The organism is Microbispora sp. CSR-4 (genome assembly GCF_008033685.1).
Classification (GTDB): Bacteria; Actinomycetota; Actinomycetes; order Streptosporangiales; family Streptosporangiaceae; genus Microbispora.
Window position 1 is genome coordinate 115344 of the sequence record NZ_VJVX01000002.1, and the last position, 115343, is coordinate 230686.

Consider the following 115343-nt stretch of genomic DNA (forward strand, 5'->3'; position numbering starts at 1 on the left):
GCGGGTCGTGCTTGCGCACCGCCGCCTGCCACGCCGCCAGCATGCGGTCCTGCACCGGGCGCTCCTCGGCGTCCGGGTCGATCTCGGCGACCAGCACGCTCACCGGGCGCTCCAGGTCCCAGCCGAACGCCTGGGCGCGCTCGGCCACCCGCAGCCCGCCCCTGCCCGTGAGGACGTCGCGCAGGAAGTCGGCGCGATATTTGCTCTCGACGGCGGTGACCGCCTCCTGCTTGGTGATCACCAGCGCGGCGACGGTCGCGGCGCGCTCCAGGATGTTGATGTCGCTGGGGGTCAGCGTGCCGTTGGCGCTGTAGGCCGCGATCCTCCCGTGGTGATGGCCGCCCGCGACGACGGGCACCGCCGCGTAGTGACCATCGCCGCCCGGGGGCGGGGCCGACGGCGTCCGCGCGAGCGCCGCGTTGATCTCCCGCAGCCGCGCCACCTGCGCCGAATCGCCCGCGGCCGCGAGGAGATGCCCAGCGGCGTCGGTCGCCCCCACCGCCACCTGCAGCAGCCCGGCCACCTCCGCCGTGACCTCCCGCATCCCGCCCCCGGCCAGCACGATCTGCACGAGCGCCCGATGCGCCTCCTCCGTACGGGCGAGGATCGCCGCCTGGCGGTTGAGGATGTCGGTGAGCACCTGGTTGAGGATGTCGTCGAAACCCACGTCGTTGGGCAGCAGGATCAGCGGGAAGCCCAGCCGGTCGGCCTGCTCGACCATCTCCCCCGGCAGCTCGTCCAGGTAACGGCCCAGCTTGATCGCCAGCGCGGCCAGGCCGCGCTCGTCCAGGTCGGCCACGAGCCGGTCGAGCGACTGCGGCGTGTTGCGCAGCGGGTAGCCCGTGGTGAGCAGCAGCTCGTGCGGCTTCACCCAGGCGAGGATGTCGGGCACCTCCATCACGTTGAGGCGCTGCACGATGCGGCCGAGGCCGCCCCGCCCGGCGATCAGGCGGGCGTCCGCCAGCGTCGAGACCCCGAGCACCTCGCCCACCGACACGCCGTGGAGGATCGTCCCCGTGCTCGCCAGGCGCATGGCGGGCGGGGCCGGGTCGTTCTGCAATGCCGTCTCCGCAAGTGCCGTCAACGGGGTCGCACGTTCTGTGACCATGGGTCGCTCACCCCTCCTCGCTCGCTACGCGGGCCGCTCGTACCTCACGGACCACTCCGCTCGCTGCGTCGGGTTCACTCGTGCTTATGGCTCGCTCACCCCTCCTCGCTCGCTACGCGGGCCGCTCGTACCTCACGGACCACTCCGCTCGCTGCGTCGGGTTCGCTCGTGCTTATGGCTCGCTCACCCCTCCTCGCTCGCTACGCGGGCCGCTCGTACCTCACGGACCACTCCGCTCGCTGCGTCGGGTTCGCTCGCGATCACGGGTTGCGGACCTCTCAGGGCGATTGTGCACGACGGCGGTCCTGGCAGGAAGAGCCAAGCATTCGGCCGACTGTTGGCATCTTTCTCCGTACGGAGGGGGGAGAGCGAGGCTTAGCGTCGGCAACGACTGCTTCGGGAGGTCCGGTGAGTGTTGGCACGCGCCCGAGAGGGCGGCGGGCGACGACGCCCGCGTCCCGCCCCCCGGCGGCCCCCACCTTCATGAGCGGCGCCGCGAGCGTCGCCGTGCGGCCCGCGCTTGAGGCGCCCCGCCGCCCGGCCAGAGTGCTCGCGGTCTTCCCCCTCGCGCTCTACCTGGAGATCAGGAGCGAGTCAGAACCGCACGTGATCGCCGTGGTGACGGGCGAGGCCACCCGCCTGCCCAACGCCGTGCTGCTCCCCGAACGCCTCGACGGGGTGTCGGCGGGCGACGACGCCTGGGTCGGCGAGGGCTCCGTCGAGGTCGGCGGCGTGTCGATCTGCGTGCGCCGCTGGTGGGACCCCGCTCCCCCGCTCGGCCCCGCCGATCCCGTACGGCTCGCGCCCGCCCTCGGCCTGCTCGCCCGCACCCGCGCCGCCTCGCCCCGGCGGCCGGGACTGGACCCGGACGGCGCCCCGGCGCTGCTCGACCACGGCTGCCGGGCCGGTTCGCTCGTGGAGAGCATCACCGCGGCCGAACGGCTGATCGGCCTCGGCCCGGGGCTGACGCCGAGCGGAGACGACATGCTCGCCGGGCTGCTGGTCGCGCTGCGGCACCTCGGCGCGGCGGCGGGCGTGCCGCGCGCGGTGTGGCTGGCCGACTGGCTCGCCGCCGCGGTCACCTACGACGCGCGCACGAGGACCACGTCCATCTCGGCCACGCTGCTGCACTGCGCCGCGAGGGGCGAGGCGAGCCCGGAGGTCGTCGGGGTGCTGCGCGCCGTGGCCGGGCGCCAGCCGCTCGAACCCGCCGTGCACCGCCTGCTCCGCCTCGGCCACACCTCGGGAGCCGACCTGGCGTGGGGAGTGCAGATCGGCCTGTCCGCCGTCCTCGCTCATCGGGAGGGCCGTTGAACGACCTGGTCGAGGTGCGTCCGGGGGTCTACCGCGACTCCGTGACGCTGATGCGGGTGAGCCGGGCGCTCACCGAACGGCCCGGAGTGTCCGTCGCCGTCGTCGCGATGGCGACCGAGCTCAACGTGGGCCTGGCCCGCGATCTCGGTTTCGCGGTGCCGCCCGCGACGCCCGGCGACCTGCTGGTGGCGGTCCGGGCCGGTTCGCCGGCGGAGCTGGAGGACGCCTCCGCCGAGCTGGAGCGGCAGCTCGCCGCGCGGGAGCAGCCGGGCGGCACGCCGCGAGGCGAGGCGCCGCCGCGCACCACGCGGTCGGCGGCGCGTGCCTTCGAGGCGAGCCTGGTGCTGGTGAGCGTGCCGGGCGAGCACGCCTTCGCCGAGGCGCTCGACGCCGTGGAGGCCGGGCTCTCGGTGATGATCTTCAGTGACAACGTGCCCGTGGAGCAGGAGATCCTGCTCAAGGACCGGGCGCGGGCCAGGGGCGTGCTGGTGATGGGCCCCGACTGCGGCACCGCGGTCGTGGGCGGGGCCGGCCTCGGCTTCGCCAACGTCCTGCGCCCCGGGAACGTCGGCGTCGTGGCCGCCTCGGGGACCGGCGCCCAGCAGGTGACGAGCCTGCTCGACCTCTCCGACGTCGGCGTCTCCCACGTGCTCGGCGTGGGCGGCAGGGACCTGTCCGCCGAGGTGGGCGGGCGTTCGGCGATGCAGGCGCTGCGCGCCCTCGACGACGACCCTGCGACCGAGCTGATCGTGCTGGTCTCCAAGCCCCCCGCCCCCGAGGTGGCCCGTGCCGTACGCGACCTCGACCTGGCGACGCCGGTCGTCGCCGCGCTGCTCGGGCCGGGGCAGGACGACCTGACCACCGCCGCCGAGAAGGTGCTGCGTGCCCTCGGCCGCGACGTGCCCGAGTGGCCTTCCTGGCCCGCACCCGTACGCCAGGCGGACGCGACCGCCGGGACGAGCGGCGCCGAGCGGCAGGCGGCGTCACGCGGCGGCGCGGCGGACCGCCGGGCACTGCGGGGGCTCTACGCCGGCGGCACGCTGTGCGCGGAGGCGGCCCTCGTGGCGGGCACCGGCGAGTTCACCGACTTCGGCGACGACGCCTACACGCGGGGCCGCGCCCATCCCATGATCGACCCGGCGCTGCGCCTTGAGGCGCTGCGCGGCGTCGCCTCCGGCGTCGTGCTGATGGACGTCGTGCTCGGGCACGGCGCCGACCCCGACCCGGCCGCCTGGCTCGCGCCCGCGATCTGCGACGCGGTCGCCAGGGGCGTGGACGTGGTCGTGGCCGTCGTCGGCACCGACGGCGACCCGCAGGGGCTGCGCGCCCAGGCCGCCCGGCTGAACGAGGCCGGGGCGGCGGTCTTCACCTCCAATGCCGCGGCCGCCCGGCACGCCCGTCTCCTCGCGGGCGGGTGACGGGCGTGTCCGCGCCGACCCGGATCGGAGCCCGATGACCCTCTCCATGCTGTACGGCGAGCCGCGCGTCATCACCGTCGGCGCGCAGGTGCTGGGCGAGGCGCTGGACCGGCAGGCCGTGCCGCGCCGGGAGGTCGACTGGCGGCCTCCGCTGCCGGGCACCTCGGCGGCCCTCGCGCGGGTGCTGGCCGATCCCCGGCGTGAGAGCGCCAACGCGACCGCCGTCGGCAGGATGCTGTCGGCACGGCCCATGCTGACCGGCGTACGCCCGGCGCGTGAGGTCCTCGGCCTGGCGGCCGGGGAGTTCTTCCACGCCGGTCCGCCGATCACCTGGGAGCGCGCCTCCGGCCCGATGCGGGGGGCGCTCGTCGGGGCGATGCTGTTCGAGGGCCTGGCGGCCACCCCCGAGGAGGCGGAGGAACGCCTGGCCTCGGGCGCGGGGATCACCCTCGACTCCTGCCACCACCACCGCACGGTCGGCCCGATGGCGGGGCTGGTCAGCCCGTCCATGTGGATGCTGGAGGTCGCCGACGCCGAGCACGGTGGCACGGCCTACTGCTCGCTCAACGAGGGGCTGGGCAAGGTCCTGCGCTACGGCGCGTACGGGCCCGAGGTGATCGACCGGCTGCGCTGGATGGGCGAGGTCCTCGGGCCGGTGCTCGCGGCGGCGCTGGAGCGGTGCGGCCCTCTCGACCTGCGCACGCTCATCGCGCAGGCGCTCCAGATGGGCGACGAGCTGCACAACCGCAACCGCGCCGCGACGTCCCTGCTGGTGCGCGAGATCGCGCCCGCGATCGTGGAGGCGGCCCCGGACCACGCGGCCGAGGTGCTGCGATTCATCAATGGCAATGATCATTTCTTCCTGAACGCCGGAATGGCGGCGGCGAAAGTCAGCGCCGACGCGGCGCGCGACGTGCCCGGATCGAGCCTGGTCGTGGCGATGGCCCGCAATGGCACCGATTTCGGAATACAGGTGTCGGGGCTGGGCGACCGGTGGTTCACCGGCCCCGCCGGCGTGCCCGACGGCCTCTACCTCGGCGGGTACGGCCCGGACGACGCCAACCCCGACATCGGCGACTCCACCATCACCGAGACGACCGGCCTGGGCGGCTTCGCGATGGCGGCGGCCCCGGCGATCGTCCGCTTCGTCGGCGGCGAGGTGTCCGACGCCGTGGCGGCCACGACGTCGATGTACGAGATCACCCTGGCCGAGCACCCGGCGTACCAGATCCCGGGGCTGGGCTTCCGCGGCACGCCCGTGGGCATCGACGTCGCGCTCGTGGCCAGGACCGGCCTGCTGCCCGTCGTGAACACCGGCATCGCGGGCAGGATCGCCGGAACGGGGCAGGTCGGCGCGGGTCTGGTCAGCCCGCCGGCCGAGGCGTTCACGGCCGCGCTCGACGCGCTGTGCGGTGTGTGAATTCCCAACGACCGTCATCAGACCGTAATATCGTCGTCAACCTCAGATATCCGATGCAATTCGCACGGTCCGTTCGGAAGATCTTGCGGAACGAGCGTGAATTGGGGACCTAATCTATGACGACAGATCGCCTGCTCGGTATGGTCCCCCCTATGCCAGAGGGTCACGGACCTGTGGGTCGCGTCCCCGCGGGAGGCGCCCCCGAAGGGCAGGGACGTCTCGTCGGCCGGCGCTATCGGCTGCTGTCCCCGGTGGGCCGCGGCGGCATGGGGATGGTGTGGCACGCCCATGACGTGCTGCTCGACCGGGACGTCGCGGTCAAGGAGCTGCTCCTGCCGTTCGGGCTCGACAACGCCGGCGCGCAGGCCGCCCACCGCCGCATGCTGCGCGAGGCGCGCTCGGCCGCCCGGCTCAGCCATCCCGGCATCGTCACCGTCCACGACGTCGTCGAGGAGGACGGGCGTCCCTGGATCGTGATGGAGCTCGTCCGCGCCTGGTCCCTGGAGCAGGCCGTACGGCAGAGCGGGCCGCTGCCGGTCGTGCAGGCCGCCGAGATCGGCATCCGGGTGCTCGACGCGCTGCGGCACGCCCACGCGGCCGGCATCCTCCACCGGGACGTGAAGCCCGGCAACGTGCTGCTCACCGCCGACCGCGTGGTGCTCACCGACTTCGGCATCGCCGCCATCGAGGGCGACGTCACGATCACCCAGACCGGGCTGCTCATGGGCTCGCCCGCCTACATCCCGCCGGAGCGCCTGCAGGGCCGCCCGATCACCCACGCCGCCGACCTGTGGTCCTTCGGCGCGACGCTGTACGCCGCCGTGGAGGGCCGCCCGCCCTACGAGGGGCCGGACGCGGTCGCCGTGCTCGGCGCGGTGCTGACGCAGGAGCCCAACCGGCCGCGCCGGGCGGGCGCGCTGCTGCCGGTCATCGAGGGCCTGCTGCGCAAGAACCCGGCCGACCGCCTTCCGGCCGCGCAGGTCGCGGAGATGCTGGAGCGGGTGCTGCACAGCCACGGCGCCGGGCTGCCGGGCCGGGCGGGCACGCCGACGTCGGTGCCGACCCCGCAGGACTCCACCCCCGCCGGGCTGCTGCCGCCGCTCGACATCCCCTCGGGGCCGCTGCCCTCGCGCATCATCGAGACCCCCTCGGGCCCGGTCCGCGTGCCGCTCACGGCGGAGAGCCTCCCCGGGGGCGCGGCCGTCCCGCCCGGCGCCGCACCCCGTCCGGCCGAGCCCCACGCAGGGGAGCCGCGGCCGGACGGCCCCGCGTACGAGCCGCCGGGCGCGTTCGGGCCCGTGAACGCCTTCGGGCAGCCCCCCGCTTTCGACACGGGCTTCGACCCGCTGGCGTCCCCCTCGGGCTCGACACACGCGCCGGAGCGGCCGAAGGAGGCCATGTGGCCGACGCCCGCGCCGGGCGACATGCCCGGCGACCTGGGCGGTGCGCCGTGGCCGCAGCACCGGACCGGGCCGCACGCGGCACCCCACCAGACGGGACCGCACGCGGCGCCGCAGCAGGCCACCGGACCACAGAGCGTCTCGTCGCCCGGTCTCTCGTCGCCCGGTGCCACGTCTCACGGTGACTTCGGGCCGATCGAGGACGCCACGGGTCCGCACAACCCCCGGGCGGGGCGCAGGCGCAAGGAACAGGCCGACGAGGTCGCCCAGGGCGAGGGCCGGTCGAAGCTGCTGCTCGTCGTCGCCGCCGTGGCCGTGGTCGCGGTGATCGCCGGGATCGTGTTCGTGCTGCTGCCGAGCGGCCCGGACGAGGCCGTGGTCTCCCAGCAGGACGGCAGGTCCGGCCACACCCTCGCGCCCCCCGACTCCAACACGCCGACCGCGCGCCCCCTGTCGGCCGTACGCGTGCCCGAGGGCTACCACCTGGTGACCGAGGGCGGGGTGTCGCTCGCGGTGCCGGAGGATTGGAGCACCACGGTCGACGACGGCGTCGTCAGGCTCACGGGCCCGAAGGACAGCGGGCAGAGCATCACGATCAAGAGGATCCCCGACGGCAGCCTGGCGGCGCTGCAGTCCGCCGAGCAGAACCTGGACATCAAGGGCTTCACCGACTACACGCAGGTCCAGCTTCGCAAGGTGGGGGACTACCGCTACCCGGCGGCCGACTGGGAGTACACCTACACCAACAACAGCGAGGTCACCGTCCACGCGGTCATCCGCTATCTGGAGGCGGGCGACCGCGCCTACGCGATCATGTTCGCCTCGCCCGACTTCGACTGGAACGAGTCGGCCGCGCCCGTACGAAAGGCCCTCTGGAGCACCTTCCGCCCCGCCTGACGCCGGAACCCGGCGCCAAGGGTCCGACGCCGGATCTGCTGTCGGACCCTTGGCGCCGAGACCTGCTGGAACTTCGGTGGGGGGCCTGTGCCAGGGCCTGGCGCCGGCACGTGATGCGGGGACCACGGCGGTGTCGGCGACGCGCCGCCGTGGCGCTCCCGGTGCTCCTCCCCGCTTTGGAGGCGTCGGCCGCGCGCGCCGACTGCCTTCCTCACCGCCTCGGGGGCATCTGCCCACCCTCTTCGCGGCCTCGGGGTCCCGGCCGCGACGCCCCGCCTGCTGCGCCGGGGGCGTCCGGCCTCCATGGTGCAGATGGTGCAGGTCACGGCCGCCCGCGCGGGTCCTGCGGTGACTATGTCGGTGCGGTTCCCCTTGTCACTCAGCGTCGGCGTAGCGGGTGACGGCGGGTGACGGCCACCGCCTCCTCAGGAAGCGGACCGTAGTCTCGGGGAACAGCGGCCGGGTCACCTCGCCGGCCGCGTGACCGGCGGCCTCGCGGACCTCGCTCGCCACGTCGAGCGGGCAGTGCGGCGTCGCCCTGCCACACGTTCCCGCGCTTTTGGCGAGAATGGCCTGATCGATGACGCATGATCCCGGATCCGAAGGAGTGCCGGTGCGGACCTTCGAAACGCTGCGGGAAGACGATCCGCAGCAGGTGGGGCCATTCCGCATCGAGGCACGCCTGGGTGAGGGCGGGATGGGCCGCGTGTATTTCGGGCGCTCGCGGAGCGGGCGGGCCGTCGCGGTGAAGGTCGTGCGGCCCGAGCTGGCCGGCGACGCGGACTTCCGCCGCAGGTTCGACCGCGAGATCGCCACGGCCCGCAAGGTCAACGGCTTCTTCACGGCCGGCGTGGTCGACGCCGACCCACAGGGGTCGCCGCCATGGCTGGCCACCGCGTACGTGCCCGGACTGTCGTTGGAAGACGCCGTGGACGAGCACGGGCCCTGGCCGGAGGAGTCCGTTCTGGCCCTGGCCGCGGGGCTGGCCGAGGCCCTGGAGTCGATCCACGCGGCCGGGGTCGTCCACCGCGACCTCAAGCCGTCGAACGTGCTGCTGGCCGACGACGGCCCCCGGGTCATCGACTTCGGCATCTCCCTGGCCGCCGAGGGCGGCTCGCTGACGAAGACCGGCATCACCATGGGATCCCCCGGGTTCATGTCCCCGGAGCAGCTCAAGGGCACCCGGGTCGGACCGGCGAGCGACGTGTTCTGCCTGGGGCTGGTGCTCGCGTTCGCCGCGACGGGCAGCGGACCGTTCGGGCAGGGGTCCTGGCAGGGGCTGTGGTATCGGATCGTGCACGAAGAGCCCGCCCTCGATGGGCTGCCGCCCGCGGTCCGGCCTCTGGTCGCGCGGTGCCTGGCCAAGGAACCCGAGGAGCGGCCGACCGTGTCGGCCGTGCTGAACGAGCTCGCCGGCAGCGGCCGTGACTTCGCCTCGCCCATTCAGCAGGGCCGGTGGCTCCCCCCGGACGTGGCGCAGGCGGTGCGTACGCGCGTCGCCCCGGCCGTCGCCCCGACCCGCACCTTGACCACGTCATCGGAGACGCCGCGCTCGCCGCTGTTCGACGGACCCGGCGCGGCAGCGTACGGCCCAGGACCCGGTCCGATGGCGCACGGCCCACGAACACCGGACGAACCCCGCCCGGCGGCGCATGGCGCGGTCGCCCCCGGCCCAGGGATGCTCGACGGACCTCGCCGAGGGATGCCCGGCCCAGGGACGCCGAGGGGCCCGGAAACGCCTGGGGCGCCGGGGACGCCGCATCCGCACATGGCCGGCCCGCCCGGAGGTCCCCGCGCGGGCGGCGGGTCGGCTCCGCCGGTGAACGCACCCGGTCCGCAGGCGGCCTTTCCGGCGCCGGGCCCTCCGTATTCGCGCCCGGCCCCCTACCCCGCGGGAGCCACTCCCCACCCCGCGGGACCCGTCCCCCACCCGGCGGGAGCCGCTCCCTACTCGGCGCGCCGCCCGGCGCAGCCGTACGCGCCGCAGGTGCCTCCCGCGCCGGGACCACGGCGGCCGAGGCGATACCCCGCCTGGTTGCGGCGGACCACGCGTGCCTGGCTGGTCCTCTGCGTGCTCCTCGTGGCCGTCGCCGCCGTGTGCGAGGTCGGCATGGGCATCTCCGCCACGCCGAGGAGGATCTCCTCCGACGGTTCGGCGTTGACCGTCACGCTGAATCCCACGCTGAAGCCGGCGATCTATGTCTCCGACGCGTCGCCCGATCCGCGCTGCCGGGTCGAGAACGGCAGCGGGCGCAACGTCAGGCTCGTCCGCCCGTCGGCGAGCTACCGGCCGTTCACCACGAGCGACACCAAGTGGCGGCTGCTCTACGAGATCCGCCCGCCGAAGGCGGGCAGCTACACGGTGACGTGCTCCGGCGACGACACCGTGTTCGGCGTCGGAGCCGCGCCCTCCCCCGGCACCCGGGGCATCTCCGCCGCCGCCGTGGCGCTCCTGGTGCTCCTCGCCGTCTTCGGAGCTCCGACCCTGCTGGTGGTCGCTCTCATCACCAGGAAGCGACGTCCGGCCTCCTGAGCCGGAGCCGTCCGGCCTCCGCCCGTCACTTGGCGTCGGCGTAGCAGGTGACGGCCACCGCCTCCATCGGGAAGCGGACCATGGTCTCGCCGAACAGCAGCCGGGTCGCCTCGTCGGCCGCGCGGCCGACGGCCTCCCGCACCTCGCCCGCCACGTCGAGCGGGCAGTGCACCATCACCTCGTCGTGCTGGAAGAACACCAGCCGCGCCGGGTCCGGCAGCAGCCCGCGCAGCACGGCGAGGAGCGTCAGCGCCCACTCCGCCGCCGTCGCCTGCACGACGAAGTTGCGGGTGAACCTCCCCCGGTCCCTGGCCGCCCTCGCCCCCTCGGGACCGGCCCCCAGCCGCCGCCACCGGTCCGACGGAGGCGGGCAGGTGCGGCCCAGCCACGACCGGACCAGCCGCCCCTCCTCCCCCGCGCGGGCCGCGTCCTCCACGAACGCGTACGCCTTCGGGAACCGCTGCCGCATCACGGCCAGCAGCTTGGAGGCGTCGCCGCTGGTGCCGCCGTACATCGCGGACAGCATGGCGATCTTGGCCGACTCGCGCACCCCGCCGAACGCCTGGGCCAGCGCGGCGTACAGGTCGATCTCCCCGGCCGCCCGCGCGAGCCCGAGATCGCCGGACAGCGCGGCCAGCACCCGGGGTTCGAGCTGCGCGGCGTCGGCGACCACGAGCGTCCAGCCGTCGTCGGCGACCACGACCTTGCGCATGACCTTGGGGATCTGCAGCGCGCCGCCGCCGCTGGTGGCCCACCGGCCGCTCACCACCCCGCCGACGACGTATTCGGGCCGGAAGCGGTCGCCGCTGACCCACTGCGCGGCCCAGGTCCAGCCGTGGGCGCTGTAGAGACGAGCCAGTTCCTTGTACGCGAGCAGCGGCGCGACGGCCGGATGGTCGACCGTCTTCAGCACGTGGGAGCGGGTGGACGGGATCTCGATCCCCATGGTCTTGAACGCCCTGACGATCTGCTGCGGGGAGTCGGGGTTGACCACGTGGCCGAAGGCGGCCGCCACCTCGTCGGCCAGGGCCTGGAGCTTCGCGGGCCGCATGCCGTGGGCGGGGCGGGGCCCGAGCAGGTCGGTCAGCAGCGCGTCGTGGACGTCCTCGCGCCACGGCATGCCGTCGTGGCCCATCTCCGCGGCGATGAGCGCACCGGCCGACTCGGCGGCGGCGAGCAGGCGGAACCGCCCGGGATCGGGCGTACGCGCGACACGGCGGCGCTGGTCCTCGAAGACCTCGGCGACCATGTCGGCCTCGGGCACGCCGTGCCGCGGCGGCGCCGGGTCGAACAGGCTCGCCTGCGTCCCACCTCCCTGATGCGCGTCAGACGCCTCGTGCGGGTCGTCGGGCACCGGGAGACCGTGCAGGCGCGCGTAGGCCGCCTGGACCCCTCTGGGCTCCCCGTAGCGCCCGTCGGCCGCCAGCAGCAGGTTCTCGGTCAGCGCAATGTCGTGGCAGCGCGACAGCCGTACCCCGGCGGCCAGGAGCGCCGGGTAGACGCGGCGGGCGTCGGCCCATACCCAGCGGGGCCGCTCGGCGGCCTCCAGCGAGCGTACGGCCGCCGCGAGATCGGGGACCCGGCTCGCCGGCCCGCCCAGGGGCTTCAGAGTGCCGCCCCCCTCGGCGTCGGCCGCCCCCACAACGTGCACCCCCCCAGCGTGCCAGGCGCCGCCGACATTTCCCCAGCCGGTGTTCCCCGGCCAATGCCCAGCCGACGTTTCCCCGACCGAGCCCGCCAGGCACTCCCCAGCCCATCCCCATCGGCCTTACCCAGGCGCCGTCCCCCAGCCGACGTTCCCCGACCGAGCCCGCAAGCGCGCCCCGGGCGGCGTTCCTCCAGCCGTTCGGCGACCGGCGTCCGCCCTGTCGCGCCCGGCCGGTCAGATGGGGATCTCGACCTCGTCCTCCAACGGCGGCTCCTCCTCCTGCTGCAGGCAGCCCGTCGCGGCGAAGCAGCGCAGCCGGATCGTGTCCCCGACGACCGACAGGTGGAGGAAGCTCTTGAAGAAGGGCGGGGTGTCCCAGTCGGACAGCTCGGAGATGTACCGATGGAAGATCCGCCCCACCGGCAGGCGGAACGGCATGGGCCAGCCGCCGAGCAGCCGGGCCGCCCACTTCACCCGCGCGCCGATCGGCGCTCCCGGCGTGGGCCTGGGCGGGGTGTTGCCGATCCGCCGGGACATCACGGCCAGGCCCTCCTCCGGCGTGATGTACAGCCTGGGCAGGCGCAGCCGCTTGCTGTAGAGCAGGCTGTAGAAGGACAGCGAGTCGCCGCGCAGGGGATAGCACTTGAAGTCGTCCTCGTGCACGCCGCCCGCGTCCACTCGGGGGATCGTGTGGGTGGCGTGCATGAACGCCCCGCCGCCCCCGGAGACCACGTACTGGATGAGCCGCCCGTCCACACGGACCGGGTAGCGCTGGTAGTTGTGCACGTCGCCGCCGATGGCCGCCACATAGTTGTGCGCCGGATCCCGGACCACGTCGTCCACCGTGCCGCCGCCCTCGATCTCGCACGGGTGGTAGGCGTTGTTGACGTAGATCGGCTTGCCGGTGATCAGGATCTTGGGCCGGGGGTCGGCGGAGACCCGGCGCAGCCACTCGCCCTGCTCCCGGTCGAGTGTGCCCTTGATGCCGGTGTCGATGCCGACGAGCAGCAGGCGGCCGGTGTCGATCACCCAGTACGGCCCGGGCAGCGCCGGGCCCGGGTTGGGCCGCATCTTCCTGGCCTCGGCGAGGGCGTCCTCGTCGATCGTCTCCGGCTTCCGCCACAGGAGCCCGCGCAGGCCGCCGGGCGACAACCGGAATCCCCGGCCCTCGGCGGACACAGGGTGGGCGTCGCAGAACACGCGCATGAAGCCGCCGAGCCCGTCATACCAGTCGTGGTTGCCGGGCACGGCGAAGATCGGGGCCGGATAGTCCTTGTAGGGCCGGAAGAACTTGTCGCCATACTCGTTGCCCGAGCCGGTCGGATAGATCACGTCGCTGGCGATGACGGCGAACGCGGTGTCCGCGCCGAGCTTGAGCAGCCCGGGCACCACCGCGTACTGCGAGGCGTCGCCCTCGCCGGTGTCGCCGAGCACCAGGAACGAGAACTCCTCCCCCAGGTCGAGCCGGACGCGGAAGTCCTCGTCCACGCCGCGGTCGCGCTGGGCCGCCACCCAGCGGCGGCGCACCCGCGGCGAGGGGTCGCCGAACAGCTGGGCGAGGACCTCGTTGCGGGAGCGCCACAGCGTCGCGGGGTTCAGCCAGCTGAAGGAGTTCCGGGTGGGGCGCAGCGCGTCGAACGTGCCGATCTGCGCGCAGTCCCAGCCCGCTCCGGCCTGCGACACCCGTGACGAGACCTGCTTCCCCCGCGCGGCGGCCGCGCCCATATCGACCATGGGAACAATCTTGGCAATTTCATGGGATCAGCACACCCGGGTTGAGGATCCCGGCGGGGTCGAGCCGTTCCTTGATCCCCCGCAGGATCTCGGCGCCCAGGTCGCCGATCTCCGCGGCGTACGCCTCCCGGTGGTCGCGGCCGACGCCGTGGTGGTGCGAGATCGTGCCGCCCGCCTGCACGATCGCCTCGTTCGCCGCGCGCTTGGCCGCCGCCCACTGCCCGAGCGGGTCGCCGGTCTGGGCGGTCACCACGGTGAAGTACAGCGAGGCCCCCGTGGCGTAGACGTGGGAGATGTGGCACATCACCAGCGGCGACCCGAGCGCGCCGAGCAGGGCCAGCCGTACGGCGTCGTACAGGCGCGGCAGGTTGGACCAGAAGCAGGCGGTCTCCAGCGTCTCCACCGTCGCCCCCGCAGCCAGCAGGGAGTCGCGCAGGTAGGGGGCGGAGAACCGGCCCTGCGCCCACTTCTCCCCCGGCTCGGGCCCGAGGTGCACGCCGCCCGCCTCGACCAGCACGGCGGCGGCCCGCTCCCGCCGGTGGGCCACGTCGCCCGGGGAGCCCTCGAAGCCCGCCACCAGCAGGCAGCCGGAGTCGCGCCCGGAAGCGCCGAGGTCGGTGGGCTTGGCCAGCCCGACCAGGGTCTCGGTCTCGTCCGACAGCCTCAGCACGGTGGGCGGCGGTCCCTCCTGCTGCGCGAGCCGCCGCATGGCGGCCGTGCCCGCCGTGAAGCTCTCGAACCGCCAGCCCTCGTACGCCCTGACGGCCGGGGCGCGGCGGACGCGCAGCCGCAGCGCGGTGATCACTCCGAAGGCGCCTTCGGAGCCCAGGAACACCTGGCGCAGGTCGGGCCCGGCGGCCGATCGGGGCGCGCGGCCGATCTCCAGGGTGCCCCGGGGCGTCGCCACGGTCATGCCGGCGACCATGTCGTCGAACCTGCCGTATCCGGCCGAGGCCTGCCCGCTGGACCTGGCCGCCGCGAAGCCGCCCAGCGTCGCGTACTCGTACGACTGGGGGAAGTGCCCGAGCGTCAGCCCGTGCGCGGCGAGGAGCTGCTCGGCCTGCGGCGCGCGCAGGCCCGGCTCCAGCTCGGCGATCATGGACACGGGGTCGACGGAGACGAGCCGGTTGAGCCTGGCGAGGTCGAGCGCGACCACGCCGGCGAAGCCCCGCCGGACCGCGACGAGGCCGCCGACCACCGAGGTGCCCCCGCCGAACGGCACCACGGCCACCCGATGCTCCGCGCACAGGCGGAGCACGGCGGCCACCTCGTCGTGCGAGCCGGGGAGCACGACGGCGTCGGGCGCGTCCGAGGCGTCACCCGCGCGCATGAGCAGCAGGTCGGGGGTGGACTTGCCCCGGGTGTGGCGGATTCGGGCGTCGTCGTCGGCCCGCACGTGCTCGTCGCCGACGATCGCGGCCAGCGCGGCCAGGACGGGCGGCGGCAGCACGACCGGCGGCAGCCGCACCTCGCCGAACGTCGCCGGCGGCGTGGCGGGCGCCCGGACGCCGAGGAGTCCCGCGAGCAGGTCGCGCACCGGCGCGGGCAGCTCGGCGGCCTTGGCGGGATCACCCCAGCCCGACCAGAGCATGGGTTCCGCCGCAGTGAGAGGGGTTTCCATAGCCGTCGCGCCTCCAGGTAGGTTACTAAAGAGTAATGCGCGAGTAGTGGAGGGGACATGAACTCCTCACTGAATGCGGCCAGGCGCCGGTGGGATCTCGACGAGGCACGTACGGACGTCGTCGACGTCCTCGTGGTCGGCCTGGGGGCGACGGGCGCCGGAGCCGCGCTCGACGCCGCCTCGCGGGGCCTGTCGGTGGCCGCCGTGGACGCCCACGACCTGGCGTTCGGCACGTCCCGGTGGAGCTCCAAGCTGATTCACGGCGGGCTGCGCTATCTGGCGAGCGGGCAGGTCGGCGTGGCATGGGAAAGCGCGGTGGAGCGCGACGCCCTGCTGCGCTTCACCGCGCCCCATCTGGTCTCCGCCCACCCCTACCTGCTGCCGCTGACGCCGGCCGTCTCCCGTGGCCAGGCCGCGACCCTGATGGCCGGCTACCGCATGGGCGACGCGCTGCGGGCCGCCGCGCGCACGCCGCGGCACCTGCTGCCCGGCCCCACCCGGCTCGCCGCCCGGCGGACGCTCACGCTCGCCCCGCACCTGCGGGCGGAGGGCCTGCGCGGGGCGCTGCTGTCGTGGGACGGCCGGGTCGTGGACGACGCCCGGCTGGTCGTCGCACTGGCGCGTACGGCCGCCGCCCACGGCGCGCGGATCCTCACCCGCTGCCGGGCGCTGGCGCTCTCCGGGGACGGCGCCCGGGTGCGCGACGAGCTGACCGGCGAGGAGTTCGACATCCGGGCCCGCGCGGTGATCAACGCGACCGGCGTGTGGGCCGGAGAACTGACGCCGTCGGTGGCGCTGCGCCCCTCGCGGGGCACGCATCTTGTGCTGCGCCCGGGGGCCCTCGGCGAGCTGCGCGTGGGGCTGCACGTGCCGATCCCCGGCGAGCGCGCCCGTTTCGCGCTGGTGCTCCCCCAGGCCGACGGGCGGATCTACGCCGGGCTGACCGACGAGCCGCTCGACGGCCCGATCCCGGACGTCCCCGAGGCGCCCGAGAGCGACATCAAGTTCCTGCTCGACGTCGTCGGAACGGCGCTGGACCGCCCTCTGCGGCGCTCGGACGTCGCCGGCGCCTTCGCCGGGCTGCGGCCCCTGGTCGACACGGCGGACACGCCCGGCGGCCCTGCGGGCGCAAGCACCGCCGACCTGTCCCGCCGCCACGCCGTGCTGCGCTCGCCGGACGGCGTCGTGACGGTCGTGGGCGGAAAGCTCACCACCTACCGGCGAATGGCCGAGGACGCGGTCGACGCGGCCTGCCCCCACGCCCGCGCGAGCCGTACGGCGCGGCTGCCCCTCGTCGGCGCCGGACCGGTGCGGCCGGGCCCCCCCGACCGGCTGGCCCGCAGGTACGGCTCGGAGGCCTGGGCGGTGCGCGACCTGAGGCGCGAGGACCCGGCCCTGGCCGAGCCGGTGGCGCTGGGGATCACCCGGGCCGAGCTGGTGTGGGCGGTGCGCCACGAGGGCGCTCTCGACGCCGCCGACCTGCTCGACCGGCGGACCAGGATCGGCCTGGTGGCCGAGGACCGTGCGGCGGCCCTCCCCGCCGCCGAGGCCGCCCTGGCCTACTCCTGAGTGCCTCCCCGGCCCTCGCCCCGCCGAAGCCCCCGCACTCTGAACGCCGCCCGGCCCCCGCCCCGCCGAAGCCCCCGACCGCCCTGAACGCCGCCCGGCCCTCGCCCCGCCGAAGCCCCCGACCGCCCTGAACGCCGCCCGGCCCTCGCCCCGCCGAAGCCCCCGGGCCCGTTCCGAGCGCCACCCGCACGCGCTCGGGGACGAGCGTGCCGCCGCTGCGCCACGGGCCCCTTCCCGCACCCCCGCCGTTCCCGCCGCCCGGCCCCTGCCCGCCTCACACGTGCTCGGCTGCGCCGCCCAGATGGGCAGTATCAGGACATTTATGGATTTAACGGGGATTTACCGGCCCGCTCCTGCGACCGCCGACGTCATTGGTTAAGGTTAGTCTTACCTAAGAAACGCGAGAGAAGGACGGGACCGCATGGCCAACGGGTGCGAGCACCCCGCCGCCTGCCACACGGGGGAGGCGCCGATCCTCGCGAGCGCGACCAAGAAGGGCCGGTTCTGGCTGCTGATCGAGCACGCGGGGCCCTGGGCCGCGGAGCTGGAGGAGTGCCGCCTGCCCGACGAGGTCCACCGGCTGATCTCCCGCGCCAGAGCTCTTGACATCCGGCCGCAACTCATCCGCCGGCCCGGCCGCCGCGAGGCCCGTACGGGCCCCCTGCACGTCTACGTCGCCGCCTGCGCGGTGGACGATCCATGGCTCGCCGAGGCCTTCCTGGAGCGCCCCGACGATCTTGACCTGGGCGCTCTTGTGCACGGAGTGGTTCCGGAGTCCTGCATACTGGTTAACGAGCCGATGTACCTGGTGTGCACGCACGGCCGGCACAACGCGTGCTGTGCACGTCTCGGACTCCCGCTGGCGCGGTTCCTCGACGAGAACCTGCCCGGCGAAGTGTGGGAAACCACACATGTCGGCGGCGATCGATACGCCGCCAACCTCGTATGCTTGCCACACGGGCTTTACTACGGCAGCATGTCTCAGGCTGCTGCGATCGCGGCGGCAAACGCGTACCGGCACGGCGAGGTCGTCCTCGACCGTTTCCGGGGACGCGCGGGTATCCCTGAGCCACTGCAGGCCGCCGAGCACTTCGTCCGGGCGCATACCGGCGAGATCTCGGTCGGCGGGGTGGCCGTGGAATCCTCCCGGTCGGTTGACGACTCCACGATCTGCGTCGTGCGCTGCACGACGAAGCGTGGGACGTCGCGGTTTCGGGTCGTGGTCGAACCCACGGTGTTCACGGCACCGTGCGGATCGCTCTGCGCCGACGGAATCCCGACCTACAGGTTGGCCGAGCTGAGCGAGCTCACGCCGGCGTTGACCTGAGGGCTCCGCCCCGGAGCCGGGAACACCACGGCCTATCCCGGCGTTGGCACAAGGGATGCCACAAGCGTCCAATGCGGCACAAACACTGAAATACCTCTCACCAAAGGTGGTTTCTCATGTCTCAGGTACGTCGGCAGCTCGCCCGCCCGCGCCCCAGCTGGGGTTGGCAGGATGATGCCGCGTGCCGGGGAGAGGACCTGGTGCTGTTCTTCGGTCCTGACGGCGAGCGTCAGCCCGAGCGCGACATCCGGGAGCGCAAGGCCAAGGCCATCTGCGCTCAGTGTCCTGTGCGAGCGGAGTGCCTCGACTACGCGCTCTCCCGCCCGGAGAAGTACGGCACGTGGGGTGGCCTCAACGAGGACGAGCGCGCTTCCGAGCGCCGCCGTCGTATGCGCCGCGCCGCCAGCGCCGGGATCAGCGCTGTCGCCTGAGCATTTTCCCCTTCCCCGACACGCGTCACCGCTGGGCGCTTCGCGTCCCGTCCCCCGACCTGGGCGACGGCGCACGCGGAGCGCCCTTCAGGTGTCATCCGTTCCTCCTCGCCCCGCCTCGGCCAGCAGGCCCAGCACGTCGTCATCGGTGAGCTGGTCGAACCGCCGATACCACTGACCCACCGCGCGGAAGTTCTCCGGCGTGACCGGCACGACGATCGCGTCCGCCTCGCCGAGCATCGCCTCCGCCGCCGCGCGGCAGGGCGAGCACCACCGGATCGCGCGGGCTCATGTCCCACAGGATCTCGGCGAGCAGCGCACCCGCCTCGGCGCGGTCGGCGTACGGCAGCCGCACCCGCATCGTCTTCACGTCCCGGTCATACCCGCCCGGAACGGGACACATCCGGGCCTATGGGCGGCTCATGCCCCGCATCTGCTTGTGGATGGTCTTCCATTTGCGGGTCTGCTCGGCGCGCAGCCGGGCGTCGGTGCGGCGGGCCATCCAGGCGGCCTCGCGCTGGAGCCGGTTCCAGCTCTCCAGCCGCCGTTCGGGCAGCTCGCCCGACTCGACCGCCGCGAGCACCGCGCAGCCCGGTTCCGCCTGGTGCCGGCAGTCGGAGAACCGGCAGCCCCCGGCCAGCTCCTCGATGTCGGAGAAGACCAGGTCGACGCCCTCGCTCATCTCGTACAGCCCGACCCGGCGGATGCCGGGCGTGTCGATGACGAGCCCGCCGCCGGGCAGCGGGATGAGCTGCCGGTGGACGGTGGTGTGCCTGCCCCGCCCGTCGGCGGCCCTGACCTGCTGGGTCTCCATGACCTCCGCGCCGGCGAGGGCGTTGACGAGCGTGGACTTGCCCGCACCCGACGGGCCGAGGACCACCGCGGTCCCCGAGGGGCCGAGGTGGGCGCGCACCAGGTCGACGCCGTCACCGGTGAGCGAGCAGACCGGATGGACGTCGACGCCCGGCGCCGCCGCCGCGACGTCGGCGAGGAGATCGTCCAGCCCCTGATCGAAAAGGTCGGCCTTTGTGACGAGCACGACCGGACGCGCGCCGCTCTCCCAGGCGAGCGCCACGAGACGCTCGATCCTGCCGAGATCGGCACCGTGCTTGCCCGGGGGGACGACCCCCCGTAGCCCCCCGGGAGGCGTAGCGTGCATGGACGGCTCGGCCACGAAGACCACGTCGACGTTGGCGGCCAGCACCTGGCCCTGGCCGTCGCCCGACAGGCCGCCGCGCGAGTCGCGGCTCACGCCGCCCCGGACGAAGGCCGTACGGCGGGGCAGCACCTCGGCCAGCTCGTAGCGGCCTCCATTGGACGAGGACAGATCGAGCCGGGCTAGCGCGACCCAGTCCCCCACGCACGGAAGCTCCAGCGGATCGGCCGCCGCGGCCCTGCGTACGCGGGCGCCGAACCGCGCCTGATGGGTTCCGTCGGCGGCGATGACCTCGGCGGCGCCCCGGTCGACCCGCGCCACACGCGCGGGGACGGCTCCGCCTGGCAGGCCGGGAAGCTCCTCCGCGAGCCCGTCATGCCAGCCGAGAAGAGAAAGATCGTTGAACACTGCTGGTGAACACCCTTCGGGAAACCGGGTGTCCCAGCGAGAAGAGCTTAGGCGGGCACCCGGGAGTTGACGGACGGCATGGTCGTCAGGAAGACCCGCATAGTCCTCACCTCCCTGGTCCTGGCCGCACGGCTGCGGCGACGGGGGAACCCTAGCAGCGCCCCCGCGGCTCCACGCAACCGATTATTCCGTTTGATCCGTCCCCGGCCGGTGCGAAACAACGGCTCCCCACGGCCTCGTGAGGTCGCGGGGAGCCGTCGCTCGTCGATTCCGGCGATCAGGACAGGCCGGGCGCGGGGAACCGGCTCGTCAGCTCGGTGACCTCGCCGTGCACCCGTGCGATCACGTCCTCCGCGTCGCCCTTGGCGACGGCGGTGACGACCTCGTCCATCCACGCGGCGATCTGGCGCATCTCGGCCTCGCCCATCCCGCGGGAGGTGACCGACGGCGTGCCGATGCGGATGCCGGACGGGTCGAACGGCTTGCGCGGGTCGAAGGGCACGGTGTTGTAGTTGGTCTCCAGGCCCGCCCGGTCGAGGGCCTGCGCGGCCGGCTTGCCCCCGACGCCCTTGGACGTGAGGTCCATCAGGATCAGGTGGTTGTCGGTGCCGCCGGAGACCAGGTCGAACCCGCGGGCGAGCAGCTCGTCGGCGAGCGCCTTGGCGTTCTTCACGATCTGCGCGGCGTACGCCTTGAACTCCGGCTGGGCGGCCTCGTGCAGGGCGACCGCGATGGCGGCGGTGGTGTGGTTGTGCGGGCCGCCCTGAAGGCCGGGGAACACGGCCTTGTCGAGCGCCTTGGCGACCTCGTCGGTGTTCGCCATGAGCATCGCGCCGCGCGGGCCGCGCAGGGTCTTGTGGGTGGTCGTGGAGATCACGTCCGCGTGCCCGACCGGCGAGGGGTGGGCGCCGCCGGCGACGAGGCCCGCGATGTGGGCGATGTCGGCCGCGAGCACCGCGCCGACCTCCTTGGCGATCTCGGCGAACGCCGGGAAGTCGATCGTGCGCGGGATCGCGGTGCCGCCGCAGAAGATCAGCTTGGGCCGGTGCTCCAGCGCCAGCGCGCGCACCTCGTCCATGTCGATGCGGCCGGTGTCGCGGCGCACGCCGTAGCGGACCGAGTTGAACCACTTGCCGGTCGCGGACACCGACCAGCCGTGGGTGAGGTGGCCGCCGAACGGCAGGCCCATCCCGAGCACGGTGTCGCCCGGGTTCAGGAACGCCAGATAGACGGCGAGGTTGGCGGGCGAGCCCGAGTAGGGCTGGACGTTGGCGTGGCTCACGCCGAAGACCGACTTGGCCCGCTCGATCGCCAGCGTCTCGATCTGGTCGATGACCTGCTGGCCCTCGTAGTAACGCTTGCCCGGGTAGCCCTCGGAGTATTTGTTGGTGAGGACGGTTCCGGTCGCCTCCAGGACGGCCCTGGACACGTAGTTCTCTGACGCGATCAGCTTGACGGTGTCGGCCTGCCGCCGCTCCTCCGCCCTGATCAGCTCGGCGATCTCGGGATCGACGACGTTCAGCGAGTTCTCAGCCATTGCGCCTTCCTTCTCCACGTCGACGTCGGCGGCGACCCAGGCGCACGGCCTCCGCAGATTCGCTCCCCGGTGGTGCCCCACCTGCGCCCATCGGGCGCTCCAGCGCCAGTCGCGATGCCTATCAACCCTATCGGAGCGCGCCCCGTACGAGAGCCGTGCGCGGCGCACGATCCGGCCCGGGGCACGGCTGCCGAGACCGGGAGCACACCCGGCGACAGCCGCAGATCAGTCCTTGGCGGACCTGCGGTGATGGTGCTCGTGCCGGGGGGCGCCGCCCAGCGGCCAGAGCCGGTCCAGCTCCGCGTTCAGCGTCGCCCCGATGAGCACGGCGAGCGCGGTGATGTAGAGCCACAGCAGCACGGCGATCGGCGCCGCGAGCGAGCCGTAGATCGACAGCGGGGTGAACCAGGCGGCGAGCACCTCGCGCAGGAACGCGGCGCACACGATCCAGATCAGCAGCGCCAGCACGGCCCCCGGCACCTCGCGCCACCAGCGCGTGCGGTGCGGCACGCTCACGTGATAGAGCAGCGTGAGCATCAGCACCGAGCCGATCACGAGCACGGGCCAATAGAAGATCGTCACGAGCGCGGCATATCTGGGCAGGGCGTTGGACATCAGCGTGGGCCCGATGACCAGGATCGGCATCACGACCAGCCCGATCAGCAGCGCCGCGATATAGAGGCAGAACGACATGACCCGGGTGCGGATGATCCCCCGGGTCTCCCCCAGACCGTACGCGATGGATATCAGGTCCACGTAGACGAACAGAGCCCGCGAGCCCGACCACAGCGACAGCAGGAAGCCGACCGAGATCAGCGAGACCTGTCCGCCGCTCAGCACGTCGGCGAGCAGCGGTTTGACGACCCGCTGGACGGTGTTGTCCGTGAACAGCAGCTCGGACTGGTCCACGACCCAGCGCCTGATCTCGTCGATGGCGGCCGGGCCGAGCAGCCCGCTCAGGTGGCCCATGACACCCAGCAGCCCGAGCACGAACGGCGGCAGCGACAGCAGCGCGAAGAACGCCGCCTCGCCCGCGAGGCCGGTAACCCGGTAGTTGACGCCCGCCATCGTGGTCGCCCTGACCAGGGCCCAGACGTTCGTGTCACGCAGCCACGTGAGCCGCGCACGGGCGAGCGCCATGCCCTTGCGCGTAAGCCGCGGCCTGCGCGATGGCGCGTCCGTGGAGGTCATGGCACCCAACCGGTCATGAGAACTGGGCTCTACCCGCTGCCGCAGCGGTTAGTACGTGACCTGCGGGCGGATCGTCGCCGCCCAGAATAGGGGCCCCCACCCCCTGCTCGCGAGAACCCGGTCGTGCCGGAGGCGCGCCATGGGCATTCCCTCGTCGCACTCTGGTCGCTTCGCTCCCACGCGTTCCTCGGTCCAGACCGGCGACGTGCCCCTCCGGATCGCCCGGCCTGCAGCATGGCGTTCACAATGGAGACATGATCTGCAGAGCGTGCAGGGAGCGCCGGCACAAGGAGTGCCGCGGCGGGTCCTGGTGCGACTGCCAGCATCAGGAGCCGTCCAAGAAGGAGCACGAGGCCGAACCTCCGGTGAACTGGGTCCGCAAGGGCTGACCCGCGTTACATTGCCGTCACAATCCCGCATCCTGGACACGAACTTGGACATCCAGGATCTCAGAGGTATCGTTTGGGACATGCCAGCGGACCCGTTGCTCGTCGTGCGACGCCACGTCGATCTCCTGCGCGTCCGTAGCGCGATCTGTATCGACGCCGGCTGACCGTCGCCCCTCCGCTGATCCATCCGGGCGCTCGGCCAGGCGTCGTTTTCGTATGCCCTCACACTCGACGGCGAGGTGAGAGGCCGCCTGCGCCGGTGTCCGCCGAAACCCGATCTCAGACCGAGCCTCGGAGAAGGACGTGTGCCCATGAGCACCCCGGCCCGCCCGGCGAACCGCCACCACAAGCGCCCGCGCGGCGAAGGTCAGTGGGCTCTCGGTTACCGTGAGCCGCTGAACAAGAACGAGGAGAACAAGAAGGCCGATGACGGGCTGAACGTCCGCCAGCGGATCATCGACATCTACTCCAAGCGCGGCTTCGACTCCATCGACCCCGCCGACCTGCGCGGCCGGTTCCGCTGGTTCGGCCTCTACACCCAGCGCAAGCCCGGAATCGACGGCGGCAAGACGGCGATCCTGGAGCCCGAGGAGCTCGACGACCGCTACTTCATGCTGCGCGTCCGCATCGACGGCGGACAGCTCAGCCTGGAGCAGCTCCGGGTGATCGCCGACATCTCCAACGAGTACGCCAGGGGCACCGCCGACATCACCGACCGGCAGAACATCCAGCTCCACTGGATCGACATCGAGTCGGTGCCGGACATCTGGCAGCGGCTGGAGGCGGTCGGCCTGTCCACCACCGAGGCGTGCGGCGACACTCCCCGCGTCATCCTCGGCTGCCCGCTGGCCGGCATCGACGCCGGCGAGGTGATCGACGGCACCGCCCAGATCCGCGAGATCTACGACCGGTACATCGGCGACAAGGCGTTCTCCAACCTGCCGCGCAAGTTCAAGACGGCGGTCAGCGGCTGCACGGCCCACTGCACCGTCCACGAGATCAACGACGTGGCGTTCGTCGGCGTGGTGAACGAGCAGGGCGAGCACGGCTTCGACGTCTGGGTGGGCGGCGGTCTGTCGACCAACCCGATGTTCGCCAAGCGGCTCGGCGCGTTCGTCCGGCCCGAGCAGGTTCACGAGGTGTGGGCCGGGGTCGCCGGCATCTTCCGCGACTACGGCTACCGCCGCCTGCGTCACCGGGCGCGCATCAAGTTCCTCGTCAACGACTGGGGCGCGGAGAAGTTCCGCGAGGTCCTGGAGACCGAATACCTGAAGTACGCCCTGCCGGACGGCCCCGCTCCGGAGGCGCCGCGCGGCGGCCGGCGCGACCACGTCGGGGTGCACCCCCAGCGTGACGGCAACTTCTACGTCGGCTTCGCCCCCCGCGTGGGCCGGGTGGACGGCGACACGCTGCACCGCATCGCCGACATCGCCGAGCGGCACGGCTCCACCCGGGTCCGTACGACGGTCGAGCAGAAGATGGTCATCCTCGACGTCGCCCCCGACAAGGTGGAGTCGATCGTGGCGGAGCTGGAGGCCGCCGACCTCCAGGTGAACCCGTCCACGTTCCGCCGCCAGACGATGGCCTGCACCGGCATCGAATACTGCAAGCTCGCGATCGTCGAGACCAAGGCCACCGCGTCGGCCCTGATCGACGAGCTGGAGCGGCGCCTTCCGGACTTCGCCGAGCCGCTGACGATCAACGTCAACGGCTGCCCGAACTCCTGCGCCCGCATCCAGGTGGCCGACATCGGCCTCAAGGGCCAGCTTGTGGTCAACGACAAGGGCGAGCAGGTCGAAGGCTTCCAGGTGCACCTGGGCGGCTCGGTCGGTCTCAACCCGAGCTTCGGCCGCAAGGTCCGCGGTCTCAAGACCACCGCCGAGGATCTGCCCGACTACGTCGAGCGGGTCGTCCGCAACTACGAGAAGCAGAAGAACGCCGGCGAGACCTTCGCCCAGTGGGTCCAGCGCGCCGACGAAGCCGACCTCAAATGACAGCCGAGGGCGCGGTGGCGTCTGAACTGAGGAGCGAACGCGTGCGAGGTACGAGCACGCGTGAGCGACGACGGAAGACGTCACCTGGAACGCGCTCAAGGCCAGCGAGCGGAGCAAACCGATGAGCACCGAGCGCGCCGCGCCCTTCTACTGCCCGTACTGCGGCGAGGAGGACCTGGAGCCCTATGTGACCGAGGAAGAAAGCCACGGTTGGTACTGCAGGTCCTGCGCCCGCGCCTTCCGGGTGAAATTCCTCGGCCTCGGCGTGCGTTCGTAATCCCCAGAGGCTTTTCATCCCATCACCCGATGAATGAACCAATGAACGACGTGTGAGGAGTAACGATGTCGGTGGCGGAGATAGAGGCAGGACTGGAGCGGCAGCGGGTGACGCTGGATCTCCAGGGCATTGTGGAGTCCGCGGCGCGCTTCCTTGAGGACGCGCCCGCCCGGGAGATCATCCGTTGGGCCGCGGCCACCTTCGGCGACCGCCTCTGTCTCACCTCGTCGATGAGCGACGCCCTGCTGATCGACCTGGTCAGCAGGGTCAAGCCCGGCGTCGACGTGTTGTTCATCGACACGGGTTACCACTTCGCCGAGACCATCGGCACCCGTGACGCGGTCGAGGCGGTCTACCAGGTCAACGTGATCAACGTGAAGCCGTCCAGGACCGTCGAGGAACAGGACCGCGACCTGGGGCCGCGCCTGTACGGGCGCAACCCCGACCTGTGCTGCTACCTGCGCAAGGTCGAGCCGCTCAACCGGGCGCTCGAGCCGTACCTCGCCTGGGTGTCGGGCATCCGCCGCGACGAGTCGCCCACCAGGGCGAACACCAAGGTCGTGGAGTGGGACGCCAAGCGGCAGATGGTGAAGATCAACCCCATCGCCCGGTGGACCCAGGAGGACGTCGACAACTACATCGCCGACAACGGCGTCCTGATCAACCCGCTGCACTACGACGACTATCCCTCGATCGGCTGCGCCCCCTGCACCCGGCGGGTGGCGCCGGGCGAGGACCCGCGCAGCGGCCGCTGGGCCGGCCTCGGCAAGATCGAGTGCGGCATCCACCTGTGACGACCGTCGCGCACACAGGCGCACCGCTGATCGCGGTGGCGCACGGGTCCCGCGACCCGCGCGCCGCCGCGACCGTGGAGGCGCTCCTCGACGGCGTACGGCAGGCTCGGCCCGGCCTGGACGTCCGCGCCGCCTATCTCGACCACGCCACGCCGTCGCTGCCACAGGCGCTGTCGGGGCTGGACGAGGCCGTCGTGCTCCCCCTGCTGCTCACCGCCGCCTACCACAGCCGGGTGGACATCCCGGCGGCGCTGCGGGAGGCCGCCGGCCGTACGCCGCTGCTGCGGGCCGTCTGCGGCCCCACCCTCGGCCCCCACCCGCTGCTCGTACGCGCACTCGAACGCCGCCTCGCCGAGGCCGGCGTGGAGATCGGCGACCCGGACACCGCGGTGGTGCTCGTCTCGGCCGGCTCCAGCGCCCGCCGGGCGAACGCGACGATCGCCGCCGTCGCCCGCGAGTGGGCGCGCACCCGCCCCTGGTGGTCGGTCAGCGCCGCCTACGCCTCGGCCGCCGCGCCCACCCCTCGGGACGAGGTCGTACGGCTGACGCGCGCGGGCGCCCCGAAGGTCGTGGTGGCGCCCTACCTGCTGGCTCCCGGCTACTTCGCCGACATGGTGGAGCGCGACACCCTGGAGGCCGGGGCACACGCCGTGGCCGCCGTCCTCGGGCCCGCTCCCGAACTGGTCACGCTCCTGCTCGAACGCCACGCCCAGGCCGTACGCGCCGCCTCCGCGGCCGCCTGACGGAACGCCCCAGGCTAGGCGAAAAGGTCGTCGGCCGAGGTGACGGTGGCGGCCCTGCGGACCCAGATGCCGAGCTGGCTCAGGTCCTCACACCCGCGGATCCGCTCACGCGCTTCGTCGGAGATCTCCAGACCACGGGCGTCGAGCACCGCCAGAATCGAGTTGATCTCGCCCTCCGCGCGGCCTTCCTCACGGCCCTCCTCACGGCCTTTGTCGACCCAGTGGGAGAAGTACTTCTCGCCGAGGTAGTCGAAGTCCTGAATGGTGCTCACCATCTCCTCCAGACGCTTAGCGGTTACTTCCGGTAGCGAGCCGAACACGTGGTTCAAATATAATCTGACCCGATCCTCATCCAGGGCCTCCAGCCCTGCCAGCATCGCCTCCAGCACCTGCTCGCTCTCGGCCTCGTCGGAGTGCGCCACGGCCGACAGCACCGCGAGTTCGGGGCAGGCGCGGGCCTGCTCGGGGTCGGTGATCAGGGGCATGCGGCCGGGGTGGATCGCCAGCGGGACGATGACGCCGTTCGGGCCCAGCCGGATCGCCTTCTCACACCAGCGGGCCATCGACCGGTCCGGGCAGATGACCAGCAGCGCGGCGTCGCACTTGTGCTGCGATCGCAACGTCGTGACGTAGACCGGCCAGCTGAACCTCTTGGCGGCGTCCCGTCCGAGCTGCACCTCCACGATCACGGCCAGGAGCGCCGTTCCGTTCTTGTCCCGCACGACCACCACCGAGTCGGCTCGGTGCTCGATCGGTCCCGGCTGGGTGCAGTCGGCCGCCTCGACGCGAGCGGCGGCAAAGGGCGGCACCCGCATCCCGGTGACGCAGCGGAGCAGCTCAAGTGCGGTCTCCGGCCGGTTGCGGATGAGCTCGATCGGCATTTCGTGATCAATACCAGGCATGGCCGAGATATTACGTACGGCAGTCGTTCAATTACACAGAGTTCGCAAAAATGGCGGCGATTGTCGGCTATTAGATCTCGACGGAGTTTCCCGGTTCGCGTCAGGACGTGCTCGTTCAGTGTTGTGACCGGCAGTGTTCACGGGGTTAACCGGTGGACCGAGTCTTCGCGGGGCTTGTAGGTTCCCGGCGTGACCGATGACGGCAGGACCTTGATCCGAATCGCGGAGGAAGCGGACGCTGCTGTGATCGCGCGGATCCACATGACCTCCCGGTCGGCGACCATGCCCTACCTGCCTCCGCAGAAGCGCAGTCACGAGGAAGTGACCGGATGGGTCCAGGACGTCGTGCTCAGGCGGTGTCGCACGTGGGTCGCCGTGCGTGACGCGGAGATCATCGGCTATGCGGCCCTCGACGGCGACATGCTCGAAGACCTCTATCTGCGCCCGGACGTCCGCCGGCAGGGAGTCGGCACGCTGCTGCTCGACGAGGTCAGGCGGCACAGCCCCGACGGGGTGTCGTTGCACGTCTTCCAGCAGAACACCGATGCCCGCGCGTTCTACGAGAGCCACGGTTTCACCGTCCTCGACACCAGCGACGGTGATCGCAACATGGAGAACCTGCCCGACATGACGCTTCGCTGGACGCCCGACAGCAGCCGGTGATCCGCACCGGCCAGACGTGGCTCACAGCGCGGCTGAGAGCACTAACCCTGCGGGGATGGGGGCTCCTCGCCGGGCTGGTCGCACGCCGACGACAGGATCTCCCGCCCGTCCGGCCTGCGGATGACGATGTCTCCTTGGCAGACGCTGGGCGAGCCCGCGCCGACGACGGCGAACGCCTCCCGGATCGTCACCCTGGCGTCGGTGCGGTATTCGCCGGTCTCGCCGACGATGCGCGCGGCGTCGTCCGCATCGACCGCACCATGACCGTCCACCACGCTGCCCGGCGGAATCACCGCCACATGGAACTCGTCGCGTCCTGACGGCACCCGCCCATCCTGATCGGTCCAGGAGCGCAGGTGGTCGACGTGGTCGTCCTGGATTCCACAGGGTCCCTGATCGACCAGCACCCCCTCGTGCCAGACGAACGCGTAGGACGGCGTGCGGCACTCGACCTGGATGTTCACCGAATCGGCCTGGACGGCGACCCTGAACGGCACCTTGCGCCCGCCAGCCGTGATCTCCTCGTCCAGGAGCACCCGGTCGCTCGTCAGGTAGGTCACATCCTGGGTCGGCGAAGGGCCGGCCGCGGTGGCGGCGTCGGGGGCGTCGGCCGGCGAGATCGTCATCGTACGCGGTGAGGTCGCCACCATCACCACAGTGGCCAGTCCGGCGGCCACCGCCGCCCCCGCGACGCCGCGACGGCGCCGGATGCGCCGCACCCTCCGGTCGACGTCGGCCAGGGTGACGCCCGCGCCTCCCCCCGTGGACGCATCTCGGGCGAGCAGGTCACGCAGGTCGTTATCGGTCATCGTCATGTCAGCCCTCCAGGCTCATCGCGGAGCGGGCGGCGGAATCGACACGCAGCCTGGCCAGCGCCCTGCTCGCCTGACTTCGAACGGTGGCGGCCGAGCAGCCCAGGATTTCCGCGATCTGGGCGTCGCCCAGATCGGCGAAGTAACGCAGCACGATCACGGCGCGCTGTTTCGGCGGCAGGCAGGTGAGGGCCTGCCGTACGGCGTCGCGGGAGCCGAGCAGGTCGGCCGGGTCGCCGACGGCCGGTTCCGGCAGCACGTCGACCGGCTGCTCGCCGCGCCAGCGTCGGCGCCACCAGGAGGCGTGGGTGTTGGTCAGGATGCGGTAGACGTACGGGTCGGGGTTCTCGCCGACCCTGCGCCAGGCCAGCCACGCTTTGGCCAGCGCCGTCTGGAGCAGGTCCTCGGCGGTGGCCCAGTCACGGCAGAGCAGGTAGGCCGTCCGCAGCAGTCGCTCCGAGCGCTGCTCGACATAGCGCTCGAAGTCGGCCCGGTCGCGCATGTGCGGCCCCCAGGTTCTCGGTGATCCCTTGGTGAACGGTCACCGATGACTACGCCCTGGGAACGTCCCGATGTTGCCTCGGGGGGCCATCCGGCCGGCGCGGGCCGGAAAGTCGGCTCGATCAGTGCAGGCCGCGGTGGCGGCGTCGGTGGTGGTGGATCTCGTATCCGCTGAAGCCCGGGCGCTGGCGGCGTTCCTGCCACCACTCGCTCCAGGCGAACCAGCCGCGCTTGACCGGCGCGGCGTGCGAGTCGCCGATGATCTTCACGTCGCCCATCAGCACGTACGCCGTGACCCTGACGACGGGGGCGGACCGGCCTCGGGGCGCCTCGATCACCTGGACCTTCTTGTCCCCCATGATCGTGATTCCGGAGAGCTCGACGTCGACGCCGTCCGGCACGATGATCCTGATGTCGCCCATCACGCACGCGGCGACGATGTCCACCTCACGCCCACGCACCTCGGCCTGACGCAGGTCGAGGACCACGTCGCCCATGACGGAGACCGCGCCGATGCCGTCGTCGATCCGCCATGTGCCGGTCCTCTTGGCGTCGCCCAGCACCGCGACGATCCACTTGCGCGTCCTGCCCTGCGGGGCGGCCGGTACGGCGGGCCGGGGCCCGGGAACGCCTCCCGGCAGGTCGGCGGTGATCTGGGCGAGCTCTCCGTGGGTCTGCGCCAGATAGGCGGCCTCGGTCCGCTCGGTCAGCTCCGCGAGGGTCAGCCGTCCCTCGGCGGAGGCCACGCGCAGCTGCTCCACCACGGCCTCGCGTTCGGCGTCGGATGCCCGCATACCACCCGGATCGTTCACGCCCTTCACCGTATCCCGGGCCGGTCCCGCTCGCCCTCCTCCCTGGGAACGATCCTGCGCCGATCCTGGGAGCGGTCCTGGGACCGACCCAGGAGACGAACCGGAGAGACGATCCCTGCGGACGATGCTCGGAAGAGGCTGTGTGAGCATGGAATCGTGACCCGCAGCAGGTTATTGGAAGCGGTAGCGGGAGGGGACGTCGCGCGGGTGGCGGCGATGCTGCACCCGGACACCGCCGTGAACCCCGCTCAGGGGACGACGCCGCTCTACCGGGCGGCCGTCGGCGGTCACCACGACATCGTCAGGCTGCTCCTGGAATATGGCGCCGACCCGGACCAGCCGAGCGGAGGGCACGAGGAGGGCCTTCCGCTCTGCGCGGCGGCGTGCTGGAACCATGCCGAGACCGTCCAGGCGCTGCTCGACGGCGGCGCCGATCCCGACGCGGCGGAGGAGGGCGGCTGGACGCCTCTGCTGTGGGCCGCGGCCAACGGCAACCTGGAGTCGGCCGACATCCTGCTCGACGCCGGGGCCGATCCCGGCCGGGCCGACGACGACGGCGACACCCCGCTGACGCTGGCCACGATCTTCGGGGCGTACGGGATCGTCTGGTCCCTGCTGGAGCACGGCGCCGACCCGTCCGCGCCGGGCTGGGACGGCATGACCCCGCTGGAGATCGCCGCGCGGCTGGCGGCGGTGGACGTCGAAGCCGTGCTGCGCGAGGAGGTCTCCAGGAGGGTGGAGGGCGAGCACACGGTGCTGGTGGCCCACGCCTCCGCCGCGGACGGCACCCGGCGGGTCGCGGTCGAGGCGCGTGGCACCGGCGTCGACTACTCGATCAGCCGCCAGCAGGGGCACGCCGCGATCGCGACGGTCCTGGAGGCGGCTCTCGGTCTGCGTCCGCCCCCGGACGTACTGCTCAGGCGCGTGCTGCCCTACCGCGACCTGGACGAGGACGACGAGACGTGGTGGGCGGCCGTCCACGCGCTCCAGTCCCGCCACGACGAGGAGACGTTCCTGGCGCTGGCCCGGCTGTGCGAGAGCGACGACCCGGTGGAGCGGGAGTTCGGCGTGGACGCGCTCGCGCAGTTCGGCCGCGTGACGGGCGTCGGCGGGCAGGCGGCGCTCGGGAGGCGGCCGGGGCTCGACGGACAGCCGGGGCCCGCCGGGGAGACAGGGCTCGGCGCGGAGACAGGGCTCGGCGCGGACGCGGCGCACGACCCCTACCGGGACCGCGTCCTGGAGATCCTGCGCGACCTGGCCCGGCACGAGACCGAGCCCGCGGTCGTCGAGGCGCTGCTCCGCGCGTTCGGCCACCAGACCGACGAACGGGCGCTCCCCGAGGTGCTCAAGCTCGTCAACACCCCGGGCCGGGAGCCCACGGTCCACGATCCCATGGCACTCGCCGCGGTCCTGCCTCCGGACGACGAGGACGGGCTGGCCGCGCTGATCAGGCTGAGCCGGTGCGCCGACGACGAGGTGCGCGACTGGGCCAGGATGGGCATCGCGGGGCTGCCCGCCGATACCGAGCCCATCAGGGACGCCCTGGTCTCCCGGCTGACCGACCGCGATCTGACGACGGTGGCCGAGGCCGCGCGGGGCCTGGCCGGGCGCGGGGACCGGCGCGCGATCGAGGGCGTCCACCGGGTGCTCAGCGAGGCGGGGGCCGACCAGGACTACGCCCGCGACCTCGCCCTGGAGGCGGCCCAGGAGCTCGGACTGGAGATTACGGGCGCTTGACCGTTCGTTGTCCGGTGTTTGTCCCTGCCGCCCGGGATGTTAGAGATGAAGTCCCGGCATCGTGGACGTCCCGGTATGGACGAGTCCCTGCACTGACCACAGGAGGACCCAGTGACCCACGACGTGACCAACCAGGTGCCACCGCTGTCCGGCCACGACGTCGCGGCCGACAAGGCGCTGCTGGAGGGGCTCGCCAGGGAGGGGGCGGACTGGGCGACCGGGGAGCTGCGCCAGCTCGGCCTGCTGGCCGGTTCGGCGAAGGCGCAGGAGTGGGGGCGGCTGGCAAACGAGCACCCGCCCGTCCTGCGGACCCACGACCGCTACGGCAACAGGATCGACGAGGTCGAGTTCCACCCGGCCTGGCACGAGCTGATGACGGTCGCGGTCGAGAGCGGCGCGCACGCCGCGCCCTGGACGTCGGCCCGGCCCGGTGCGCACGTCGCGAGGGCCGCGAAGTTCTTCACCTGGTCGCAGGTCGAGGCCGGGCACGGCTGCCCGGTCTCCATGACGTACGCCGCCGTGGCCGCGCTGCGGCACTCTCCGTCGCTGCGCGCGGAGTGGGAGCCGCTGCTGGCCTCCCGCACGTACGACTTCGGGCTGCGCCCGGCGAAGGACAAGCGCGGCGTGCTGGCCGGGATGGCCATGACCGAGAAGCAGGGCGGCTCCGACGTGCGGGCCAACACCACCAGGGCCGAGCCGCTGGGCGACGGGAGCTTCGCCCTGACCGGCCACAAGTGGTTCAACTCCGCCCCCATGTGCGACGTGTTCCTGGTGCTGGCCCAGGCCCCGGGCGGGCTGTCGTGCTTCCTGCTCCCCCGCGTGCTGCCCGACGGCACCCGCAACGCGATGCGCCTGATGCGGCTTAAGGACAAGCTCGGCAACCGGTCGAACGCCTCGGCCGAGGTCGAGTACGAGGGCGCGATCGCCTACCTCGTCGGCGAGGAGGGCCGGGGCGTCCGGACCATCATCGAGATGGTGAACATGACCAGGCTCGACTGCGTGATCGGCTCGGCCGCCGGCATGCGGTACGGCCTGACGCAGGCGCTTCATCACGCCCGTCACCGCAGGGCGTTCGGCCGGACGCTGGCCGAGCAGCCGCTGATGCGCTCGGTGCTCGCCGACCTGGCGCTGGAGTCGGAGGCCGCGACCACGCTCATGATGCGCCTGGCCGGGGCCACCGACCGGGCGATCCGGGGCGACGCGGGCGAGGGCCTGTTCCGCCGGGCCGCCCTCGCCGCCGGCAAATACTGGGTGTGCAAGCGGGCACCGGTCCACGCGGCCGAGGCGCTGGAGTGCCTGGGCGGCAACGGGTACGTCGAGGAGTCGCAGATGCCCCGGCTGTTCCGGGAGTCGCCGCTGAACGGCATCTGGGAGGGCTCGGGCAACGTGGCCGCCCTCGACCTGATGCGGGTGATGGCCAGGGAGCCGGAGGCCGTCGAGGCGTTCTTCGCCGAGGTGGCGCTGGCCCAGGACCGGAGGGTCGCCGACGCGGCCGAGCGGGTGCTGAAGAGGCTCGCCGCGGCGGGCGAGGCCGACGCGCGCCGGGTGGCCGAGGAGATGACGCTGGTCCTCCAGGCGTCCCTGCTCGTACGGCACGCCCCCGCCGCGGTGGCCGACGCGTTCTGCGCCTCGCGCCTTGCCGGTGACTGGGGACGCGCCCTCGGCACGCTGCCCCCCGGCCTCGACCTGGAGGCGATCCTGGAGCGCGCCGCCCCGGCGTGAGCCCGCAACCGGCCATGCCGCGGGCCCGGCCCGTCGCCGGCGGCGTTAAGGTCACTGTGGATAGGCTCCGCTTACTGAAGGGATATCGCCATGGCGACCACTCGTACCGCGACGACGCAGTGGAAGGGCGCACTGCTCGACGGTTCGGGCACCGTTTCGCTCGACACCTCCGGGGTCGGCACCTTCGACGTCTCCTGGCCCTCCCGGGCGGAGGCGGCCAACGGCAAGACGAGCCCGGAGGAGCTGATCGCCGCCGCTCACTCCTCGTGCTTCTCGATGGCCCTGTCCGCGGGGCTGGCCAAGGCCGGCACGCCGCCGCAGTCGCTGGAGACCCGCGCGGACGTGACCTTCCAGCCGGGCGAGGGCATCACCGGCATCGTGATCTCCGTCCGCGGGCAGGTGCCCGGAATCTCCGCCGAGGACTTCCAGCAGGCCGCCGAGACCGCCAAGGCGAACTGCCCGGTGAGCAAGGCGCTCGCCGGCACGACGATCACCCTCAACGCCGAGCTGGTCGGCTGAGCACCAGTGGGAGCCCCCGCCGGACCGGATCCGGCGGGGGCTCCCGCGTTCCGGTGCGAGAGCAGCGATCGTCGCGCGTGCACGATTCGCCCGAGCAGTGGAGAATGAGGTTACATGCGCGAGGTTTGGCCTGGAGAGCCCTACCCGCTCGGCGCCACCTGGGATGGTGTGGGCACCAACTTCTCGGTGTTCTCAGAGGTGGCCGAGCGGGTCGAACTGTGCCTGTACGACGACAGGGGTGAGGAAACCCGCGTCGACCTGCCCGAGGTCGACGGGTTCGTCTGGCACGGCTACGTGCCCGGGATCATGCCCGGCCAGCGGTACGGCTTCCGCGTGCACGGACCCTACCGGCCCGACCACGGGCACCGGTGCAATCCGTCCAAGCTGCTGCTCGACCCGTACGCCAAGGCGATCGAGGGCTCGGTGCGGTGGAACGAGTCGCTCTTCTCCTACCATTTCGCCGACCCCGCGCGGCTCAACACCGACGACTCCGCGCCGTACATGCCGAAGAACGTGGTCGTGAACCCGTTCTTCGAGTGGGGCAACGACCGGCCGCCCCGCACGCCGTACCACGAGACGGTGATCTACGAGGCGCACGTGCGCGGCCTGACCATGCGCCATCCCGCCGTACCCGAGGAGCAGCGGGGCACCTACGCCGGGCTCGCGCACCCTGCCGTGATCGACCATCTGTTGTCGATCGGCGTGACGGCGGTCGAGCTCATGCCCGTGCACCAGTTCGTGCCCGAGCACTTCCTGGTCGCCCGGGGGCTGACCAACTACTGGGGCTACAACACGATCGCCTACATGGCGCCGCACAACGCGTACGCCAGCTCGGGGCAGCGCGGCGAGCAGGTCCAGGAGTTCAAGGCGATGGTGCGGGCCCTGCACGACGCGGGGATCGAGGTGATCCTCGACGTCGTCTACAACCACACCGCCGAGGGCGACCACATGGGCCCCACGCTGGGCTTCCGCGGCATCGACAACGTCGCCTACTACCGGCTGCGCGAGGAGGACCGCCGCTACTACCTCGACTACACCGGGTGCGGCAACTCGCTGAACGTCCGCTCGCCCCACGCGCTCCAGCTGATCATGGACTCGCTGCGCTACTGGGTGCTCGACATGCACGTGGACGGCTTCCGCTTCGACCTCGCCGCCGCGCTGGCCCGGGAGCTGCACGACGTCGACCGGCTGAGCGCGTTCTTCGACCTCATCCAGCAGGACCCGGTGATCTCACAGGTCAAGCTGATCGCCGAGCCGTGGGACGTCGGCCCCGGCGGCTACCAGGTCGGCAACTTCCCGCCGTTGTGGACCGAGTGGAACGGCAAATACCGCGACTCCGTGCGGGACTTCTGGCGCGGCGCCTCCCGGACGCTGCCCGAGTTCGCCTCGCGCCTGGCCGGCTCCAGCGACCTGTACGCCAGCAGCGGCCGCCGCCCGGTCGCCTCCATCAACTTCGTGACCGCCCACGACGGGTTCACGCTCAACGACCTCGTGTCGTACGACCACAAGCACAACGAGGCCAACGGCGAGGGCAACCGCGACGGCACGGACGACAACCGCTCCTGGAACTGCGGCGCCGAGGGCCCGGTGGAGGATCCCGGCATCGTACGGCTGCGCCGGCGGCAGCGGCGCAATCTCCTCACCACGCTGTTCGTGTCCCAGGGCGTGCCGATGCTGCTGGCGGGCGACGAGTTCGGCCGCACCCAGAACGGCAACAACAACGCCTACTGCCAGGACAACGAGACCTCCTGGATCGACTGGTCGCTGATCCGCCAGGAGGGCGACCTGCTGGAGTTCGTCCGCCGCCTGGCCGCGTTACGGCGGGCGCATCCCGTCTTCCGGCGACGCCGGTTCTTCCAGGGCCACTCGCCCGGGGACGGCAGCAGGGACATCATCTGGCTCACGCCGTCCGGCACCGAGATGACCGACGGCGACTGGCACACGGGCTACGCCAAGTCGCTGGCGGTGTACGTCAACGGCGACGCGATCAGCGAGCCGGGCCCGCGCGGCGAGCGGATCAGGGACGAGACGTTCCTGCTGCTGATCAACGCGCACCACGAGAACCTGACGTTCGCCCTCCCGGGGCCGGAGCTGGGGGCCGCCTGGCGTCCCGTCCTCGACACCGCCGAGGACGACCTCCGCGACGATCCGTACGCCGAGGAGATCCTGCCCGCCGAGGCCAAGGTCTGCCTCGCCGACCGGTCCATGCGGGTCCTGGTCTCCACCGGCGCCTGAACCCTCCCCGCCGCCCGGGCGCGCCACACGGCCGTCGCCGCCGGCACGTCTTGGCCCCCACCCATAAGGGACATACCTGCACGCTTCGTTACTCTCTGGCGGGTGACCACCACACCAGTGCAGGCCGGTCTGCCGCCGAAACCCCGGGCGGCAGTCGTACGGGACGCCCTCGGGGTCGGCACTGCCGTCGGCTTGTCGGGCTTCGCGTTCGGCGTGACCTCGGCGGGTGCGGGGATGACCGTCGTCCAGACCTGCGTGCTGTCGCTGTTCGTGTTCACCGGGGCGTCCCAGTTCGCGCTGGTGGGCGCGCTCGGCAGCGGCGGCAACCCGCTAGCCGCCGCGGCCGGGGCGCTGCTGCTCGGCGTCCGCAACGCCTTCTATGGGCTGCGGCTGTCACAGCTGCTCGGGCTCCCCGGATCGGTCCGCCCGCTCGCCGCGCAGTGGGTGATCGACGAAACCTCCGCCGTGGCCCTGGCCCAGCCCGACCGGCGCCTCGCCCGGCTCGGGTTCACGGTCACCGGGGTCAGCCTGTACGCCGGGTGGAACATCACCACGTTCCTGGGCGCGCTGGGCGCCTCCGCGCTGGGCGATCCGACGGCGTGGGGGCTCGACGCCGCCGGTCCGGCCGTCTTCCTCGCCCTGCTCCTGCCCATGCTCCGAGGCCGTTCCTCCTCCAGGCCCGCCGCCGCTTCCCCTGCCGAACCGCCCGATGACGGCGGACCCCGTGGCCGCGCCCGGCCCGGTGTCCACGCGGAACCACGCGATGAGGCGCCCCGCACACCGCAGGCGGCCCGAGACCCGCTCGCCCGGCATGCGGAGGCGGTGGTGGCGGTGCTGGCCGTGGTGCTCGCCCTCGCCTGCGTGCCGTTCCTGCCCGCAGGGGTGCCGGGGCTTGTGGCCGTGCTCGCCGCGCCCGCCGTGCTGGCCGCGTCACGGCTGCTCACCCGCCGTTCGCCCCAAGGAGGACGCTGATGGTCTGGGTCGCGATCGTCGTCACGGCGGCCGGTTGTTACGCCGTGAAGCTGCTTGGCCTTTCGGTGCCGGCGGCGGTGCTGGAACGGCCCCTCGTCCGCAGGCTGGCCGCGCTGGTGCCGATCGCGGCGCTGGCCGCGCTGATCGCCCTGCAGACCTTCGCCGACGGTCGCACGCTCGTGGTCGACGCCCGGGCCGCCGGGCTCGCCGCGGCGGCCGTCGCGCTGCTGCTGCGCGCGCCGTTCCTGGTGGTCGTCGCGGTCGCCGTCGTCGTCACCGCCGCCGTCCGCGCCCTGACCGGCTGAAGGCCAGAGCTACTTGTGGTCGGGCCGGCCGGCGGGCAGCGGGTCGGCCGCCCTGCGGGTCAGCGGGCGAGGATCCTGTCGAGGTCGTAACTCACCGGGCGTTCGAGCTGTTCGTAGGTGCAGGACGCGGGCGTGCGGTCCGGGCGCCAGCGGCGGAACTGGGCGGTGTGCCGGAACCGGTCGCCCTCCATGTGGTCGTAGGCCACCTCGACCACACGTTCCGGCCGCAGCGGGATGAACGACAGGTCCTTCTTGGCGTTCCACCGCGACACGGCGCCGGGCAGGCGCTGGCCCTGCGCGCCGCCCGTCGCGACCTCGGCCCAGTGTCCCCACGGATGCTCGCTCAGGTCCTCCACCCGGTAGGGCGCGAGCTCCTCGACGAGTTCCTCACGCCGCTTCATCGGGAAGGACGCGGCGACGCCCACGTGGTGCAGGCGACCGTCCGGCGAGTAGAGCCCGAGCAGCAGCGAGCCGACGATCGGCCCCGACTTGTGCTCGCGGTAGCCCGCCACCACGCAGTCGGCCGTCCTCTCGTGCTTGACCTTGAACATCACGCGCTTGTCCGGCGTGTACGGCTGGTCGCCCGGCTTGACGACGATGCCGTCGAGACCTGCGCCCTCGAACGCGTCGAACCACTCGGCGGCCAGGCTCTCGTCCCGGGTGACCGGCGTGAGCCGTACGGACCGGCCCGCGCCCGCCAGCATCTCCTCCAGCCGGGCCCTCCGCGCCGAGAACGGCGCCTCCATGAGGTCCTCCGTCCCGGTGGCGAGCAGATCGAAGGCGACGAAGGACGCCGGCGTGTTCTCGGCCAGCAGCCGCACCCGGGACTGCGCGGGATGGATGCGCTGCTGCAACGCGTCGAAGTCGAGCGACTGGCCCCTGATCAGCACGATCTCGCCGTCCACGACGCACTTGGGCGGCAGCTCCTGCCGGATGGCCTCGACCAGCTCGGGGAAGTAGCGCGTGAAGGGCCGCTCGTTCCTGCTGCCGAGGAAGACCTCGTCGCCGTCGCGGAAGACGATGCAGCGGAAGCCGTCCCACTTCGGCTCGTAGAAGAGCGTGCCGTCCTGCTTCGGCAGCCCCTTGACGGCCTTGGCGAGCATCGGCGCGACCGGCGGCACGACCGGCAGATCCAGACCGGGGATCTCCGGCTCAACCGGAAGCTTCATCCTGCGCCTCCCTGATGTATCGGCAGAAGAGGAAGCCGTCATCTTCGAGCACCTGGGCGAGGGTCAGCGGCGTGTGCGATGCGACGCCGTCCAGTATGCGCGCCGCGTCGCCGCCGGTCAGCAGCGGGCTCACGGTGAGCGCCAGCTCGTCGACCAGGCCGGCGGCGGCAAGCTGCGCGTTCACCCGGGGGCCGCCCTCGCACAGAACACGGCCGAGCCCCCGGGCGCGCAGCTCGCCGACGGCGGTCGCGAGATCGACCGTCTCCTCGCCCGCGACGATGACGTCGGCCCTCGCGGCCGCCTCCTCGCGGCGGTCCTTCGGCGCCGACTCGGTCGTGATCACGATCGTCCGGGCGTACGGCTCCGCCTCGGTGAACAGCTCACTGCCGAGGTCGAGGTCGAGGCGGCGGGTGACGACGGCGATGGGCGGCGCCGGGGGCCTCCCCTCCCGCAGGGCCCGCCACGACTCGCGCGGGCGGGCCGGCCGGTATCCCTCCGTGCGGACGGTGGCGGCCCCGGCCAGCACCACGTCGGCCAGGCCGCGCAGCACTCCGAAGATCCGCTTGTCGGTCCGGCCGGACAGGCCCTCCGAGTGGCCCTCGACCCAGGCCGCGCCGTCGGCGCTGCTCACCATGTTGAGGCGCAGCCAGTGGTCGCGCGGATAGGCGTAGGCGGCGGGGATGTCCGGCTCGTCCTCGGCGTAGGGGTGGATGCGGCGCACGCTTCCTACAGTGGCACACGGCACCGACAACCCCGCCGCGACGCCCCGTGCCCGGGGTGCCGCCACCGGCCGGGCCGGCGATCCCCCGGCCAGAGCCCGCTGTCCCGGTGGCCCTGCCCGCGGACGGTGCGGCGCCGCCCGGTCGCCCGGCCAGGGCCCGCTCCCGTGGCCGTGCCCGCGGATGGTGCGGCGCCGCCCGGTCGCCCGGCTCGTCCACGCGCTCTCCGCCGAGTGATCGCCTCTCCTGGCCCGGCGATCACTCCCCCGATGTTCGTTTCGTCCCCTCCCGGCACCCCGACACGGCGCGAAATTCACGGTCAGGCGGCTTCGCCGTTCTAATCTTTCGGCCGGTCGCAACAGGCCATGTGATTCGAGGACATCCGGGGGGCGGACATATGCGCGGGCCGAGCAGGCGGGAGATGCTGGCGTCGGCGGTGTGGGGAACGGCGGCGATCGCGTTCGGGGTGCGCGGCCCGGCGGCGCACGCGGCCCCGGTCACGGTACGCCGGCGGATCGGCGACCTGCCCAAGGAGCAGTGGGAGGCGTTCGTCCGGGCGGTGCGCACGCTGAAGGCACGGGGGACCTACGACGCGCTGGTCAACGCCTACACCGAGCAGTTCGCGGCCACCCACGCCAACGGCTTCTTCCTGCCGTGGCAGCGTAGATATCTCCTGCACTTCGAGCGGGAGCTCCAGCGCATCGATCCGGCCGTGTCCGTGCCGTACTGGGACTGGACGCGCGACAGCCGGTCGCCGCACCGCTCGGTGGTGCTGTCGAAGGAGTATTTCGGGGGAAACGGCGACGCGAAACACGATCAGGCCGTGCTCAACGGTGCGTTCGCCGGGTGGACGGCCAGAATCCCACGACCTCATCCGCTCCGGCGTTCCTACGCCGACGGCGGGAAGATCCCCGCGTGGGCCTCGCCCGATCTCATCGTGAACATGCTGAAAAATCCGGACTTCCAGGTGTTCAACATGCAGATGGAGGTTCACATCGGCGCGGTGCAGATGGGCATCGGAGGCGACCTGGCCCTGCCCTCCGCCCCGAACGACCCCTTGTATTGGGTCATCGCCTGCTTCGGCGACCTGCTGTGGCACACATGGCGCACCCGCCATCCCGGTGCCCCGATCCGGTCGGCGTACGGGAACGTCACCGAGTCCAGCCGCCTGCCCCGGTACAGCGAGACGGTCGCGAACGTCCTGGACGTCGAGAAGCTGGGTTACCGCTACGACGGCGTGTGGCCGCGCACGCGCTGACCTCGTCCGGGCGGCCGGCGACAGGCGGCGCGCTCAGTCGTCGTCACGGTGGAGCAGGTCGCTCTCCACGGCCTCGATCACCTGCTGAAGGTGCAGGCCGCGGGCCGCGTCCAGCTCGTGCCGCCGGCGGTGCCCGGCGGTGTCCGCGAACTCGCGGTACATGGTGTCGACGGCCTCGCTGCCGACGGCGGCCACGCCGTCGACGGCCGCCACGCCGCCGGAGCCGAACACCTCGATCTCGGCGCGCTCCCTGACGGGCTCGGGCGAGGTGTACATGGAGACCTCGCTGTAGGTCCCGCCCTCGTGCTCGAACATCATCCCGAACCAGCCGGTCGGCTGGCCGTGCGCGTGAACGCCGATCACACGGCCGAGCGCGGCGTCGAGGAGATCCAGGAGATCGGGGCCGAGGTCCCCGCGCAGCACGCTCAATCCTCTGCGCCATGGGCGCGGATCGGGCGGGGCTGTCGTGACGACCAGACCGCTGGCCCCCTTCGGAAAGGTCTTCGGAACCGCGTCGGTCAGGAAGTGGCGGACCGTCGCCGAGTAACGCCAGAGCAGCGCGAGCTGCGAGACCGTGCGTCCGGCGGCCTCGGCCAGACGCTCCGCGCCGGCCAGGTCGCCCGCGACGGGCCGTTCCAGGAGCAGTGCCTTGCCCTGCCCCGCCGCGACCTCCGCCAGGTAGGGCTGGACGGGAGGCGGCACGGCGAACACCACCGCCTCGCAGTGGTCGAGCAGGTCCTCGAAGCGGCCGCACGCCGGCACGCCGTACTGCGCCGCGAGCGCCTGCGTGGGACCCGGCGATCGCGCCCACACGCCCGCGAAGCGCGCTTCTGGACACGCCGCGATGGCTGGTGCGTGCACCTCCGCCGCCCGGCGGCCCGCACCGACGAGGCCGATGGCGATAGCCATACCGTCCACTGTAGGCACCGCCTCCCGGCCCGGGGTGCGTAGGGGTGTGGGAATCGACCTGGGAGGACGCCGTGCGCACCGCCGGCTAGGAGGGGGCGAGCTTTCACCACCGACCGCACCGCCCTGACCGCACCGCCCCGGCCGTACGGCTTACTCCGCGGCCTGCTGGAACTCGGCCGGCAGCTGCGACATGGCATGGTCGAAGGTCTCGTCCGGAACAGCGTCCCGCAGCGTCAGCAGGACGGCCCGGATCCCTCCCCTCGCCTCCTCCTCGGTCAGCCCTGTGCGTTTGCCGATCAGCACGACGAACTCGCGGAACCCGAGCCGCTGGATCGAATCACTGACGTGGACCGACTCCCGGAGAGGCTCCGGAAGTTCGAACGCGAGATGCTGAGCCTCCGTGGCGCTGAGCCGGTCTCCCAGGAGCTCCAGTGTCGCGCGGCTCAGATCCGCCGCCTCCTCGCGCGACAGGCCGCTGCGCTCGGCCACCCTGCCGAAGAAGTCCCTGTGGTCCATCCTGGCTCCATTCCCACCGGTGTCCTCCCGACACCGAGCAGGCGGACCGCTTGGAGCGATACATGTCGAGGTCCCCGGCACCTCTGGCTTGTGAGCGGAAACGACACCGAGGTCTGGCCGTTCGGGTCTGGCCGTTCGCAAGGGGCGACGCGCGATGGACGTGATCCGAGGCGAGATCGGCAAGGCCCGCATCAGGGCTGAGGTCATGGGCGAGGAGATGCGTCGGCACGGTCGAGGTGGAGATCCTGGTCCAGAACAGCCGTAACGGCGATGACGGCGAGCTGGCGTTCGAAGTGGTCGAGGCAGGCGGTCCGAAGGGCGGCGACACCCACCGCATCACCTTCCCGATGACCCCTGTCTTCGGGCCTCACGGCTGAGAGCCCGCGGGGAGGAACGAGCGCCCGCGAACGTGCGCCTAGTGCGGTCCCACCCTCGGGTAAGAGGGCGGGACCGCCGTAGGACGCACATTACGCCCTGGTAGTCGCGGTGCGGCTCCGGCCCGTCGCCGTACCGACGGTCTCCCGCTCCTGCCTCTCCTGCTGGCGGGCGGACCTGGAGAGGCCCTCCAGCTCGTGCGCGGTCTCCTCGAACTCCTGCGCGGCCTCCCGGCTCATCCTGCTCACGATCCTGCGCCCGCGGAGGGCCATGTCCTCGTACACCTCGCCGGCCTTGGCCAGGGCGTACGGCCCGACGCCCGCGAGGGCGCAGAACGGCTTGGACATCGTGATCCTCTTGACCGGTGTCGTCACTTGGTCACTCTCCATACATATCGGTCTAGCGGCGGCTTCCAGCTGTTCCGGACAGGGGAAACCGGCCGGGCGTCAGGAAGGCGGCGTGCCGAGGGCGTCCGTCCCGGACCCGATGTCGCCGGCGGCCTGCTCCGGGCCGTTGTCCACGGCCCCGGAGGCATTCCGCGGATCCGTCCAGGTGATGTGGCCGGTATCCCCACGATCGTCGTCGGGCTCGCCGTAGCCGCAGCTCAGGCACATGCGGTTGTCTCCCCCTGCTCGGTCGTGTGCACAACGGCCCCGCCCTCGGCAGCGGTGTGAGGGCGAGGCTCGGGTGTTCCAGGTTCGTCCGTGCGCGGTCTTGCCCGGGGACGAGCGCCCGCTCCCCCGTCGGCGAGCGCTCGCCAGGACCATCCCCGCACCCGTCTCCAGGGACACCGGGCGGGAATGCAAGAGCCGATCAAGAGCAGAGACAGTGGGACAAAAACACCGCCCGGCGAGTCACGATCAGCCGGACGGCCTCGCCTTGCTGGGCTGGACGCGCCTCGGCTCGCCGGGCATCTTGGGGTAGTTCGGCGGATAGGGCATGTCGCCCCGCTCGTCGGCGTCGTACCACTCCAGCAGCGTGCCGATGCCGAAGGCGTGGTCGTCGATCGCCCGGTGCACGTCGCCCAGCTCGGCGAACCGCTTCGGCATGGTTCTGATGTCGAAGTCGCGCGGGTCGCAGCCGGCCAGCTCATCCCAGGTCACGGGGGCCGAGACCCGGGCGTCGGGCCGCGCGCGGACCGAGTAGGCGGCCACCACCGTGCGGTCGCGGGCGTTCTGGTTGTAGTCGATGAAGACCTTCTCCCCCCGCTCCTCCTTCCACCAGGCGCTCGTCGCGAGGTCCGAGCGGCGCTCGACCTCGCGGGCGAAGGCGATCGCGGCGTACCGCACCTCGGTGAAGGTCCAGCGCGGCTCGATGCGTATGTTCACGTGGATGCCGCGGCTGCCCGAGGTCTTGGGGAAGCCCGTCATACCGAGCTCGTCGAGGATCTCCTTCACGGTGAAGGCCACCTGACGGGCCTGCTCGAACGACGTGCCGGGCTGCGGGTCGATGTCGATGCGCAGCTCGTCGGGGTGGTCGAGGTCGGCGCGGCGGGCGGGCCACGGGTGGAAGTCGATGGTGCCGAGGTTGGCGCACCACGCGATGGCCGCCACCTCGGTCGGGCAGAACGCGTCGGCCGTACGCCCGCTGGGGAAGCGCACCGTGACGGTCTCGATCCAGTCGGGATGCCGGGGCATCCGCTTCTGGTAGATGGCGTCGGTGCCGACGCCGTCGGGGTGCCGCTTGAGGTAGGTCGGCCGTTCCCGCAGGGCGCGCAGCACGCCGTCCCCCACGCTCACGTAGTACTCCACCAGGTCGCGCTTGGTGGCGCCTGCCTCGGGGAAGTAGACCTTGTCCGGATTGGTGACCTTGACGGTGCGGCCACCCACCTCTATCTCGATGTACGGCGAAGCCATGCACGTGACACTACCCGGATGAGGGGGTCCGTCCCGGGCTGCCGACGGCGGCCGGACCGGGCGCTCCCACGGCCGCGCCCTCCCGGCGCAGGCACGTGGTCGCGTACGGCGCGCTCGCGTTCGGACTGCGCCGCACGCGACGGGACGGACCACGACGGCCGCCCGCGGGCGGCCTCCTCTCGCCGTCCGGCGGCGTCCAGCACGGGTCGGGTGCCTCGCCGCCCTGACGGCGGTGTGGGTGACCGCCCCCGCGCGGGTGACGGCGATCAACCCCCTCGTCAATGAAGACGCCGGAAGACCCGGGAAAGGATGCTCCGCCTCGTCAACATGTGCGGGGAAGATCCGGGGCGTCCGCGGAGTTTCCCACTTCGTAATCCCCGCGAGGGGCCCACGAAGGCAGGGTGGTGAGCATGGAGAAGGTAATCAAGAGCGACGCCGAGTGGCGCGCGCAGCTTTCCCCCGAGGAGTACCGGGTCCTCCGGCAGGCGGGGACCGAGCGCCCGTTCAGCGGCGAGTACGTCGACACCAAGACGGTCGGCGTCTACTCCTGTCGCGCCTGCGGGGCGGAGCTGTTCCGGTCGGAGACGAAGTTCGAGTCGCACTGCGGCTGGCCGTCGTTCTACGAGCCGTCCGAGTCGCAGGCCGTGACCCTGCACGAGGACGACTCGCTCGGCATGCGCCGGGTGGAGGTCCGCTGCGCCCGCTGCGACTCACACCTCGGGCACGTGTTCCACGGCGAGGGCTATCCCACGCCGACCGACGACCGCTACTGCATCAACTCCGTCTGCCTGACGCTGCAGCCGGGCGAGTGACGCCTATTTCGGCTTGGGGTAGGTGACCCGGCAGTCGTCGTCGTCCGGGCCGAGGACGTTGGCGAGGACGGGGTTGCCGTTCTCGCCGAACCTCGCCTGGACGAACACGACGGGGTTGGACTCCCCCCGCTCTGCCAGATACTCCAGGCCGCGTTTGCACAGCGTGATCGCGGTCTTGGAGTTGCCGGCGTTCTCCGGGAGGTTCGTGTAGATGCGCAGGTAGCCGCCCTCGGTGCGGATGTCCTTGACGCGCTTGGCGGTCTTGTCGCTCCACCTGCTGCGGAAGTAGGCCTCCGCCTTGGTGTCGGTGTATTTCGACCGTCCGGACGCCTTCTGTTCCGCCGCCTTCTTGTCCCGCTTGGTGGCCGGCTTCTTGTCGGTTTCGACGCTGGCGACGGTCAGCTCGCCGGCCGGGGACGCGTGCGGCGCCGGCGCGGCGACCACGTGCCGCGGCTCCGCGCCGGAACGCGACAGCGGCCAGGCGATGGCCACGGCCCCGACGGCGAAGGCGGCCACCCCAAGAGACACCTCGACAACGTGCGAACGGGCCCGCCTCTTGCGGCGGCGCCCCCTGGAACGTGCCAGCCCGCTAGCCACTCTGCCTCACCTAGACGTCGATTCTTCGTCACAGTATGGCAAAGACTTCGGGCCGCCAAGACCGTTTCCGACGCTTCGCGCGAGATCAACCTAAATGTCCCTTGCGTCGCTCCAGCACGCCAGGGCCCACCCGCCCGGGGCACCGGGCGGGTGGCTGTAAGGGCATGGCTAGGGCAGCGCGGCGACGAGCTCGCTGACCGGCTTGCGGGTGCCGGTGTAGAAGGGGATCTCGACCCTGGTGTGCCGCCGCGCCTCGGCTCCGCGCAGGTGGCGCATCAGGTCGACGATGCGGTGCAGCTCGTCGGCCTCGAACGCCAGCATCCACTCGTAGTCGTTGAGCGCGAAGCAGGCGACCGTGTTGGACCGCACGTCGGGATACTCGCGCGCCATCTTGCCGTGCTCGGCCAGCATCCTGCGCCGCTCGGAGTCCTCCAGCAGGTACCACTCCAGGGACCGTACGAAGGGGTAGACGCAGACGAAGCCCTTGGGCTCCTCATCCGCGAGGAAGGCCGGGATGTGGGACTTGTTGAACTCGGCCGGGCGGTGCAGGGCCATGGCCGACCACACCGGCTCGCTCGCGCGCCCGAGGGCGGTGCGGCGGAAGCGGGTGTAGGTCTCCTGCAGGTCTTCGGGCGTGGGGGCGTGCCACCAGAACATGAAGTCGGCGTCGGCGCGGAACCCGGCCACGTCGTAGCAGCCTCGGGTCGTCACGTCCTTGCCCGCCGCCTGCGCGAGCAGCTCCTCGACCTCGTCGGCCACGCCCTCACGGGCGGCGGGAAGCTGGTCGCGCAGCCGGAAGACCGACCACATCGTGTAGCGAATGACCAGATTGAGATCGCGTGCCTTGGGCCGCGGGGCAGGCTCCGTCATGCCTCCATTCTGCCGGTAGGGGGCGGCGGTCCGGCCTCGGGGTGCCGCCGATCAACCGCGCCGGCACCGCCCGGAGGCGTCGGCGGCGGGCCTCCCCACCGCCTCTCGGACGTCCCCGCCGTCTCTCGGACGTCCTCGCCGGTCCCCTCAGACGTCCTCGCCGCTCGCCCGCCGGACGATCACCGCCTCCCGTCAGGCGTCCGCGGCCGTCGTCCCCTGTGCCTGCCGCAGGTGCTCGAGCACGAGCTTGGCGGCGGTGCGCGCGGTCGCGATACAGGCCGGGATGCCGACGCCCTCGTACGCGGCGCCGCAGACGGCGAGGCCGGGCTGCCCGGCGATCGCGGCGCGCACGCGGGCGACCCGGTCGAGGTGGCCCACGTCGTACTGCGGGAGCCCGCCGCCCCAGCGGGTGACCCGGGTGTCGAGCGGCAGCCCCCGCACGCCCATGACCTCGGCCATCTCGTTCATCGCCAGTGCCGTCAGCTCGGCGTCGTCACGCTGGAGCACGAGCTCCTCGCCCAGGCGGCCGATCGAGCACCGCACGATCAGGACGTTGCGGTCGGCCTCGGCGAGGTGGGGCCACTTGACGCTGCTGAACGTCGCCGCCTTGACCGGCCTGCCCTCGACCGGCGGCACGAGGTAGCCGCTGCCCTCCGGCGGCTCGGGGAACGCCGTCCGGGGATAGGCGAGGGTCACGATCGCCATGCTGGCGTACTCGATCGCGGCCAGTTCCGCCGCCGCCTTCGGCACCTCACGGCGCAGCAGGCGGGAGGCGGGCCGCGCCGGCACCGCGAGGACGACGGCGTCGGCGTCGATCGTCTCCTCGTCCCTGGTGGGACCGGTCACCAGCCGCCAGCCGTCCGGCGTCCTGATCAGGTCGCGGACGGTGACGCCGGTGCGGATCTGCGCGCCCGACTCCTTGGCCACCGCGGCGGGCAGCGCGCCCATGCCGTTCCTGAGCGTGGTGAAGACCGGCCCGGCGTTCGCGGGGGCCTCGGCCGTGATGCTCCGGGCCGCCTGCAGCAGCGACCGCTCGGTGCGGGCGACGGCGGCGATCCGCGGCATGGTCGCGTCCAGCGACAACATGTCGGCCCGGCCCGCGTAGACGCCGCCGAGCAGCGGCTCGACCAGCCGGTCGACGACCTCGCTCCCCATCCGGGCCCGGATGTACGCCGCGACGGAGACGTCCCCGGTCACGAGCGTGGGCGGCAGGAACTGGTCGAGGGGCACCCGGGCGAGCCCGGCCGGCGACAGGACGCCCGAGCGCGCGAGCGCGACCACGTCGGAGGGCACGCCCATCACCTGCTCCCGGGGCAGCGGGCGCAGCGCACCGCGCGACAGGACGGCGGCCCGGGTCGTGCCGGGGTCCACCAGGTCGTCGCCGAGGCCGGCCAGCCGGGCCAGCTCCTTGCCCTCGGGCCGCCGCGCCAGCATCGACTCGGCGCCCGCGTCGACCTCGATCCCCGCCACCTGCGACGCGTACAGCTTGCCGCCGATCCTCGGCGCCGCCTCCAGCACTGTCACCCGCAGGCCGGCGTCGGCCCGGTTGAGGTGCAGCGCCGCGGCCAGACCCGCGATGCCCCCGCCGACGACGACCACATGACGACCCGCAATCTCGTCCATGGGGAAAAGCTACCGGCCCGTACGGCCGGGTCCCGCACCGGCGCGGGGCGTGTCCGCGGGAAACGGGCGCCCGGCCACCTCGGCGGGAGCATGTATGGCCACACCTCGGACGCCAACCGACAAATCAGACAGGAACGCAAGATTCTCAGAAACTTTTCACCTGACGGGCAAAAAGTAACGGTTCCCTGTAATAAAGTTGTTGTAGTAAGAGCAGAAGTCCAGTCACTTCTGGACAGGCATCCCGAGTCCCCGACCGAAGAGCGGAAGCGAATGACGGCTCGCCCCGAGAACCCGCACCAGTCGCGGATCCTGCGCCTCCTGCGTCAGGACGGCGCGCGTTCACGCGCCGAACTCGGCGAGGTGGCCCGTCTGTCACCGTCGAAGCTCGCACTCGAGCTCGACCGGCTCGCCAAGCTGAACCTCATCGAGTCGGGCGGGCTCGCCGCCTCGCGAGGCGGCCGCCGGTCGGGCATCGTACGGGTCGCCTCACACCTGCGGTTCGTCGGGATCGACATCGGCGCCACATCCATCGACGTCGGGGTGACCAACGGCGAGCTGGAGGTGCTCGGCCACCTGTCGAAACCGGCCGACGTGCGCGACGGCCCCGAGGCCGTGCTGGAGCAGGCCCTTGAACTGGTCGGCAAGCTGCGGACCGGCGAGACGACCGAGATCCACGGCGTCGGGATCGGGGTCCCCGGCCCGGTGAGCTTCCTCGACAGGACGCCGGTCTCGCCCCCGATCATGCCGGGCTGGGACCGCTTCCCCGTACGGGAGACGCTGAGCCGCGAGTTCGGCTGCCCGGTGCTCGTGGACAACGACGTGAACATCATGGCACTGGGCGAGCTGCACGCGGGCCTGGCCAGGGCCGTCGGCGACTTCCTGCTCGTGAAGATCGGAACCGGCATCGGCTGCGGCATCGTGGTGGACGGCGAGATCTACCGCGGGGTGACCGGCAGCGCCGGTGACATCGGCCACATCCGGGTGTCCGACGACGGCCCGGTGTGCCCCTGCGGCAACACCGGCTGCCTGGAGGCCTACTTCGGCGGCGCGGCGCTGGCCCGCGACGCCCGGGCCGCCGCGGAGTCGGGCGACTCCCCCTTCCTGGCCGAACGGCTCGCGCAGGAAGGCGTGCTGACGGCGGAGGACGTCGCCGCCGCGGTGGCCTCGGGAGACGCCGCCGCCGTACGGATGATCCGTGAGGGCGGGCGGCACGTGGGCATGGTGCTGGCGTCGCTCGTGAGCTTCTTCAACCCCGGCCTGGTGATCATCGGGGGCGGGGTGGCCGGTCTGGGCCACGCGTTGCTCGCGGAGATCCGCAGCGTCGTCTACCAGCGCTCGCTGCCGCTGGCGACCGGCAACCTGCCCATCGTGCTGTCCGAGCTCGGCGACACGGCCGGGATCATCGGGGCGACCCGGCTGATCAGCGACCACGTCTTCTCTGCCGAGTAGGCACGCCCCGAGTCGGCACGCGTGAGATGGGCACGCGCCATGGGTGCACGCGCGAGTTGAGCATGCGCGAGTTGAGCATGCGCGAGTTGAGCATGCGCGAGTTGAGCATGCGCGAGTTGAGCACATGCCGCCGGAGCGCGCGCCCCGCGTGAGCCGGTCAGAACGCGGGACGGCCGCCGCCCCACTCAGAGGGGACGGCGGCCGTCTTCCGCCGGCTCAGCCCTTCAGCAGCTGCGTGATCAGGCCCTTGACCTCGGTCGCGGCGTAGGCGTCCTTGTCGAAGGGGCCGAGCAGCACCGGTCCGTCCGCCGCCGCGTCGGGCAGGCGGCCGTGGCTGCCGCGCACCGGCTCGGGGTCGAGCGGGACCACCGACATCTTGTAGCGCATGCCCATCTTCTTGCGGGCCAGCGCCGCGCCCGCGCGCAGCTTCACGAACGGGTCGTCGGGGTCCATGAACAGCTCCGCCGGGTCGTACCCGGGCTTGCGGTGGATCTCCACGAGCTTCGCGAAGTCGGGCGCCCGGTCGTCGGACAGCCAGTAGTAGTACGTGAACCACGCGTCCGGCTCCGCCACGGCGACCAGGTCGCCGGCCCGCTCGTGGTCGAGGCCGTACGCCGCCTTGCCCTCCTGGCCCAGCACCTCGTCCACGCCCGGCAGCTCGGCCACGACGTCCCGTGCGCGGGGCAGGTCGGCGGGGTCGTTCACGTAGACGTGGGCGACCTGGTGGTCGGCGACCGCGAAGGCCCGGGAGGCCCAGGGATCGAGATACTCCATGCCGTCCTGGGTGTAGACCTCCAGCAGCCCGGCCCGGCGCAGCGCCCGGTTGACGTCGACCGGGCGGGACGCGTTGGTGATGCCGTACTCCGACAGCACGATCACGGTGGCGTCCTCCCGCAACAGCGGCGCGAGCGCGGCGTCCACCTCCCGTGCCGCCGCGACCGCCTGGGGCGCGTCGGGCCCGAAGCGCTGCAGGTCGTAGTCGAGGTGCGGGATGTAGACCATGAGCAGGTCGGGCCGTTCCTTCGCGAGGATCCGGCGGGCGGCCGCGATGATCCACTTGGACGAGGTGATGCTCGCCGTCGGACCCCAGTAGGTGAACAGCGGGAACTCGCCCAGCTCGGCGACCAGGTCGTCGTGCAGCGACGGCGGCCTGGTGTAGCAGTCGGGCTCCTTGCGCCCGTCGGCGTAGTAGATCGGGCGCGGGGTGACGATGAAGTCGCTGGAGCCGCCCATGGCGTACCACCAGCAGACGTTGGCCGTGCGGATCCCGGGCACCGCGTCCCAGAGCTGCTCGCCCTGGATCAGCCGGTTGTGCTGCCGCCACAGGAAGACCTCGCCGAGGTCCCGGAAGTACCAGCCGTTGCCGACGATGCCGTGGTCGCGCGGCATCGATCCGGTCAGCAGGGTCGCCTGCACCGAGCAGGTCACGGCGGGCAGCACGGGCCGCAGCGACGCGGCGGCGCCGACCTTGGCCACGTTCGGCATGTGCGCCAGCAGGCGCGGGGTCAGGCCGACGACGTTCACGACGACGACGGGTGCCATCAGATCTCCTTGAGTCCGAGTGCGGCGAGCCGCCGCCGGGTCCAGTCCAGCTCGGCCGCGATGCCCTCGGCGACGTCCACCGGGCCGGGCAGCACGCTCCAGGTGTAGGTCTCGACCTCCAGGTGCCGGGTGAGGGGGGCGTCGGCGGAGGCCAGGAGGCGCTTCAGCAGGTCCTCCAGATAGGGAGTGGTCGTGGTGAGCGGGGGCGGCGGCGCGGCGTGCAGCGGCATGTGGAAGTGCGTGCGCCACGGCAGGTCCGCCGGGAGCCCGCCGGCCAGCGCCTCCGGCAGGTCGTCGGTGTATCCGGCCGCGCAGCGCGTCTGGTGGAGATATCGCTCCTCCTCGTACGCCGCCAGCGCCGGCTGGCCGCCCGGCGGCGTCTCGACGGCGGAGGAGACCTGGAGCTTCACGATCGGCAGCCCCAGGCCGGCCGCGTCGGCGGCGTCCTCGAAGCCGACGGCGAGGTGGCAGGCGTCGAGGCAGACGCCGAGGTGCGCGGGGTCGGTGCCGGCCAGCAGCTCGACCGCCTGGGGGGTGGTCTCCACGATGCAGCCCGGCTCGGGCTCGAACCCGACGCGGATCGTCTTGCCGGTGCGCTCCGCCAGCGCCCGCAGGCCGCTGGTGAGCGCGTCGAGGTTGGCGGCGACGGTCCCGGCCTTGTCGGGCGTCCAGCCGGTGCGCCAGGCGAGGGGCAGCGTCGAGATCGAGCCCTCGGTCACGTCGTCCGGCAGCAGCGCGGTGAGGATCTCGGCCAGGTCGAGGGTGTAGGCGAGCCGCTCCGGCTCCGCCCAGTCGGGCCGGTAAACCCGGAGTTTCACGACCTGGTCGTGGAAGCCCTGGTAGGGGAAGCCGTTGAGGGTGACGACCTCCAGCCCCAGCTCGTCCAGCCGGGCGCGCAGCCGCGCCAGCTCGCCGGGGTCGGCGCGCAGCGCCCGCGCCGCGCCGGACGACAGCCACAGCCCGAGGCCGAGCACGGGCGCGCCGGTCAGCGCCCGCACCCGGGCGGCGACGCCGGAGAGCTGGTCGTGGATCCCGGCGAGGTCCTCGGCGGGGTGGACGTTGGTGCAGTAGGCCAGATGGACGACGGATCCCGAGGGATGGAGCAGGCGCATGGTCAGCGCGTCCCTCGGAGGATCGTGTTGCCCTCATAGTCGCCGCCCGACTCGACGTCGTCCAGCGACAGGCGCCCGCTCTGGCCGTAGAACGCCACCGGGTTGCGCCACAGCACCTGGTCGACGTCGTCGTCGGTGAACCCGGCGGCCAGCATGGCCTCGCCGACCTCGCGGGTCTTGAGCACGTCGCTGCGGCCCCAGTCGGCGGCGGAGTTCACGATCATCCGCTCGGTGCCGTACTCCTTGAGGATCGCCACCATCCGCTCGGGGTCCATCTTCGTGTCCGGGTAGATCGAGAAGCCCATCCAGCAGCCGGCCTCGTGGACCATGCCGACGGTCAGCTCGTTGAGGTGGTCGACCAGCACCGTGCCGGGGTCCAGACCCTTGACCACGTCGAGCGTGCGCCGGGTGCCCGCCGCCTTGTCGCGGTGCGGCGTGTGCACGAGCACCGGCAGGCCGTGCTCCTCGGCGAGCGCGAGCTGGGCCTCGAAGACGCGGTCCTCCTCCGGCGTCATCGAGTCGTAGCCCACCTCGCCGACCGCGACCACCGAGTCCTTCAGCAGATAGCGGGGCAGCTCGTCGAGCACGCCCGCGCAGCGCGGGTCGTTGGCCTCCTTGGGGTTGAGCGCGAGCGTGCAGTGGTGGCGGATGCCGTACTGCGCGGCGCGGTAGGGCTCCCAGCCGAGCAGGGCGTCGAAGTAGTCGATGAAGCTGCCGACGTTCGTGCGCGGCTGGCCGAGCCAGAAGGCGGGCTCCACGACGGCCCGCACTCCGGCGGCGTACATGCGCTCGTAGTCGTCGGTCGTGCGGGACGTCATGTGGACGTGGGGGTCGAAGATCCTCATCGGAGTCAGAGCCTCTCGAGAACGTCGGGGGGAACGGGACGCCCGGCCGCGCGGCGCTCGGCGGCGAAGTCCGCGAGCATGCGCCGCAGCTCCTCGTCGAACCGCCGGTCGAGGCCCTCGACCGACGTGAGCGGGACGGACATGAAGACGCACTTGAGCACGCCCTGCCGGAAGGCGTGGTCGTCCAGCCAGGCCGAGCCGTACGGGCCGAGCGCGGCGGCGACCAGCCGGGTGTCGTTGGTCCGCAGGGCGTCATGGACGAGCGGGAGAGCGGCCGGACCGAGGTCGAGCTGCGGAAGCGACTCCAGGATCTCCAGCCGCTCCCCCGCGTCGCCCTGCCAGTAGAGCTTCATGACGGCCGCCGCCGGGTCGGGCAGGGCCTTCCCCAGCGCCGTCAGCAGCTCGGTGCGGGCTCCGGGGCCGCCCTCCCGCGCCGCCCGTGGGAACAGCGCGTAGACGGTCTCCGGATCACGCTCGACGTCGGCTACGGCCCGCGCCAGCCAGCTCATGTGCCCTCCTCAGGAATTCGATCGACCTTCTCGCCACCTCGGGCGCCGCGTGGCTGTGCCTGGCCAGCTCGACGGCGACCAGCCCGCCGAAGCCCTCCAGGGCGGCGAGCACGGGCGGGAAGTCGATCTCGCCCTCGCCGAACTCGAGATGCTCGTGGACGCCCCGCCGCATGTCCTCGATCTGCACGTGCACCAGATGCGGCAGCGCCCGCTCGACGCACTCGGGCACGTCGTACGGCTCCAGGCAGCGGCAGTGCCCGATGTCGAGGGTGAGGCCGAACCTCGGGTGGCCGCCGAGCAGGCCGCGCAGCCGTTCGTATCCGGCGAGGTCCGCCACGAGCATGCCCGGCTCGGGCTCGAACCCGAGCGTGACGCCTGTCGTCTCGGCCTCGGCGAGCAGGCGCTCGCAGTGCCGTACGAGCCGGTCCCAGGCCTCGTGCTCGGACACCTCGGGCGGCCGGATGCCGCTCCACAGGTGCACCACGGGGGCGCCGAGGTCGGCCGCGATCCGCATCGCCTCGCCCAGGAAGCGGACGCGCGGCTCCGCGTCGTCGTGCAGCAGGGTCGGGAAGTGCTTGCGCCGGGGGTCGAGCGTGAAACGGCCGCCCGTCTCGACGGCGAGGGCCAGGCCGAGCCGCCCCGCCAGCGCCGCGATCCGCCCGACCTCCGCCGGGGAGGCGCCGGGCATGAGGTGCCCGTGGTCGAGCGAGACCGCCGCGCCGGTGTAGCCGAGGCCGGCGAGCACCTCCAGCGTCTGGTCCAGCGGGTGGTCGCGGAAGCCGTTGGTGCAGTAGGCCCAGGTGAGCGAGGTCACGACGTGGACACCTTCGCCGACAGCCACCGGCCGGCGGGCAGCGCGGCCAGCAGCGCCGCCGCCTGGGCGAACCTGCCCCGCCCGGCCACCGCGGCCGCCTGCAACGGGATCAGGCCGAGGATGCTCATCCGCACCGCCTGCCGCACCTGCTCGGGGTCGGGGTCGGCGCGCAGCGCCGCCTGGGCCCTTCCCGCGGTGGCCAGGTAGCCGGCGATCATCGCGGCGGCGCCCAGCCGTCCGGTGGTGTCGCCGCCGCGGCAGGCGACGGCGGCCAGCGCCGCGGACGCGCCGGTGGCGGTGAGCGCCTGGGCGATGGTCGCGGGGGTGGCGCCGTCCACCTCGGCGCGGCCGAGCAGGGTGATCCCGTAGGTGTGGGCGCCGACGGCCAGCGCCATGGGGGCGGCCGCCCGCATGCGCGGGCCCGCCCCGAGCAAAACGTCGAGCACGCGGCAGGCCGCCATCGCGGCCGGGCCCGCCGCCGTGTGCTTGAGGCGCAGGTCGTAGGCCCAGGCCGCGCCGGCGAGCAGGCCCGCGAGCGCGAGCCCGCGCCGTCCACCGGCGACCGCGGCGGTGGCCACCCCGGCGCCGGTCAAGGCGGCGGCGAGGCCGAGGGCGCCCGCCGGGCTGATCCGGCCGGAGGGGATGGGCCGTTCCGGCCGCTCCTTGGCGTCGAGCTTGCGATCGGACCAGTCGTTGAGCGCCATTCCGGCCCAGTAGAGCAGCACAGACGCGGCGGCGAGGCCGGGCCGGGCCGATCGTCCGGCCGCCGCCGCACCGGCCAGCGTGTCCCCGGGAACCGACAGCGCGGCCGGTGCGCGGACCAGCTCCAGCCAGGCCCTCATGACCGCCCCTCCGACAGCTCGTGCGCGAACGCCACCAGCCGGGCGTACTGGCCGGGCAGGTCGTGCCCGCCGCCGCCCAACGGGTCCTTGAAGAAGTAGCCGAGCTCGGGGAGCACGCCGCGGTGCCCGGCCTCGTGGGCCCGCGCGACGAGCCGCACGAGATCGAGGACGAGCGGGGCGGCCAGCGCCGAGTCGCATCCCTGCCAGGTGAACTGCATGGTCATCCGGACGCCGAGGAATCCCTCGAACGTGATGTGGTCCCAGGCGGTCTTCCACTCGCCGAGGTCGGCCACGTAGTCGATGTGCGTCAGGCCCTCGACGTCATCGCCCACGATCGCGGGGACTGCCCGCGCCTTGCTGGCCGACTTGCTCTCCCGTGCCGCCGGGTCGGCCAGCGTGGCGCCGTCACCGCCGCCGAGGAGGTTGAGCCCCGACCACGAGCGGACCCGCAGCGCGCGGCCGGCGAACATCGGCGCGAGCGCGCTCTTGACCAGCGTCTCCCCGGTCTTGCCGTCGCGTCCCGCGTACGGCAGGCCGCGCCGCCGGGCCAGCTCGTCCAGTGCGGGGGGCGTCGGGCCGGTGGAGGGGGTGAACGCGACGTAGCCGCATCCGGCCGTGAACGCCGCGTAGGCGTACAGGGAGCTGGCGGGGAGCACATCCTGTCCGGACGCGAGCGCCTCGTCCAGGTCGGCGAGCGTGGCGTACGGCACCTCGGCGGGAGGCTCGGTCGACGACACGTCCACCACGACGACGCGGGACAGGCCATGCCGCTCCCGGAAGTCCGCGATGTCCGCGGCCAGCCGCCGCGCGGCCTGCGCCTGGCTCTCCTCGCCGGGGACGTAGCCGTGCCTGATCTCGGCCTCGGCGGCGTCGAGGGCCGTGGCGAGCAGGCTCGTCAGGGCGGGAGGGAGCACGCCGGCCTGGGCGAGCAGCTCGGCCCTCTTGCGCAGCGGGAGGGCGACCACGTCGTGACCACCGAACACCAGGTCGCCCAGGGGGGTGAAGTCCCCGGGGAAGTTCGCGGCCTCGATGACGCACCCGGTGGGCGGAGCCGCTCCCGCCCGACCCGCCGCCGCCCCGACCACCGCCGTGGTCGCGACGGACCCTCGGGCGCCGACCAGCCAGACACCGATGGGCACTGTAACTCTCCCGTCAACTCGGGTATGAAGGATCACCCGGAACATTCGGATACTAAGAGGGATCTTTCGGCACTGACAAGCAAAAGTTTCCTGACAGGAGACGGAAAGTTACGTCACCCGCCTACGAACAGTGCGACAGGATCCCGGCCGCCGGCCCTCACCGCCGCGTCACGCCCGGACACGACGACCCCTGTGTTGACGAATTCCGTGCGCGACCTCCGACTTTGTCCTCTTAATGACGAAAGTCAAAAGGATCATGCCAAAACTTCTTCCCCATTGGATAAAAGTCGCGTAACTTGCTCGCCAGGTGCCCCGCACAGTCGCACGGGGCCGAAGTGAGACGAAGGGAACGGAGGCACCCGCGGCACGGCCGCGTCATCGGGGGGATCAGGGTTCTTCACGCAGATGGAGTTGGCACGACGATGAGCGCGTACGAAGAAGAGATCGAGACCGCCGGCACCCTCGGCCGCAGGCTGGGCCTCAACCGCCGGCGGTTCCTCGCGGCCACGACCGGCATGGCGGCTGCCGCCGCCGTGGCCGCGGCCGGCCCGATGAAGTCGGCCGCGCAGGCGGCGGCCGCGGGCAACGGCGTGCTCGTGCCGCCCGGCAAGCGGGGCATCATCCTCTACACCGTGCGCGACGCCACCGCACGCGACCCGCTGTCGACCACTCTCCCGTCCGGCTTCCGCGCCGTGTTCGAGGAGCTCAGCCGGATCGGCTACAAGCAGGTGGAGTTCGCCGGTTACAGCCAGCACGCCAACGCCGAGGGCGGCGCCGACCTGGAGACCGTCGAGGGCGCCCGCCTGCTGCGCACCTGGCTGGACGACAACGGCCTGGAGGCCGAGGGCAACCACGGCTTCATCCCCGGCTCCTGGCCGCTGAGCCAGGCCGACCTCGACCGCTTCAAACTCCACCTGGAGATCGCCAACATCCTCGGCATGGGCCACGTCGGCACCGGCAACGACCCCACCAGCAGCGCGTACAAGGCCGACTGGGACGTGGCCGCCGAGAAGTGGAACACGCTGGGCGAGATCGCCACCGCGGCCGGCCTCAAGCTCTACACCCACAACCACGACGTGGCCTACAGCTTCCTGCTCGACAGCGGCCCGCTCGACGCCCAGGGCAGGCCCACCCGTTCCTCCGGCATCCGCCGCCTCGAGTACTTCCTCACGCAGACCGACCCGGGCAAGGTCTGGCTGGAGATGGACATCTTCTGGGCGCACGTGGCCCAGTACAAGTACAAGACCTACACCGCGCCCGACGGCTCCACCCAGACGCAGGTCTTCAACCCGCTCGGCGTCGTGCAGGCCCAGACGAAGCGGTTCCCGCTGTTCCACGCCAAGGACGGCAAGATCAACACCGCCACGTCCAACGGCTACGACATGGTTCCGTTCGGCACCGGCGACATCGACTACAAGACCTTCTTCTCGCAGATGGGCGCCAAGGGCTACCACAACCCGATGTACGAGCAGGACAACGCGCCCGGCGGCTCGGCCAACCCGGCGCAGTCGCTGCAGTACGCCGAGCTGAGCTACAAGAACATCGCCAAGCTCCGCGGCTGAGGCCCGCCGGGCGCCCCGGCCCGTCATCCGCTGCCGCGAGCGACGCGCTCGTCCGCGACGCGAGGGCGCTCGCCGAGCGGCCGCGCGGTCAGGAGGCCCCCCGTGGGTCCGGCCCGGCCCGGCCGGGCCCACGGGGCACCACACCCCCCACCCGGCCTCCGCGGAGACGCCGGCGGCCACGGCGGCATCGTGATGCCATCGTGATCGCCGGCGTCGAACCCTCCCCGCCGGTGAACCGATTAAAGGGCATGAGGCAGATCCGGTACGGCGCGGCGGCCCTGGCGGCCGTCGCCTTTCTGGTGACGGGATGCGGCGGCTCGGGCACGTCCATGAGCGACGCGGCCGGCGGCGCCGGCACCGCAGCGGACGCGGAGGCCCCCGTGGCCGCGATCACGCCCGGGGGCGCGGCTCAGGAGCGGGCGCCCGCGACAGGCGGCGGGAGCGGCGGGGGCGGCGGGCTGGAGAAGACCCGGATCGACCCGGCCGACCGGGCGATCATCTATCAGGCCGAGCTCAGCGTCGAGGCCGAGAAGGTCGCGGCGGCGGCCGACCGCGCGAAGGCGATCGTGACGGGCGCCGGTGGATACGTCGCCGAGGAGCGCAGCGAGACCATCCCCGGCGGCGAACAGTCGACGATCACGTTCAAGGTGCCCCCGGCGCGCTATGCCGACGTGCTGGCCCAGCTCGGGCGCGATCTCGGCAAACGCCTGTCGGTGCGGCAGAACGCGCAGGACGTCACCGAGGAGGTCGCCGACGTCGCCAGCCGGGTGAAGTCGGCAGAGGCCGCGCTCGGGCAGTTCCGCACGCTGCTGTCGAAGGCGAACAAGATCGGCGAGATCCTGGAGATCGAACGGGAGATCTCCAGCCGCGAGGCCGATCTGGAGTCGCTGCAGGCCCGGCAGAAGGCCCTGGAGGCGCAGACCGGCATGGCCACCGTGACGCTCACCCTGCTGCCCCGGCCGCAGTCCTCGCCCCGGCCCGAGAAGAAGGACGACGCGGGCGGCTTCCTCGCCGGGCTGCGCACCGGATGGGACACCCTGACCACGTCGACCGTGGTGGCGCTGACCGTGCTGGGCGCGCTGCTGCCCTGGCTCGTCGTGGCGGGAGTGGTGTGGCTGGCCGTACGGATGATCATGCGTCGGCTGCGCCCCCGCGCCACCCCGCCGGCCGGTCCGGTGCCCCCCGGCGCCGTGCCTCCCGTGCCTCCCGCTCCTCCCGGGCCGCTTCCTCCCGCTCCCGGCTCGCCGGGGCCGCAGGAGGACGGTGACGAGAACCGGGACGCGAACCGGGATCAGGACCGGGAGTCCGAGCGCACGCCGGGGTAGCGCTCAGCGGGCCGACGACTCGTGGACGAACTCGGTGAGCCGGGTGAGCTGGCCGGGGTCGGTCGAGGGAAGCACGCCGTGGCCGAGGTTGAACACATGCCCCTCGGCCACCCGGCCCCGTTCGAGCACGTCCCTGGCCCGCCTCTCGACGACCTCCCAGGGCGCGAGCAGGATCGCCGGGTCGAGGTTGCCCTGCAGGGCCTTGCCCGCGCCGACGCGCAGCGCGGCCTCGTCGAGCGGCACCCGCCAGTCGACGCCCACCACGTCGGCCCCGGCCTCGCCCATGAGGCCGAGCAGCTCGCCGGTGCCGACGCCGAAGTGGATGCGCGGCACGCCGAGGTCCGCCAGCCCGGCGAAGATCCGGCTGGTGTGCGGCAGCACGTAGGTGCGGTAGTCCTGCGGCGCGACCGCGCCCACCCACGAGTCGAAGAGCTGTACGGCCGAGGCTCCCGCCGCGACCTGCACGCGCAGGAAGGCGAGCGTGATCGTGGCGAGCCGCTCCATCAGCTCGTGCCACAGCTCGGGCTCGCCGTACATCATGGCCTTGGTGCGGTCGTGGTTCTTGGAGGGGCCGCCCTCGATCAGGTAGGACGCGAGCGTGAACGGCCCTCCCGCGAAGCCGATCAGCGGGGTGCCGCCCAGCTCGCCGGTGAGCGCGCCGATCGCCTCCGTCACGTACGGGACGTCGTCGGGCTCCAGGGGCCGCAGGACATCCATGCCCGCCTTGTCGCGGATGGGGGTCCCGACGACCGGGCCGACGCCCGGCTTGATGTCGAGGTCGACGCCGATGGCCTTGAGCGGCACCACGATGTCGCTGAAGAAGATCGCCGCGTCCGTGCCGTACCTGCGGACCGGCTGCATGGTGATCTCGACCACCAGGTCGGGCGTGGCGCAGGCGGTGAGCATCTCGACGCCCGCGCGCACCCTGCGGTATTCGGGCAGCGACCGCCCGGCCTGGCGCATGAACCACACCGGCGTGTGCGGAACGGGCTCGCGCCGGCACGCGCGAATGAAAACGGAATCGGCGAGCTGGGGTTTCACGGCACCAGCCTGCCATGCCCTGGCGGCGCCCGACGCCGGGACCCATGACCTGGGACTCCAGAACGCCGCGCGGACGACCGTTGATCGCGTAAGGTGAACCCCATCCCCACCTGTGAGTCATCTCACAGCTCGGCAATGTGTTCGCCAATCAGCCATCCGGCATCGATTCCAATACCACTTTCGAGACACGCCGAGTGCGATGCGGGGAAATGTCGCCGGGACGTGCCAACGTCGGATCAGTCCCGAGCGACCGCCACGACCGTGGATCCGACGAGAGGCCCCGGAGCGATGACTTCGATGTGGAGTTCCCCCGAACGCCGCACTGAGCGCTGTGCCGGCAGCGACGCCGCGCGCCCCGCCCGCCCGAGCGGCGCGCCGTGCGCGACGGGGCGGCGAGACCGCGCGGACGGCCGCGGCGACCGCCGGGATCGCGTGCTCGGAGACGCCCCGGCGCGTACGGCCGATCAGGTGACGGTCCGACTGGCGGCGACGGTTTGACGACTTCCGATGCCCCCCACAGCCACCCCCCTGCTTCGCGCTATCCCGAATCCGACCTACTCTTCCGTCATGACCCTCGGTGAACCGCCTGCGCCTCCCGCCGCCTTCCGGCGCGCGCTCGAGACGCTGCGCCCCGCCGAGGTGCGGCCGGAGATCGAGCTGGAGGACATTCCCGCACCCCAGCGGCTCGCACCGTATTCCGGTGCCGTCGGGGCCTCGGTGTACCGTGACGACGACGAACTCGCCGTCGGCCGCCTGATCATGCTGTTCGACCCCGAGGGGCAGCGCGGCTGGGAGGGACCGTTCCGCCTCGTCGCCTACGTACGCGCCGACATGGAGCCGGAGATGACCACAGACCCGCTGCTGGGGCCGGTGGCCTGGAGCTGGCTCACCGAGGCGCTCGACGCCCACGGCGCGACGTACGCCGCGGTGGGCGGCACGGTCACCCGCGCCGTCTCCGAGGGTTTCGGCGGCAAGGCGGACGACCCCGTCACCACGGAGATCGAGCTGCGGGCCTCCTGGTCGCCGCTCGACGAGGACCTGTCGCCGCACGCCGCCGCGTGGTGCGACCTCATGTGCCTGGCCGCGGGCATCCCTCCGCTGCCCCCCGACGTCGCCACGCTGCATCCGCGCCCCGCCCGCCGAGATGATCCGAAAGTTCCTTAGCCCGTGACAGAACCCGTAGTCCAGCCGTTGTTGGAGCCGCGCGAGGGAATCCCGCCCGTCATCGAGGACTCCGCCGCACTCGCGGCCGCCGTCGACGCCTTCGCCCGTGGGTCGGGGCCGGTGGCCGTCGACGCCGAGCGTGCCTCCGGATACCGCTACAGCGGCCGTGCCTACCTGGTGCAGCTGCGCCGGGCCGGCGCGGGCACCGCGCTGATCGACCCCATCAAGTGTCCCGACCTGTCCGCGCTGGACGAGGCCGTACGCGACGCCGAGATCGTCCTGCACGCCGCGAACCAGGACCTGCCATGCCTGGCCGAGCTCGGCTTCCGCCCGCGGCGGCTGTTCGACACCGAGCTGGCCGGGCGGCTGCTGGGCTACGAGCGGGTCGGCCTGGGCACGATGGTCGAGCTGGTCCTCGGCCTGCGGCTGGAGAAGGGGCACTCCGCCGCCGACTGGTCGGCCCGCCCGCTGCCGGAAGACTGGCTGCGCTACGCCGCGCTCGACGTCGAGGTGCTGGTCGAGCTGCGCGACGTGCTGCACGACGAGCTGGCCGACGCCGGCAAGCTGGAGTGGGCGCTGGAGGAGTTCGCGTCGATCCTGGCCGCGCCCGCCCATCCCCCGCGTACGGACCCCTGGCGGCGCACCTCGGGCATCCACCGGGTGCGCACGCTGCGCGGGCTCGCCGTGGTGCGGGAGCTGTGGACGCTGCGCGACGAGATCGCGCGGGAGGCCGATCTCGCGCCGGGCCGCGTGCTGCCGGACTCGGCGATAGTGCAGGCCGCCCTCGACCAGCCGCGTACGACGAAGGCCCTCACCGAGATCACGCCGTTCGTCGGCCGCAGCGCGCGCCGCCACCTCAACGACTGGCTGACGGCGGTGAACCGGGCCCGCACGATGCCGGAGGCGGCGCTGCCGCAGCCCGTGGGGCCCGGTGACGGTCCTCCCCCGGCCAACCGGTGGGCCGACCGCGACCCGGCCGCCGCCAAGCGGCTCGCGGCGGCGCGTGCCGTCGTCGCCACGCTCGCCGACGAGCACCGCATGCCGACGGAGAACCTCCTCCAGCCCGACGCCGTACGCAGGCTGACCTGGGAGCCGCCCGCGCCGGTCAGCGAGGAGACCGTGGCGGCCCGGCTGCGCTCGCTGGGCGCGCGGGAGTGGCAGATCGGCCTGACCGTCCACCCGCTGACCAAGGCGCTCGAACGGCTGGAGATCAAGGGAGAGGTGTGACGTGCGGGACGGGGACGCGGGCTCTTCCTTCGGCTATCGCCTGCACCACGTCCAGCTCGCCATCCCGCCCGGGGCGGAGGGCGACTGCCGCGCCTTCTACGTGGGCGTGCTCGGGATGACCGAGATCGGCAAGCCCCCCGTGCTCGCCGCGCGCGGGGGCCTGTGGGTGCGGGCCGGGGCCCTGGAGATCCACCTCGGTGTGGAGGGCGACTTCCGCCCGGCGCGCAAGGCGCACCCGGGCATCCTGGTGACCGGCCTCGACGACCTCGCCGCGCGTCTGACGTCCGCCGGCGTCGAGGTCTCCTGGGACCCGCACTTCCCCGGCCACCGCCGCTTCTACGCCCACGACAACGTCGGCAACCGGCTGGAGTTCCTCGAACCCCGGTGACCTCGAACCCCGGTGACCTCGAACCGCTGTGACCTCGAACCGCTGTGAGCACGCGAAGACTCCCGGAGGCGCGGCCGGCGCGCCCCCGGGAACCGTACGTGATCAGACCGCGTCGTCGTCGGTCACGACGAGCCGGGCGAAGCCGTTCCCGATCGTCGCGTTGACCGGCACCGAGGCCACCACCTGGTAGGACTGCGGCTCGGCCGCCACCGCGGTGTCGCCGTTGACGGGCACCTGGAAGGACGCCTGCAGCGACCTGGCCGGGATGACGACCTCCTGTGCCGCCGAGGCGATCACCGGGGCGGCGCCGGTCGCGATCGCCTGGATCTGGACCGTCACCGGCGTGGGGCTCTTCTCCGACAGGCGCACCGTCATCGTGGCCGTGCCAGGGCCGTCGCCCTCGTCCACCGTGACGCTCTCCACCGACACCTGCGGCAGCTTGCCGGTGCGGGCGTCACCCGCGGCCACCGTGCCGAACGCGAGATCGGCGAGGTAGACCGCGCCCTTCTCGCTCGCGCCCGAGATCCGGATCTCGCTGATCTGCTGCGGCTTGAGGCCGGTGAGCGAGCTCAGCGGGACGCGTACGGTGCGCAGCCAGGTCTTGGGCAGCGGCGAGGCCGTGCCGGGGAACGCCGTGAGCGCGTCGCTCACCTCGGACACCTTGACGGTGCGGGACGCGCCGTGCTTGTCGGCGATCGTGACCGCGAGGTCCACGTCGCCGGTCGCCGTCTCGTCCCTCGCGACGCGGAAGGTGAGCGCGTCGTAGTGGGAGACGTTCTGGTCGCGGTTGTCGATCGGCACGGTCACCGTGCCCGTGGGGTCGCTCCAGGAGAACCGCAGCACCGGCGTCGAGGCGACGTTGTTCGCGTACGTCGCGGGCGTCCACGACGGCGCCTGCGACGTGGTCAGCGTGGAGGCGCAGGACGGCAGGCCGCTCTGCGGCGAGCGGTCGAGCATGCCGGCGCAGATGACCGCGGTGGCCGAGCCGGAGACCCGCGTGGACGGCGCGAGCGACGTGAAGGAGGCCACGTCGAAGCGCTTGCTCGCGGGCGCCTGGGCGACGGCGTGCACGACGGCCCGCCCGGCGGAGGCGGTGGTGCCGCCGCTGCCGTCGAACAGCGGCAGCAGGCCCTGCTCACGGCCCTGGACGAGGCGGAAGAACCCCGCGATGTACGCGGTGCCGACGGCGTACTGCTCGGCGGCGGTCAGCCGCGACGGCGCGGTGCCGCCGCAGACCGGGTCGTTGCGGTTGGACCAGTCGTCGGACGCCGGCGCGTGCGCCACGCCCGGGGTCCACTCGGTGTTGAAGAAGTTGTGGTCGGCGCCCATGACCATCAGCGAGGAGCGGAAGGCGGGGTCGTCGTCCTCGGCGTATCGCGAGTCGTCGTAGAAGTGCTGGCCCTGCTGGTTGGAGACGTCGCCGTCGCAGTAGGGCAGGATGACGGCCATCGGCGTGCCGGGCAGGGTCGCCCGTGCGAAGTCCGTCGGCGCGAGCGGGAGCACCGCCTTGATCCCGTACGGCTTGGCCCGGCCCGCGTTCATCAGCGCGGCCTTGACGACGCCCTCGCCTCCGCGCGAGTGACCCATCAGGCCGACATCGGCCATGTCGAGGCGGCCCTTGAACAGGCTGACGAGCTTCGCGTCGCCCACGCCCCGGTCGGCGTCGGCGAGCAGGTCGAGGTGGCGCATGACGACCTCGCCCCGGGCCAGCGCGCCCCGGTCCTCGCTGTAGGGGTTGTCGGCGGCGTTGACGCCGTTGGCGCTGACCGACACGACGACGTAGCCGTGGCTCGCGAGCACGTCGGCGGGGCCGTCGTAGCCCTGGTAGCTGGCGATCGGCTGCTGCCCCGCCGGGCAGGGCCACTGGGTGTTGGACGACGTCCAGGCCGTCGGGTTGTAGCAGGCCGAGTGGCGGCCGTGCAGGAAGACGACCAGCGGGCGCTTGCCGCGGGCGCCCTCCGGCAGGTAGACCTTCGCCCGGATCTCGGCCGGACGACCGCCGAGCCCCTCCAGGGTGATCGCGGTGTCACCGAAGTCGTACTCGCCGTGGGTCACGGCGTACGGGCCGGGCGCGGCGGGGTCGACCGGCGCGGGATCCGGCTTGCCGGGCGGGCCCGGGGGGTTGCCGGGCGGGCCAGGCGGAGTGCCAGGCTTGCCGGGCGGAGTGCCAGGCTTGCCGGGCGGACCGGCGGGCGGACCGGCGGGGGGATCGGCCGGCGGGTCGGCGAGCATGGGCGTGGTCTTGGCGGCCGCCGCGGCGGCCTCGGGCACCTCGCCGTTCCAGGCCACGTCGACGGACGACGCGGAGGCGACGGCGGGGTCGGGAGTGACGACGGTCAGCGTCATGCCGTCGGGCGACTCCTCGGCCGGGCCGAGCGACCGGCCGTCCGCCGCGAGCTCGGGGACCGCGTCGCGGACCGGCAGGGGCGCGTTCAGGTGGAGTGTGACCCGGTGGCCGCCGCCGACGGGTTCGACGGTCCAGGTGCCGTCCTTCCCGACCGAGCCGGGCGGCTCTGCGTACGCGGGCCCTGCGATGAGGGGTGTGGACAGGGTCGCGGCCGTGACGGCCGCGGCGAGCGCCTTGGTCCAGGCGCGCACAGGGGAGCGCATGTGGTTCTTTCTCCGAGTGCATTGCCCCAAGAAATCCGCTTGCGAGAGCTAGAGGAGTGATTCTTGGGGTTTGAGGGGTTGCATCCCGAATGAGATCGTCACCGGAGACCTGTACTGATTCACACCGGTTGCCGACCGGTTAACGATCATTCACAAACGCCACCGGCCCACCGATGCCAGAACCGGTTACCGGCCAGTAGCATAGGATTCCGGAAGCTACTGACAAGTAGGAGCGAACCCGTGCCTGCGTCCCGTGAAGTCGTCTTCGTCGACGGCGTTCGGACGCCTTTCGGCAAGTCGGGCCCGAAGGGCCTGTACGCCGAGACGCGTGCCGACGACCTGGTAGTCCGCGTCATCCGCGAGCTGATGCGGCGCAACCCCGGCCTCCCCCCGGAGCGGGTGGACGAGGTCGCCATCGCGGCCACCACCCAGATCGGCGACCAGGGCCTGACCATCGGCCGGGCCGCGGCGGTGCTCGCCGGCCTGCCGAAGTCGGTCCCCGGCTACGCCATCGACCGCATGTGCGCCGGCGCGATGACCGCCGTCACCACCGTGGCGGGCGGCATCTCCTTCGGCGCGTACGACGTGGCCATCGCCGGCGGCGTCGAGCACATGGGCCGCCACCCCATGGGCGAGGGGGTGGACCCCAACCCCCGGTTCCTGTCCGAGCAGCTCGTGGACGGCTCGGCGCTGGTCATGGGCATGACCGCGGAGAACCTGCACGACCGCTATCCGTCCATCACCAAGGAGCGCGCCGACGCCTTCGCCGTCGCCTCCCAGGAGAAGGCCGCCAAGGCGTACGCCGACGGCAAGATCCAGCGCGACCTCGTGCCGATGGCCACCCGCAAGGCCGCCGAAGGCTGGGGCCTGGCCACCGTGGACGAGCCCCCGCGCCCCGGCACGACGATGGAGGGCCTGCGCGGGCTGAAGACCCCCTTCCGGCCGCACGGGCGGGTCACGGCGGGCAACGCCTCCGGCATCAACGACGGCGCGACCGGCTGCATCGTGGCCGCCGAGGACGTGGCCCGCGAGTTCGGCCTCACCCCGCGCATGCGGCTGGTGTCGTACGCCTTCGCCGGCGTCGACCCCGAGGTCATGGGCATCGGGCCGATCCCCTCCACCGAGCGCGCGCTGCGCCTGGCCGGGCTGTCCATCGGCGACATCGGCCTGATCGAGATCAACGAGGCGTACGCCGTCCAGGTGCTGGCCTTCCTGGAGCACTTCGGCATCGCCGACGACGACCCCCGGGTCAACCCGTACGGCGGCGCGATCGCGTTCGGCCACCCGCTCGCGTCGTCGGGCGTGCGGCTGATGACGCATCTGTCGCGGGAGTTCGCCGAGCGTCCGGACGTCCGCTACGGGATCACCACGATGTGCGTCGGCATGGGCATGGGCGGCACCGTCATCTGGGAGAACCTCGCATGAGCACGATCGAGACCTGCAAGGCCCTCCTGGAGGGCAAGAACGCCGACGAGGTCGTCACCAAGGCGCTCGTGCGCGACGTCGAGCTTCCGTACGGCGCGGGCACGATGGCCCTGATCACGCTCGACAACGGCCTCGACCACACCAAGCCCAACACGTTCGGCCCGCACGGCCTGTTCGCGCTGAACGACGCGCTCGACGCGATCGCCGCCCGCTCCGACCTGGCGGCCGTCGGCGTCGTCGGCAAGCCGTTCATCTTCGCCGTCGGGGCCGACCTCAAGGGCGCGGCGGCGGTGTCCTCCCGCGAGGAGGCGCTCGCCATCGGGCGGCTCGGGCACCACGTGTTCCGCCGCCTCGGCGAGCTGGACGTGCCGTCGTTCGCGTTCGTCAACGGCGCGGCGATGGGCGGCGGGCTGGAAATCGCCCTGCACTGCACCTACCGCACCGTGTCGTCGGGCGTCCCGGCGATCGCGCTGCCGGAGTGCTTCCTCGGCCTGGTGCCCGGATGGGGCGGCACCCAGCTCCTCCCCCGCCTGATCGGCCCGGAGAAGGCGCTCAAGCTCATCATCGAGAACCCGCTGTCGCAGAACCGCATGATCAAGGGCAGGGACGCGTACGCCCTCGGCGTCGCCGACGCGATGTTCGAGCCCGCCGACTTCATCGAGGAATCACTGCGGTGGGCCGCCCAGGTGCTGCGCGGCGAGATCGCCGTCGAGCGGGCCGACCATACCGCCGAAGACTGGGCGCCGGTGATCGACCAGGCCAGGACCCTCGTCGACCTCAAGCTGCGGGGCGCCTCCCCCGCGCCCTACCGGGCGCTCGACCTCGTGGCCCTGGCCCGTACGGCGTCGCGCGACGAGGGCTTCGCCGCCGAGGACGAGGCGCTGGCCGACCTGCTCATGAGCGACGAGCTGCGGGCCGGGCTGTACGCCTTCGACCTGGTGCAGCGCCGGGCCAAGCGGCCGGCGGGCGCGCCGGACAAGTCGCTCGCCCGCCCGGTCACCAAGGTCGGCGTGGTGGGCGCCGGGCTGATGGCCTCGCAGCTCGCGCTGCTGTTCGCCCGCCGTCTGGAGGTGCCGGTCGTGCTGACCGACCTCGACCAGGCCCGGCTCGACAAGGGCGTGGGATATGTGCACGCCGAGGTCGACAAGCTGCTCGGCAAGGGCCGGATCTCCGCCGACCAGGCCAACCGGCTGAAGGGCCTGGTGACCGGGTCGCTGACGAAGGACGTCTTCGCCGACGCCGACTTCGTGATCGAGGCGGTGTTCGAGGACCTCGCCGTGAAGCAGAAGGTCTTCGCCGAGGTGGAGGGGGTCGTCTCCGAGACCTGTGTGCTCGCCACCAACACCTCGTCGCTGTCGGTCACCGACATGGCGTCCGGCCTGCGGCACCCCGAGCGGGTCGTGGGCTTCCACTTCTTCAACCCGGTCGCGGTGCTGCCGCTGCTGGAGATCGTCCGGGGCGCCGCCACCGACGACGCGACCTTGGCCACGGCCTTCGCAGTCGGCAAGACGCTGAAGAAGTCGTGCGTGCTGGTCAAGGACGCGCCCGCGTTCGTCGTCAACCGGCTGCTGACCCGCTTCATGGGCGAGGTCACGGCGGCGGCCGACGAGGGCACCCCGCTGGAGGTCGCCGACCACGCGCTCGACTCGCTCGGCCTGCCGATGACGCCGTTCGCGCTGCTCCAGCTCGTCGGCCCGGCCGTCGCGCTGCACGTCGCCGAGACCATGCACGCGGCGTTCCCCGACCGGTTCGGCGTATCGGAGAACCTCGCCAAGCTGGTCGCGGCGGGCAAGCCCGGCCTCTACGGCGCGGACTTCCAGATCGACCCGGAGGTGCGCGCGCTGTTCGAGGGCGGCTCGTCCCCGTCCACGGGCGAGGAGGTGCGGCTGCGCGCGCTGCGGGCCCTCGCCCAGGAGATCCGGCTCATGCTCGACGAGGGCGTGGTCGCCGCGCCGCAGGACATCGACCTGTGCATGATCCTGGGCGCCGGCTGGCCGTTCCACACCGGCGGCATCACGCCCTATCTCGACCGTACGGGCATCTCCGCGGAGGTCACCGGCTCCCGCTTCCTGGAGCCCGGCGTCGCCTCCGTACCTGCCTGAACCAGCCTGAATCGGCCTGAACCGTCCTGAACCGGCTGAGCGAGCCGGCTTTCGCCGGCTCTGGCGGATCACCGGGGCCCCTGTCGCGCGGGGCCCCGGTGATCCACCGCACCAGTCACCGGCCTGACGGCTCCGCCTTCCCGCTCCGCCGGCCCGGAAGATGTCGGCCCTTCTCTGTACGCTCTATGAGCGGGAAGGGAGCAGGCCATGACAGCGCAACCGCACGACTTCGTGTCCCGTGAGACGCCGTTGCCCGAGAAGAACCTGCGGGCCATCCGCGCCGCGTTGGTCGTTCCCCAGGACCGCGAGGCGTTCGACGCGGGACTCAAGGCAGTGCTCGACGAGGTCAGGGTCAACTTGGACCTGGGGGCGCTGAACGCGTTCGTGCACCGGTGGTGGATCTCCGCCTGCGACTCGGTGCGCGATCCCCAAGGCCGCCGGCAGATGCACGAACGGGCCGAACATGTCCTCGCCGGGGAACCCCGCTCCGAGGGGAAGCCATGGCGCGAGATCCTCGCCGCTCGCGGGATCGATGTGTAGGTGTTCAAGCTCGTCGTCGATCCGAGCCGAAGCCCGCGCTGAGGGTGACGGTCTGCCTGCTACGGGAGAAGGCGCTCTACCGCTTCCGAGGAGGCTGAGGTGGGCCACCTCCAGAAGCTCCGAAGCAGAGCACAGGACCGCGCGGCGAGCCGTCACGCCACATCGGCGCGACGGCTCGCCGCGGTTCCGTACGCGGTCAGGCCGCGTGGTGGTAGGCGGGATAAGTGAGGTAGCCCGCGTCGCCGCCCTGATACCAGGTGGTCTTGTCGTCCGGCGCGATGGGCAGCCCCTGGCGCAGCCGCTCCACGAGGTCGGGGTTGGCGATGAACGCGCGGCCGAAGCTGATCAGGTCGGCGCCGAGCCCCAGCCAATGATCGGCCGCCGCCTTGTCCGTCTTCCGGGGGCCCGTCGGGAAGGCCGGGTTGACGATGAGCGTGCCGGGCCAGGCCTTGCGCAGCTCGACCAGCACGTCCTCGTCCGTGGTGGCCTCCAGGTGGATGTAGGCGAGATTCAGGGGAGCCAGCGCGGCGAGGAGCGCGCCGTACAGCTCGGGGACGTCGTGCTCCTCCGCGCCCCACAGGCCCGCGCCCGGCGAGAGTCGGATGCCCGTACGGTCGCCGCCCACCGCCTCGACCGTCGCCGTCACGGCCTCCACCGCGAAGCGGATGCGGCCTTCGATCGACCCGCCGTACGCGTCGGTGCGCAGGTTGGCGGTGCTCGACAGGAACTGGGAGATGAGATAGCCGTTCGCACCGTGCAGTTCGACGCCGTCGAAGCCGGCGTCGACCGCCCGGACGGCGGCCCGCGCGTACGACAGGGCGTGCTCGGGCACCTCTGCGGTCTCCAGCGCCCTCGGCACGGGCGCCGGCTTGGGCCCCGACGGGGTGAACACCTCGCCGGGCGCGGGGACGGCCGAGGGACCCACGGGCTGCGTTCCCGTGGTGTCGGGGTGGGAGACGCGGCCTCCGTGCATGAGCTGGGCGAAGATGCGGCCGCCGTTGGTGTGGACCGCGTCGGTGACCGGCCGCCACGACGCGACCTGCTCGTCGGTGTGCAGCCCGGGCGTGCCGGGGTTGGACTGCCCGACGAGGCTCGGCTGCACGCCCTCGGTCACGATGAGCCCGGCGGTGGCGCGCTGGGCGTAGTAGGTCGCCATCGACGGTGTCGCCAGGCCGCCCGCCGCCGCGCGGACCCGGGTCATCGGGGCCATCACCACACGGTTGGGCAGGGTCAGCGAACCAAGCTGGTGGCGGTCGAAAAGGGTCGTCATTCCTGCGTGCCTTTCCAGACGTTCCTGCAGAGGGACGCGTCCGCCGGCTGGACACGCGACTACGCTAAGACCTGACATTGACGTCAGATGCAAGCGTTAGAGCCGGGTTTCTCTCAAGGAGGCGCGATGCGAATCGGCGAGCTGGCGGCGCGGGCCGGGGTGAGCGTCCGTTCCCTGCGCTACTACGAGGAGCAGGGCCTGCTCACCAGCACGCGCAGCCCCAGCGGCCAGCGCCACTACACCGACGGCGAGGTCGAGCGGGTGCGGCTCATCCAGCGCATGTACGGCGCGGGGCTGTCCAGCCGGACGATCGCCGAGGTGCTCCCCTGTGTCGACTCGCCGAGCGAGCGGAACTCCGACGAGGCGTTCGAGCGGCTGGTCCAGGAGCGGGACCGGATCAACCGCAACATCGACGAGCTCGTCCAGGCCCGCGACGCCCTCGACCGGCTCATCGATATCAACCGCGCCCACCGCGCCCGGCTGGTGCGTCACTGATCCCTCTCTGCGAGCGCGACGGGGCGCCGCGCTCGCTCCCCGCTGCGGGAGTCCGCCACGGCCCTCCCGCTGCGTGCCGTACACGGCGCGGTGAAACGGGCGCGGCGCGGTCGCCCGCAGCAGGGGCGACCGCGCCGCGACGGTGGTCGATCAGCGCTTGAACAGGCGCGGCGCCAGGTCGATGAGGTTCTTCTGCCACACGTCCCAGCCGTGCGGTCCGGGGGTGACCCCGTCGAACTCGTAGCGGATGCCGAGGCTGTCCAAGGTGGGCAGGGACCCCAGGAAGAACGGCTGCACGAAGTCGGTCTGGTCGCCGACGTACAGGCGCAGCATCTTGGTCCCGTTGTTGATCGCCGCCGCGTCGACGCCGGTGCCGTCGCCGAACCAGGCCGAGAACGCCGCGACGTACGCGAACCGGCCCGGATAGTCCTTCAGCACGCCGAGCGTCTGCACGCCGCCCATCGAGAGCCCGGCGAGGGCCTGCTGCGCCGGGTCGCCGGAGACGTTGTAGTGGGCGCGGGCCGCCGGGACTATGTTGTCCAGCAGCTCCTTGCCGAAGTCGGGCACGTTGCCGTTGCCCATCACGACCACCATCGGCACGAGCTTCCCGTCGAGGAACTCGTGGTCGAGGATCTGCTTGGCGCGTCCCATCTCGACCCAGTCGGTGTAGCTCTGGCCGCTGCCGTGCTGGAGGTAGAGAACGGGATAGGGCTCCGCGCGCTCGGCGTCATAGCCGGGCGGTGTCCACACCAGCGCCGTCCGGTCCTCGTTCACGACGTTGCTGTGGTACGTCAGGCTCTCGACCTTCCCACCCTGACCGGCGGGAACGTCCGAGAGCAGGCGCGACCTCTCACCGGGGATGAAGAAGGAGCTCCAGTTGGGCTCGGAGGTCACCTTGGTCGGGTTCGACGTGTCCTTGGCCGCGACCCGGTCCACGATCCACTGGTAGTAGTAGAACCACGGCTCCAGCGGACCCACGGTCACCCGCCACCGGTCGCCGTCGCGGGACATCGGGATACGGAGCCAGCTCCCGTTGGGAGCGTCGTTCGCCCACACCGTGACGTGGTCGGCGTCCTTGAACTCCGTCGTGGTCTCGAACGTGACGAACCCGTCCTCGGACACGTACGGCGTCGGCGTGGTGCCGGGCGCGGGCGGGTGGAACTCGCCCTTCAGCGGTCCGTGACCGGCGCTCGGACCGTGGTCCGGGGCGTTGCGGAACAGCCGCGGCAAGAAGTCGATCAGGTTCTCCTGCCAGGCGTTCCAGTTCGCCCCGCCGTCGGGGTTGACCCCGTCGAACTCGTACCTGACCCGGGCATGGTCCAGCGCCTTCGTCAGGCGGACGGTCGCGTTGTACGCGGGATCGGTCACGTTCCCGGTGTACAGCCGCAGCAGCTTGAGGTCGTGGCCGATCGCCCGGGCGTCCGGCCCCCCGGCGTCCGTCAGCAGGCCGGAGAACGAGCCGGCGTAGGCGAACCGACCCGGCCCCCCGGTGAGAGCGGCGCGCAGCGCCAGCGTCCCGCCCTCGGCCACACCGGCGATCGCCTGGTGCGCCGGGCCGCGCAGGACGTCGTACCTGTCCCCGACCGCCTTGCCGAGGTCCTTCAGGTCCTTGTCGTCGTCACCGTCGCTGATCACCACCACCATCGGCTCGATGGCCTTCTGGGCCGACAGGTTGTCGAGGATCTGCTTGGCCCGGCCGAGATCGAGCCAGTCGGTGGCGCTCTGTCCCTTGCCGGATTGCAGGAACAGCACCGGGTAGCCCTTCGGGCCCTCGGGACCCTTCGGCCCCTTAGGGCCGTCCGGGCCCTTGGGGCCGTCCGGGCCCTTGGGGCCGTCCGCGCCCTTGGGGCCGTCCGGACCCTTAGGGCCGTCCGGACCCTTGGGGCCCTTGGGGTCCTTCGCCTGGTAGCCCGGCGGCGTCCACACCAGCGCCGACCGCTCCTCCTTCTTGACCCGGTAGGTCAGGGTCTCGACCCGGCCGCCCTGTCCCTGCGGCGCGTCCGCCAGCAGGCGTACGGACTCGCCCGGCACGAGGAAGGTGCTCCACAGGGGCTTGGACGCCACGGTGGTGCTGTTCGTCGGGTCCTTGAGGCTCTTGGTGTTGTCGCCCGTGACCTGGTAGGCGTACAGCCCCGGCTTGAGCGGGCCGAGTGCTCCCCACCAGAGGTCGCCCCGGCGGGTCAGGCCATACTCCGCCCATGCGAAGGAGGGGCCGAAGTTCCCCTCGACGGCCAGCTCCGACACCTGGCCGACACTGGCCTCGACGGCGGCCGCCGGGATGCTGATCGCCAGGTAGCCGTCGTCCGAGACGCTCACCCAGGGCGTGTCCGCCTCCGCCGGTCGCGGCGTGAGTGACACCGCCGCGACCGCCGTGACTCCAGCGGCGATCACCGCCGAGAGTCTGCGGGCGCCCGTGGGGCGCGCGCTGCCACGCTGGAATAACGCCATGCCGAAACTCCCTTGATGGCCCGCAGTGGTCGGTCCCGCCCATCGACTCGACCCAATTGATGGAATGTGAAACTTTTCGACGCGCGCCTTTTCAGCCCGCGATTCCACCAAGTCAAGGTAATTGATACATTTTGGAAACACAAGACCGTTTCCGCCGCTCAAGACACCGGCCGTCACTCCCGTGCGGACACCACCCGGCAGGCGCTTCCGCGGCGCCGGAGATCCGGACCTCGCGGCTCCCCGGCATTCCACCGCCACGACAGAGCGCTTGAAAATCTGCCCGAATCGCCGGCGGAAACGACATGATTTCCATCCGCGGCAGGCGCCATGCGAATGCGAACCAGGGAACGGCGGCAAGGCCTGACCTCGTCCGCCGCGCGCTTCCGGTGTGCGACCGGCGATAGCCTCTCGTGCGGACGAAACGGGAGGTAAGCGGCGTGACGGAACTGCTGATGGGGCTCAGCCTCGGCCTGGGCGCGGGGGTCACGCCCGGCGCGCTGCTGACGCTCGTCATCACGGCGAGCCTGCGCGGCGGGTTCCGCTCGGGGGTGCGCCTGGCCTGCGTGCCGCTGCTGTCCGACCTGCCCGTGGTGCTGCTCGCCGTGACGGCGGTCGGGGCGCTGCCGCAGGTGCTCCTGCGCGTGCTGGCGGTCGGAGGCGGGCTCTACGTCGTCCACCTCGGCGTGGAGACGCTGCGCGAGGCCCGTACGGCCCTGCCGCCCCGGCCCGGCGAGGACGCGCCCTCCTCGGCCCGGGAGATCCTGCGCGGGGTGGTGGTGAACATGCTCAACCCCCACCCGTGGCTGTTCTGGATCGCGGTGGGCTCACCGATCTTCGTCTCGGCGTGGGACCACGCCCCGGCGTACGCGCTGGTCTTCGTGGGCGGGTTCTATCTGGTCCTGGTGGGTTCCAAGGTGGCGCTGGCGGGGGCCGTGGGGGCCGGGCGGCACCGGCTGACCCCCCGCGGCTACCGCCTGCTGCTGGGCGCGAGCGGCGCGCTGCTGGCCGTCGTGGGCGCCGTGCTCACCGTTCGAGGACTGCTTCCCCAGGGGTTGTAGCGGCCACCCTGCTGCGGCGCCGGCCGTACAGGAAGTAGACGACGGCGCCGACGACCATCCAGGCGAAGAACCGGATCCAGGTCTCCACGGGCAGGTTGAGCATCAGGTAGGCCGAGGCCAGCACCGACAGGATGGGCACCACCGGCACGAACGGGGTGCGGAAGGAGCGGGGCAGGTCGGGACGGGTCCTGCGGAGGATCATCACGGCCACCGCGACGATCACGAAGGCGAACAGCGTGCCGATGTTCACCAGCTCCGCGATGGCGCTCAGCGGGATCAGCGCCGCGAGCACCGCGGTGGCCGCGCCGATGACGATCGTGATCCGGTACGGCGTGCGGAACGTCGGGTGGACCTTGGCGAGGGACCGGGGCAGCAGGCTGTCACGGCACATCGCGAACAGCACCCGGCTCTGGCCCAGCATGAGGATCATCACGACGGTGGTGAGCCCGGCGATGGCTCCGATGCTGATCAGCGTGGCCATCCAGGGCTGGCCCACCGACCGGAACGCGTCCGCGAGCGGGGCAGACGCGCTGAGCTCCGAATAGTGCTGCATGCCGACGACCACGAGCGAGACCGCCACGTAGAGGATCGTGCAGACGACCAGCGAGGCGATGATCCCGATGGGCAGGTCGCGCTGCGGGCGGCGGGTCTCCTCGGCCGCGGTCGCCACGACGTCGAAGCCGATGTAGGCGAAGAACACCAGGGCCGCGGCGGTGAAGACGCCGAAGACGCCGTACGCGACCGGCTGCACGCCGAACAGCACCTGGATGAGCGGGGCCTTCATGCCCTCCCCGGCGGCCATGTGGTGAGGCGGGGGGACGAACGGCTGGTAGTTGGCACCCTTGATGAAGAACAGCCCGGCGATGATCACGAGGAGCACGACGGCCAGCTTGACCGCGACCATGGCGCCGTTGAAGCGGGCCGACATCTTGATCCCGGCCACCAGGACCCCGGTCAGCAGGATCACGATCACCGCCGCCGGGATGTTGAAGACGGCCTCGTCGCCGGCGATGGACGGCGGCAGATAGACGCCGAAGTTCTTCAGCAGCGAGGCGAAGTAGCCCGACCAGCCCGAGGCGACCACCGCCGCGCCCAGTGCCAGTTCCAGCATCAGGTCCCAGCCGATGATCCAGGCCGGGAACTCGCCGATCGTGGCGTACGCGTAGGTGTAGGCCGAGCCCGCGACCGGGACGGTGGCGGCGAACTCGGCGTAGCACAGGGCCGCGAGCGCGCACACGATCCCGGCGATCACGAAGGAGATCGCGACGGCCGGGCCGGCCGTGTTGCGCGCCGCCACACCGGTCAGCACGAAGATGCCGGTGCCCACGATGACGCCGATGCCGAAGACGGTGAGGTCGAGAGCGCTCAGGCTGCGCCTGAGCCGATGCTCGCCGCCTTCGGCATCCTCAATCGACTGTTCGACCGGCTTCGTCCGGAAAAGGCTCATCCGCAGGCTCCTCATCACGTCGATGACCTGCAGACTTCCCGGTCACACCGGTATTACTCCTGGTTGTCAATCGGTGGGCTGCACGAGCCGCGCGGGATGGCTCTCCATCACCTGCGACCGGCGCGCCACGGCCTCGGTGATCTGGCGGGCGAGGTCCTGCCCGGTCAGGCCGATATCGGAGAGGATCTTGGCCCGCTTGGCGTGGTCGAGGAAGCGCTGGGGGATGCCGTAGGTCCGCACCGGCACGTCCACGTCGGCGTCGCGCAGCAGGCGCGCCACGGCGTCGCCCACGCCGCCGACCCGGCCGTTGTCCTCCACCACGACGACCAGCTTGTGCGCGGCGGCGGCCAGCGCCAGCGCCTCGTCGAGCGGCTTCACCCAGCGGGGGTCGACCACGGTGGTGGAGATGCCCTGCGCGTCGAGGAGGTTCGCGGCCTCCAGGCAGACCTCGGCCATCGGGCCGACCGCGACCAGCAGCACGTCGGCGTCGCCGGCGCGGAGCACGTCCATCTCGCCGAGCTTGCCGACCGCCTCGACGTCCGCGGGCAGGCCGCCCTTGGGGTAGCGGACCACCGTCGGGCCGTCCTCGATCCGGACCGCCTCGGCCAGCAGCTCGCGCAGCCGCGCGCCGTCGCGCGGGACGGCGATCGAGAGCCCGGGGATCACCTGGAGGATCGACAGGTCCCACATGCCGTTGTGGCTGGCGCCGTCGTCTCCCGTCACGCCCGAGCGGTCGAGCACGACGGTGACCGGCAGGCGGTGCAGCGCCACGTCCATAAGGAGCTGGTCGAAGGCCCGGTTGAGGAACGTCGCGTAGAGGGCCACGACGGGGTGAAGACCGCCGAGCGCGAGCCCGGCGGCGCTGGTCAGGGCGTGCTGCTCGGCGATGCCCACGTCGTAGATCCGGTCCGGGTACGCCTCGGCGAACGCCGCCAGGCCGACCGGGTGGAGCATCGCCGCGGTGATCGCGACGACGTCGTCCCGCTCACGGCCGATCTTCACGATCTCCTCGCTGAACACGTTGGTCCAGCTGTGCGGCTTGGGCCGCTCCTCGCCCGTCAGCGGGTCGAACGGGCCGGGACCGTGGAAGCAGTCCTCGTCGTGGTTCTCCGCGTGGCTGTAGCCGTTGCCCTTGCGGGTGAGCACGTGGACGATGACGGGCCCGCGGAAGCCCCTGGCGCGGCGCAGCGCGGCCTCCACCGCCCCCTCGTCGTGGCCGTCGATCGGGCCGACGTACTTCAGCCCGAGGTCCTCGAACATGACCTGCGGGGTCAGGATGTCCTTCAGGCCCTTCTTGATGCCGTGCAGCGTGTCGTAGAGCGGCGCGCCGACCACGGGCACCCGGCCGAGGTTGTTCTTCACCAGTTCGAGCACGTGCTCGTAGCCCTGGCTCATCCGCAGCGACGACAGGTGGGAGGCGAGACCGCCGATGGTCGGCGAGTAGGACCGGCCGTTGTCGTTGACCACGATGATCAGCGGCAGGTCCTTGCGCCCGGCGATGTTGTTCAGCGCCTCCCAGGCCATGCCGCCGGTGAGCGCGCCGTCGCCGATCACGGCCACCACCGTGCGGCCGGTCTCCCCGCGCAGGGTGATCGCCTTGGCCAGCCCGTCGGCGTACGACAGGGCGGTGGAGGCGTGCGAGTTCTCGATGAAGTCGTGCTCCGACTCGGCCTGGCTGGGATATCCCGACAGGCCGCCCTCCTGGCGCAGCATGTCGAACTGGCCGGACCGGCCGGTCAGCATCTTGTGCACGTACGCCTGGTGGCCGGTGTCGAACAGGATCGGGTCGCGCGGCGAGTCGAAGACCCTGTGGAGGGCGATGGTCAGCTCGACGACGCCGAGGTTGGGCCCGAGGTGACCGCCGGTCTTCGCGACGGAGGAGACCAGCAGGTCGCGGATCTCCGCCGCCAGCACGGGCAGTTCCCCGGCCTCAAGGCGCTTCACGTCGAGCGGGTCCTTGATCGTCTCCAGAATCCCCACCGCTCATCCTTCCCGCTCGCCATCGAACGGATCGAGTCTAGTTCGAGGAAGGTGCGGGGGGATCAGGGGTTGCACCGAACCTCCACAAGACCTTCCCGGCGCCGGCATCGATCCTGCTTTACCCGTCGCCTCCTCCTGCTCTACCCTCATGATCCCCTAGAAGGAACATCCGCGCTGCCGGATCTTCGGGCGATTCGCCACATTCCTGACTATCTCTCTGTCCGCTTGGGATGCCCACTGATGATTCGCATAAGCCTCCGCACGGCCGCCGTCGCGGTCACGGCGGTGGTGGGAGCCCTGCCCCTCACCGGTGCGGCGGACGCCTCCGGCGCCTCGGCGCGGCCCGTGCCCACCGGGCCGGGAACGCTGACGAGGAACCCGCTCTACGCCACGGGCGCGTTCCGATCCTCCGCGTGCACCGAGCCGGCCCGGCGGGCCGACGACCTCGGCTCCTACCGGGCCTACCTGGACGACCTGCTCGGCTGCCTCCGCCGGGCCTGGAGCGAGAAGTTCCGGCAGGCGGGGCTGCGGTTCTCCCCGCCCCGGGTGAGGTACATCACGAAGAGCGTCTACACGGGCTGCGGCCAGTTCATGGCGAGCTACGCGGCGAGCCTGTACTGCCCCGCGAACAAGACGTTGTGGATCATGCTCTCCAAGGAGGAGCTGTCGGACCCCAGGGGGTTCGGGCTCTTCACGGTCGTCGCCCACGAGTACGGCCACCACGCGCAGGACCGCGCCGGCATCCTGGCCGAGTTCGAGCGGCGGTCCCGCACGCTGAGCGGGAAGCGGGCCCTCGACCTCAACCGCAGGATCGAGCTGCAGGCCGACTGCTTCTCCGCCGCCTTCGTCCGCAGCGTCTGGTCCTCGCTCGGGCGTGACCGGCGCGACTGGGACGAGCGGCTCACGGCGGACGAAGGCGACATGTGGCACGGCACGACGCGCAACATCCGCTACTGGCTCAAGCGCGGCTGGGCGGGTGGCGGCCCTCAGGCGTGCGACACGTTCCGTGCTCCCGTCTCCAAGGTCGCCTGACCACGTTCAGGTGGCGACCCGGGACAACGCTTCGAGGGGGTCGGCGAGCACCTGGGCGAACGCCAGCTCGGCCGCCCCCATCAGCGTCGCGTCGTCGCCCAGGGCCGAGGTGCGCAGCCGCACCTGCTCCCGGGTCGCGCGCAGGGTGCCGGTGGCGATCCGGCTGCGCACCTGGGCGGCCGAGCCCAGGTAGATCTCCCGCAGGATGCCGCCGAAGACGACCATCTCGGGGTTGAAGACGTTGACCAGGCTGGCCACGCCGAGCCCGAGCCAGTTGCCCACGTGGGCGAGGGCCTCCTGGGCCATCACGTCGCCCCGGTCGGCGGCGTCGACGACGGCGCGGACCGCGTCCCTGCCGATCATCTCGCCGTACCGTCCGGCGTGCTCCATCAGCGCCGGCTCCCCCACCTCGGCCTCCAGGCAGCCGCGCGAGCCGCAGGCGCACGGGCGGCCGTCGGGGTTGACCACCATGTGGCCCACCTCGCCGCCATACCCGCCGTACCCGCCGAGGAGCTGGCCGTTCACGATGATGCCGCCACCGATGCCCACGTCGCCGTGCAGGTAGATGAGGTCGCGGCAGCCCGCGCCGATGCCGCGGGTGTGCTCGGCGAGCGCGCCGAGGTTCGCCTCGTTGCCCACCGCCACGGGCAGCCCGAGCGCGAGCCGCTTGGTCAGCTCCTCCCCCAGCGGCACCTCGAACGCGCCGATGTTCGGCCCGATCCTGACGACGCCATCGGAGGCGCGGACCACCCCGGAGACCGCCGCCGCCGCGCCGACGCAGATCGTGTCCTCGCGCGTCCTGCGCCGCATCTGCCGGGCGAAGCCCGCCAGCGTCCCCACGACCTGCGCCATGTCGAACTCCCCGCGCGCCCGCGCGGCCTCACGGCGGTCGAGGATCACCCCGCCGAGGCCGATGCGCGCGGCGGCCAGCCGGTCGACGCCCACCTCGAAGGCCAGGACGTAGACGCGGGCCGTCTCCGGGCGGACGACCAGCGACGGCCGTCCGGCCCGGCCGGTGTCCTTGGGCAGTTCCTCCCTGACGAGGCCCGCCGCCGTGAGGTCCGCCGTGAGCGCCATGATGGTGCTCCGGTTCAGCCCCATCAGCGAGGTCAGCTCGGCCCGCGACGTCGGCCCTCCGAGATGGACGTGCCGCAGCAGCGTCCCGAGGTTGTGCTTGCGGATCTCCTCCTGTGAGGGACCGGCGCGCATCATCGGGGGAGCCTCGGATTCCGTGGGGTCGGGGGGAACCTGACCAGGTCAGGGGTCGCAGATCACCTTATCGGGGCCCGATCACGTCATCTTCTGCCGGTCGCCGCCGCACGCTTCCTCGACAGGGCGTCCACGCCCGCGGCGAGCAGGAGCACCGAACCGGTCACGACGAACTTGACGCCGGCGCTGTAGCCCATGAGGCCCATGCCGTTCTCGATGACCGCGACCACCGCGCCGCCGAGCAGCGCGTCGAGCGCCCGGCCCTTGCCGCCGAAGAGGCTGGTGCCGCCGATGACGGCCGCGCCCACCGCGAACAGCAGCACGTTGCTGCCGCCGGTGTTGGGGTCGACCGAGTTGGCCCGCGACGCCGCGATGATGCCGCCGAGCGAGGCCATGAAGGAGCAGATGACGAAGGCGGAGATGCGGATGCGGTCCACGTTGATGCCGGCCCGGCGGGCGGCCTCGGCGTTGCCGCCGACCGCGTAGATGTGCCGGCCGTACGCCGTGCGCCGCAGCACGAAGGTCCAGACGATCAGCAGGATCACGATCAGCGGGACGACGATCGGCACGCCCTTGAGCGACACGAGCGCCGCGTTGCGGCTGCGCTCCAGGTTGAGGACGTACACCGCGATCCCGGAGACCACCGCGAGCGTCACGACCCGGGCGGCGATGACCGCGATCGGGGTGGCGACCAGGCCGCGCGCCGCGCGGCGGCGCGCCTGCAGGAGCTGGATCGCGGCGTACGCGACGACGCCCACGATCAGGGCCGCCCATCCGGCGACCGGCGGGACGTTCTTGTTGGCGATCGCGAGGATCGTCTCGTCGCGGATCGAGATGTTGGTGCCGTCCTTCACCAGCAGCAGGACGACGCCCTGGAAGGCCAGGAACGCCGCCAGCGTGACCACGAAGGACGGGATGCCGAGCTTGGCCACCAGCGACCCGAGCACCAGGCCGATGACCGCGCCGGTGACCATCGCGGCCAGGACCGCGAGATACCAGGGCCAGCCCTGCAGGGTGAGCAGCACGGCGAGCACCGCCGCGCAGACGCCGCTCGCGAAACCGGCGGACAGGTCGATCTCTCCGAGGAGGAGCACGAAGATCAGGCCCATGGCGATGACGGCGACCGCCGCGCCCTGGGTGAAGAGGTTGGCGAAGTTGACCGCCGAGAGGAAGGCCGGGCGCAGGACCGAGAAGACCACGCAGAGGATGATGAGGCCGAAGACCGCGGGAAGGGCCCCCAGCTCACCCCCCTTGATCCGCTCGAGATAGCCCTTGACGTGCACGCCGAGCGACGACTCGGCGTTCTCCTGCTTGGGGAGCGTTTCGGTTGTCATGATGCCGCTCCGTTGCCGTTCTTGAGCCCGAGCTCCCCGCTGCGCCCGGAGGTGATCAGTTCCACGATCTGCGCGTGGGTCACTTCGGACGCCTTGACCTGGGCGGCCATCCGTCCCAGGTACAGCGCCGCGATCCGGTCGGACACGGCGAAGACGTCGTTCATGTTGTGGGAGATGAGCACCACCGCGAGACCCTTGTCGGCCAGGCGGCGGACCAGTTCGAGCACCTGGGCGGTCTGCGCGACGCCGAGGGCGGCGGTCGGCTCGTCGAGGATGACGACCTTGCTGTTCCAGAGCACGGCCTTGGCGATCGCCACGGTCTGCCGCTGACCGCCGGACAGGCTGGAGACGTGCTGGCGCAGCGACTTGACGGTGCGGACGGACAGGCCGGCCAGCGTCTTGGCCGCCATCTCCTCCATCGTGTCCTCGTCCAGGACCAGACCGCTGCGGCGCTCACGGCCCAGGAACATGTTCTGCACGATGTCGAGGTTGTCGCAGAGGGCGAGGTCCTGGTAGACGATCTCGACGCCCAGCGCCGCCGCGTCCCTGGGCCCGCTCACGTGGACCCGCTCGCCGTCGAAGAAGTATTCGCCCGAGTCGATCGGGTGGATGCCGCCGATGCACTTGACCAGCGTCGACTTGCCGGCGCCGTTGTCGCCGACGAGTGCTGTCACCTCACCCGGGTAGGCCGAGAAGGCGACGTCGTGAAGGACCTGCACGGGGCCGAAGCTCTTGTTGATGCCGCGCAGTTCCAGGATCGGTCCCTGGGACACGATGGGCTACTCCGTAGATCGATGGGGCCGGTACGGCGCCGTTGTCCGGGCCGCCTCTCGTCGCTCCGGGCGGTGCGGGGCGCCCTGTGCCTGGTCGGAACGGTGCCCTGTCCGGACAGGGCGCCCCGCACGGTGCTCGTCGCGGCTCAGCACGTCACCCGCTAAGGGGGGTCCGCGTCGCCGTACGCACCCGGTGGATGGATGGTGCTTAGCTGATGCCGGCCTCGGTGCACTTGTCGGCGAACTCGCCGGTGCACAGCTCGTCCTTGCTCACGAAGCCGTCGGCCACGACGTCCTTGACGTTGTCGAAGAAGATGGCCTGGGGCTCCAGCAGCACGGACGGGACGTCGCGGTTGCCCTCGGTGTCCTTGACCGAGCCGCTCACCTGCGGCTGCTCACCCTTGGCCAGCGAGACCGCGAGCTGGGCGGCCGCGTCGGCCTCCTTCTTGATGGCCTTGTAGACCGTCATGCACTGGTCGCCGGCGAGGATGTTCTGCAGGCCCTGCACGGTGGCGTCCTGGCCGGTGACCGGGACCTTGCCGTTCAGCTTCTGCTTCTTCAGCACCGAGATCGCGGCGTTGCCGAGACCGTCGTTGGCGGCGAGGACACCGGCGATCTTCGGCTCCTGGGTGAGCATCTGCTCGAAGATCGTGCCGGCCTGGGTGTTGTCCCAGTCGGGAACCGACTGGTCCGGGCCCTTCTTGTACTCGCCGGAGTCGTACTTCGGCTGCAGCACGCTGTCGTAGCCCTGCTTGAACAGCGTCGCGTTGTTGTCGGTCGGCGAGCCGTTCAGCTCGGCGACGATCGGCTTGTCGGCCTTCTTGTCGGTCAGGCACTTGACCAGGCCCTCGCCCTGCAGCTTGCCGACCGCCGTGTTGTCGAACGACACGTAGTAGGAGGCGCTGCCGCCGAGCGTGAGGCGGTCGTAGTCGATCGTCGCGACACCCTGCGACTTGGCCTTGTCCAGCACGGCCTTGCCGGTGCCGCTGTCGAGGTTGACGATCATCAGGACGGTCGCGCCGTTGGTGATCATCTGGTCCGCGATCGTCTGGAACGCGGTCTTGTCGCCCTGGGCGTTCTGGATGTCCGACTGCACGCCCGCGGCGTCGAAGGCCTCCTGGAGGTACTTGCGGTCGGCGGTCTCCCACCGGGCGGAGGACTTGCTGTCCGGCAGGATGACGCCGATCTTGCCGGGCTTGGCGTCGCCGGCGGCGGCCGAGGGGGCGCCGCTGGCGTCCGCGGAGGTGTCACCGCTCTCGCCCCCGCAGGCGGTGAGACCGAGGGTGAGCGCCGCGGCGGCGGCGCCGATGCTGAGGATCCCCTTGCGCATGATGCGTGGGTCCTTTCTATGACTGGGGGTCTATGAGGGGGTGCGGCCGAGCCGGTGCCCCTTCCCGCCGTCTGGGCAGATCTTGTGGGTTGCAGGCACCTTGGCCACCCGGTACGGCAGGGCCGGGTCACGGCGTTCACCGCTCCAGGGAATGTTGTTTGAGACAACGTAAGCCCAAAGCCCAGGTGGTGAAAGACACAGGACGGTAACGTTTGTTGTTCGCGGTAACAATGAAGAAACGTAGGATCAACACCCGGCGACGTTTCGGTCCGCCCGGTTCCACAGGTGATCGTGACGTTCGTGACCCTGGGACTCCTACCGTCGGCAGGGACACCCCGTGACCCTTTCCGGTTCGGCCGAAACCTGTTCCCCGAGACGGCAGGGGCGAGCGCGGGGAACGGCGACGCTCCTCACGGTTCCCGCGACGCAGGCGCTGTCGATGGCGCCGCGGGACGCGGGCCCCGCCGATGCCGCGGGGAACGCCTGGACCGAGTACGCGATCGTCCACACCGACCCGCGGGTGGTCTCCGCGGGCCTGCCTGCCGTACGGCCCGGTCGTGGGCCCTGTTGTGGGCCCTCTTGTGGGCCCGGTTGTGGGCCCGGTTGTGGGCCGTGTTGTGGGTTCAGTGGGCGAGGCTCTGCCCGAGCAGCGCGCAGGCGGAGACGGCGGCCACGGCCAGGACGGCCGTGCGGACCCGCCCGCCGTCCAGATAACGCCGCAGCGGCCCGGAGGCCGCGAAACCGAGCAGGACGAACGGCACCAGCGCCGCCCCACCGGCCAGGGCGCGTCCCGGGAGCCTGCCGAGGAGCGCGAGGATGACGAGCGACTGCGCGGCGCTCACACAGAAGAACAGCGCCAGCGTGGCCCTGATCTGCGGACCCCGGGCGCTCTGGTAGACCAGCGCGATCGGCGGCCCGCCGATCCCGGTGGCCGTGCCGGTGATCCCCGAGAGGAACCCGGCGGCCGTCAGCGTCGCGCCGTTGCGCGGCACGGACACCGCGCGGGCCGTCAGCACGACCGCGACCAGCACCATCACGCCGACCAGCACGCCGAGCGTCGTCGTGCTCACGTAGACGACCACGAGAGCACCGATCGCGCTGCCCGGCAGCCGGCCCAGCAGGGCCCACCCCGCTCCCCGCCACTCGGCCCTGCGCCACTCCCTGGCCAGCGTGAACAGCGGCATCGTCAGGTTGACGACCTGGACCGCCCCCGGCATGACCGACGGATCGAGCAACGTGATCAGGGGCGCGGCCACCAGGCCCAGCCCGAACCCCACCCCGCCCTGTACGACCGCCCCGATGAAGACGGCCACTCCCCCGATGAGCAGCAACACCACGTCGTGATCCATGGGCAGGGACCCTAGCGACGCCCCGCTGCCGCCCGGCAACCAGTTATCCGGACCCGATAACTCAGACAATCACCGTCAGTAATCGAAAGTTGTTGCGAGAGTAATCAACGCCCTCGTAGTCTCCTACGTGGCGACATCGCCATAGCGCTTTTTGTAGACAGGATCGTAGCCTCGCCGTATGGGGAGCGAGCAACGCCACACGACGATCCGGGTCAGCACTCTTACTCGCGACAAGCTCGCGGCGATCGCAAAGCAGGAAGGCAGACCCATGACAGCAGTGATCGACGACGCCGTCGCCGAATATGAACACAGGAAATTCTGGGAGGAGTTGCGAGCAGCGGTCGAGCGGACCCGGCGAGAGGACCCCGCGGGCTGGGCCGACCACCTGGCGGAGACAGCCGTCTTCGACCGGGCCGCTCAAGACGGTCTCGAGCCGGAGGACTGGTCCTCCCACCTGCCACCGAAGGAGCACGATGCGGATAACGCGCGGTGACCTCTGGCTGGCCGACTACGGTCAGCCCACGGGCCGGGAACAGGGCGGGCCGAGGCCGGTGGTGGTCATGAGCGGCCGCGCCATGAACGACGTGCGGATGGGCCTGGTGTTCACCGTGCCGCTGACCACCACTGAGCGCGGCTGGCCCAGCCACATCGAGATCGCCCGCGGCACGGGCCTGGACAAGCGGTGCTGGGCGATGGTGGAGCAGTTCCGCGCCATGTCCGTGCAGCGCCTGACCAGGAGGATCGGCTGGGTGGAGGAGCCGGCACTCGAGAAGATGCGTGTCGTCCTGACTCACCTCATCCGGGCGTAGGCGAGCCGCCCGGAGCGGCCTCCGTACCCCTCTGCGCCCCGAGAGGCCGGCAGCGCGCGCCTGCCTGGCGGGGACTTCCGCCTTGCACGGGGCCACGTTCCAAGGCGCGGTGCCGGGCCGGCAGCCTCACTGCCGGCCCGGACCTCCCGAGATGTCAGCTCTTGACGAGCCCTCAGCTCTTGGCGAGCAGGGAGCGCAGGACGTACTGCATGATGCCGCCGTGGCGGTAGTAGTCCGCCTCGCCGGGGGTGTCGATACGCACCACGGCCTGGAACTCGACGTCCCCGGCCCGCACGGTGACGGTGGCGGGGGTCGAGCCGGCGTTGAGCTCCTCGACACCTACGATGTCGAAGGTCTCCTCGCCGGTCAGACCCAGCGACTCGGCGCTCGCGCCCTCGGGGAACTGCAGCGGCAGCACGCCCATGCCGATCAGGTTCGACCGGTGGATGCGCTCGTACGACTCGGCGATGACGGCGCGCACGCCGAGCAGCGCGGTGCCCTTGGCCGCCCAGTCACGCGACGACCCCGAGCCGTACTCCTTGCCGGCCAGGACGACCAGCGGGATGCCGGCGGCCTGGTAGTTCTGCGAGGCGTCGTAGATGAACGCCTGCTCCCCGCCCTTGGTGAAGTCGCGGGTGTAGCCGCCCTCCACGCCGTCCAGCAGCAGGTTGCGCAGCCGGATGTTGGCGAAGGTGCCGCGGATCATCACCTCGTGGTTGCCGCGGCGGGAGCCGTACGAGTTGAAGTCCCTGACCTCGACGCCGTGCTCGCGCAGGTAGCGGCCCGCCGGGGTGTCGGCCTTGATCGAGCCCGCGGGCGAGATGTGGTCGGTGGTGACCGAGTCGCCCAGCTTGGCCAGCACCCGGGCGCCCCGGATGTCGGTGACGGGCTCGGGCTTGGCCGGCATGCCGTCGAAGTACGGCGCCTTGCGGACGTACGTCGACTCCGGGTCCCACTGGAAGGTGTCGCCGGTCGGGATCGGCAGCGACCGCCAGTGCTCGTCGCCCTTGAACACGTCGGCGTAGTCACGCTTGAACATGTCCTGGCTGATCGACTCCGACACCACCGCCGCGACCTCCTCGGGCGCGGGCCAGATGTCCTTGAGGAAGACCGGCTGCCCGTCGACGCCGACGCCGAGCGGCTCGTTGTTCAGGTCGATGTCCATGGTCCCGGCCAGCGCGTACGCCACGACGAGCGGCGGCGAGGCCAGGTAGTTCATCTTGACGTCGGGGTTGATCCGGCCCTCGAAGTTGCGGTTGCCCGACAGCACGGCGGTGACCGCGAGGTCGTTCTCCTGGATCGCGGCGGAGATCTCCGGCTCCAGCGGGCCGGAGTTGCCGATGCAGGTGGTGCAGCCGTAGCCGACGAGGTTGAAGCCCAGCTTGTCGAGGTAGGGCTGGAGGCCCGACCGCTCGAAGTAGCCGGTGACGACCTGGCTGCCCGGGGCGAGCGAGGTCTTCACCCACGGCTTGCGCGACAGGCCCTTGTCCACCGCGTTCTTCGCCAGCAGGGCCGCGCCGAGCATGACGTACGGGTTGGAGGTGTTCGTGCAGGACGTGATCGCGGCGATCGTGACGACGCCGTGGTCGATCTCGAAGGACGTGCCGTCCGACAGCGTGACCGGGGTCGGCCGGTGCGGCCGCTCGCCGTTGCGCTTGACGGGGTGCGGCGCGTCGCCCGCCCCGCCGTGGTCGATAGCCGGAGGGTCCGAGGCCGGGAACGACTCGGCGGACGCCTCGTCGGCCGGGCCCTCGATGCAGTCGTCCGGGACGTACGTGCGGACCGCCGCGCGCCAGGCCGACTTGGCATCGGCCAGCGGGATGCGGTCCTGCGGGCGCTTCGGCCCGGCGATCGACGGGACGACGGTCGACAGGTCGAGCTCGATGTACTCGCTGAAGACGGGCTCGGGCGCCGAGGGGTCGAGCCACAGGCCCTGCTCCTTGGCGTACGCCTCGACCAGCGCGACCTGCTCCGGCGAGCGGCCGGTGAGCTTGAGGTAGTCGATGGTCTGGCCGTCGATCGGGAAGATGGCGCAGGTGGAGCCGAACTCGGGGCTCATGTTGCCGATCGTGGCGCGGTTGGCCAGCGGCACGCTGGAGACGCCCTCGCCGTAGAACTCCACGAACTTGCCGACCACGCCGTGCTTGCGCAGCATCTCGGTGATCGTGAGCACGAGGTCGGTCGCGGTGGCGCCGGCCGGCAGCTTGCCGGTCAGCTTGAAGCCGACCACCCGCGGGATCAGCATCGAGATCGGCTGGCCGAGCATCGCGGCCTCGGCCTCGATGCCGCCGACGCCCCAGCCGAGGACGCCGATGCCGTTCTCCATCGTGGTGTGGGAGTCGGTGCCCACGCAGGTGTCCGGGTACGCCTTGCCGTCGCGGGTCATGACGACGCGGGCCAGGTGCTCGATGTTGACCTGGTGGACGATGCCGGTGCCCGGCGGGACGACCTTGAACTCGTCGAACGCCGTCTGGCCCCAGCGCAGGAACTGGTAGCGCTCGCGGTTGCGCTCGTACTCCCGCTCGACGTTGCGCTGGAAGGAGTCGGGGTGGCCGAAGAAGTCCACGATGACCGAGTGGTCGATGACCATCTCGGCCGGAGCGAGCGGGTTGATCTTCGCCGGGTCGCCGCCCAGGTCGCGTACGGCCTCGCGCATCGTGGCGAGGTCGACGACACAGGGCACACCGGTGAAGTCCTGCATGATCACGCGCGCGGGGGTGAACTGGATCTCGACGCTCGGCTGGGCGTTCGGGTCCCAGCCCGCGATGGCGCGGATATGGTCGGCGGTGATGTTCGCGCCGTCCTCGGTGCGGAGCAGGTTCTCCAGCAGGATCTTGAGGCTGTACGGGAGGCGCGCCGACCCCTCGACGGCGTCCAGCCGGTAGATCTCGTATGACGCGTCACCGACGCGCAGCGTGTCACGGCTGCCGAAGCTGTTCGCGGACACGAAGTTCGCCTCCCCAGGGTTCCGGGATAGTCACAGGTTTCGTGTGCATCCTCCCGCACGCACGGGACACTCCTGACAATTAGGTTGCCCTAACCTGTGCGGCTCGGCGGATGTCTCGACATCAAGATATCCCTCAAGATATCTCGACATCAAGTTACTAATGGGTAGGCCGACGGCCATCGTTGTTGACGTCGGCAATCATGTGGATTTTTCGGTTTCGGGAAGTTCCCGCGTCCGCGCCGGCCGTGGAGCGTCCGGGCATAGACGCCGGCGGTCCGGCGTCCCCGCTCAGGCGGGCATCAAACGCAGGCAGAACAGCGCGATCACCACGATCGACAGGGCCGGGCCGAGGAACTGTTTCTCGAACGCCTTGCCGGTCTTGATCCCGATGTCCCACGGCAGGAGCCAGCGGCCCTTGATCGGCCACAAGACGGGACAGCCGCGCTCGGTCAGGCAGTCGCCGATCACGTGCACCAGGCAGCCGCCCCCGATGGCTAAGCCCAGCCAGGAGTAGGTGACCCCGAGCGACAGGAAGGTGACGAACAGCGCCGCGGTGAGGCCGATGTTCACGATCGCGGAGGTGAGCGTCTTGCCGGGCACGCCGATGCCCACCGCGCGGATGGCCAGGCCGATCATCAGCACGACCAGGATGTCGCGGCCGATGGCGTAGCGGGCGCCGAGCAGGTGTGCCCCCACTCCGGCCAGCACGCTGAACAGCAGGGAGTGGGTGGCGTGCCGGTGCCCGCCGCTCACGAAGTTAACGCCCTTGCTGATCAGCCAGGTCGCCGGTCCGAACGTCTGGGCGATCGTGGCACTGGGGTGGTCGAGATCGGGCAGCATGGCCGCGCCCGCGCACACCACGGCGCCCGCGACGAGCTCGGGCGGGCTCAGGATCGGCCCCGTCAGCGTCGCCAGCTCGGGATGCCCGAGCACGTCCGGCAGTGCCACCAGGCCCGGCGCGACCGCCAGCCACACCGCCGCCCCGCTCAGGGCGTGCGAGTGCCCCATCATGACAAGATCACGCCTTGAGACTCTACGGCAAAGCACCGGCAAATTCCGCGAAGCACCCACCCCTCCGGATGCGTGTCGCCCCGATCGCCGCCACGGCGAGCAGCCGCCGCGCGTGGTCATGTCACGGGACGCGCTCGATGCCACCGCTCTCGGCCGCGCGTTCGATCGCCGCGAGCAGCCGGTGGTGGCGGGCGGCGGCATGGAAGTCAGGGTGAGCGGGGCGCCCCTCGGCGATCGCCCGGGCGATCTCCTGGTAGAACGCCGCCACGCTGGCCGCCGGTCCGGCCGCCGGGTCGAAGGGGACGGTCCGATACGCGTCGGGAACGGCCACCCGGTCGTCGCCGGACCGGATGTCCCAATCGGTCCAGTGCATGTGGACGCCCGGTCTGGGCGGCGTGATGGTCAGCGTGCCCACGGAGCCCGCGAGCTTCACGAAGAACCCGTCGGGGCTTCCGTCTCCCCCGTGCACCGCTCCCCCGTGCACCGCTCCCCCGCACACCGCTCCCCCATACACCGCGACCGAGGCCATGGTGCCGCCGTCGAGCCGGAGTGACCCGGCCTCCCGAGCGCCGCCGCTTCCGAAGCACCACCAGGGCCGGTCGGCGAGGCGCCGGCCGGGAAATGACAAAGACGGGATCGTCCCGCTCCAAGAGCACCCCCCAGCCCTCTCAGAGCAGAACGATCCCGTCTTCGTGAGAGATAACGCTACGGTCTCGGGGCCTGTTCCCTGTACTCGAAAAACTTCCTCGTGAGCTATGTCACTCTTACCCGGGCATTGTCGGAAGATGCATCGCGATATATCGTTGAGCCATCGAGAACAGATCGTGAGCCAGTCGAATCGGCCAGAAGGGGGCACTGCGATGAGTTGGGCACACGCGGTCGGGGGGCCCGGGACCCACACGGGGTTCGAGCACCGGTTGAGACACGAGATGCGCCGCGCGATGCGCGAGGCGTTCACGAAGGGGGCGGCCATGTGGCAGCAGGAACACCACGAGGGCGGGGGCCCTCACGAGCACCGGCACAGGGGCGGCATGCGGGGGCGCGGCCCGTGGGGCGGTTTCGGACCGGGCCCGTTCGGGCCGCCGTGGGCGGGCGGCAACTTCCCGTTCGGCCCGCGGGGCTTCGGACGGGGCAGGAAGGCCAAGCGCGGTGACGTGCGGGCGGCGATCCTCGCCCTGCTCGCCGAGGAGCCGCGCAACGGCTACCAGATCATCCAGGAGATCGCCGAGCGCAGCCAGGGCGGATGGAAGCCCAGCCCGGGCGCGGTCTACCCGGCGCTGCAGCAGCTCACCGACGAGGGCCTGGTGCGCGCCGAGGAGACCGACGGGCGCAAGACGTTCCAGCTCACCGAGGCCGGCCGCGCCTACGTCGAGGAGCACGGTGACGAGGTCCGGGCGCCCTGGGAGGAGATGACACCGGACATCGGCGACAACGTCCACGAGCTGTTCGACCTGTCCAGGCAGGCGGCGTCGGCGCTGGTGCAGATCGCCCACTCGGGCACCGAGGGGCAGGTCAGGCAGGCGCGGCAGGTCCTGACCGAGACCAGGCGGCGGCTCTACCAGATCCTCGCCGACGGCGACCCTGTGGAGGAGTGACGATGGTCTCCCCCGACGAGCCCGCCGCCGCAGGCGGCGCACACGCCGGCCACGACGGCGGCACGCCGAGGGCAGGGTCGGCGGGCCGCACCCCGCCGAGCGGTCCCGCGCACGGCGGGCTGCGGATCGGCGACCGGGAGCGCGACGAGGTGACGCGGCTGCTGCACGACGCGTTCGCGCAGGGCCGCATCACCCGCGAGGAGCTCGACGAGCGCCTCGACGCGACGCTCTCGGCGCGTACGGCCGAGGACCTCCGGCGGGTGACCGCCGACCTGCCCGGCGCATGGCCGGGCGACGCCCGGACCGGGGGCGCGCCGGGCGGCGGCCCGCGGACCGGGAGCCCGTGGCACGCGGGCTTCCCGTCCGCCGGCCTGCCCGGTTTTCCCGGCTCCCCCATGGGCGCCCGCCCCGGTCCGTACGGCCCCCTCCGGCCCGGCGGACCGCAGTGGGCCGCGGCCCAGGGCAACTGGGGACAGGGCGGCTGGGGACGGGGCATGGCCCCGCGGTGGCACGGCCGCCGTCCGCATCCGGCCATGTTCCTCATCCCGGTTGCCGCGATCGTCCTCCTGATGGCAGGCCCGATGTGGCCGCCGTTCCTGGTGCTCAAGCTCGTGTTCGTCGCCCTGGTGGTGAGGGCGGTGCTGGGCATGACCCACCGGCGCCGTCACGGGCCCTACTCACGACACTGACTCCGGGTATTGCGAATCGGAGCTCCAGGTGATGACTTCTCGGTAGGACCGCCCGCAACCCCCTGCCGAGGAGGAACCGGGAGCCGTGCTGCTGCCACGGGTCAAGCGGAGGCACGAGCCACACCGCTTCGAGGACGGAACGGTACGCATCGGCGGCGAGATCTACGGGCTGGCCGCCGAGATCAGGGATCCGACGGGGGGCGCGTGGGCCGCGCTCAGCCTGATGGACGGCACCCGGTCTCCCGACGACGTCGCGGAGGCCGTGTGCCGTCGCCTGCCCGGCGTCTCCGCGTCCCAGGCGGCGCGGATCGTCGCCGCCCTCATCGCGTCGGGGCACGTGGAGGACGCCGCGGCTCCGGCGCCGGGCGAGCTCACCGAACGGGAGCGCACCCGGTACGACCGGAGCCGGGCGTTCTTCCAGCAGGTCGACCTGGTGCCTGGACGGCAGGGGTGGGACGCGCAGGTGCGGCTGCGCGCCGCCCGGGTCGTGGTGCTGGGCCTCGGCGGCACGGGGAGCCATGCCGCGTGGGCCCTCGCCGCCTCCGGCGTCGGCCGCCTGCACTGCGTCGACGCCGACGTGGTGGAGCTGTCGAACCTGAACCGTCAGGTCCTCTACACCGAGGACGACCTCGGCCGGGCCAAGGCGGACGTGGCCGTCGGCAGGTTGCGCCGGCTGAACTCCGACATCGAGGTCACGGGCGAGCGGCGGGTGATCGGCAGCGAGGCCGACCTGCTGTCGATCCTGGCGGGCGCCGACGTCCTCGCGCTGTGCGCCGACGAGCCGAGGGAGCCGGGCATCCGGATCTGGGCCAACCGGATCTGCGCGCGGGCCGGCGTGCCCTGGGTCGGCGGAGGCTACAACGGCCCGCTCGTCACCGTGGGCACCTTCGCACCCGGGCGCGGCGCCTGCTACGAGTGCCTGGCTGCGGGCGAGGCGCGCCGCCGCAGGCCGGGCCTTCCGGTGGACCTCGGAGGACCGGGCGTGGTCGCCGCCTCGGCCGGCCTGTCGGGGCACCTGGTCGCCCATTCGGTGATCTCGCTGATCACCGGAGTGCCCGAGCCCGCAATCGGAACGGTCGTCGGGCTGAACCTCATCGCACCCGACCAGCATGTGTGGGTCCGGCATCCGCCTCGCCCCGGCTGCCCGGTCTGTGGAATTCAGCGGACATCGGCCGAGTCGCAAAACAGGACTTGACCGATCATGTGCAACATCCGAACATTTAGGTGTTTTCTCGCGCGAGGTCCGCACCACACAAATCCACAACAGAAGGTGCCCGATGACCCCTCAAGAGCAAAACCAGACCCAGCCGGAGGAAGAGGTCGAGCCGATCGCGGCCGATATCGCGATCCGCAGGCTCGACAAGATCGAGACGACGGCCTTCAGCCAGGGGAACTCGACCTGAGGCCGTCCGGCGGTGCCTGACGCATGCCGCCCGCCACGAGCGGGTTTCCCGGTGGACGCATCGCGAGGCGGAGGAGGCCGCGACGGAGCCATGGGCGCCTTTCCCGGGCCCCGCGGAAAGCCCGTGCCGGCGCGGGATTTCCGCGAGCGGTTCCCCGGGCCCTGCAGTGGTTCCGGTCTCCGTGATGGTTTCGAGACCCGCAGCACTTCCGGGATCCGCCGCACTTCCGGGCTCGGCTGCACGCCCGGGATCCGCCGCACTTCCGGGCTGCGCCGCGGTTCCGGGATCTGTGGCGATTCCGGGCGCGTACGGAATCACCACGGGAAGCGCGTACGGAATCGCCACGGGAAGGACACCGATTTCGGTCCCTCCGGAAAATCCGTTTCCGCGAGGAGTTCACCAAGGGTGACCCGCGGCGAGGCGCCGTACGCAGTGGGATGTGATTCGTCAGGCAGGACCGGGGCGGGCCGTGCGCCCGCCCCGGTGCCCCCCGCAGGTCACTCGTCATGACGGCGACCCGGGTCATCCTGCACGACCTCGGCGTACGCCGGGATCGCGCGGAGTGGATCGTCGGACGGGTGGAGACCGGGGACGTCATCGCCGTGCCCGAGCAGGGCATGCGGGTCATCCGCCTGTTCCAGGAGGGGGCCACGGTCCCCGAGGTGGAGCGCCGGCTCGGCGCGGAGACCGGGACCCGGATCAACGTGGGCGGCTTCGTCGACGGCCTGGTGCGAGCGGGCCTGGTGGCGGCGGTGGACGGCCACCCCGTTCCCGCGCCCGCTCCCCCGCCGCCCACCTTTCCGCGGCTGCTGCCCCGCCACGTGCGGTGGACGCTCGATCCGGTGCTGCACGCCGCCCTGGCGGCCGTGATCCTGGCCGGTGTGGTGGTGGCGCTGCTGCGGCCGGGCGTGATGCCCGGCTGGCGGGACCTGCTCTGGAGCGACCACGGGACGCTGGTCCTGCTGGGGCAAACGGCGGCCGGCTGGCTGCTGATCCTCCTGCACGAGCTGGCCCATCTGTGCACGGCTCGCGCCGCCGGCGTGCCGGGGCGCATCAGGTTCGGCACCCGTCTGCAGTTCCTCACGGCGCAGACCGAGGTGTCGGGCATCTGGCTGGCGGAGCGCCGGGTCCGGCTGACGGTCTACCTCTCGGGCATGGCGCTGGACGCCGCCCTGTGCGCGGTCTGTCTCCTGCTGACCGCGACGACGGGGCCGCACCCGGCCCTGTCGGTCGTCGCCCTGACGGCGCTGGTCATGCTGTCGGCGCAGTTCCTGGTGTTCATGCGCACCGACCTCTACTTCGTCCTGCAGGACGTGACGGGCTGCCGGAACCTGTACGGCGACTCCGTCGCGTACGCCGCGCACGTGTGCCGCCGGGTCCTGCTGCGCCGGTCGGCCGATCCGCTCGCCCGGCTGCCCAGGGCCGAGGGCCGGTGGGTCCGGGCGTACACCGCACTGCTCGTCGCCGGGACCGCGCTGTGCCTCTGGCTCGCCGCGGCGGTGACGGTCCCGGCGACCCTGGGCCTGCTCGCCGGTGCCGTGCGCGCACTTCTCGACCCGCCCGGCTGGGTGGCCGCGGCGGACGGCGTGGTCACGGTGCTGGTCGTCACCGGGTTCCACGTCCTCTGGGCCACGACGTGGTGGCGCAGGCACGGCCCGAAGGCGCGCCGTGCCGCCGGATTGCTGAGGAGGAACCGTGATCCCGAGCGAGGTGTTCGATGACGTCAGGGCCGCCGACGGCGAGTTCCTGGGGTTGGCGGCCTACCAGGCGGAGTTCGAGGAGGTCTACCGCGACGCGTCGGAGGTGGTGTGGAAGCTGGAGCGCGCCCAGCACTTCCACGAGCCGGCCGTGCCGAGCTGGCGGGCCGCCGACGCGGGCGACTGGGCGAAGGCCGTCGAGCTCATCGAGGAGATGCGGGCCCCGCTGACCGCGATGTACCGCGAGCGGGCCCCGTTCCGGCGGCTGCGTGTCGTCGAGCTGCCCCTCACTCCCTACCTGCGGTGGGAGGCGCAGATCTTCGCCGTACGGGTGGCGGCGGGCGAGGAGATCAGAGTGATCGGAGCGGCGGCGGTCGCCCCCCTGGAGACCCGGGCGCCGCTGCCCGAGCTGGTGGTCTTCGGCCCGAGCCTGCTGTACGAGGTCCGCTACGACGAGATCGGGGCCGCCGTCGGGGCCCGCCGGATCACCGACACCGCGGTCGTCGCCCCCTGCCTGTCCGCCCTGGCCTCCCTGTACGGCGAGGGCGAGGACCTGATGCCGTTCTTCGAACGCGAGGTGGCCCCGCTGCCGCCCCCGCTCGATCTGTCGGAGAAGTCCGCGGAGATTGGGCCTTGACCCTGAATCGGCAGCGGCCAACGATCGACGTGTCGCCCTCGGGGGAGAGTTTGCGGCCACGCCGACGAACGGGAGGGTGAGATGAAGCCGGCCGAGCCAGAACCCGAGGTGGTGCAGGAGACCGAAGGAACGGCGAGGACGAGGCAGATCACGATCAGGCTGCTGGACGCGGCGGAGACGGCCGTGTGCAGCAACTCGACGGGGAACTGACTGACCAGACGTCCGCGGAAGATCCAAGCGCGCCAGTTTCCAGATCCGGGCCGGGGCCTGGCGCGCTCCGACCAGCGATTCGGCTTCTGGCCGAAGGAGACTTCATGCCCGGAGAAGCGTTCGAGCACGTCAGACAGGCCGCGGGAGAGGTGCTTCCCGTGGTGGAGTACCGGACCGAGCTCTACGACCACCTGCGCCGGATGGAGGGTGTCGTATGGAAGCTGGAACGCGCCCAGCACTTCCACGAGCCCGACACCCCGAGCTGGGTCGCCATGATGAGCGGTGACTGGGACCGGTCGCTCTCGCTGATGGCCGAGATGCGCTTCGCCGACGACCTGCCGCCCCGGGCGGAGCTGCGCCGGCTGCGGATCGTCGAGATGCCGCCGACGCCCTACCTGCAGTGGGAGATCGTGCTGCTCGCGGCGCGCACGCGGGCGGGCGAGCGGGCGCGGGCGCTGCACGCCCGGTCCGTACGCCGCCTGGAGACCCGCGCTCCGCTGCCCGAGCTGCTGATCGTCGACAGGGACCTGATGTACGAGATCCTCTACGACGAGATCGGCGCCCATGTGGGCGGGCGGCGGATCACCGACACCCGGGTGGTCGGGGACTGCACGCGAGCCGTCGCGGAGCTGTACGCCGGCGCCGAGGACATGGTGGCCTTCCACGACCGCGAGGTGGCACGGCTGCCGCCGCCGGGCACCGGGCGGATCCTGTCCCGCCCCGGCCACCCGTGAGGCGCGCCCGGCCGCGCCGGCGGGACAGGTGACGGCGGGGCAGGGACGGCAGGCAGGGGACGGCAGGCAGGGGACGGCAGGACGAAGCGACGACGGGGGCGGCAGGGCAGGTGACGGTCGCCGGGCCGGGGGACGGAGCATGATGAGCGGGCGGGGCAGGGCTCAGGCCCCGTCCCGCCCGTGCTCCTCCAGCGCCGTGCGCAGCGTGGCGAGCGTGGCGGCGGTCCGGGCGAGCTCGGCGGGCGGGACGGCGGCGGGGCGGGCGGCCAGCCCGTCCCGCAGGGGCGGGCGGGCCGCGGCCAGGAGCCGGGAGCCCTCCGGCGTGAGGCTGAGGACGGATGACCGTCGGTCGTCCGGATGCGCCGTGCGCACGCACAGGCCCGCGCTTTCGAGCCGGTCGACGGCCTTGCTCACGGCTCCGACCGTGATCCCCACCTCGCGCACGATGTCGAGCACCCGGCAGCCGGGACGGCCTTCGATGATGTCCAGGAACTCGAACTGCCCCAGGCCGATGCCGTGCTCGGCGCGCAGCCGGTCGCTCACCGTGTTGTACAGCCGGGTCTCGACGCGGACGAGATCGGTGAACAGGCGAGTGATGTCGGTCACATCCGCCGAACATGTCGATTCCAAGGAATCATCTTCTTGGGAATCGGGTTTACGATCACACGTGCATTCCACGGAATGCATCCTTTCACCATCGACTCCCCGGAGGTTCTGATGACCCGCAAGCAGCGTGAGGCCGTCGACGCCCTGCACCGCAACGCCCCCGTCCACCCGAACCCGACCCTGGAGGAGCAGCGCGCCGGATTCGCCCTCGCCCTGACCCGGCCCGTGCCCGACGACGTCACGGTGCGGGAGACCGAGCTCGGCGGCCGTCCCGCGCTCGACCTGGCCCCGGCCGCCGGCGCCGGGCGCGGGCGGCTGCTCCACTTCCACGGCGGCGGCTACATCCTGGGATCGCCCGGCACGCACGCCGGGTTCACCGCCCAGTTGGTACGCCGTGCGGGGTTGCGGGCGACGTCCGTCGACTATCGGCTGGCCCCCGAGCACCCCTTCCCCGCCGCGGTCGAGGACGGCCTGGCCGCCTATCGGGCACTGCTCGACGAAGGCGTACGGCCGGAGGAACTGGTGCTGGCCGGTGACTCGGCGGGTGGCGGGCTGGTCGTCGCGACCCTGGTCGCGGCCCGCGACGCCGGTCTGCCGCAGCCCGCGGGCGCCGTCCTCTTCTCCCCCTGGACCGACCTGACCCTCAGCGGGGAGAGCATGCACACGAAGAAGGACGCCGACCCGATCTTCGTGCCGGAGGCGCTCCAGACGTTCGCCACCCCCTACCTGGCCGGCCAGGACGCCACCCAGCCGCTGGCCAGCCCCGTCTTCGCCGACCTCCGGGGCCTGCCTCCGCTGCTGGTGCAGGCCGGCTCGAACGAGCTCCTGCTGGACGACTCCGTCCGGCTCGCGAGGCGTGCGGCCGCCGACGAGGTGGAGGTCACGCTGCGGGTCTGGCCGCAGGTGCCGCACGTCTTCCAGAACCACTTCGGCCACCTCGACGAGGCCGACGAGGCGCTCGACGAGGCCGCCGGCTTCCTGGCCGCCAAGGTACGGATCGGGCGCGAGGCATAGAAACGCGAGGCCCAGAAACGCGAGGCCCAGAAATCCGGCACGCGGCACAGGGATCGGGCACGGAGCGGAGGGGTGCACCGGCCTCGGGGCGGAAAGGCCCCACGAGCGGGCCGCCCCCGACCGCGGCGGTCAGGCCCGTCACGCCGATGGCGGGCACAGGTGGTCGAGCCCGTCGAGCCCGTCAGACCGGCGGGCACAGGCCGTGGAGCCCGTCAGACCGGCAGGCACAGGCCGTGGAGCCCGTCAGACCGGCGGGCGCAGGCGGGCCATCTCGGCGGCGATGGCCTCCAGCCTCCAGTGGGCGTTCAGCCCGCTGGGGTTGGGCAGCACCCACAGCGCCGCCCCGCCGACCGTCTCCTCCTGCGGGCCGATCCGGGCGGCGGGGCGCGCGAAGGCGACCCGGTAGGCCGACACCCCCGCTATCGCCAGGACGCGGGGGCGGACCTCCGCGACCAGCCGCTCGAGCCGGGCGCCGCCCTCGCGGAGCTCGTCGGGGGTCAGCTCGTCGGCCCGTGCGGTCGCCCGGGCCACGATGTTGGTGATGCCGAGCCCGTACGACGGGAGCAGGTGCTGCTCGGACGGCGCGAGCCTGCGTGGCACGAGCCCGGACAGGTGCAGCGCGGGCCAGAACCGGTTGCCCGGCCGCGCGAAGTGGTGACCGGTCGCGGCCGAGTAGAGGCCGGGGTTGATCCCGCAGAACAGCACGTCGAGCCCGGGGCCGAGCACGTCGTCGATCGTCGCGTTCTGCGCCGCCTCCAGGTCGGCTTTCGTGGGGGCCATGCGGTGATGCTAGCCGCGCGGGACGACCGTGCCCGCCCCGCCGACGGCGCTCGCGGGGACGCTCTCGTCGCCGGTCAGACGGCGAAAAGCAGGGCGGCGCTGACCAGGATGACCACGGCGGTCGCGAAGTGGATGCCGAACGCGACCGCCCGGCTGCCGCCGTTGCGCAGCACGATCAACGTGTCGCCCAGGGGCAGCAGGGCGACGACCAGCATGAACCATGCCTCGGCGCGGGCGCCGCCGAAGGCCAGCAGGGCCAGGCCCAGCAGGCCGTAGGTCCCGTCGCGCAGGCCCTTGATCGTCAGATAGGCGCCGTCGCCGTCCTTCTTGGCCGGGACGCCGTAGCCCGCGGCCGCCGCCTGGGGCACGAGCAGGAAGCGGGCACCGATGTACACGACGAACAGGTTGAGGACGACGGCGAGGCCGTACGCGATGGGGGTGAGCATGTCTCTCTCCGGGATCTAGCAGCGCTAGGAACAAAATCGACGCTAGCAGAGCAGTGCCATATTCGCTAGCGCTGCTAGAGTTCGGAGCATGTCCATCCAGTCACGCAAGGAGCGCGAGCGCGCCGAGCGCGAGAAGCTGATCATCAGGGCGGCCCGCGAACTGGCCGAGGCCGAGGGATGGGATGCGGTGACGACCCGGCGGCTGGCCGAGCGGGTCGAATACAGCCAGCCGGTGCTCTACAGCCACTTCAAGGGCAAGGACGCGATCATGGCGGCCGTCGCCGTGGAGGGCTGCGCCGACCTGGCCGTGGAGCTGCGCGCGGCCCGGACCGCGGCGGCGGACGCCCACCGTGCCATCGCCGACGTCGGCGCGGCCTACGTCGCCTTCGCCGACCGGCACCCGGCGCTCTACGACGTGATGTTCAACCAGATCGTCGCCCTGCCGTGGGCCACTCCCGAGGCCCCGCCCGCCCTGCAGGCGGCCTTCGGCGAGCTGGCCGAGGCCGTACGCCCGCACGCCCGCGGCGACGACCTGGGCGCGCTGACCGAGACCTTCTGGGCCGGCCTGCACGGCCTGGTGACCCTCATGCGGGGCGGCCGGCTCCCGCGCCAGCTCCACGAGCGCAGGCTCGCGCTGTTCCTGTCCCGGTTCACCGGCTGAGCCCGGCGGAAGCCCAGGCGGAAGCCCGGGGACCGGCGGAACATCGGGCCGATAGAGAGTCCGGGCTCAGCGGAAACCACGTCCAGCGGAGGGGCCCGGGGCTCAGGCGAAGGGCCGCGCTATCTCGTCGAGGGCCTGCTCCATGATCTGGGAGAGCGGGCGGGCCTCCTGCTCCTCGATCCAGATGTTGGTCGCGATGCGCAACGCGACGAGGAATGCGGCGGCCATGATGCGGCGCTTGAGGTCGGCGCCCGGCTCTCCCGATCCCTCTCGGCCGGAGATCGCCTGCACAAGTTCCCGTTCCAGCTCGGCATGGTTGGCGAGCTGCCGGGCGAGCAGGGCCGGATGGCGCCTGGCCAGCGAGGTGCGCACCGCCCACTCCCTCTCGGGCTCGCCCACGTCCTCCAGCTCGTCGCGTACGGCGCCGCGCAGCGCCTGCCAGCCCGACTCCTCCGCCGGCCGTTCGCGAACCGCCCGCACCAGGGACCGGATGCGCTGCTCCTCGCCGTACAGGAGGGCGTCTTCCTTGTTGCCGAAGTAGTTGGAGAAGGTGCGGCGCGAGACGTTGGCGGCCTCCACGATGTCGTCGACGGTGACGTGGTCGAGCCCGCGTTCCACCGCGAGCCGCATCGTGGCCTTGTGGATCGCCTGCCGTGTCTCGGCCTTCTTCCGTTCGCGCAGCCCCGCCGTCGTCTCCATCGTGGGCCAAGCTTAGCCGCCAAATTATTGCCCACCAGGCAAAGTTGCCCAGTGGGCATGTAATCTTGAGGCAGTTGTCCTCACCCATCCGATTGGAGGCTGCGCGTGAGCGCACCCACGCTGCCGGAGACGGGGGCCAAGAGCCACCGGCAGATACTCGAAGCGCTGAGCGGCCTGCTCCTCGTCCTGTTCCTGGCGATGATCAGCAGCACGGTCGTGTCGGTCTCGCTGCCGCAGATCATCGGCTCGCTGAACGGCACCCAGTCGCAGTACACCTGGGTGGTCACGGCGGCCCTGCTCACCACGACCGCCTCGACCCCCATCTGGGGCAAGCTCGCCGACCTGTTCAGCAAGAAGCTGCTGCTCGAGATCGCCATCGGCATCTTCCTCGTCGCCTCGCTGGCCTGTGGCTTCGCCCAGAACACGGCGATGCTCATCGCCTTCCGCGCGGTTCAGGGCCTGGGCATGGGCGCACTGCAGATCCTCGTCCAGGTGATCATCGCCGCGATGATCAGCCCGAAGGAGCGGGGCAAGTACAACGGCTACCTCGGCGCGGTCATGGCCGTGGCCACGGTCGGCGGGCCGCTGCTGGGCGGCCTGATCACCGACACGTCCTGGCTGGGCTGGCGGTGGTGCTTCTTCCTGCCGATCCCGTTCACCGCGATCGCGCTGATCGTCCTGCACCGCACGCTCGACATCGTCTCGGTCCGCCGTCCCGGCACCTCGGTCGACTACCCCGGCGCGCTGCTCATCGCCGCAGGCGTGAGCGTCCTGCTCGTCTGGGTCACCTTCGTCGGCAACTCCTTCGACTGGATCTCCTGGCAGACCTTCGCCATGGTCGGCGCGTCGGTCGTGCTGCTGGGCGTCGCCGTCTGGGTGGAGTCGGTGGTCCGCGAGCCGGTCGTCCCGCTGCACGTCGTACGGCGGCGCACCCCGGCCCTCGCGATCCTCGCCAGCCTGGCCGTCGGCATGGCGATGTTCGGCGGTGCGGTCTTCCTGGGCCAGTACTTCCAGATCGGCCGCGGCTACAGCCCCACCGAGGCGGGCCTGCTCACCATTCCGTTGATGTTCGGCGTGCTCGTGTCGTCCACGATCTCGGGCCGGATGGTGTCACGCAGCGGACGTGTCAAGCCGTACATCCTCGCCGGCTCGATCGTGCTCGCGCTCGGTTTCGCGGCCCTGTCGATGGTCGACCACGAGACCTCGCTGGTCGTCGTCGGCGCGGGGATGCTGGTGGTCGGCGCCGGCGTCGGCATGTCCATGCAGAACCTCGTCCTGGCCGTGCAGAACACCGTGCCGCTGCGCGAGCTGGGCGCCGCGAGCGGCGCGATCACGTTCTTCCGCTCGCTGGGCGGCACGATCGGCGTCTCGGTCCTCGGCGCGGTGCTGGCGAACCAGGTCACCGAGAACATCACCACGGGCCTGGCCAAGGCCGGCGTCCCGGTGCCGGCGGGCCAGAGCAGCGGCGGCGCCAGCCTCAACATGGGGGCGCTGCCCGAGCCGATCCGCACCATCGTGCGCGCCGCATACGGCGACGCCACCGGCCACATCTTCCTGATCTCGGCCTGCATCGCGGTCGTCGGCATCCTCGCCGTGCTGTTCCTCCCGCAGGTACGGCTGCGCGACAGCGTGGACCTGGCCGAGCCGGCCGCCCCCGGAGCGGACGCGCCCGCCGCGGCCGAGTCCCGCTGAGCCTGATCCCTCACCTGAACCCGGCCCCCGGGTACGGATCCCGAGCGTGGGCGGGAAGCCGTGCCGGGGGGCCGTCCCGTCTCACAGGCGGGGATCGACCGGCTCGGACTCCAGCGCGAGCACGGCGAAGACCGCCTCGTGGATCCGCCACAGCGGCTCGCCCTCGGCCAGGCGCGTCAGCGCCTCCAGGCCGAGCGCGTGCTCCCGCAGCGCCAGCGACCGCTTCCTGCCGGTGAACCTGCGCCGCAGCACGCCGAGCGACTCGGTGTAGTCGGGGCCGTAGATGATCCGCAGGTATTCCCGGCCCCGCACCTTCACGCCCGGCTGCACCCGTCCCTCCTGGTGGGCGGCGGGCTTGACCACCATGCCCTCGCCCCCGGCCTCGGTCAGCGCCGTCCACCACGCGACCGCCGCCTCCCGCTCCTCGGGCGAGTCGAGGGAGACGAAGAGGTGGCGGGTCGGCGTGACGAGCGGCGAGTCCATCAGGCCGAGCGTCTTCAGGTGCCACTCGTGCGGCTCCGCCACCGCCGTCGCCCGGCCCTCGCAGGCGAGGATCTGGAACGGCGCGAGCCGTACGCCGTCGAGGCCCGAGACCGGCCAGCAGTATCGGGCATAGGCGTCACGGAACCGGGCAGCGTTGCGGGCACGGCGGCGGGTGCGGTCGAGCAGAGCGCCTACGTCCAGGCCACGTCCCGCCGCCATCTCCAGCGCCGCGACCGCCTCGGGCAGCGCCACCCGGGCCGCCGCGCCCACCGAGGCGTACTGGTCGCGGATCAGTCCCTCCGCCTTGGCCGACCACGGCAGCAGCTCGCAGTCGAGCACCACCCAGTCGGTCTCCAGCTCATCCCAGAGTGGCGCGGCCGCCTCGCGCAGCCGGTCGACCAGCTCCTGCATGTGCTCGTCGAAGAAGGGCCGCCCGGTGCGGGTGTAGACGCTGCCCGTGCTGCCGTCGGCGACGCCGAAGCGGCGGGCCGCCGCCTCCGGCGTCCGTGCCAGCACGGCGATCGCGCGCGAGCCCATGTGCTTCTCCTCGCACACCACCCGGGTCACCCCCGCCCGCGCGAACTCGTCGAACGCCTCGGCCGGGTGCTCCAGGTAGCCGTCCAGCGCCGAGGTCTCCGGCGGGGCCATGGTCGGCGGCAGGTAGACCAGCCAGCGGGGGTCCACGGCGAACCGGCTCATGATCTCCAGCGCGGCGCGGGAGTTCTCCTCCGCGACCTTGATCCGGCCGCCGAACCGCGTCTCCACGAAGCGGGTGCCGTCCACGTCGCCGATGTCCAGCACGCCGGGGTCGCGGGCGGGCGTGGCGGCGGCCAGCGGACGCACCGGCTCATACCAGACCTTCTCGGCCGGCACCGAAACGAGCTCGCGCTCGGGATAGCGCAGGGCGGTCAGCCGCCCGCCGAAGACCACGCCGGTGTCGAGGCAGATGGTGTTGTTGACCCACTCCGGCTCGGGCACCGGAGTGTGCCCGTAGACGACCATGGCCCGGCCCCGGTAGTCGTTCGCCCAGGGATAGCGCACCGGCAGGCCGTACTCGTCGGTCTCCCCCGTCGTGTCGCCGTACAGGGCGAACGCCCGCACCCGCCCGGAGGCCCGCCCGTGGTAGGCCTCCTTGAGCCCGGCGTGCGCGACCACCAGCCTGCCGCCGTCGAGGCGATAGTGGCTGATGAGACCGTCCATGAACGTCCTGGCCGCCGCGCGGAACTCCTCCGGCTCGGCGGCGAGCTGCTCAAGCGACCGCTCCAGGCCGTGGGCGACCCGCACCTTGCGGCCGTCGAGGGCCCGCACCAGCTTCTGCTCGTGGTTGCCCGCCACGCACAGCGCGGTGCCCGCCTCGACCATGCCCATGACCAGCCGCAGCACGCCCGGCGTGTCCGGGCCGCGGTCGACCAGGTCGCCGACGAAGACCGCCGTACGCCCCTCGGGGTGGACGGCGCCGTCCGGCCCGACCTGCCAGCCCAGCCTGATCAGCAGGGACTCCAGCTCCGCCCGGCAGCCGTGCACGTCGCCGATGATGTCGAACGGCCCGGTGAGGTGGGTCCTGTCGGTCCACGCCTTCTCGTACGTGATGGTCACGTCGTCGATCTCGTCGCCGCGCAGGACGTGGACCCGGCGGAAGCCGTCCCTGGAGATCTTGCCGAGCGACCGGCGCAGCTCCTTGCGCTGCCGGCTGATCACGTGAGGGCCGAACGCCCGGTCGGGACGGGCCGCGTTGCGGGCGCGCGCCACCTCCTCCGGCACGTCGAGCACGATCGCGTCGGCGAGCACGTCGTGGGATCTGGCCAGCTCGATGAGCTTCTTGCGGGCCTCCCACTGCACGTTGGTCGCGTCCACCACCGTGAGCAGGCCACGGCGCAGGCGGATGCCCACGATGTGGTGGAGCAGCTCGAACGCCTCGGGCGTGGCCGTCTGGTCGTTCTCGTCGTCGGAGACGAGGCCCCGGCAGAAGTCGGACGAGACGACCTGTGTGGGCGCGAAGTGCCGGGCCGCGAACGTCGACTTGCCGCTCCCGGAGATGCCCACGAGCACCACCAGCGACAGCTCCGGCACGCTGATCTCGGTCACGGCCGCTCATCCCTCCTGCTGAAGACCGCCATCTGGGTGGGCGGCCCCACCTCGGGGTCGTCCTCGCCCACCGGCCGCAGATCGGCCGCGTAGCCGTACGTCTCGCACACGCCCGCCACCCATGCGGCGAACTCCGCCCGGCTCCACTCGAACCGGTGGTCGGGGTGGCGGCGTGCCCCCGCGAGCAGCTCGTATCTGACGTTGTGCTCCACGTTGGGCGTGGTGACGATCACGTGTGCGGGCCGCGCGGTGCCGAAGACCACGCGTTCGAGCGCGGGCAGCCGCGGCGGGTCCACGGGCTCGACGACCTCCATCAGCACCGCGGCGTCATATCCGGCCAGGCGCGCGTCGGTGTAGGTCAGCGAGCCCTGGAACAGCTCCAGCCTCGCCCGTTTGGCGTCCGGCATCCGGTCGGTGCGCAGACGGCGATTGGCTGTCGCGAGCGCGCGGGCCGACACGTCCATGCCGGCCACCTTGGTGAAGGACGGCTTGGCCAGCAGCGCCGTGAGCAGCTGCCCCGAGCCGCAGCCGAGGTCGAGCACGGTGCGGGCGCCGATCTCCTCCAGCGCCGCCACGACGGCCTCCCGGCGCAGCGTGTTCAGCGGCACCCGGTCCTCCTCCGCCCCGTCACCGGTCTCGTCACCGGTTTCGTCGTCCGGGCGCGGGGACGCGCTCTGCGTGTCGTCGGGCTCGGCCTCGTGGTGCTCCGCGCTGTCGGGCTCGGTGTCGACGGGCTCGGTGTCGGCGGGCCGGATGATGGCAAGTCCGGCGACGGGGAGCTCCGCATTGCCGGGCTCGGCGATGACAGGCTCGGCGATGACAGGCTCCGTCCGTCCGGTCGCACCGACGTCGGCGACCGGTGCGGCGAAGGCAGCGGGCTCGGCGCCCGGCTCCTCCTCGACCGGCGGGTCCAGGGTCTCCTCCACGTCGTCGCCGAGCTCGGCGAGGCGGGCGAAGGCGGTGCGGGTGAGCGCCCATCGCCGGCCGAGGTAGCGGCGGGTGATCAGGCCCTTGTCCGGGTGGCCGGCCAGCCATCCCTCTCCCGCGCGGACGAGCTTGTCGACCTCGTCGCTCGCCAGCCAGTAGTGCTTGGCGTCGTCCAGCACCGGGAGCAGCACGTACAGGTGGTTGAGCGCGTCGGCCAGGCGCACGTTCCCGCGCAGCGCGAGCCGTACGTAGCGGGACTCGCCCCATGCGGGGAAACCGGGGTCCAGCGGCACGGCTTCGGCGTCGACCTCCCAGCCCAGCGGCCCGAACAGCCGGTGCGCCAGATCGGCTCCTCCCCGGCACGGCAGCGCGGGCAGGCGGATCTCCAGGGGGATCGGCCCGTCCGCGAGGTCCTGGCGGGAGTTGCACCGCCCGGTCCGCGCCGTACGGAACACGTCGGCGAGCGCCGACGCCAGCAGGGAGGACGCGGCGTACGGCCGGTCGTTGACGTACTGCCCGAGGGAGAAGTCGGGTGAGGACGAGCCCCGTGAACGCGCCAGGCGCACCGGGTCGACCTCCAGCAGCAGCGCCGCGGTGCACCGGTCCTCGCTCGCCTCCGGATAGAAGACCCGCGCCGTGCCGAACGACCGCTCGAACTCCTGCACCCGGTCGGGGTGCTTGTGCAGGAGGAAGCCGAGGTCCGTCGCGGGCCGCAGAGTGGTCGAGATCGTGAGGAGCACCCGGCAAAGTGTGCCGGATGCCCCCTTCGACCGGCTATGCCTTTTCCTGGCATGCGGCTTCAATCACGTGTGGCAGCGCTGTCCCGCGGGCCGGCCACCCTCACACATGCGGCAGCACGGTTCTCCCGTGCGGCAGCGCCGTTCTCACACATGCGCCGTTCTCACACATGCGCCGTTCTCACACATGCGCCGTTCTCACACGTGCGCCGTTCTCACACGTGTGGCAGCACGGTCACCGACGCCCCGCGGCCCTGTGTCACACACCGGCGCCGCTTTCACACGTGCGCGAGCGCCGTACTCACACGTGCGGAAGCACCTCGGCCGCGATCAGCTCCAGGTGCTCAAGGTCGTGCAGGTCGAGGACCTGCAGGTAGAGACGCTCGGCGCCCATCTCGGCGAACCGGCCGATCTTGTCCACGATCTCCTGCGGCGTGCCCGCCAGCCCGTTGACGCGCAGCTCGTCGACCTGGCGGCCGATGTTGGCGGCCCGCCGGGCGATCTCCGCCTCGTCCCGCCCCACGCAGACGACCTGCGCCGCCGACAGCAGGACGGTCTCCCGGCCCGCGGCGTCGCACGCCTGCCTGACCCGGTCGAAGGCCGCGGCGGTGTCCTCGGGAAGGTGGAACGGCACGTTGTACTCGTCGGCGAACCGGGCGACCAGCCGCGGCGTCCGCTTGGCGCCCCCGCCGCCGATGATGATGGGCGGCCGGGGCCGCTGCGCCGGCTTGGGCAGCCCCGGCGAGTCGGCCAGCTGGTAGTGCGCGCCGATGAAGGAGAACGGCTTGGTCGCCGCCCAAAGCCCGGTCACGATCTCGAGCTGCTCCTCGAAGCGCTCGAACCGCTCGCCCAGGGGCGGGAAGGGGATCCCGTACGCCGTGTGCTCCTGCTCGAACCAGCCGGTGCCGAGGCCGAGCTCCACACGGCCGCCGCTCATCTGGTCGACCTGCGCGACGCTGATCGCCAGCGGCCCGGGCAGGCGGAACGTCGCGGCGCTCACCAGCGTGCCCAGCCGGATGCGCGAGGTCTCCCGGGCGAGACCGGCCAGAGTGATCCACGCGTCGGTCGGGCCGGGCAGGGGGTCGCCCTCGCCCATCCGGAGATAATGGTCAGACCGGAAAAACGCGTCGAACCCGAGCCGCTCGGCCGCCTGCGCCACCGTGAGCAGGTCGTCGTAGCTCGCCCCCTGCTGGGGTTCGGTGAAAATCCTCAGTTTCATCTGTCCATTATCCCTGCTGCCGCGCCCTCGACTTGCTAGAGTGCGAGCCGCCTGTGCGCAACGTGGTCGCATCGCAACTCAGGGTGGTGAGCGTGGACACCGCACGTCATTCCCGTGAAACGGGCCGCCCCCCGCGCTCCCTCGTCTTCCTGGCGTCGACCGCGCTCGTCGCGAGCACCGGTGCGGCGCTGTGGGCACTGCCCGCCGCCCCGCCCGGCTGGAACGCGGGGCCCGGGATGATGCCCGGGGCCACGCCTGGTGTCACGGCCACGCCCACCCGTGAGCGGACTCCGGCCTCCCCGGTGCCGGAGACGCTGGTCGCCGCGCGCCAGACGGTCGCCTCGCCGGCCCCGCCCTCCGCCGCTCCCACCGCCGACGAGCCCGCGGCCCCTTATCGGGGATTCCTCGACGCCTCCGGGGAACCCCGCCCAGAACTGCTGCGGGCGGGCGTGCGCTCGTTCACCATCGGTCACATCGTCGCCGGGCCGGGCGGCTGCGCTCCCCACTGGACGGGGGCGCGACCACGTGGCGGGGGCTCCGTCACCGCCCGAATCGAACGGCTGCGGGCAGACGGCGGCGAGGTGTGGCCGACGTTCGGCGGGCCGTACGGGCAGGAGCTGGCCGTCACCTGCGAGAACCCGGCCAGGCTGCTCTCGGCCTACCGCCACGTCGTGACGGCGCTCGATCCTCCCGGCATCGACTTCGAGGCCGGCGGGTCGGCCGGGCCCGCCGCCGTCAGCCGCCGCGCCGCCGCCGTCGCCCGGTTGCAGCGCGAGGCGCGGGCGCGCGGCCGCCCGCTGCGGATCACGTTCACGCTTCCCGCCTCCCGGCATGGTCTGGAGCCGGCCGACCAGAGCATGCTGCGGGCGGCCCGCGAGGAGGGGGTGGAGATCGAGTCGGTCGGCCTGCTCGTGCCGGTCGCCTCCGGCGTCTCGAACCTCCACGACCTGGCCGTCGCGGCCCGGGCGGCGCACCTCCAGATCGCCGTGGCGCTCGACGTGCCGCCCGACCGGGCGTGGCGGCGGATGGGCCTTGCGCCGGTCCTGTCCGGCGCCGGCGACCTCGGCCCCGGCGAGGCCGGGCGGCTGGCGGCCTACCGGGCCCGCAACGGCCTGGGCTGGCTGTCCCTGCGGGGCGCCAGGCCGGCCGACGACGTCCTGCGGATCCTGGCCCGGCCGCCGGTCCCCGGCGCGGGCGCCGCCCTTCCCGAGGTCACGCCCGGCGCCAGTCCCGTACGCCCCTGGTGATCCCGCACGCAGAGTTAGAGCGTTGTTCCAACTTTGGCGCACCGCTCCAAAAGCCGTAGGGTCGGCTCATGACAACGCGAGCGCGGCAGTCCGTACGGCGCAGGCAGGTGCTGTCGCGAGAGCAGATCATCGCAAGCGCGATCGAGCTGCTCGACGACGGCGGTGAGGGCGCGCTGACCGTCCGGGCGCTCACCGAGCGCCTCGCCACCGGGACCGGCGCCATCTACTACCACGTGGGCACTCGCGACGAGCTGCTGGACGCCGCCACGGAGACCGTGATCGCCGCCGCGCTGGCCGCCAGGACCGACCCGGCTTCCCCGGCGCCCGAGGACGAGATCCGGGCGACCGCGCTGAGCCTGTTCGGCGCGATCGCCGAGCACGCCTGGCTCGCCACCCAGTTGACCACCCAGTTCGCACGGCGGCCGTCGGGCCCGGTGACGGTAGGGATATTCGAACGGATCGGACGGCAGGTTCGCGCGCTCGGGGTGCCGCAGGCCGCCTGGTTCTCCGCGACTTCCACCCTGGTGCACTACATCCTGGGCGCGGTCAGCCAGCACGTCCGCTTCGAGCGGGACGCTCACGGCGCCCCCGGCGACGTCGGCCGGGAGAAGTTCCTCGGCGACGTGGCGGCGGCGTGGCAGGACCTCGACGCCGACGCCTACCCGTTCGTACGGGCGATCGCCGGCCAGATGCGCGAGCACGACGACCGTGAGCAGTTCTTGAGCGGCATCGCCCTCATCCTCGACGGCATCGCCCGCCTGCGCTGACCTCACCGCTCCAGCGGACGGACCGGCGCGAAGGGCGTGATCAGCTCCGTACGCCCCGGCCGGTGAGTGCCGCGACGAGGCCCTCGGCCCCGGGACCGTGCCGCCCTGCCTCAGCCGCGCTCGCCGTGGGCGGGAGGGACCATGAGGACGACCTTGCCCCGGCGTGGCCCTCGCGCGGCGGTCGCGTGCGCCTCGGCCGCCCGGTCCATGGGGAACACCGCCCGTACGGGGACGCGGAAGCGCCTCTGCGCCGACAGCGCGGCGGCGACGGCGAGGCCGTGCCGTCCGTCCGGCTCTCCGCCCAGCTCGCCACGGGAGACGGCGACCCCGAGCTCCGGGCCGGTGAAGTCGGCGATGGTGAGGACCGACTCCGGCGCACCCGTGATCGCGACGAGCTCACGAAGCGAGCCCGCGCCGGCGACGTCCAGCGCGAGATCGACCCCTCCGGGCACGACATCACGGACGCGCCCGGCGAGCCCGGGGCCGTACGCGACCGGGACCGCGCCGAGCCCGGCGATAAAGGCGTGGTTCTCCGGGCGGCCCGTGCCGATCACACGGGCGCCGCGGGCGACCGCGAGCTGGACGGCGACGCTGCCGACGCCGCCGGAGGCCCCATCGACCAGGAGCGTCGTTCCCGTGCCCACGCCGAGCCTGTCGAGCGCCCTGATGGCGGTCTCGACGCTCGTGCCGGCGGCGCCGGCCTCCTCCCACGACATCGAGGGCGGCTTCGCGGCCCAGAACGCCAGCACGGCGAACTCGGCGGCGGCGCCGCCCAGCCGCGAGACGTCGACGGCGCCGAAGACTTCATCCCCGGCGGCGAACCCGGTGACGTCCGCGCCGACCTCGTCGATCACCCCGGCGGCGTCGACACCGGGGATGTGCGGCAGGGGGAGCCGCGCGCTCGACGGCGACGTGCCGGCGCGCAGCGCGAGGTCGACCGGTGCGACCCCGGCGGCCCTGACCGCGATCCGCACCTCGCCGGGGCCCGCGTGCGGAGCGGGGAACCCTCCCACGGCGAGGACCTCGGGAGGACCGAACCGGTCGAAGTGCACGGCAGACATTTCCGCGTCCGGGAACATAATCACCTTTCCGGCTGTTCCGAGTTGCCGCCGACCACGGTAGGCGGGCGAACGGCGGCGACCGTCTCGGATCGCCGGAAGCGAGAGGGGCACAGACGACATTGACTCGGAAACCCCGGACCGACGCGGAGCACAACCGGCGGCATCTCGTGGCGGTCGCCCGCGCCGCGTTCGCGGCGGACGGGCTCGATCTGCCCGTGCACGAGATCGCCCGGCGGGCCGGCCTCGGCGTCGCGACCGTCTACCGGCACTTCCCGTCGCGGCAGGACCTCGTCACCGCCGTGCTCGCCGAGCAGGTGACGGCGTGCCGCGCGCGGATGCGCGCCGCCCTGGACGATCCCGACCCCTGGCGGGCGCTGCGCGCGACCATCCACCGGTTCGCCGACGGCCAGGTGCGGCACCGCGGGTTGAACCAGGCGCTGCTCGGCTCCCACCCCGCGGGCGCCGCGATCGCCGGGCAGCGCCGGGCACAGGTCCGGAGGCTGGAGCGGCTCATCGAACGCGCCCGGAGCGCGGGCCACGTCCGTCCCGAGGTGTCGATCGAGGACGTACGGATCGGCCTGGCGGCCATCGCCTCCCTGCGCGCGGGCTCGCCCGAACGTACGGAGGCGGCGGTGCGGAGGCTGACCGACCTCCTGGTGGCCGGCATGGCCGCCCCTGCCCGTGCGGCGGATCAGTCCCTGACGAGCAGCGCGACGCACTCCACATGGTGAGTCATCGGATATTGGTCAAAGGCCCGCAGGTCCTCCAGGCGATAGCCGAGCCCGGCGAACCAGGCGACGTCCCTGGCCAGCGTGGCCGGGTCGCACGAGACGTACACCACGCGCGAGGCCTCCAGACCGGCGACGCGTTCGACCACGGGACGGCCGAGACCGGCGCGGGGCGGGTCGGCCACCACGAGATCGGCCCGCTCGATCCGGAGCCGGTCGAGCGCCTCCTCGACCCTGCCCCGCTCGACCTGCGCCTGCGGGAGGTCGCGCAGGTTGAACCGGGCGTCCTGCGCCGCCTGCGGCTCGGACTCGATGCCGAGCACGGCGCCCTCGGGGCCGACGGCCTCGGCGAGCCCGGCGGCGAACAGACCGGCGCCGCAGTAGAGGTCGAGCGCCCACTCCCCCGGCTCGGGACGGCCGAAGTCGAGCACCGCGCCGAGCAGCGTGGCCGCCGCGCCCGGGTGGACCTGCCAGAAGCCGCTCGCGGTGACCCGGAAGTCGCGCTCGCCCACCCGCTCGGTCAGCGAGGCCCGGCCGCGCAGCGCGCGGGTGCCCCGCCTGCCCTCGTCGAGCAGGACCGCGGCGTCCACGTCCGGGATGTCCGCCCGGCGGCGTGGGACGGGCTCGACGATCACGGCGCGGTCGCCGCCGGAGGCCGCGACCACCTCGACCGCGGCGGCCCCGCGCCAGCCGAGGCGTTCCGCGCCGATCTCCTCGACGGCGGGGTGCGCGATCAGGCACCCGGTGACGTGCTCGATCTCGTGCGACCGGTGGCGCCGCAGCCCCGCCGTGCCGTCCGGCTCCACGGCGAACCGTACGCGGGTGCGCCACCCGAGGCCGTCCTCCGCACCCGGCACCTCCTCGACCACGACCTTGAGGTCGAGGCCCGCCAGACGCCGGAACTGCTCGGCGACCACGTCGGCCTTGAGCCTGCGCTGCGCCTCCAGCGACGCGTGCTGCCAGTCGCAGCCGCCGCAGCGGCCGGGGCCGGCGAACGGGCAGGGCGGCGTGACCCGGTCGGGCGACGGCTGCAGGATCTCGACCGCGTCGGCCCGCAGGAACCGCGCGGTCTCCTCGGTGACCTCGGCGACCACCCGCTCGCCGGGCAGCGCGTGCCGGACGAAGACCACCCGGCCCTCGTGCCTGCCCACGCACCAGCCGCCGTTGGCGACGGCGTCCACCGTCAGTTCGAGCCGTGCGCCGCCCATGTCGGCCTCTTTCCTGTCGTTCATGCCTTGATCTGCGAGTTCTTCGACGGCGGCTGGTAAGAGCGGCGGGAGGCGCCGGGAGCGGACGGCTCCCTGCGGCGCTTGAGGCGGTCGGAGGAGGCGAGCTGGAACGGCACGCTCGTGACCATGACCCCGGGCTTGAACAGCAGCCTTCCCTTGAGCCGCAGCGCGCTCTGGTTGTGCAGGAGGTGTTCCCACCAGCGGCCGACCACGTATTCGGGGATGTAGACCGTCACGACGTCGCGCGGCGAGCGCCGCCGCAGCGACTTCACGTATTCGAGCACCGGACCGGTGATCTCCCGGTAGGGCGAGTCGAGGATCTTCAACGGCACCGCGATGCCGCGCCGGTCCCACTCCTCCTTGAGCCGGTTCGCCTCGTCGGCGTCCACGCTGACGGTCACGGCCTCCAGCGTCGACGGGCGGGTCGCCCTGGCGTACGCGAGGGCGCGGAGCGTCGGCTTGTGGATCTTGGAGACGAGCACGATCGCGTGGTTGCGTGCGGGCAGCAGCGACTCGTCGGCCTCGTGCCCCTCCGGCGCGGCGAGCTCCGCGGCGACCCGGTCGTAGTGCCGCCTGATGCCCTTCATCATGAGGAAGAGCACCGGCATCGCGATGCAGACGATGTACGCGCCGTGCGTGAACTTGGTGGCGAGCACGACGACGAGCACGAGCCCGGTCATGACGGCGCCGAAGCCGTTGATCACCCGGGAGCGCATCATGCGGAACCGCGCCCGCGGGTCGCTCTCGGTCTTCAGGAGCCGGGTCCAGTGCCGGACCATGCCGATCTGGCTGAGGGTGAACGAGACGAACACGCCGACGATGTAAAGGTTGAGCAGTTTGCTCACGTCCGCGTCGAACGCCCAGATCAGCAGACAGGCCCCCGCCGCGAGGATGACGATGCCGTTGCTGAACGCGAGGCGGTCGCCCCGGGTGTGGAGCTGGCGCGGCAGATAGCGGTCCTGGGCGAGGATCGAGCCGAGCACCGGGAAGCCGTTGAACGCGGTGTTGGCGGCCAGGAACAGGATGAGGGCGGTCACCGCGGCGATCACGACGAACAGGAACGAGCCGTGGCCGAA

General features: G+C 72.1%; 103 protein-coding genes and 1 riboswitch (2 of these 104 cut by a window edge). Of the genes, 51 read left to right on the forward strand and 52 right to left on the reverse strand.

What is annotated here, in order from left to right; genetic code table 11:
- A protein-coding gene (locus FLV34_RS03945; RefSeq protein ID WP_142645557.1) for a PucR family transcriptional regulator crosses the window boundary here: on the reverse strand, positions 1-1033 show its 5' portion. Its footprint begins 545 nt before the window's first position; the window shows 1033 of its 1578 coding nt (coding positions 1-1033); its start codon is at positions 1031-1033; its stop codon lies beyond the left edge, outside the window.
- Between the two features lie 483 nt (positions 1034-1516).
- On the opposite strand from FLV34_RS03945, the gene FLV34_RS03950 reads away from it, so the two are divergent.
- From FLV34_RS03950 to FLV34_RS41285, 5 genes are all read left to right on the forward strand, one after another.
- Positions 1517-2422: a DUF2877 domain-containing protein gene (locus FLV34_RS03950; protein ID WP_260617079.1), complete on the forward strand. Its 906-nt coding sequence runs from the start codon at positions 1517-1519 to the stop codon at positions 2420-2422.
- Positions 2419-3840, forward strand: a complete 1422-nt coding sequence (locus tag FLV34_RS03955) for an FdrA family protein (RefSeq protein ID WP_147942390.1) — start codon at positions 2419-2421, stop codon at positions 3838-3840. The genes FLV34_RS03950 and FLV34_RS03955 overlap by 4 nt, the downstream gene beginning before the upstream one ends.
- A gap of 34 nt (positions 3841-3874) precedes the next feature.
- Positions 3875-5260 carry a DUF1116 domain-containing protein gene (locus FLV34_RS03960; protein WP_142645432.1) on the forward strand — a complete coding sequence of 462 codons (1386 nt, stop codon included), beginning with the start codon at positions 3875-3877 and terminating at the stop codon, positions 5258-5260.
- Between the two features lie 173 nt (positions 5261-5433).
- On the forward strand, positions 5434-7557 hold the full coding sequence (locus FLV34_RS41280; protein WP_261985646.1) for a serine/threonine-protein kinase: 2124 nt from the start codon (positions 5434-5436) through the stop codon (positions 7555-7557).
- Between the two features lie 613 nt (positions 7558-8170).
- On the forward strand, positions 8171-10090 hold the full coding sequence (locus FLV34_RS41285) for a serine/threonine-protein kinase (RefSeq protein ID WP_222709404.1): 1920 nt from the start codon (positions 8171-8173) through the stop codon (positions 10088-10090).
- 25 nt (positions 10091-10115) lie between these two features.
- On the opposite strand, the gene FLV34_RS03975 is transcribed toward FLV34_RS41285, so the two are convergent.
- From FLV34_RS03975 to FLV34_RS03985, 3 genes are all read right to left on the reverse strand, one after another.
- Complete coding sequence (locus tag FLV34_RS03975; RefSeq protein WP_147942391.1) at positions 10116-11741, reverse strand: bifunctional 3'-5' exonuclease/DNA polymerase; 1626 nt, start codon at positions 11739-11741, stop codon at positions 10116-10118.
- 231 nt (positions 11742-11972) lie between these two features.
- Complete coding sequence (locus FLV34_RS03980) at positions 11973-13472, reverse strand: metallophosphoesterase (RefSeq protein WP_147942392.1); 1500 nt, start codon at positions 13470-13472, stop codon at positions 11973-11975.
- A gap of 19 nt (positions 13473-13491) precedes the next feature.
- Positions 13492-15093 (reverse strand): FAD-binding oxidoreductase, encoded by a 1602-nt coding sequence (locus FLV34_RS03985; RefSeq protein WP_261985647.1) that lies wholly within the window; start codon positions 15091-15093, stop codon positions 13492-13494.
- Between the two features lie 57 nt (positions 15094-15150).
- Here FLV34_RS03985 and FLV34_RS03990 point away from each other — a divergent pair, with 57 nt between their 5' ends.
- The 3 genes from FLV34_RS03990 to FLV34_RS04000 all read left to right on the forward strand — a co-directional run bounded on the left by FLV34_RS03990 (position 15151) and on the right by FLV34_RS04000 (position 18420).
- On the forward strand, positions 15151-16662 hold the full coding sequence (locus tag FLV34_RS03990; protein ID WP_147942393.1) for a glycerol-3-phosphate dehydrogenase/oxidase: 1512 nt from the start codon (positions 15151-15153) through the stop codon (positions 16660-16662).
- 421 nt (positions 16663-17083) lie between these two features.
- Complete coding sequence (locus FLV34_RS03995) at positions 17084-17989, forward strand: sucrase ferredoxin (RefSeq protein WP_142645437.1); 906 nt, start codon at positions 17084-17086, stop codon at positions 17987-17989.
- Positions 17990-18105: 116 nt separating this feature from the next.
- Positions 18106-18420, forward strand: coding sequence for a WhiB family transcriptional regulator (locus tag FLV34_RS04000; protein WP_076434697.1), 315 nt, complete (start codon positions 18106-18108; stop codon positions 18418-18420).
- 87 nt (positions 18421-18507) lie between these two features.
- Here the strand turns inward: FLV34_RS04000 and FLV34_RS40175 are convergent, their stop codons facing one another.
- From FLV34_RS40175 to FLV34_RS04015, 4 genes are all read right to left on the reverse strand, one after another.
- Positions 18508-18660, reverse strand: coding sequence for a hypothetical protein (locus tag FLV34_RS40175; protein WP_187280532.1), 153 nt, complete (start codon positions 18658-18660; stop codon positions 18508-18510).
- A gap of 169 nt (positions 18661-18829) precedes the next feature.
- A complete protein-coding gene (gene rsgA / locus FLV34_RS04005) occupies positions 18830-19984 on the reverse strand; it encodes a ribosome small subunit-dependent GTPase A (protein WP_142645439.1) in 1155 nt (384 codons plus the stop codon).
- Between the two features lie 277 nt (positions 19985-20261).
- A complete protein-coding gene (glyA, locus tag FLV34_RS04010) occupies positions 20262-21521 on the reverse strand; it encodes a serine hydroxymethyltransferase (RefSeq protein WP_147942394.1) in 1260 nt (419 codons plus the stop codon).
- A gap of 27 nt (positions 21522-21548) precedes the next feature.
- Positions 21549-21644: riboswitch (ZMP/ZTP riboswitch) on the reverse strand.
- A 102-nt stretch (positions 21645-21746) separates the two neighbouring features.
- Positions 21747-22661: a YihY/virulence factor BrkB family protein gene (locus tag FLV34_RS04015; RefSeq protein WP_168065618.1), complete on the reverse strand. Its 915-nt coding sequence runs from the start codon at positions 22659-22661 to the stop codon at positions 21747-21749.
- 305 nt (positions 22662-22966) lie between these two features.
- Between FLV34_RS04015 and FLV34_RS42170 the strand changes: the two genes are divergently transcribed.
- The 5 genes from FLV34_RS42170 (at position 22967) to FLV34_RS04035 (ending at position 26909) form a co-directional block, all read left to right on the forward strand.
- Entirely contained in the window at positions 22967-23101 is a 135-nt protein-coding gene (locus tag FLV34_RS42170; RefSeq protein ID WP_260617085.1) for a hypothetical protein, read from the forward strand.
- Between the two features lie 311 nt (positions 23102-23412).
- The gene (locus FLV34_RS04020) at positions 23413-25095 is read left to right on the forward strand and encodes a nitrite/sulfite reductase (protein WP_142645442.1); all 1683 of its coding nucleotides are present in this window, start codon (positions 23413-23415) and stop codon (positions 25093-25095) included.
- 121 nt (positions 25096-25216) lie between these two features.
- Positions 25217-25372 carry an Insertion element protein gene (locus tag FLV34_RS04025; protein ID WP_142563833.1) on the forward strand — a complete coding sequence of 52 codons (156 nt, stop codon included), beginning with the start codon at positions 25217-25219 and terminating at the stop codon, positions 25370-25372.
- A gap of 65 nt (positions 25373-25437) precedes the next feature.
- A complete protein-coding gene (locus tag FLV34_RS04030) occupies positions 25438-26166 on the forward strand; it encodes a phosphoadenylyl-sulfate reductase (protein ID WP_079314141.1) in 729 nt (242 codons plus the stop codon).
- Positions 26163-26909 carry a sirohydrochlorin chelatase gene (locus FLV34_RS04035; protein ID WP_261985648.1) on the forward strand — a complete coding sequence of 249 codons (747 nt, stop codon included), beginning with the start codon at positions 26163-26165 and terminating at the stop codon, positions 26907-26909. Before FLV34_RS04030 ends, FLV34_RS04035 begins: the two co-directional genes overlap by 4 nt.
- Positions 26910-26923: 14 nt before the next feature.
- On the opposite strand, the gene FLV34_RS04040 is transcribed toward FLV34_RS04035, so the two are convergent.
- Positions 26924-27790 (reverse strand): hypothetical protein, encoded by an 867-nt coding sequence (locus FLV34_RS04040; RefSeq protein ID WP_147942395.1) that lies wholly within the window; start codon positions 27788-27790, stop codon positions 26924-26926.
- Between the two features lie 210 nt (positions 27791-28000).
- On the opposite strand from FLV34_RS04040, the gene FLV34_RS04045 reads away from it, so the two are divergent.
- Positions 28001-28474 (forward strand): GNAT family N-acetyltransferase, encoded by a 474-nt coding sequence (locus FLV34_RS04045; RefSeq protein ID WP_147942396.1) that lies wholly within the window; start codon positions 28001-28003, stop codon positions 28472-28474.
- Positions 28475-28515: 41 nt separating this feature from the next.
- On the opposite strand, the gene FLV34_RS04050 is transcribed toward FLV34_RS04045, so the two are convergent.
- From FLV34_RS04050 to FLV34_RS04060, 3 genes are all read right to left on the reverse strand, one after another.
- The gene (locus FLV34_RS04050) at positions 28516-29289 is read right to left on the reverse strand and encodes a hypothetical protein (RefSeq protein ID WP_142645445.1); all 774 of its coding nucleotides are present in this window, start codon (positions 29287-29289) and stop codon (positions 28516-28518) included.
- 1 nt (position 29290) lies between these two features.
- On the reverse strand, positions 29291-29788 hold the full coding sequence (locus tag FLV34_RS04055; protein WP_142645446.1) for a SigE family RNA polymerase sigma factor: 498 nt from the start codon (positions 29786-29788) through the stop codon (positions 29291-29293).
- Between the two features lie 121 nt (positions 29789-29909).
- The gene (locus FLV34_RS04060) at positions 29910-30599 is read right to left on the reverse strand and encodes a DUF1707 domain-containing protein (RefSeq protein ID WP_147942397.1); all 690 of its coding nucleotides are present in this window, start codon (positions 30597-30599) and stop codon (positions 29910-29912) included.
- 156 nt (positions 30600-30755) lie between these two features.
- Between FLV34_RS04060 and FLV34_RS04065 the strand changes: the two genes are divergently transcribed.
- From FLV34_RS04065 to FLV34_RS04095, 6 genes are all read left to right on the forward strand, one after another.
- The gene (locus FLV34_RS04065; protein WP_261985649.1) at positions 30756-32336 is read left to right on the forward strand and encodes an ankyrin repeat domain-containing protein; all 1581 of its coding nucleotides are present in this window, start codon (positions 30756-30758) and stop codon (positions 32334-32336) included.
- Positions 32337-32447: 111 nt separating this feature from the next.
- Positions 32448-34058 (forward strand): isovaleryl-CoA dehydrogenase, encoded by a 1611-nt coding sequence (locus FLV34_RS04070; protein ID WP_147942398.1) that lies wholly within the window; start codon positions 32448-32450, stop codon positions 34056-34058.
- Between the two features lie 90 nt (positions 34059-34148).
- On the forward strand, positions 34149-34577 hold the full coding sequence (locus tag FLV34_RS04075; protein WP_142625310.1) for an OsmC family protein: 429 nt from the start codon (positions 34149-34151) through the stop codon (positions 34575-34577).
- Positions 34578-34691: 114 nt separating this feature from the next.
- Entirely contained in the window at positions 34692-36812 is a 2121-nt protein-coding gene (gene glgX, locus FLV34_RS04080) for a glycogen debranching protein GlgX (RefSeq protein ID WP_147942399.1), read from the forward strand.
- 102 nt (positions 36813-36914) lie between these two features.
- Positions 36915-37784, forward strand: a complete 870-nt coding sequence (locus FLV34_RS42175) for an AzlC family ABC transporter permease (RefSeq protein ID WP_261985650.1) — start codon at positions 36915-36917, stop codon at positions 37782-37784.
- Positions 37781-38089: an AzlD domain-containing protein gene (locus FLV34_RS04095; RefSeq protein WP_142625312.1), complete on the forward strand. Its 309-nt coding sequence runs from the start codon at positions 37781-37783 to the stop codon at positions 38087-38089. The genes FLV34_RS42175 and FLV34_RS04095 overlap by 4 nt, the downstream gene beginning before the upstream one ends.
- 59 nt (positions 38090-38148) lie before the next feature.
- Here the strand turns inward: FLV34_RS04095 and FLV34_RS04100 are convergent, their stop codons facing one another.
- Together FLV34_RS04100 and FLV34_RS04105 are read right to left on the reverse strand one after the other, a co-directional pair.
- Positions 38149-39225 carry an ATP-dependent DNA ligase gene (locus tag FLV34_RS04100; protein WP_142645562.1) on the reverse strand — a complete coding sequence of 359 codons (1077 nt, stop codon included), beginning with the start codon at positions 39223-39225 and terminating at the stop codon, positions 38149-38151.
- A 16-nt stretch (positions 39226-39241) separates the two neighbouring features.
- Positions 39242-39979, reverse strand: coding sequence for a pyrimidine reductase family protein (locus FLV34_RS04105; RefSeq protein WP_147942400.1), 738 nt, complete (start codon positions 39977-39979; stop codon positions 39242-39244).
- Between the two features lie 395 nt (positions 39980-40374).
- Between FLV34_RS04105 and FLV34_RS04110 the strand changes: the two genes are divergently transcribed.
- Positions 40375-41235 carry a tyrosinase family protein gene (locus FLV34_RS04110; RefSeq protein ID WP_147942401.1) on the forward strand — a complete coding sequence of 287 codons (861 nt, stop codon included), beginning with the start codon at positions 40375-40377 and terminating at the stop codon, positions 41233-41235.
- A 33-nt stretch (positions 41236-41268) separates the two neighbouring features.
- On the opposite strand, the gene FLV34_RS04115 is transcribed toward FLV34_RS04110, so the two are convergent.
- Positions 41269-42144: a Gfo/Idh/MocA family protein gene (locus FLV34_RS04115; RefSeq protein ID WP_147942402.1), complete on the reverse strand. Its 876-nt coding sequence runs from the start codon at positions 42142-42144 to the stop codon at positions 41269-41271.
- Between the two features lie 150 nt (positions 42145-42294).
- Positions 42295-42660 carry a DUF2267 domain-containing protein gene (locus FLV34_RS04120; protein ID WP_142645452.1) on the reverse strand — a complete coding sequence of 122 codons (366 nt, stop codon included), beginning with the start codon at positions 42658-42660 and terminating at the stop codon, positions 42295-42297.
- A 236-nt stretch (positions 42661-42896) separates the two neighbouring features.
- On the opposite strand from FLV34_RS04120, the gene FLV34_RS40180 reads away from it, so the two are divergent.
- A complete protein-coding gene (locus FLV34_RS40180) occupies positions 42897-43037 on the forward strand; it encodes a hypothetical protein (protein ID WP_187280533.1) in 141 nt (46 codons plus the stop codon).
- Between the two features lie 90 nt (positions 43038-43127).
- On the opposite strand, the gene FLV34_RS04125 is transcribed toward FLV34_RS40180, so the two are convergent.
- Together FLV34_RS04125 and ligD are read right to left on the reverse strand one after the other, a co-directional pair.
- Complete coding sequence (locus FLV34_RS04125) at positions 43128-43409, reverse strand: hypothetical protein (RefSeq protein WP_142645453.1); 282 nt, start codon at positions 43407-43409, stop codon at positions 43128-43130.
- A 486-nt stretch (positions 43410-43895) separates the two neighbouring features.
- The gene (ligD, locus tag FLV34_RS04130; RefSeq protein ID WP_147942403.1) at positions 43896-44891 is read right to left on the reverse strand and encodes a non-homologous end-joining DNA ligase; all 996 of its coding nucleotides are present in this window, start codon (positions 44889-44891) and stop codon (positions 43896-43898) included.
- A gap of 410 nt (positions 44892-45301) precedes the next feature.
- Between ligD and msrB the strand changes: the two genes are divergently transcribed.
- A complete protein-coding gene (msrB, locus tag FLV34_RS04135) occupies positions 45302-45703 on the forward strand; it encodes a peptide-methionine (R)-S-oxide reductase MsrB (protein ID WP_142645455.1) in 402 nt (133 codons plus the stop codon).
- A gap of 3 nt (positions 45704-45706) precedes the next feature.
- Here the strand turns inward: msrB and FLV34_RS04140 are convergent, their stop codons facing one another.
- From FLV34_RS04140 to hemG, 3 genes are all read right to left on the reverse strand, one after another.
- Complete coding sequence (locus FLV34_RS04140) at positions 45707-46231, reverse strand: hypothetical protein (protein WP_142645456.1); 525 nt, start codon at positions 46229-46231, stop codon at positions 45707-45709.
- Between the two features lie 237 nt (positions 46232-46468).
- Entirely contained in the window at positions 46469-47170 is a 702-nt protein-coding gene (gene hemQ, locus FLV34_RS04145; protein ID WP_142645457.1) for a hydrogen peroxide-dependent heme synthase, read from the reverse strand.
- Between the two features lie 192 nt (positions 47171-47362).
- Entirely contained in the window at positions 47363-48793 is a 1431-nt protein-coding gene (gene hemG / locus FLV34_RS04150; protein ID WP_142645458.1) for a protoporphyrinogen oxidase, read from the reverse strand.
- 270 nt (positions 48794-49063) lie between these two features.
- Here hemG and FLV34_RS04155 point away from each other — a divergent pair, with 270 nt between their 5' ends.
- Entirely contained in the window at positions 49064-50242 is a 1179-nt protein-coding gene (locus tag FLV34_RS04155; RefSeq protein ID WP_147942404.1) for an ROK family transcriptional regulator, read from the forward strand.
- A 216-nt stretch (positions 50243-50458) separates the two neighbouring features.
- On the opposite strand, the gene FLV34_RS04160 is transcribed toward FLV34_RS04155, so the two are convergent.
- Genes FLV34_RS04160 through FLV34_RS04190 form a run of 7 tightly spaced genes read right to left on the reverse strand, consistent with a single transcriptional unit; the run spans position 50459 to position 57045 of the window.
- Complete coding sequence (locus tag FLV34_RS04160) at positions 50459-51784, reverse strand: alkaline phosphatase family protein (protein WP_147942405.1); 1326 nt, start codon at positions 51782-51784, stop codon at positions 50459-50461.
- Entirely contained in the window at positions 51784-52896 is a 1113-nt protein-coding gene (gene eboE / locus FLV34_RS04165) for a metabolite traffic protein EboE (RefSeq protein WP_147942406.1), read from the reverse strand. Before eboE ends, FLV34_RS04160 begins: the two co-directional genes overlap by 1 nt.
- 2 nt (positions 52897-52898) lie before the next feature.
- Entirely contained in the window at positions 52899-53741 is an 843-nt protein-coding gene (locus FLV34_RS04170) for a TatD family hydrolase (RefSeq protein WP_142645462.1), read from the reverse strand.
- 5 nt (positions 53742-53746) lie between these two features.
- The gene (locus tag FLV34_RS04175) at positions 53747-54250 is read right to left on the reverse strand and encodes an EboA domain-containing protein (protein ID WP_142645463.1); all 504 of its coding nucleotides are present in this window, start codon (positions 54248-54250) and stop codon (positions 53747-53749) included.
- The gene (locus tag FLV34_RS04180) at positions 54210-55064 is read right to left on the reverse strand and encodes a sugar phosphate isomerase/epimerase (RefSeq protein WP_142645464.1); all 855 of its coding nucleotides are present in this window, start codon (positions 55062-55064) and stop codon (positions 54210-54212) included. Before FLV34_RS04180 ends, FLV34_RS04175 begins: the two co-directional genes overlap by 41 nt.
- Positions 55061-55906, reverse strand: coding sequence for an SCO3242 family prenyltransferase (locus FLV34_RS04185; protein ID WP_147942407.1), 846 nt, complete (start codon positions 55904-55906; stop codon positions 55061-55063). Before FLV34_RS04185 ends, FLV34_RS04180 begins: the two co-directional genes overlap by 4 nt.
- The gene (locus FLV34_RS04190; RefSeq protein WP_261985651.1) at positions 55903-57045 is read right to left on the reverse strand and encodes an inositol-3-phosphate synthase; all 1143 of its coding nucleotides are present in this window, start codon (positions 57043-57045) and stop codon (positions 55903-55905) included. The genes FLV34_RS04185 and FLV34_RS04190 overlap by 4 nt, the downstream gene beginning before the upstream one ends.
- Positions 57046-57467: 422 nt before the next feature.
- Here FLV34_RS04190 and FLV34_RS04195 point away from each other — a divergent pair, with 422 nt between their 5' ends.
- Together FLV34_RS04195 and FLV34_RS04200 are read left to right on the forward strand one after the other, a co-directional pair.
- A complete protein-coding gene (locus FLV34_RS04195) occupies positions 57468-58607 on the forward strand; it encodes a sugar phosphate isomerase/epimerase (RefSeq protein WP_142645467.1) in 1140 nt (379 codons plus the stop codon).
- Positions 58608-58855: 248 nt separating this feature from the next.
- Positions 58856-59932, forward strand: a complete 1077-nt coding sequence (locus tag FLV34_RS04200; protein ID WP_147942409.1) for a DUF4349 domain-containing protein — start codon at positions 58856-58858, stop codon at positions 59930-59932.
- Between the two features lie 3 nt (positions 59933-59935).
- On the opposite strand, the gene hemE is transcribed toward FLV34_RS04200, so the two are convergent.
- Positions 59936-60973, reverse strand: coding sequence for a uroporphyrinogen decarboxylase (gene hemE / locus FLV34_RS04205; RefSeq protein ID WP_142645469.1), 1038 nt, complete (start codon positions 60971-60973; stop codon positions 59936-59938).
- 567 nt (positions 60974-61540) lie between these two features.
- On the opposite strand from hemE, the gene FLV34_RS04210 reads away from it, so the two are divergent.
- From FLV34_RS04210 to FLV34_RS04220, 3 genes are read left to right on the forward strand one after another with little or no spacing between them, the layout of a single operon-like run.
- Complete coding sequence (locus FLV34_RS04210; RefSeq protein ID WP_142624117.1) at positions 61541-62137, forward strand: DUF3000 domain-containing protein; 597 nt, start codon at positions 61541-61543, stop codon at positions 62135-62137.
- A gap of 3 nt (positions 62138-62140) precedes the next feature.
- On the forward strand, positions 62141-63364 hold the full coding sequence (locus FLV34_RS04215) for an HRDC domain-containing protein (RefSeq protein WP_142645470.1): 1224 nt from the start codon (positions 62141-62143) through the stop codon (positions 63362-63364).
- A gap of 1 nt (position 63365) precedes the next feature.
- Positions 63366-63752: a glyoxalase gene (locus FLV34_RS04220; RefSeq protein ID WP_147942410.1), complete on the forward strand. Its 387-nt coding sequence runs from the start codon at positions 63366-63368 to the stop codon at positions 63750-63752.
- A 102-nt stretch (positions 63753-63854) separates the two neighbouring features.
- On the opposite strand, the gene FLV34_RS04225 is transcribed toward FLV34_RS04220, so the two are convergent.
- Complete coding sequence (locus FLV34_RS04225; protein WP_187280534.1) at positions 63855-66362, reverse strand: hypothetical protein; 2508 nt, start codon at positions 66360-66362, stop codon at positions 63855-63857.
- A 240-nt stretch (positions 66363-66602) separates the two neighbouring features.
- On the opposite strand from FLV34_RS04225, the gene FLV34_RS04235 reads away from it, so the two are divergent.
- The 3 genes from FLV34_RS04235 to FLV34_RS04245 all read left to right on the forward strand — a co-directional run bounded on the left by FLV34_RS04235 (position 66603) and on the right by FLV34_RS04245 (position 70429).
- On the forward strand, positions 66603-67787 hold the full coding sequence (locus FLV34_RS04235; protein WP_142645473.1) for a thiolase family protein: 1185 nt from the start codon (positions 66603-66605) through the stop codon (positions 67785-67787).
- Complete coding sequence (locus tag FLV34_RS04240) at positions 67784-69889, forward strand: 3-hydroxyacyl-CoA dehydrogenase NAD-binding domain-containing protein (RefSeq protein ID WP_147942412.1); 2106 nt, start codon at positions 67784-67786, stop codon at positions 69887-69889. Before FLV34_RS04235 ends, FLV34_RS04240 begins: the two co-directional genes overlap by 4 nt.
- 207 nt (positions 69890-70096) lie before the next feature.
- Positions 70097-70429: a DUF6247 family protein gene (locus tag FLV34_RS04245; protein ID WP_147942413.1), complete on the forward strand. Its 333-nt coding sequence runs from the start codon at positions 70097-70099 to the stop codon at positions 70427-70429.
- 196 nt (positions 70430-70625) lie between these two features.
- Here the strand turns inward: FLV34_RS04245 and FLV34_RS04250 are convergent, their stop codons facing one another.
- Positions 70626-71699: an alkene reductase gene (locus FLV34_RS04250; protein ID WP_147942414.1), complete on the reverse strand. Its 1074-nt coding sequence runs from the start codon at positions 71697-71699 to the stop codon at positions 70626-70628.
- 126 nt (positions 71700-71825) lie between these two features.
- On the opposite strand from FLV34_RS04250, the gene FLV34_RS04255 reads away from it, so the two are divergent.
- Positions 71826-72194, forward strand: a complete 369-nt coding sequence (locus FLV34_RS04255; RefSeq protein WP_142645476.1) for a MerR family transcriptional regulator — start codon at positions 71826-71828, stop codon at positions 72192-72194.
- A gap of 150 nt (positions 72195-72344) precedes the next feature.
- Here FLV34_RS04255 and FLV34_RS04260 read toward each other — a convergent pair whose 3' ends face one another.
- Positions 72345-74585 carry an esterase family protein gene (locus FLV34_RS04260; protein ID WP_222709405.1) on the reverse strand — a complete coding sequence of 747 codons (2241 nt, stop codon included), beginning with the start codon at positions 74583-74585 and terminating at the stop codon, positions 72345-72347.
- A 494-nt stretch (positions 74586-75079) separates the two neighbouring features.
- Here FLV34_RS04260 and FLV34_RS04265 point away from each other — a divergent pair, with 494 nt between their 5' ends.
- Complete coding sequence (locus tag FLV34_RS04265) at positions 75080-75700, forward strand: LysE family translocator (RefSeq protein ID WP_142645478.1); 621 nt, start codon at positions 75080-75082, stop codon at positions 75698-75700.
- Here the strand turns inward: FLV34_RS04265 and FLV34_RS04270 are convergent.
- Together FLV34_RS04270 and dxs are read right to left on the reverse strand one after the other, a co-directional pair.
- Positions 75666-77147, reverse strand: coding sequence for an amino acid permease (locus FLV34_RS04270; protein ID WP_147942416.1), 1482 nt, complete (start codon positions 77145-77147; stop codon positions 75666-75668). The two genes, FLV34_RS04265 and FLV34_RS04270, sit on opposite strands and share 35 nt — an antisense overlap.
- Before the next feature lie 66 nt (positions 77148-77213).
- Positions 77214-79127, reverse strand: a complete 1914-nt coding sequence (gene dxs / locus FLV34_RS04275; RefSeq protein WP_147942417.1) for a 1-deoxy-D-xylulose-5-phosphate synthase — start codon at positions 79125-79127, stop codon at positions 77214-77216.
- A 240-nt stretch (positions 79128-79367) separates the two neighbouring features.
- Between dxs and FLV34_RS04280 the strand changes: the two genes are divergently transcribed.
- On the forward strand, positions 79368-80159 hold the full coding sequence (locus tag FLV34_RS04280; protein WP_147942418.1) for a neutral zinc metallopeptidase: 792 nt from the start codon (positions 79368-79370) through the stop codon (positions 80157-80159).
- A gap of 6 nt (positions 80160-80165) precedes the next feature.
- On the opposite strand, the gene FLV34_RS04285 is transcribed toward FLV34_RS04280, so the two are convergent.
- The 5 genes from FLV34_RS04285 to FLV34_RS04305 all read right to left on the reverse strand — a co-directional run bounded on the left by FLV34_RS04285 (position 80166) and on the right by FLV34_RS04305 (position 86154).
- A complete protein-coding gene (locus tag FLV34_RS04285) occupies positions 80166-81371 on the reverse strand; it encodes an ROK family transcriptional regulator (protein ID WP_147942419.1) in 1206 nt (401 codons plus the stop codon).
- 83 nt (positions 81372-81454) lie between these two features.
- On the reverse strand, positions 81455-82702 hold the full coding sequence (locus FLV34_RS04290) for a sugar ABC transporter permease (RefSeq protein ID WP_142645483.1): 1248 nt from the start codon (positions 82700-82702) through the stop codon (positions 81455-81457).
- Entirely contained in the window at positions 82699-83475 is a 777-nt protein-coding gene (locus tag FLV34_RS04295) for an ATP-binding cassette domain-containing protein (RefSeq protein ID WP_030505450.1), read from the reverse strand. Before FLV34_RS04295 ends, FLV34_RS04290 begins: the two co-directional genes overlap by 4 nt.
- A 208-nt stretch (positions 83476-83683) precedes the next feature.
- The gene (locus tag FLV34_RS04300; RefSeq protein WP_142645484.1) at positions 83684-84805 is read right to left on the reverse strand and encodes a sugar ABC transporter substrate-binding protein; all 1122 of its coding nucleotides are present in this window, start codon (positions 84803-84805) and stop codon (positions 83684-83686) included.
- A 623-nt stretch (positions 84806-85428) separates the two neighbouring features.
- Positions 85429-86154 carry a sulfite exporter TauE/SafE family protein gene (locus FLV34_RS04305; RefSeq protein WP_205829786.1) on the reverse strand — a complete coding sequence of 242 codons (726 nt, stop codon included), beginning with the start codon at positions 86152-86154 and terminating at the stop codon, positions 85429-85431.
- A 178-nt stretch (positions 86155-86332) separates the two neighbouring features.
- On the opposite strand from FLV34_RS04305, the gene FLV34_RS40185 reads away from it, so the two are divergent.
- Together FLV34_RS40185 and FLV34_RS04310 are read left to right on the forward strand one after the other, a co-directional pair.
- Positions 86333-86647 (forward strand): hypothetical protein, encoded by a 315-nt coding sequence (locus FLV34_RS40185; RefSeq protein ID WP_142645485.1) that lies wholly within the window; start codon positions 86333-86335, stop codon positions 86645-86647.
- Entirely contained in the window at positions 86628-86963 is a 336-nt protein-coding gene (locus FLV34_RS04310; RefSeq protein ID WP_187280535.1) for a type II toxin-antitoxin system PemK/MazF family toxin, read from the forward strand. Before FLV34_RS40185 ends, FLV34_RS04310 begins: the two co-directional genes overlap by 20 nt.
- Positions 86964-87135: 172 nt before the next feature.
- Here the strand turns inward: FLV34_RS04310 and FLV34_RS04315 are convergent, their stop codons facing one another.
- The 3 genes from FLV34_RS04315 to FLV34_RS04325 form a co-directional block, all read right to left on the reverse strand.
- The gene (locus tag FLV34_RS04315; protein WP_147942421.1) at positions 87136-89910 is read right to left on the reverse strand and encodes an aconitate hydratase; all 2775 of its coding nucleotides are present in this window, start codon (positions 89908-89910) and stop codon (positions 87136-87138) included.
- Between the two features lie 288 nt (positions 89911-90198).
- The gene (locus FLV34_RS04320; protein WP_142645487.1) at positions 90199-90921 is read right to left on the reverse strand and encodes a metal-dependent hydrolase; all 723 of its coding nucleotides are present in this window, start codon (positions 90919-90921) and stop codon (positions 90199-90201) included.
- Between the two features lie 121 nt (positions 90922-91042).
- A complete protein-coding gene (locus FLV34_RS04325) occupies positions 91043-91549 on the reverse strand; it encodes a hypothetical protein (protein ID WP_147942422.1) in 507 nt (168 codons plus the stop codon).
- 232 nt (positions 91550-91781) lie between these two features.
- On the opposite strand from FLV34_RS04325, the gene FLV34_RS04330 reads away from it, so the two are divergent.
- From FLV34_RS04330 to FLV34_RS04355, 8 genes are all read left to right on the forward strand, one after another.
- Positions 91782-92516, forward strand: a complete 735-nt coding sequence (locus tag FLV34_RS04330; RefSeq protein WP_240970910.1) for a PadR family transcriptional regulator — start codon at positions 91782-91784, stop codon at positions 92514-92516.
- 2 nt (positions 92517-92518) lie between these two features.
- Positions 92519-93205 (forward strand): DUF1707 domain-containing protein, encoded by a 687-nt coding sequence (locus FLV34_RS04335; RefSeq protein ID WP_147942423.1) that lies wholly within the window; start codon positions 92519-92521, stop codon positions 93203-93205.
- Positions 93206-93290: 85 nt separating this feature from the next.
- Positions 93291-94400: a ThiF family adenylyltransferase gene (locus FLV34_RS04340; RefSeq protein ID WP_185948914.1), complete on the forward strand. Its 1110-nt coding sequence runs from the start codon at positions 93291-93293 to the stop codon at positions 94398-94400.
- Between the two features lie 82 nt (positions 94401-94482).
- Entirely contained in the window at positions 94483-94608 is a 126-nt protein-coding gene (locus tag FLV34_RS42180; protein WP_260617097.1) for a hypothetical protein, read from the forward strand.
- 506 nt (positions 94609-95114) lie between these two features.
- Positions 95115-96329, forward strand: a complete 1215-nt coding sequence (locus FLV34_RS04345; protein WP_142645490.1) for a hypothetical protein — start codon at positions 95115-95117, stop codon at positions 96327-96329.
- Complete coding sequence (locus FLV34_RS04350; RefSeq protein WP_142645491.1) at positions 96304-96942, forward strand: DUF6879 family protein; 639 nt, start codon at positions 96304-96306, stop codon at positions 96940-96942. The genes FLV34_RS04345 and FLV34_RS04350 overlap by 26 nt, the downstream gene beginning before the upstream one ends.
- A gap of 81 nt (positions 96943-97023) precedes the next feature.
- Complete coding sequence (locus tag FLV34_RS42185; protein ID WP_260617098.1) at positions 97024-97152, forward strand: hypothetical protein; 129 nt, start codon at positions 97024-97026, stop codon at positions 97150-97152.
- A 104-nt stretch (positions 97153-97256) separates the two neighbouring features.
- Positions 97257-97886 (forward strand): DUF6879 family protein, encoded by a 630-nt coding sequence (locus tag FLV34_RS04355; RefSeq protein ID WP_147942424.1) that lies wholly within the window; start codon positions 97257-97259, stop codon positions 97884-97886.
- A gap of 162 nt (positions 97887-98048) precedes the next feature.
- Here FLV34_RS04355 and FLV34_RS04360 read toward each other — a convergent pair whose 3' ends face one another.
- Positions 98049-98492, reverse strand: coding sequence for a MarR family winged helix-turn-helix transcriptional regulator (locus tag FLV34_RS04360; RefSeq protein ID WP_147942425.1), 444 nt, complete (start codon positions 98490-98492; stop codon positions 98049-98051).
- Positions 98493-98603: 111 nt separating this feature from the next.
- Between FLV34_RS04360 and FLV34_RS04365 the strand changes: the two genes are divergently transcribed.
- On the forward strand, positions 98604-99506 hold the full coding sequence (locus tag FLV34_RS04365; RefSeq protein WP_147942426.1) for an alpha/beta hydrolase: 903 nt from the start codon (positions 98604-98606) through the stop codon (positions 99504-99506).
- Positions 99507-99749: 243 nt separating this feature from the next.
- Here FLV34_RS04365 and mug read toward each other — a convergent pair whose 3' ends face one another.
- Positions 99750-100286, reverse strand: a complete 537-nt coding sequence (mug, locus tag FLV34_RS04370; protein ID WP_142645494.1) for a G/U mismatch-specific DNA glycosylase — start codon at positions 100284-100286, stop codon at positions 99750-99752.
- A gap of 74 nt (positions 100287-100360) precedes the next feature.
- The gene (locus FLV34_RS04375) at positions 100361-100732 is read right to left on the reverse strand and encodes a DUF4267 domain-containing protein (protein WP_147942427.1); all 372 of its coding nucleotides are present in this window, start codon (positions 100730-100732) and stop codon (positions 100361-100363) included.
- Positions 100733-100820: 88 nt separating this feature from the next.
- Here FLV34_RS04375 and FLV34_RS04380 point away from each other — a divergent pair, with 88 nt between their 5' ends.
- Positions 100821-101393, forward strand: coding sequence for a TetR/AcrR family transcriptional regulator (locus FLV34_RS04380; protein ID WP_147942428.1), 573 nt, complete (start codon positions 100821-100823; stop codon positions 101391-101393).
- 102 nt (positions 101394-101495) lie between these two features.
- On the opposite strand, the gene FLV34_RS04385 is transcribed toward FLV34_RS04380, so the two are convergent.
- Positions 101496-102092 carry a TetR/AcrR family transcriptional regulator gene (locus tag FLV34_RS04385; protein WP_147942429.1) on the reverse strand — a complete coding sequence of 199 codons (597 nt, stop codon included), beginning with the start codon at positions 102090-102092 and terminating at the stop codon, positions 101496-101498.
- A 105-nt stretch (positions 102093-102197) separates the two neighbouring features.
- Here FLV34_RS04385 and FLV34_RS04390 point away from each other — a divergent pair, with 105 nt between their 5' ends.
- Positions 102198-103784: an MDR family MFS transporter gene (locus FLV34_RS04390; protein ID WP_260617099.1), complete on the forward strand. Its 1587-nt coding sequence runs from the start codon at positions 102198-102200 to the stop codon at positions 103782-103784.
- A gap of 81 nt (positions 103785-103865) precedes the next feature.
- Here FLV34_RS04390 and FLV34_RS04395 read toward each other — a convergent pair whose 3' ends face one another.
- The 3 genes from FLV34_RS04395 to FLV34_RS04405 form a co-directional block, all read right to left on the reverse strand.
- Positions 103866-106352, reverse strand: a complete 2487-nt coding sequence (locus FLV34_RS04395) for a polynucleotide kinase-phosphatase (RefSeq protein WP_147942430.1) — start codon at positions 106350-106352, stop codon at positions 103866-103868.
- On the reverse strand, positions 106349-108019 hold the full coding sequence (locus FLV34_RS04400; RefSeq protein WP_147942431.1) for a 3' terminal RNA ribose 2'-O-methyltransferase Hen1: 1671 nt from the start codon (positions 108017-108019) through the stop codon (positions 106349-106351). Before FLV34_RS04400 ends, FLV34_RS04395 begins: the two co-directional genes overlap by 4 nt.
- A gap of 298 nt (positions 108020-108317) precedes the next feature.
- Entirely contained in the window at positions 108318-109235 is a 918-nt protein-coding gene (locus FLV34_RS04405; protein WP_142645500.1) for an LLM class F420-dependent oxidoreductase, read from the reverse strand.
- Between the two features lie 92 nt (positions 109236-109327).
- Between FLV34_RS04405 and FLV34_RS04410 the strand changes: the two genes are divergently transcribed.
- Together FLV34_RS04410 and FLV34_RS04415 are read left to right on the forward strand one after the other, a co-directional pair.
- Entirely contained in the window at positions 109328-110482 is a 1155-nt protein-coding gene (locus tag FLV34_RS04410; protein ID WP_147942432.1) for a hypothetical protein, read from the forward strand.
- A 68-nt stretch (positions 110483-110550) separates the two neighbouring features.
- The gene (locus tag FLV34_RS04415) at positions 110551-111249 is read left to right on the forward strand and encodes a TetR/AcrR family transcriptional regulator (RefSeq protein WP_168065626.1); all 699 of its coding nucleotides are present in this window, start codon (positions 110551-110553) and stop codon (positions 111247-111249) included.
- A 110-nt stretch (positions 111250-111359) separates the two neighbouring features.
- Here FLV34_RS04415 and FLV34_RS04420 read toward each other — a convergent pair whose 3' ends face one another.
- Complete coding sequence (locus FLV34_RS04420) at positions 111360-112310, reverse strand: NADP-dependent oxidoreductase (protein ID WP_147942433.1); 951 nt, start codon at positions 112308-112310, stop codon at positions 111360-111362.
- Positions 112311-112429: 119 nt separating this feature from the next.
- Between FLV34_RS04420 and FLV34_RS04425 the strand changes: the two genes are divergently transcribed.
- Positions 112430-113041, forward strand: a complete 612-nt coding sequence (locus tag FLV34_RS04425; protein WP_147942434.1) for a TetR/AcrR family transcriptional regulator — start codon at positions 112430-112432, stop codon at positions 113039-113041.
- Here the strand turns inward: FLV34_RS04425 and FLV34_RS04430 are convergent.
- Both FLV34_RS04430 and FLV34_RS04435 read right to left on the reverse strand, forming a co-directional pair.
- Positions 113002-114270: a class I SAM-dependent RNA methyltransferase gene (locus FLV34_RS04430; RefSeq protein WP_261985652.1), complete on the reverse strand. Its 1269-nt coding sequence runs from the start codon at positions 114268-114270 to the stop codon at positions 113002-113004. The genes FLV34_RS04425 and FLV34_RS04430 overlap by 40 nt on opposite strands.
- Positions 114267-115343, reverse strand: partial view of an APC family permease gene (locus FLV34_RS04435; RefSeq protein WP_147942435.1) — the 3' portion only. 966 nt of this gene lie beyond the right edge of the window; only the last 1077 of its 2043 coding nucleotides appear in the window; the start codon falls outside the window, past its right edge; it ends in the stop codon at positions 114267-114269. Before FLV34_RS04435 ends, FLV34_RS04430 begins: the two co-directional genes overlap by 4 nt.

Coding starts and splice junctions, on each gene's coding strand:
- FLV34_RS04025 (WP_142563833.1), top strand. CDS start 25,217: ATGAGCACCGAGCGCGCCGCGCCCTTCTACTGCCCGTACTGCGGCGAG.
- FLV34_RS04120 (WP_142645452.1), bottom strand. CDS start 42,660: ATGGACCACAGGGACTTCTTCGGCAGGGTGGCCGAGCGCAGCGGCCTG.
- FLV34_RS04075 (WP_142625310.1), top strand. CDS start 34,149: ATGGCGACCACTCGTACCGCGACGACGCAGTGGAAGGGCGCACTGCTC.
- FLV34_RS03995 (WP_142645437.1), top strand. CDS start 17,084: ATGGCCAACGGGTGCGAGCACCCCGCCGCCTGCCACACGGGGGAGGCG.
- FLV34_RS04055 (WP_142645446.1), bottom strand. CDS start 29,788: ATGCGCGACCGGGCCGACTTCGAGCGCTATGTCGAGCAGCGCTCGGAG.
- FLV34_RS04225 (WP_187280534.1), bottom strand. CDS start 66,362: ATGCGCTCCCCTGTGCGCGCCTGGACCAAGGCGCTCGCCGCGGCCGTC.
- FLV34_RS03990 (WP_147942393.1), top strand. CDS start 15,151: ATGAACTCCTCACTGAATGCGGCCAGGCGCCGGTGGGATCTCGACGAG.
- FLV34_RS04000 (WP_076434697.1), top strand. CDS start 18,106: ATGTCTCAGGTACGTCGGCAGCTCGCCCGCCCGCGCCCCAGCTGGGGT.
- FLV34_RS04310 (WP_187280535.1), top strand. CDS start 86,628: ATGCGGATAACGCGCGGTGACCTCTGGCTGGCCGACTACGGTCAGCCC.
- FLV34_RS04405 (WP_142645500.1), bottom strand. CDS start 109,235: ATGAAACTGAGGATTTTCACCGAACCCCAGCAGGGGGCGAGCTACGAC.
- FLV34_RS04380 (WP_147942428.1), top strand. CDS start 100,821: ATGTCCATCCAGTCACGCAAGGAGCGCGAGCGCGCCGAGCGCGAGAAG.
- FLV34_RS04250 (WP_147942414.1), bottom strand. CDS start 71,699: ATGACGACCCTTTTCGACCGCCACCAGCTTGGTTCGCTGACCCTGCCC.
- mug (WP_142645494.1), bottom strand. CDS start 100,286: ATGGCCCCCACGAAAGCCGACCTGGAGGCGGCGCAGAACGCGACGATC.
- FLV34_RS42185 (WP_260617098.1), top strand. CDS start 97,024: ATGAAGCCGGCCGAGCCAGAACCCGAGGTGGTGCAGGAGACCGAAGGA.
- FLV34_RS04175 (WP_142645463.1), bottom strand. CDS start 54,250: ATGAGCTGGCTGGCGCGGGCCGTAGCCGACGTCGAGCGTGATCCGGAG.
- FLV34_RS04305 (WP_205829786.1), bottom strand. CDS start 86,154: ATGGATCACGACGTGGTGTTGCTGCTCATCGGGGGAGTGGCCGTCTTC.
- FLV34_RS04195 (WP_142645467.1), top strand. CDS start 57,468: ATGAGCGCGTACGAAGAAGAGATCGAGACCGCCGGCACCCTCGGCCGC.
- FLV34_RS03960 (WP_142645432.1), top strand. CDS start 3,875: ATGACCCTCTCCATGCTGTACGGCGAGCCGCGCGTCATCACCGTCGGC.
- FLV34_RS04320 (WP_142645487.1), bottom strand. CDS start 90,921: ATGATGGGGCACTCGCACGCCCTGAGCGGGGCGGCGGTGTGGCTGGCG.
- FLV34_RS04430 (WP_261985652.1), bottom strand. CDS start 114,270: ATGAACGACAGGAAAGAGGCCGACATGGGCGGCGCACGGCTCGAACTG.
- FLV34_RS04200 (WP_147942409.1), top strand. CDS start 58,856: ATGAGGCAGATCCGGTACGGCGCGGCGGCCCTGGCGGCCGTCGCCTTT.
- FLV34_RS04155 (WP_147942404.1), top strand. CDS start 49,064: ATGACGGCTCGCCCCGAGAACCCGCACCAGTCGCGGATCCTGCGCCTC.
- FLV34_RS04280 (WP_147942418.1), top strand. CDS start 79,368: ATGATTCGCATAAGCCTCCGCACGGCCGCCGTCGCGGTCACGGCGGTG.
- FLV34_RS04270 (WP_147942416.1), bottom strand. CDS start 77,147: ATGAGCCTTTTCCGGACGAAGCCGGTCGAACAGTCGATTGAGGATGCC.
- ligD (WP_147942403.1), bottom strand. CDS start 44,891: ATGGCTTCGCCGTACATCGAGATAGAGGTGGGTGGCCGCACCGTCAAG.
- FLV34_RS04415 (WP_168065626.1), top strand. CDS start 110,551: ATGACAACGCGAGCGCGGCAGTCCGTACGGCGCAGGCAGGTGCTGTCG.
- FLV34_RS04420 (WP_147942433.1), bottom strand. CDS start 112,310: ATGTCTGCCGTGCACTTCGACCGGTTCGGTCCTCCCGAGGTCCTCGCC.
- FLV34_RS04240 (WP_147942412.1), top strand. CDS start 67,784: ATGAGCACGATCGAGACCTGCAAGGCCCTCCTGGAGGGCAAGAACGCC.
- glyA (WP_147942394.1), bottom strand. CDS start 21,521: ATGGCTGAGAACTCGCTGAACGTCGTCGATCCCGAGATCGCCGAGCTG.
- hemG (WP_142645458.1), bottom strand. CDS start 48,793: ATGGACGAGATTGCGGGTCGTCATGTGGTCGTCGTCGGCGGGGGCATC.
- FLV34_RS42180 (WP_260617097.1), top strand. CDS start 94,483: ATGACCCCTCAAGAGCAAAACCAGACCCAGCCGGAGGAAGAGGTCGAG.
- FLV34_RS04385 (WP_147942429.1), bottom strand. CDS start 102,092: ATGGAGACGACGGCGGGGCTGCGCGAACGGAAGAAGGCCGAGACACGG.
- FLV34_RS04255 (WP_142645476.1), top strand. CDS start 71,826: ATGCGAATCGGCGAGCTGGCGGCGCGGGCCGGGGTGAGCGTCCGTTCC.
- FLV34_RS04210 (WP_142624117.1), top strand. CDS start 61,541: ATGACCCTCGGTGAACCGCCTGCGCCTCCCGCCGCCTTCCGGCGCGCG.
- FLV34_RS04050 (WP_142645445.1), bottom strand. CDS start 29,289: ATGACGATGACCGATAACGACCTGCGTGACCTGCTCGCCCGAGATGCG.
- FLV34_RS04245 (WP_147942413.1), top strand. CDS start 70,097: ATGACAGCGCAACCGCACGACTTCGTGTCCCGTGAGACGCCGTTGCCC.
- FLV34_RS04330 (WP_240970910.1), top strand. CDS start 91,782: ATGAGTTGGGCACACGCGGTCGGGGGGCCCGGGACCCACACGGGGTTC.
- FLV34_RS04365 (WP_147942426.1), top strand. CDS start 98,604: ATGACCCGCAAGCAGCGTGAGGCCGTCGACGCCCTGCACCGCAACGCC.
- FLV34_RS04285 (WP_147942419.1), bottom strand. CDS start 81,371: ATGATGCGCGCCGGTCCCTCACAGGAGGAGATCCGCAAGCACAACCTC.
- FLV34_RS04110 (WP_147942401.1), top strand. CDS start 40,375: ATGCGCGGGCCGAGCAGGCGGGAGATGCTGGCGTCGGCGGTGTGGGGA.
- hemQ (WP_142645457.1), bottom strand. CDS start 47,170: ATGACGGAGCCTGCCCCGCGGCCCAAGGCACGCGATCTCAATCTGGTC.
- FLV34_RS04030 (WP_079314141.1), top strand. CDS start 25,438: ATGTCGGTGGCGGAGATAGAGGCAGGACTGGAGCGGCAGCGGGTGACG.
- FLV34_RS04160 (WP_147942405.1), bottom strand. CDS start 51,784: ATGGCACCCGTCGTCGTCGTGAACGTCGTCGGCCTGACCCCGCGCCTG.
- FLV34_RS04170 (WP_142645462.1), bottom strand. CDS start 53,741: ATGAGGATCTTCGACCCCCACGTCCACATGACGTCCCGCACGACCGAC.
- msrB (WP_142645455.1), top strand. CDS start 45,302: ATGGAGAAGGTAATCAAGAGCGACGCCGAGTGGCGCGCGCAGCTTTCC.
- FLV34_RS04185 (WP_147942407.1), bottom strand. CDS start 55,906: ATGAGGGCCTGGCTGGAGCTGGTCCGCGCACCGGCCGCGCTGTCGGTT.
- FLV34_RS40175 (WP_187280532.1), bottom strand. CDS start 18,660: ATGCTCGGCGAGGCGGACGCGATCGTCGTGCCGGTCACGCCGGAGAAC.
- FLV34_RS04375 (WP_147942427.1), bottom strand. CDS start 100,732: ATGCTCACCCCCATCGCGTACGGCCTCGCCGTCGTCCTCAACCTGTTC.
- FLV34_RS04335 (WP_147942423.1), top strand. CDS start 92,519: ATGGTCTCCCCCGACGAGCCCGCCGCCGCAGGCGGCGCACACGCCGGC.
- FLV34_RS04355 (WP_147942424.1), top strand. CDS start 97,257: ATGCCCGGAGAAGCGTTCGAGCACGTCAGACAGGCCGCGGGAGAGGTG.
- FLV34_RS04300 (WP_142645484.1), bottom strand. CDS start 84,805: ATGCGCAAGGGGATCCTCAGCATCGGCGCCGCCGCCGCGGCGCTCACC.
- FLV34_RS04290 (WP_142645483.1), bottom strand. CDS start 82,702: ATGACAACCGAAACGCTCCCCAAGCAGGAGAACGCCGAGTCGTCGCTC.
- FLV34_RS04040 (WP_147942395.1), bottom strand. CDS start 27,790: ATGCCGATCGAGCTCATCCGCAACCGGCCGGAGACCGCACTTGAGCTG.
- FLV34_RS03985 (WP_261985647.1), bottom strand. CDS start 15,093: ATGGAAACCCCTCTCACTGCGGCGGAACCCATGCTCTGGTCGGGCTGG.
- eboE (WP_147942406.1), bottom strand. CDS start 52,896: ATGCGCCTGCTCCATCCCTCGGGATCCGTCGTCCATCTGGCCTACTGC.
- FLV34_RS40185 (WP_142645485.1), top strand. CDS start 86,333: ATGGGGAGCGAGCAACGCCACACGACGATCCGGGTCAGCACTCTTACT.
- FLV34_RS04015 (WP_168065618.1), bottom strand. CDS start 22,661: ATGGCGCTCGCCCGTGCGCGGCTCACGTGGCTGCGTGACACGAACGTC.
- FLV34_RS04020 (WP_142645442.1), top strand. CDS start 23,413: ATGAGCACCCCGGCCCGCCCGGCGAACCGCCACCACAAGCGCCCGCGC.
- FLV34_RS42170 (WP_260617085.1), top strand. CDS start 22,967: ATGATCTGCAGAGCGTGCAGGGAGCGCCGGCACAAGGAGTGCCGCGGC.
- FLV34_RS04115 (WP_147942402.1), bottom strand. CDS start 42,144: ATGGCTATCGCCATCGGCCTCGTCGGTGCGGGCCGCCGGGCGGCGGAG.
- FLV34_RS04345 (WP_142645490.1), top strand. CDS start 95,115: ATGACGGCGACCCGGGTCATCCTGCACGACCTCGGCGTACGCCGGGAT.
- FLV34_RS03980 (WP_147942392.1), bottom strand. CDS start 13,472: ATGGTCGATATGGGCGCGGCCGCCGCGCGGGGGAAGCAGGTCTCGTCA.
- glgX (WP_147942399.1), top strand. CDS start 34,692: ATGCGCGAGGTTTGGCCTGGAGAGCCCTACCCGCTCGGCGCCACCTGG.